The 93,105-nt window shown below is 60.6% G+C and carries 76 protein-coding genes and 1 tRNA gene; 26 read left to right on the top strand and 51 right to left on the bottom strand.

The window, feature by feature from the left end; translation table 11 throughout:
• Positions 1 to 262 precede the first annotated feature (262 nt).
• The 10 genes from ACESSC_RS07955 to ACESSC_RS07910 all read right to left on the bottom strand — a co-directional run bounded on the left by ACESSC_RS07955 (position 263) and on the right by ACESSC_RS07910 (position 11,850).
• On the bottom strand, positions 263 to 730 hold the full coding sequence (locus ACESSC_RS07955) for a YfcE family phosphodiesterase (protein WP_117584170.1): 468 nt from the start codon (positions 728 to 730) through the stop codon (positions 263 to 265).
• A 95-nt stretch (positions 731 to 825) separates the two neighbouring features.
• Positions 826 to 1,542 carry a LytR/AlgR family response regulator transcription factor gene (locus ACESSC_RS07950; protein WP_373162342.1) on the bottom strand — a complete coding sequence of 239 codons (717 nt, stop codon included), beginning with the start codon at positions 1,540 to 1,542 and terminating at the stop codon, positions 826 to 828.
• A 72-nt stretch (positions 1,543 to 1,614) separates the two neighbouring features.
• Entirely contained in the window at positions 1,615 to 2,958 is a 1,344-nt protein-coding gene (locus ACESSC_RS07945; RefSeq protein ID WP_006235157.1) for a histidine kinase, read from the bottom strand.
• On the bottom strand, positions 2,955 to 4,142 hold the full coding sequence (locus ACESSC_RS07940; protein ID WP_117564949.1) for a glycosyltransferase: 1,188 nt from the start codon (positions 4,140 to 4,142) through the stop codon (positions 2,955 to 2,957). Before ACESSC_RS07940 ends, ACESSC_RS07945 begins: the two co-directional genes overlap by 4 nt.
• Before the next feature lie 171 nt (positions 4,143 to 4,313).
• Positions 4,314 to 5,573 (bottom strand): MFS transporter, encoded by a 1,260-nt coding sequence (locus ACESSC_RS07935; protein ID WP_055252086.1) that lies wholly within the window; start codon positions 5,571 to 5,573, stop codon positions 4,314 to 4,316.
• Between the two features lie 101 nt (positions 5,574 to 5,674).
• On the bottom strand, positions 5,675 to 6,619 hold the full coding sequence (locus ACESSC_RS07930; protein WP_117634430.1) for a zinc dependent phospholipase C family protein: 945 nt from the start codon (positions 6,617 to 6,619) through the stop codon (positions 5,675 to 5,677).
• A 92-nt stretch (positions 6,620 to 6,711) separates the two neighbouring features.
• Positions 6,712 to 7,446, bottom strand: coding sequence for a LytR/AlgR family response regulator transcription factor (locus tag ACESSC_RS07925; protein WP_373162341.1), 735 nt, complete (start codon positions 7,444 to 7,446; stop codon positions 6,712 to 6,714).
• Positions 7,447 to 7,485: 39 nt separating this feature from the next.
• Positions 7,486 to 8,877 carry a sensor histidine kinase gene (locus tag ACESSC_RS07920; protein WP_253274619.1) on the bottom strand — a complete coding sequence of 464 codons (1,392 nt, stop codon included), beginning with the start codon at positions 8,875 to 8,877 and terminating at the stop codon, positions 7,486 to 7,488.
• A gap of 112 nt (positions 8,878 to 8,989) precedes the next feature.
• Positions 8,990 to 10,267 (bottom strand): metal-dependent hydrolase family protein, encoded by a 1,278-nt coding sequence (locus tag ACESSC_RS07915; protein WP_055252079.1) that lies wholly within the window; start codon positions 10,265 to 10,267, stop codon positions 8,990 to 8,992.
• A 131-nt stretch (positions 10,268 to 10,398) separates the two neighbouring features.
• Entirely contained in the window at positions 10,399 to 11,850 is a 1,452-nt protein-coding gene (locus ACESSC_RS07910; protein ID WP_117735418.1) for an APC family permease, read from the bottom strand.
• A 355-nt stretch (positions 11,851 to 12,205) separates the two neighbouring features.
• Here ACESSC_RS07910 and ACESSC_RS07905 point away from each other — a divergent pair, with 355 nt between their 5' ends.
• Complete coding sequence (locus tag ACESSC_RS07905; RefSeq protein ID WP_373162340.1) at positions 12,206 to 13,207, top strand: C39 family peptidase; 1,002 nt, start codon at positions 12,206 to 12,208, stop codon at positions 13,205 to 13,207.
• A 435-nt stretch (positions 13,208 to 13,642) separates the two neighbouring features.
• Here ACESSC_RS07905 and arcC (ACESSC_RS07900) read toward each other — a convergent pair whose 3' ends face one another.
• The 4 genes from arcC (ACESSC_RS07900) to ACESSC_RS07885 form a co-directional block, all read right to left on the bottom strand.
• The gene (gene arcC, locus ACESSC_RS07900; protein ID WP_271728905.1) at positions 13,643 to 14,605 is read right to left on the bottom strand and encodes a carbamate kinase; all 963 of its coding nucleotides are present in this window, start codon (positions 14,603 to 14,605) and stop codon (positions 13,643 to 13,645) included.
• 23 nt (positions 14,606 to 14,628) lie between these two features.
• Complete coding sequence (gene argF / locus ACESSC_RS07895) at positions 14,629 to 15,636, bottom strand: ornithine carbamoyltransferase (RefSeq protein WP_117584179.1); 1,008 nt, start codon at positions 15,634 to 15,636, stop codon at positions 14,629 to 14,631.
• Positions 15,637 to 15,721: 85 nt separating this feature from the next.
• Entirely contained in the window at positions 15,722 to 16,966 is a 1,245-nt protein-coding gene (locus ACESSC_RS07890) for an arginine deiminase (RefSeq protein ID WP_373162339.1), read from the bottom strand.
• Positions 16,967 to 17,008: 42 nt separating this feature from the next.
• On the bottom strand, positions 17,009 to 18,445 hold the full coding sequence (locus ACESSC_RS07885) for a YfcC family protein (protein WP_373162338.1): 1,437 nt from the start codon (positions 18,443 to 18,445) through the stop codon (positions 17,009 to 17,011).
• A 277-nt stretch (positions 18,446 to 18,722) separates the two neighbouring features.
• Here ACESSC_RS07885 and ACESSC_RS07880 point away from each other — a divergent pair, with 277 nt between their 5' ends.
• On the top strand, positions 18,723 to 19,973 hold the full coding sequence (locus ACESSC_RS07880; protein ID WP_158558657.1) for an arginine deiminase: 1,251 nt from the start codon (positions 18,723 to 18,725) through the stop codon (positions 19,971 to 19,973).
• Position 19,974: 1 nt separating this feature from the next.
• Entirely contained in the window at positions 19,975 to 20,625 is a 651-nt protein-coding gene (locus ACESSC_RS07875) for a LexA family transcriptional regulator (RefSeq protein WP_117648557.1), read from the top strand.
• 147 nt (positions 20,626 to 20,772) lie between these two features.
• On the opposite strand, the gene arcC (ACESSC_RS07870) is transcribed toward ACESSC_RS07875, so the two are convergent.
• Positions 20,773 to 21,735, bottom strand: a complete 963-nt coding sequence (gene arcC, locus ACESSC_RS07870; RefSeq protein WP_006235166.1) for a carbamate kinase — start codon at positions 21,733 to 21,735, stop codon at positions 20,773 to 20,775.
• A 660-nt stretch (positions 21,736 to 22,395) separates the two neighbouring features.
• Here arcC (ACESSC_RS07870) and ACESSC_RS07865 point away from each other — a divergent pair.
• The gene (locus ACESSC_RS07865; protein ID WP_373162335.1) at positions 22,396 to 23,757 is read left to right on the top strand and encodes an ATP-binding protein; all 1,362 of its coding nucleotides are present in this window, start codon (positions 22,396 to 22,398) and stop codon (positions 23,755 to 23,757) included.
• A gap of 278 nt (positions 23,758 to 24,035) precedes the next feature.
• Here the strand turns inward: ACESSC_RS07865 and nifJ are convergent, their stop codons facing one another.
• The 6 genes from nifJ to ACESSC_RS07835 form a co-directional block, all read right to left on the bottom strand.
• Positions 24,036 to 27,575 carry a pyruvate:ferredoxin (flavodoxin) oxidoreductase gene (gene nifJ, locus ACESSC_RS07860; protein WP_117655974.1) on the bottom strand — a complete coding sequence of 1,180 codons (3,540 nt, stop codon included), beginning with the start codon at positions 27,573 to 27,575 and terminating at the stop codon, positions 24,036 to 24,038.
• A gap of 451 nt (positions 27,576 to 28,026) precedes the next feature.
• Positions 28,027 to 28,965 (bottom strand): FHA domain-containing protein, encoded by a 939-nt coding sequence (locus ACESSC_RS07855; protein ID WP_022094220.1) that lies wholly within the window; start codon positions 28,963 to 28,965, stop codon positions 28,027 to 28,029.
• Positions 28,966 to 28,968: 3 nt separating this feature from the next.
• Complete coding sequence (locus ACESSC_RS07850; protein WP_373162333.1) at positions 28,969 to 30,813, bottom strand: serine/threonine protein kinase; 1,845 nt, start codon at positions 30,811 to 30,813, stop codon at positions 28,969 to 28,971.
• A complete protein-coding gene (locus ACESSC_RS07845) occupies positions 30,810 to 31,715 on the bottom strand; it encodes a hypothetical protein (protein ID WP_373162331.1) in 906 nt (301 codons plus the stop codon). Before ACESSC_RS07845 ends, ACESSC_RS07850 begins: the two co-directional genes overlap by 4 nt.
• 245 nt (positions 31,716 to 31,960) lie before the next feature.
• A complete protein-coding gene (recR, locus tag ACESSC_RS07840; RefSeq protein WP_373162329.1) occupies positions 31,961 to 32,557 on the bottom strand; it encodes a recombination mediator RecR in 597 nt (198 codons plus the stop codon).
• Between the two features lie 13 nt (positions 32,558 to 32,570).
• Positions 32,571 to 32,891: a YbaB/EbfC family nucleoid-associated protein gene (locus ACESSC_RS07835; RefSeq protein WP_006235174.1), complete on the bottom strand. Its 321-nt coding sequence runs from the start codon at positions 32,889 to 32,891 to the stop codon at positions 32,571 to 32,573.
• A gap of 341 nt (positions 32,892 to 33,232) precedes the next feature.
• Between ACESSC_RS07835 and ACESSC_RS07830 the strand changes: the two genes are divergently transcribed.
• On the top strand, positions 33,233 to 33,709 hold the full coding sequence (locus ACESSC_RS07830; RefSeq protein WP_118258665.1) for a hypothetical protein: 477 nt from the start codon (positions 33,233 to 33,235) through the stop codon (positions 33,707 to 33,709).
• A 25-nt stretch (positions 33,710 to 33,734) separates the two neighbouring features.
• Here ACESSC_RS07830 and ACESSC_RS07825 read toward each other — a convergent pair whose 3' ends face one another.
• Genes ACESSC_RS07825 through dnaX form a run of 3 tightly spaced genes read right to left on the bottom strand, consistent with a single transcriptional unit; the run spans position 33,735 to position 36,783 of the window.
• Positions 33,735 to 34,007, bottom strand: a complete 273-nt coding sequence (locus ACESSC_RS07825; protein WP_117757924.1) for a DUF4160 domain-containing protein — start codon at positions 34,005 to 34,007, stop codon at positions 33,735 to 33,737.
• On the bottom strand, positions 34,000 to 34,260 hold the full coding sequence (locus tag ACESSC_RS07820) for a hypothetical protein (protein WP_099432547.1): 261 nt from the start codon (positions 34,258 to 34,260) through the stop codon (positions 34,000 to 34,002). Before ACESSC_RS07820 ends, ACESSC_RS07825 begins: the two co-directional genes overlap by 8 nt.
• A 54-nt stretch (positions 34,261 to 34,314) precedes the next feature.
• Entirely contained in the window at positions 34,315 to 36,783 is a 2,469-nt protein-coding gene (dnaX, locus tag ACESSC_RS07815; protein WP_373162326.1) for a DNA polymerase III subunit gamma/tau, read from the bottom strand.
• 115 nt (positions 36,784 to 36,898) lie between these two features.
• On the opposite strand from dnaX, the gene ACESSC_RS07810 reads away from it, so the two are divergent.
• The gene (locus ACESSC_RS07810) at positions 36,899 to 37,624 is read left to right on the top strand and encodes a hypothetical protein (protein WP_373162324.1); all 726 of its coding nucleotides are present in this window, start codon (positions 36,899 to 36,901) and stop codon (positions 37,622 to 37,624) included.
• A 74-nt stretch (positions 37,625 to 37,698) separates the two neighbouring features.
• Here ACESSC_RS07810 and ACESSC_RS07805 read toward each other — a convergent pair whose 3' ends face one another.
• The 6 genes from ACESSC_RS07805 to ACESSC_RS07785 all read right to left on the bottom strand — a co-directional run bounded on the left by ACESSC_RS07805 (position 37,699) and on the right by ACESSC_RS07785 (position 43,539).
• The gene (locus tag ACESSC_RS07805) at positions 37,699 to 38,358 is read right to left on the bottom strand and encodes a DUF5028 domain-containing protein (RefSeq protein WP_118080276.1); all 660 of its coding nucleotides are present in this window, start codon (positions 38,356 to 38,358) and stop codon (positions 37,699 to 37,701) included.
• 5 nt (positions 38,359 to 38,363) lie between these two features.
• The gene (locus tag ACESSC_RS07800; RefSeq protein ID WP_055250770.1) at positions 38,364 to 39,008 is read right to left on the bottom strand and encodes an ATP-binding cassette domain-containing protein; all 645 of its coding nucleotides are present in this window, start codon (positions 39,006 to 39,008) and stop codon (positions 38,364 to 38,366) included.
• A complete protein-coding gene (locus ACESSC_RS07795) occupies positions 39,005 to 39,802 on the bottom strand; it encodes a DUF2705 family protein (RefSeq protein WP_147350643.1) in 798 nt (265 codons plus the stop codon). Before ACESSC_RS07795 ends, ACESSC_RS07800 begins: the two co-directional genes overlap by 4 nt.
• Before the next feature lie 38 nt (positions 39,803 to 39,840).
• Positions 39,841 to 40,722: an ABC transporter permease gene (locus ACESSC_RS07790; protein WP_055250774.1), complete on the bottom strand. Its 882-nt coding sequence runs from the start codon at positions 40,720 to 40,722 to the stop codon at positions 39,841 to 39,843.
• Positions 40,723 to 40,775: 53 nt separating this feature from the next.
• The gene (locus ACESSC_RS09795; protein WP_148315808.1) at positions 40,776 to 41,288 is read right to left on the bottom strand and encodes a DUF2712 domain-containing protein; all 513 of its coding nucleotides are present in this window, start codon (positions 41,286 to 41,288) and stop codon (positions 40,776 to 40,778) included.
• A gap of 109 nt (positions 41,289 to 41,397) precedes the next feature.
• The gene (locus ACESSC_RS07785) at positions 41,398 to 43,539 is read right to left on the bottom strand and encodes a helix-turn-helix transcriptional regulator (RefSeq protein ID WP_270226311.1); all 2,142 of its coding nucleotides are present in this window, start codon (positions 43,537 to 43,539) and stop codon (positions 41,398 to 41,400) included.
• 441 nt (positions 43,540 to 43,980) lie between these two features.
• Here ACESSC_RS07785 and ACESSC_RS07780 point away from each other — a divergent pair, with 441 nt between their 5' ends.
• From ACESSC_RS07780 to pknB, 6 genes are all read left to right on the top strand, one after another.
• The gene (locus tag ACESSC_RS07780; RefSeq protein ID WP_373162319.1) at positions 43,981 to 45,834 is read left to right on the top strand and encodes a serine/threonine-protein kinase; all 1,854 of its coding nucleotides are present in this window, start codon (positions 43,981 to 43,983) and stop codon (positions 45,832 to 45,834) included.
• Positions 45,831 to 46,844 (top strand): FhaA domain-containing protein, encoded by a 1,014-nt coding sequence (locus ACESSC_RS07775; RefSeq protein ID WP_035136732.1) that lies wholly within the window; start codon positions 45,831 to 45,833, stop codon positions 46,842 to 46,844. The genes ACESSC_RS07780 and ACESSC_RS07775 overlap by 4 nt, the downstream gene beginning before the upstream one ends.
• 6 nt (positions 46,845 to 46,850) lie before the next feature.
• The gene (locus tag ACESSC_RS07770; protein WP_055250779.1) at positions 46,851 to 47,267 is read left to right on the top strand and encodes an FHA domain-containing protein; all 417 of its coding nucleotides are present in this window, start codon (positions 46,851 to 46,853) and stop codon (positions 47,265 to 47,267) included.
• Positions 47,264 to 49,042, top strand: coding sequence for a Stp1/IreP family PP2C-type Ser/Thr phosphatase (locus ACESSC_RS07765; protein ID WP_373162316.1), 1,779 nt, complete (start codon positions 47,264 to 47,266; stop codon positions 49,040 to 49,042). The genes ACESSC_RS07770 and ACESSC_RS07765 overlap by 4 nt, the downstream gene beginning before the upstream one ends.
• 16 nt (positions 49,043 to 49,058) lie before the next feature.
• Complete coding sequence (locus ACESSC_RS07760; RefSeq protein ID WP_373162314.1) at positions 49,059 to 51,929, top strand: FtsW/RodA/SpoVE family cell cycle protein; 2,871 nt, start codon at positions 49,059 to 49,061, stop codon at positions 51,927 to 51,929.
• 132 nt (positions 51,930 to 52,061) lie between these two features.
• Positions 52,062 to 54,023: a Stk1 family PASTA domain-containing Ser/Thr kinase gene (pknB, locus tag ACESSC_RS07755; RefSeq protein WP_117797276.1), complete on the top strand. Its 1,962-nt coding sequence runs from the start codon at positions 52,062 to 52,064 to the stop codon at positions 54,021 to 54,023.
• A gap of 284 nt (positions 54,024 to 54,307) precedes the next feature.
• Here pknB and ACESSC_RS07750 read toward each other — a convergent pair.
• The 7 genes from ACESSC_RS07750 to ACESSC_RS07720 form a co-directional block, all read right to left on the bottom strand.
• Positions 54,308 to 54,383 (bottom strand) — tRNA-Arg (locus ACESSC_RS07750).
• Positions 54,384 to 54,687: 304 nt separating this feature from the next.
• On the bottom strand, positions 54,688 to 55,086 hold the full coding sequence (locus ACESSC_RS07745) for a DUF956 family protein (protein WP_006235193.1): 399 nt from the start codon (positions 55,084 to 55,086) through the stop codon (positions 54,688 to 54,690).
• A gap of 120 nt (positions 55,087 to 55,206) precedes the next feature.
• Positions 55,207 to 56,127 (bottom strand): PTS system mannose/fructose/sorbose family transporter subunit IID, encoded by a 921-nt coding sequence (locus tag ACESSC_RS07740; RefSeq protein ID WP_195503742.1) that lies wholly within the window; start codon positions 56,125 to 56,127, stop codon positions 55,207 to 55,209.
• Between the two features lie 16 nt (positions 56,128 to 56,143).
• Entirely contained in the window at positions 56,144 to 56,962 is an 819-nt protein-coding gene (locus ACESSC_RS07735) for a PTS mannose/fructose/sorbose transporter subunit IIC (protein WP_022094171.1), read from the bottom strand.
• 18 nt (positions 56,963 to 56,980) lie between these two features.
• The gene (locus ACESSC_RS07730; RefSeq protein ID WP_346973823.1) at positions 56,981 to 57,970 is read right to left on the bottom strand and encodes a PTS sugar transporter subunit IIB; all 990 of its coding nucleotides are present in this window, start codon (positions 57,968 to 57,970) and stop codon (positions 56,981 to 56,983) included.
• Between the two features lie 387 nt (positions 57,971 to 58,357).
• Positions 58,358 to 58,783 carry a hydrogenase maturation nickel metallochaperone HypA/HybF gene (locus ACESSC_RS07725; protein ID WP_195645408.1) on the bottom strand — a complete coding sequence of 142 codons (426 nt, stop codon included), beginning with the start codon at positions 58,781 to 58,783 and terminating at the stop codon, positions 58,358 to 58,360.
• Positions 58,784 to 58,818: 35 nt separating this feature from the next.
• Positions 58,819 to 61,596 carry an FAD-dependent oxidoreductase gene (locus ACESSC_RS07720; RefSeq protein ID WP_373162311.1) on the bottom strand — a complete coding sequence of 926 codons (2,778 nt, stop codon included), beginning with the start codon at positions 61,594 to 61,596 and terminating at the stop codon, positions 58,819 to 58,821.
• 189 nt (positions 61,597 to 61,785) lie between these two features.
• Between ACESSC_RS07720 and ACESSC_RS07715 the strand changes: the two genes are divergently transcribed.
• The 3 genes from ACESSC_RS07715 (at position 61,786) to ACESSC_RS07705 (ending at position 65,256) form a co-directional block, all read left to right on the top strand.
• Positions 61,786 to 62,448: a TetR/AcrR family transcriptional regulator gene (locus tag ACESSC_RS07715; RefSeq protein WP_117790308.1), complete on the top strand. Its 663-nt coding sequence runs from the start codon at positions 61,786 to 61,788 to the stop codon at positions 62,446 to 62,448.
• Between the two features lie 62 nt (positions 62,449 to 62,510).
• Positions 62,511 to 63,518, top strand: a complete 1,008-nt coding sequence (locus ACESSC_RS07710) for a DUF5692 family protein (protein ID WP_373162309.1) — start codon at positions 62,511 to 62,513, stop codon at positions 63,516 to 63,518.
• Positions 63,519 to 63,759: 241 nt separating this feature from the next.
• Positions 63,760 to 65,256 carry a hypothetical protein gene (locus ACESSC_RS07705; RefSeq protein ID WP_373162308.1) on the top strand — a complete coding sequence of 499 codons (1,497 nt, stop codon included), beginning with the start codon at positions 63,760 to 63,762 and terminating at the stop codon, positions 65,254 to 65,256.
• A gap of 228 nt (positions 65,257 to 65,484) precedes the next feature.
• Here ACESSC_RS07705 and ACESSC_RS07700 read toward each other — a convergent pair whose 3' ends face one another.
• The 9 genes from ACESSC_RS07700 to dnaK all read right to left on the bottom strand — a co-directional run bounded on the left by ACESSC_RS07700 (position 65,485) and on the right by dnaK (position 77,523).
• A complete protein-coding gene (locus ACESSC_RS07700; RefSeq protein WP_373162307.1) occupies positions 65,485 to 65,679 on the bottom strand; it encodes a hypothetical protein in 195 nt (64 codons plus the stop codon).
• 132 nt (positions 65,680 to 65,811) lie between these two features.
• On the bottom strand, positions 65,812 to 68,439 hold the full coding sequence (gene clpB, locus ACESSC_RS07695; protein WP_373162306.1) for an ATP-dependent chaperone ClpB: 2,628 nt from the start codon (positions 68,437 to 68,439) through the stop codon (positions 65,812 to 65,814).
• Positions 68,440 to 68,622: 183 nt separating this feature from the next.
• Positions 68,623 to 69,294 (bottom strand): hypothetical protein, encoded by a 672-nt coding sequence (locus tag ACESSC_RS07690; protein WP_373162304.1) that lies wholly within the window; start codon positions 69,292 to 69,294, stop codon positions 68,623 to 68,625.
• A gap of 177 nt (positions 69,295 to 69,471) precedes the next feature.
• The gene (locus ACESSC_RS07685; RefSeq protein WP_373162303.1) at positions 69,472 to 70,140 is read right to left on the bottom strand and encodes a hypothetical protein; all 669 of its coding nucleotides are present in this window, start codon (positions 70,138 to 70,140) and stop codon (positions 69,472 to 69,474) included.
• Positions 70,141 to 70,497: 357 nt separating this feature from the next.
• Positions 70,498 to 72,798: a hydratase gene (locus ACESSC_RS07680; protein ID WP_373162301.1), complete on the bottom strand. Its 2,301-nt coding sequence runs from the start codon at positions 72,796 to 72,798 to the stop codon at positions 70,498 to 70,500.
• 426 nt (positions 72,799 to 73,224) lie between these two features.
• Positions 73,225 to 73,641, bottom strand: coding sequence for a heat shock protein transcriptional repressor HspR (locus ACESSC_RS07675; protein WP_055250809.1), 417 nt, complete (start codon positions 73,639 to 73,641; stop codon positions 73,225 to 73,227).
• Positions 73,642 to 73,712: 71 nt separating this feature from the next.
• Positions 73,713 to 74,678, bottom strand: a complete 966-nt coding sequence (locus tag ACESSC_RS07670; protein ID WP_373162299.1) for a DnaJ C-terminal domain-containing protein — start codon at positions 74,676 to 74,678, stop codon at positions 73,713 to 73,715.
• 107 nt (positions 74,679 to 74,785) lie between these two features.
• Positions 74,786 to 75,628, bottom strand: coding sequence for a nucleotide exchange factor GrpE (locus ACESSC_RS07665; RefSeq protein ID WP_373162297.1), 843 nt, complete (start codon positions 75,626 to 75,628; stop codon positions 74,786 to 74,788).
• Between the two features lie 2 nt (positions 75,629 to 75,630).
• Positions 75,631 to 77,523: a molecular chaperone DnaK gene (gene dnaK, locus ACESSC_RS07660; protein ID WP_117564548.1), complete on the bottom strand. Its 1,893-nt coding sequence runs from the start codon at positions 77,521 to 77,523 to the stop codon at positions 75,631 to 75,633.
• 539 nt (positions 77,524 to 78,062) lie between these two features.
• On the opposite strand from dnaK, the gene ACESSC_RS07655 reads away from it, so the two are divergent.
• Positions 78,063 to 78,314 carry a ferredoxin family protein gene (locus tag ACESSC_RS07655; protein WP_158564522.1) on the top strand — a complete coding sequence of 84 codons (252 nt, stop codon included), beginning with the start codon at positions 78,063 to 78,065 and terminating at the stop codon, positions 78,312 to 78,314.
• Positions 78,315 to 78,552: 238 nt separating this feature from the next.
• On the opposite strand, the gene ACESSC_RS07650 is transcribed toward ACESSC_RS07655, so the two are convergent.
• Genes ACESSC_RS07650 through nadA form a run of 4 tightly spaced genes read right to left on the bottom strand, consistent with a single transcriptional unit; the run spans position 78,553 to position 82,420 of the window.
• Positions 78,553 to 79,098 carry a transcription repressor NadR gene (locus ACESSC_RS07650; RefSeq protein ID WP_373162295.1) on the bottom strand — a complete coding sequence of 182 codons (546 nt, stop codon included), beginning with the start codon at positions 79,096 to 79,098 and terminating at the stop codon, positions 78,553 to 78,555.
• Entirely contained in the window at positions 79,098 to 79,958 is an 861-nt protein-coding gene (gene nadC / locus ACESSC_RS07645; protein ID WP_373162293.1) for a carboxylating nicotinate-nucleotide diphosphorylase, read from the bottom strand. The genes ACESSC_RS07650 and nadC overlap by 1 nt, the downstream gene beginning before the upstream one ends.
• A 3-nt stretch (positions 79,959 to 79,961) precedes the next feature.
• A complete protein-coding gene (locus ACESSC_RS07640; RefSeq protein ID WP_233509104.1) occupies positions 79,962 to 81,338 on the bottom strand; it encodes an L-aspartate oxidase in 1,377 nt (458 codons plus the stop codon).
• Positions 81,339 to 81,394: 56 nt separating this feature from the next.
• Positions 81,395 to 82,420, bottom strand: a complete 1,026-nt coding sequence (nadA, locus tag ACESSC_RS07635) for a quinolinate synthase NadA (protein WP_117876932.1) — start codon at positions 82,418 to 82,420, stop codon at positions 81,395 to 81,397.
• Positions 82,421 to 82,710: 290 nt separating this feature from the next.
• On the opposite strand from nadA, the gene ACESSC_RS07630 reads away from it, so the two are divergent.
• Positions 82,711 to 83,433, top strand: a complete 723-nt coding sequence (locus tag ACESSC_RS07630) for a LytR/AlgR family response regulator transcription factor (RefSeq protein ID WP_373162290.1) — start codon at positions 82,711 to 82,713, stop codon at positions 83,431 to 83,433.
• Positions 83,433 to 84,710 carry a GHKL domain-containing protein gene (locus ACESSC_RS07625; protein ID WP_373162288.1) on the top strand — a complete coding sequence of 426 codons (1,278 nt, stop codon included), beginning with the start codon at positions 83,433 to 83,435 and terminating at the stop codon, positions 84,708 to 84,710. Before ACESSC_RS07630 ends, ACESSC_RS07625 begins: the two co-directional genes overlap by 1 nt.
• A 74-nt stretch (positions 84,711 to 84,784) precedes the next feature.
• On the opposite strand, the gene ACESSC_RS07620 is transcribed toward ACESSC_RS07625, so the two are convergent.
• Positions 84,785 to 85,360 (bottom strand): hypothetical protein, encoded by a 576-nt coding sequence (locus ACESSC_RS07620; protein WP_118377079.1) that lies wholly within the window; start codon positions 85,358 to 85,360, stop codon positions 84,785 to 84,787.
• A gap of 136 nt (positions 85,361 to 85,496) precedes the next feature.
• On the opposite strand from ACESSC_RS07620, the gene trxA reads away from it, so the two are divergent.
• The 8 genes from trxA to ACESSC_RS07580 all read left to right on the top strand — a co-directional run bounded on the left by trxA (position 85,497) and on the right by ACESSC_RS07580 (position 92,816).
• Positions 85,497 to 85,817 (top strand): thioredoxin, encoded by a 321-nt coding sequence (trxA, locus tag ACESSC_RS07615; RefSeq protein ID WP_373162286.1) that lies wholly within the window; start codon positions 85,497 to 85,499, stop codon positions 85,815 to 85,817.
• Positions 85,818 to 86,048: 231 nt separating this feature from the next.
• Entirely contained in the window at positions 86,049 to 86,297 is a 249-nt protein-coding gene (locus ACESSC_RS07610; RefSeq protein ID WP_006235225.1) for a hypothetical protein, read from the top strand.
• 1 nt (position 86,298) lies between these two features.
• Complete coding sequence (gene nikR, locus ACESSC_RS07605) at positions 86,299 to 86,811, top strand: nickel-responsive transcriptional regulator NikR (RefSeq protein ID WP_199574629.1); 513 nt, start codon at positions 86,299 to 86,301, stop codon at positions 86,809 to 86,811.
• Positions 86,812 to 86,950: 139 nt separating this feature from the next.
• Positions 86,951 to 89,419 carry a carbamoyltransferase HypF gene (gene hypF / locus ACESSC_RS07600; protein WP_373162284.1) on the top strand — a complete coding sequence of 823 codons (2,469 nt, stop codon included), beginning with the start codon at positions 86,951 to 86,953 and terminating at the stop codon, positions 89,417 to 89,419.
• A gap of 131 nt (positions 89,420 to 89,550) precedes the next feature.
• Positions 89,551 to 89,811, top strand: coding sequence for a HypC/HybG/HupF family hydrogenase formation chaperone (locus ACESSC_RS07595; RefSeq protein ID WP_055250830.1), 261 nt, complete (start codon positions 89,551 to 89,553; stop codon positions 89,809 to 89,811).
• On the top strand, positions 89,811 to 90,923 hold the full coding sequence (gene hypD / locus ACESSC_RS07590) for a hydrogenase formation protein HypD (RefSeq protein WP_373162282.1): 1,113 nt from the start codon (positions 89,811 to 89,813) through the stop codon (positions 90,921 to 90,923). The genes ACESSC_RS07595 and hypD overlap by 1 nt, the downstream gene beginning before the upstream one ends.
• A gap of 84 nt (positions 90,924 to 91,007) precedes the next feature.
• Positions 91,008 to 92,042 (top strand): hydrogenase expression/formation protein HypE, encoded by a 1,035-nt coding sequence (hypE, locus tag ACESSC_RS07585; protein WP_118093985.1) that lies wholly within the window; start codon positions 91,008 to 91,010, stop codon positions 92,040 to 92,042.
• Positions 92,043 to 92,147: 105 nt separating this feature from the next.
• The gene (locus ACESSC_RS07580; protein WP_373162279.1) at positions 92,148 to 92,816 is read left to right on the top strand and encodes an HAD family hydrolase; all 669 of its coding nucleotides are present in this window, start codon (positions 92,148 to 92,150) and stop codon (positions 92,814 to 92,816) included.
• The last annotated feature ends 289 nt before the right edge of the window (positions 92,817 to 93,105 follow it).

Here is a 93,105-nt window from a genome sequence, read left to right as displayed (position 1 = left end):
TGCTCTACAGTCCTGCGCAAGACGGAAAGCACATTAAGTGCTTTCCTTTGCGTGCGGAACTCGCGACAAACTTAACCCCCGCCCCCAGCCCCGGAGACCCTCCCTGCCGTCACTTTGTTCGAGTCGTTGTTGTTCCTCGCCGCTTCCGCGGCTCGAGGTCCCCGTTCTCCTCGGCGGGGTTGTCTAAGGTTGTCGCTGAAGCTCTGCCTTTTGCTGAAACAAAAACGGGGGATGCGGCTTGCATCCCCCGTTTTTGTTGCGGTTAGTCCAAGTCAATAAACTTGGTGCTTAGGATCTTGCCGTCTTTGACGAGCATTCTGGCCATGGTGGGGCCTCGGGTGCCTCGGGGGTAGCTGGCGCTGCCCGGGTTGAGGACTAAGCAACGGCCCACTTGGGCTTCTTTGGTTACGTGGGTGTGGCCGTTGATGGCTACGTCCACGGATCCCACCGGAAGGTCTTCGCGGTAGTGGGCTACGGCGAATTTGAGGCCTTCGTAAGTAAAGAGCGCAAGACGGTCTACATCGGGGCCGTAGTCGCGGTAGTAATCGTTGTTGCCCAGTACGGCCCGCACGGGGGCGATGGTGCATAGGTGCTCGTAGTCCATCTCTGACGTAAGGTCGCCGGCGTGGATAATCAGGTCTGCGCCCTCAAGCTCGTCCAGGAGCGCAGGCGATAAATAGCCGTGGGTGTCCGAGATGATGTCGATACGCTTGGCGCTTGCACTGTTCATGGGATCCCTTCCGCATAAAACGATTCGGCAGATACATACAAAAAGGCCCCACGGCTCCGCAGACGATGGGTCTACAGGGCTGCGGGGCCAGTGTGCTAGAGGCTCAGGGCCTTCTTGAGCGGCACGACGCGGCGGCGCGAAACCGGCACGCGTTCGTCGACGCCCGTAATGCCCAGCTGGATGGCGCCCGAGGGCACCGTCTCAACGTCCGTGACGCACGCCAAGTTGACGATATAGCGGCGGTGAACACGGAAGAAGCCAAAATCGCAGAGCTTGGCCTCAAACTGCGCCAGCGCGGTCGTCGACAAAAAGCGATCATCGACGGTATAGATGCAGGAGTAATCGTCCTTGGCCATGATAAAGCGAATGTCGTCCACGGGAATGAGCACCTTGCGGCCGCCCTTTTCCACCGGGATACGCTCGATGGTCACCTTGCTGTCCGTAACCGGCTTGGCGCGTTGCATGACCTTCTCGATCGCGCGATCCAAGCGAGCTTCCTCGACCGGCTTCATCAGATAATCGACGGCATCCACGTCGAATGCCTCGACCGCATGGTCGCTATACGCAGTCACAAACACGATCGCCGGCGGATTTTTGAGCTTATGCAGCGCCTCGGCAAGTTGCAGGCCCGAGGCACCGGGCATCGAGATATCGAGAAACACGACATCCACGCGACTTTCCATAAGCATCTCGATGGCGGAGCGGACGCTCGACGCCTCCGTGATCGTGCCGATCTTGCCCGTTTGCTCGAGCAGGAAGCGAAGCTCCGAGCGAGCCGGCGCCTCATCATCCACAATCATCGCACGCAGCATAGGGATAAAACCTTTCGTCAACTAACTACGCCGGGCATCCGTCGCATGACGTTGAGCCCGTAGCCTTTTATTTTACTCTTGAATGTCAAAGATGCTCTCTGACAAATCAAGATGAAGGAGCACTTTGGTGCCCTTGCCCGGCGCCGATTCGACACGCGTATAGGAGTGCGGCCCATAAAAGCGATGGATGCGCTCCGAAATATTGTGCATGGCCACACCGGCGCCGCCACCCTGGGGAGAGCTGGCGTCGGGACGGGCAGAGCGCTCGTCAAACAGTCTGGCGGCGGTACCCTCATCCATGCCCACGCCATTATCGGCCACGGCAATCAAGATTGCATCCTCGCCGTCTTGGTGAACGGTCACGTCGATCCTCAGGGCGTCGTCATCGCCCATACCATGACGTACGGCGTTCTCGACAATCGGCTGGATCACGAACGCCGGCACCAGCGTATCTTCCACGTCCTCGGACACATCGAACGTCGCAAGCACGCGGTCCTCGCCAAAGCGGGCCTTCTCAAAGGTAAGGTAGCGCTTGGTCTGTGCGACCTCGCGCGAGACCGGAATAAGCGATCCCGAGTTGTCGAGTGTAGCACGATAGAACGATGAGAACTCACGAAGCAGTTCGCGGGCCCGCAGCGGGTCGGTGCGCGTAAACGATGCAATGGTGTTCAGCGTGTTGAACAGGAAGTGCGGGTTAATCTGCGCCTGCAGCGCACGCACCTCGGCGCGCGCCGTGAGTTCCTTTTGCACCTCGAGCTCGTGGATGGCGAGCTGCGTGGACAAGATCTCGGCAAAGCCCGAGGCAAGCGCATACTGGGTACGGTCGACGGCGCGCGGGGTCTTGTAGTAGAACTTGAGCGTGCCGACGGTACGATCGCCCACCTTGATGGGGGCGATAATGCCGGCGGGAACTTGGTTGTGCGAGCCGTCCGAGCCCACGACATCCACCATACGGTTGAACGACTGCACGATGCCATGTTCGATAACGTAGCGTGTGGCAAGCGTGTGGATGGGAGTATCGGGCAGCAGTTTTTCCTCAAACTCGCCCGCGCAGGCAAGCACGTTGTCCTCGTCGGTGATGGCCACCGTCATGGCGCGCGTCTCGGGCAAAATGCGCCGGCACACCAAACGCGCCGACTCCTGCGTCAGACCGCCCTTAATGTCCTCGAGCATGGCCGAGGCCACCGAGAGCGTCTCCTCGGTGTACTGGGAGCGCACCGAATCGGGATTGAGCGTCAAAAAGATAAAGATGCACAGAAAGATGCACAGCAGCGCGCAGGCAATCACCGTGGCGATCGGCTCGATACCGGTCACCAAGGCAAAAATAAAGTACACCAGCACGCAAATGGCGCATGCAACGGCAATGATGCGAAAGATTGATATTGAACTATCGCGCTGGGCGCGGCGGTCGATCATTCGGCCCCCTCCAGGATACTGATCAGTTGTGCGTCACGCCAAAGCCCGTCCATGATCTTGGGCCAAAAGCTCTGGAAACGCAGGTAGCTTGCAGCGTTTTGGCGCGCATAGGCCTTTGCCTCGCCGATACCATGGCGCCAAATGCGCAGGTAGCCCTCATGCTCGCGGGTAAACACGCTGCGGACCATAGCGGTCTTGCGCACGCGGTCGTCGAGCTCGCGCGAAATCCACGGGCCCGGGTAGGGCATGAGCGATGCCGCCGTAACGGGGATGAGCTCCTTTTGATGCGCGGCGAACGTCAACTTGGCCCGTTCGTAGTACCAACGGTATACATCCTGCATAAAGCGCGGTGAGCGCTTTTCGGACTCCGGAGGCAGATGGCGCACGGTCCACTCGTTATCAAACCACACGTCGTAGCCAAACATACGCATGTTAAAGAGGTAATCCAAGTCCTCGCCGCGGGTGATAAACGGGTCAAAGGCCACACGCGTAAAGGCGCGGGCGTGCAGGGCCATCAGGCCGCCGCACACGTAGTTGGAGCGCGAGATGCGGGTGCCCGAGAGCGCCTTTTTCATCCAACGGTTGAACTCGATGCGCTTGGTCCACCAACGATGGCAGATGCCCGCCTTGTCCGTGGGAGCCAGCGGCGAGCCGTCGCGATCGTAGAAATAGCCGCTCTTGACCAAGATCGGCAAGCCCTGACGCGTCTGCTGCCCCAACGCATAGGTCGCGCGCTTCATAAAGTCGGCGTCGATGACAGTCTCATCGTCATCCAAAAAGATAACCGCGTCATGCCCCAGCACCGCAGCACAGGCTAGCCCCATGTTGCGGATGGCACCGTAGCCTCGCAGGCTCACGCACTCGCCCGAACCCTTGGGCGCGATCTGAGCAACCCGGTCTGCGATGCGCGAGGCCTGGGTGTTGGTGACAACGGTGACCTTGAGCGTGGGATGCGCGTCGACAATCTCGTGCACGCGCAGCGACACATCGGCTGTGGCAGAAACAGGACAGACCACCAAAAGGATGATGCGCGGGATGTCGCACACCTGCTCAAGCGAGGCCAGGCAGCGGTCGAGTTCGGGATTGTCGGCGTTGAGTCGCGTCGAATGGTCATAGGTGCCAGGGGCGTTTGCGCAAGCGTCATCGCCCGCCCAATACGTTGGAATCACGACCGTGGCGTTCATGCCTTACCCTCCCTGCAACACAAAAACGGGACGCCGCCAAACACAGGCGACGCCCCGCGACCTAGCTGATTCCATCATACCCACTTGGGCAAATCATTGCTCGCAAGTCGCAATGTTTATTGCGGATAACCCCAAAAGAGTACCGTGGACAGGCACAATAGCCGCTCGCTCCTATGCGGCATGCTCTGCCGCCCGAGTCATGCGGGACAGGCGGACCAGTAGCATAAAGCCAACGACCAGCAGCACGCCAATGGAAAGGACGCCCAGCGACGGGTTGCCGGTCAGCGAGGTGACGACCGACACCAGGAAGGTGCCCATAACGCTTGCATAACGACCAAAGATGTCAAAGAAGCCGTAGTACTCGTTGGACTTTTCCTTGGGGATAATGCGGCCAAAGTAGCTACGGCTGAGCGCCTGCACACCGCCCTGGAACAGGCCGACCATAATGGCAAGCACCCAGAATTCAAAGGCGGTCTTTAGGAAGAACGCGGCGAACAGCACAATCCCCATGTAGGCGGCGACCGCCACCAGGATCATGTTGAGCGTGCCCACGCGTCCGGCGAGCTTGCCGTAGATGATGGCGGACGGAAAGGCCACGAACTGCGTAACGAGCAGCGCCAGCACCAGCTGCGTCGAATCGATGCCCAAGGCCGATCCGTAACTGGTGGCCATGGAAATGACCGTGTGCACACCGTCGATATAGAAGAAGAACGCGATCATGTAGACCAGCACGGTCTTATTGTGGGCAATCTCGCGCATGGTGTGTCCGACCTCGGAGAACACACCGCCCACGATGTGGCCGATGGTGTCCTCGGGACCGCGCTCGCGACCGTACTTTTGCTTATAGGTGCGAATGAGCGGCAGGGTAAAGATGAGCCACCAGGCACCAGTGATGATAAACGACAGACGCGTTGCCAGCATGGTGGGGATGCCAAGAGCGGGGCCACCCATGATGAGCGCCAGGCAGATGACGAACGGCACGGTGGAACCGATGTAGCCCCAGGCATAACCCGAGCTGGACACGGCGTCCATGCGCTCGTCGGTGGTAATGTCAGGCAGCATGGCGTCGTAGAACGTCATAGAAGAGTTAAGGCCGATGGTGCACAGCACGTACACGGTCAAAAATGCCATGGCGGACATTGGGATAGCCTGCGCCAGGCAAAGCACCAGGCCCGTGAGGAAGAAGCCCAAGAAGAACTTGATCTTGTTGCCGGCGTAGTCGGCAAGTGCGCCCAGAATGGGCATGAGCATGGCGATGACCAGCGAGGCGATCGTCTGCGCATTGCCCCAAGCGACCACCAGGTCGGCCGAGGAAGCGCCGGTATTGATGGCGTTAAAGTAAATGGGCACCACCGAGGTATTGAGCAGCACGAGGGCCGAATTGCCCACATCGTACATAACCCAGTTACGCTCGAGCTTGGTGTATTTCATGGACAGGGACCCTTCGTATTTGCCCGATATGCAGTTAGTTCATCGTACCCCAATTGTCCAGAAGCACCGGTAAGGATTCGGCAAAGGGGCACGCATGAGCCCTATTCCTCGCGGTCGAACTCCTCATCGGCATTGAGCACGCGACCGCTGTAATTGACATGGTTGGTCACGGCTTCCATATCGCCGGTCTCGATAAAGCGGGCGACCGTGCACTCGTAATCGAGCAGCGCGCGGTCAAAGACCTCGGGGAAGCTCTCGGTCGAGACTTCATCGGTAAAGGGGTTCTTCCATGCCAAGTGGCCCAGGTTGCCGGTACGCTCGGGCAGCTCGGTCGTCACGCGGTGCGCAAGGCCGTCGAGCAGCGAGTAGTCGTGCACCAAGCCCTCAACCAGCGAGATCGCGCGCGTCTTTGCGGAGCCGGCCGGCTCAATCGCGCGGTAAAGTCGCTGCATATTGGCAACGGCAGCACCGTACTCCCCCGCCGGAATGTCAATGCCGTACACGCGTCCGGCAACATAGCTCATCAGCACGCCGGCCACGCGATTGATGCGATCGGTGGTGACGATCTCGCCCGCCGGCGGGTAATCGTCGACCGTAGCGCCATCGCGTTTAAGCTGCAGCATCAGTACATCCAGGTCGCTCTCGATCACAGCATGGACCTGACTGCTCGAATCCTCAAGCTCTGAATCGGACTCCACGATGCCAAACTGCTGCTCATAGACAAAGGGATGGGCGTTGCGGTCGAGCACGTAATGAGACAGCAGGCCCAGCGCAAAGGCGCGACCCAAGCTGGCGTCGCGCGGCAGCAGATGCGACACGCCGTCGCGCAGGCACGCGAACTGGCGAGACATGCGCGAGCGATGCATGACCTGCGCCAGCAGCGTACAGTCGGAAACACGCGGTGTCAGAATGTGAAAGAAAAACGGGTCGGGACCTTGGTTTCCCAGGATAAAGGCGATGCGCTCCTCGTCGGACGTAATAACGCCCTGAGGAAGACGGTCGATGCTTTCCTCGCCAAACAGATGATGCGTAATGAGCGCGGGCATATTGTTCCTTTCGATTTCATTCGATGTCACCCATTATGCCCACCGCACGGTCACGCCAAACCTGCAGTGGCAAACGATGGCATACGGACCGCCTACGCAAGCCCCAAGTGCGCCTTAACCTCGGCAGCGCGACGACGGGACACCGGCACCGTCGAGCTCACGCGGTCGAGCCTGAGCTCCATCAACCCCGTGGAGCCAATCTCAACATTGTGCACGTCTTCCAAATTGACCAGATAGCTGCGATGAACACGAATAAAGCCCTCGGAGCCCAAGCGACGTTCGAGCGAGGAAATCGACTCATTAATCAGATATGTTCCCTCGGCGCAGACGGCGTTGCAAAAATCGGCACGCGCCTCAAAGTAGCAGACATCCGCCACGGGGATGAACACCTTTTTACCCCCGCGGTCCACCGTCAGGCGAAGGGGCTGACGCGGGGTATGGACAGCGCGGCGAACACCCAGGGCGGTTTCGATCTTGTCGAGCGCCTTCGACAGGCGCGCGTCCTCGACCGGCTTGACGACATAGTCGACAGCATCGAGGTTATACGCGTCGGCCGCGAACTCTGCAAACGCCGTCACAAACACCACCACCGGCGGCGTCTTTAGGTTTTGCAGGGTCTCGGCTAGCTCAATTCCCGAGCGGCCGGGCATCGTGATATCCAAAAACAGCACGTCGGGCTTGTTCGACAGAATCGACTCCACGGCCTCGGTGACATTGCCCGCCTCGGCAATCTGTCCCACACGTGCATCCTTTTCCAGCAGATAACGTAGCTCAGCCCTAATAGGAGGCTCGTCATCAACCACCAAGATGTTCCATCCCTCGGACATATGCGCTTCCCCTCTTTTTTCTCTCAATCCAACCGCGCGCTACACCTTCATCGGCGCCGGCTCATGCGGCTCGCCGTTCAGCTCGACGATGACCTGCGTCCCCACGCCCTCCTGGGACTTCACGCGCATGCCAGAATCTTCCCCGTAAAAGAAATGGATGCGCTGAAGCACGTTGAAGAGCGCCAGGCCGCAGCCTCGCTTGATGGAGCCGTCGGCGGTAATGCTCTCGGGCTCCTCTCGGCGATGCTGCTCAAACAGGTGCGCGCAGACTTCTTCGCTCATACCGATGCCGTCATCTTCGACGATGATCTCCAGACCGTCATCGGTCTCAAAAGCCCCAACACGAATAGAAAGCGGCTCGGTCTCGCGCTGGGCATGCTTGATGCAGTTTTCGAGCAGCGGCTGTAAGATAAACGGCGGCACCATGCTGTCGCGCACCTCAAAGTCGATGTCGACCGAAACGCGCAGACGGCCGTCGCCATACCGGGCCTGCATAAGATTGATATAACGAGTGCCCTGTTCCACCTCATGCTCGAGCGTGGTGAGCGTATCGGAGTCAGAAAGCGTCTGACGATAGTAATTGGAAAAGTCGATCAGCAGCGATCGCGCCTTGTCGGGCTCGGTTCGCACGAGCGACACGATAGTGCTGATGGTATTGAACAGAAAATGCGGGTCGACCTGCGACTGCAGGGCGCGCAGCTCCACGCGGGCCGTAAGCTCGTCCTGGCGCTCGAGCTCAAAGCTGGCGAGCTGCGTGGAAATGAGATCGGCAAAGCCCGAGGCCAACGCCGTCTGGCGCATATCGATGCTGCTCAGGCGGGGATAGTACAGCTCGAGCGTACCCACGCAATGCCCGCGCACGGTAAGCGGTGCGACAATACCGGCGCGCAGGCGCGGAAAGTAGCCACCTGTCTCGGTCGAGGCATCGCGCGAGAAAACGCTTTGCTCACCGCTGTTGATCACATTGAGCGTGGTCCGCAGCACCACCGGGGTGCCCGCGGGGCATTTTGCCGAGTCCTCGCCCCAGCTTGCCAACACCTGCTTGCCGTCGGTAAAGCAGATGGCAGAGGCGATGGTTTCGGACAGGATGATCTTAGAGGCGCCCAGGGCAGCTTCGGGCGTAAGGCCGCGCGACGTGTAGGCGAATATTTTCGACGCGATGGCGAGCGTGCGGTCGGTAGCGCTCGATGTGAGGTCGTCGGGAACGACAAAGACGTACGAGAAGAAGAAGCACAGCATGACCAAGCCGGCAATGACGACAACGGCCGGAACAGGATTGGGATTATCGGTTAGATCCCAGATGAGCAGCAGGATAAGCAGCGGAACGACAATACCGAGCAAGATGGCTTGAACCACATGCTGAGCGGTACGAAAGACCTTGGTAGAGTTGTAGCTCTTGCCCAGAATCAGCCTATTGAGATCCACCGTCATCTCCTTCTTACTGACGCACCCCATAGCAATAAAGAGGGCCGCAAGCGACCCTCTCCATTGCATTATGCAATCAAATACTGTGTTTTACATCAAGCCATCGATGAACGGTAGCTTAGGCGCTGTACTTGTTTGCCTCGCCGAAGGTGCCGGCCTCGACAATCCAGCCGTCCTTCATGATGACGTCCATGTTGTCGGTGTTGAGCACGTGGATGTCGGCGGCGACGTCACCGTTGACGACCAGCAGGTCGGCGCACTTGCCGGCCTCGATGGAACCGGTCTCGTCCTCGATGTGGCACATCTTGGCACCGTTGAGGGTGGCGCAGGTGATGGTCTCGACCGGGGTGAAGCCGATCTTGTCGACAAACTCGTACATCTCCTCGATGGAGCAGGTGCCGTACGGGGTGACGAAGGAGAAGGAGTCGGAGCCGATCGTCATGACGACGCCGCGCCTCTTGGCCTCGCGCAGGCAGTCGTAGTTGCGCTGCAGCTCCTTCTCGACCAGGGTGCCCTCGTACTTGTCGTGCAGCTCGGGGACGTAGACGGGCGGATAGGTGGCGTACCAGGTGGGCAGGAAGGCGATCGTCGGAGTGAAGAAGGTGCCCTGCTCGGCCATGAGGTCCATGGTGCGCTCATCGATATCGAAGCCGTGAATCAGCTGCTCGCAGCCAAAGCGAACGGAATCGTAGGCAGCGGCGTGGTTGTTGTAGCAGTGGCTCCACACGGGGATGCCGACCATCTTTGCCTCTTCGACCACGGCCTGGATCTCCTCGGAGCAGTAGTGCTGGTCGCGACCGGAGTCCCAGCGCCAGATGCCGCCACCGGTAGCCCAGATCTTGATGGCATCGGGGTTCTCGCGCAGGCGACGACGGACGGCCTTGCGCAGATCCCAAGGACCGTCGACCTGATCGCCCCAGGGGTGCGATTCCTTGTTGAGCTCCTGGCTGCAGTGGTGGGAGTCGCCGTGGCCGGCAACGCGGCAGAAGCCAAGGCCGGTGGCCAGAACGCGCGGGCCCTTGAAGACGCCCTTGTCGATGCAGTCACGGATCTGGATACCAAAGCGGCCGATCTCGCAGACGGTGGTGAGGCCGTGGGTGAGGCAGTCGTAGGCCTGCTTGACGGCGACGGCCTGCTTCTCGAGGAGCGGCTGCATGACCCAGTCGGTGTCATCGTCGGTCAAGTTGCCCGAGAAGTGCAGGTGGGTGTCGATCAGGCCGGGAAGGACGGTCTTGCCGGCGGCATCGATAACCTCAACGCCCTCAGGAAGGTCCTGCATAGTGCCGGCGTACTCGATCTTGCCGTTGTCGTCGACGAGAACGAGGGAGTTCTCGACCGGCTCGGCACCGGTACCGTCGATGAGCTTGCCGCCAACGATTGCATACTTAGTGGACATGGTTCCTCCTTATGGATCCATATAGTGGGCGAGGCCGTGTTGGGTTAAGGCCTCACAAAGCTACCCAAGTGGTGCCGGGTTCGGTGCGCGGGAGAGAGGATTCCGCGCACCCGATCCGCCCCGGCCAGGCGTTACTTTTTGCGGGAATTGGTGAAAGCCATGAGGGCCAGGCCAACAGCCAACCAGCCGATCACGATGCTCCACTCCACCATGTTGAGGGAGGCGGGAGAGAACGGGATCACGAGCAGGCCAATGATGGTGCCGCAGGCAACGATAGCGAGGCTGATGCCAAACTTGCCGCCGGGCACCTCGTAGGGACGAGGCAGGTCGGGCTCGGTGAAGCGCATGCGCAGGCAAGCGAGGGCGACCATGCCGCAGGAGAAGATGAAGGCGAGAGCCGACACGTTGGTCAGAGGGATGAGCATGTTCTTGCCCAGGAACGGACCGACGACGGTGATGACGCCCAGAACGACGCAGGCGAGCTTGGGAGCGCCGGACTTGGGATCGACCTCGGCGAACTTCTCGGGCAGCTGGCCCTTTCGGCCCATGGCGAGCATGATGCGGCTCGTGGCGCCGTAGAAGGAGTTCATCGGGCCCATGGGTCCAAGCGTGGCGATGACGAGCATGGCCAGGTACAGGAGCATGTTGATGCCCTTGAGGCAGGCAAGCGCGGGAACCGGGCTCTTAACAAACTCATGCCAGTCGAGGATGGTGCCGAACGAGTAGATGCAGACCATGTAGAAGCCGCCTGCGGCCAGCAGGGCCAGGGAGATGATCTTGCCGAACTTGTTCCAGTTGAGGCCCTCGGCCGCTTCCTCAGCCTGCTGAGGAATGGTGTCGAAACCGGCGTAGAAGAACGGGGTCAGAACCAGGACCGAAACGATGCCTGCGAACAGGCTGGTGCCCTCGGTAGCAGGCTTGCCGCCGCCAGCACCGGTGACCTGGGAGAACACGGGCATGGCGTTGTCCGGCGAGCCGGTGAACAGCGAGACGCCCATGGCGAGCAGCATGCCGCAGAGCAGGGCCTTGGTCAGGAAGGCTTGCAGCTTGGCGGCCGAGCTGGCACCGCGGAAGTTGAGGAAGATGACGTAGGTCGCAAAGCCGAGCGCGATTAGCGTCGGGAACAGGTAAACGTCGGCGCCCAGGATGGTGTAGAGCTTGACGGCGCGCAGCCACTCAAGGCCGGGCAGGCTGCCGAACATCTCGGACACGAGGGTCGAGATGGCGATGGCCTCCCACGGGCACAGGATGCCGTTGCCCAGGGCCAGGAGCCAGCCGGTGATGTAGCTCATCGTACGGCCAAAGCTACGATCGACATACTCGACGATGCCGCCCGAGATGGGGATAGCAGCCGTGAGCTCACCGAAAACAGCTCCGACGGGCACGAGGAAGATTGCACCCAAGAGGAATGCGATCATAGCGGGAACGGGACCGCCGCCCACGACCATCCAGTCGCCGACCTGCAGAACCCAACCGGTACCGATGATGGCACCGAAACCGATGGTGAAGAAGTTCCAGAGCGAAAGCGTTTTCTTCATGCCGCCGTTGTCCTCGACTGCAACTTCTGCGTTCTTGTCCGCCATTGTTCCCCTCCTTTCCTTTTTGACGCCCCCTGGCGTCACCCCTTGCGCGGTCCGTTTTGCCGCGCGCTTTTATTCCATGGCTTTAAGATACGGCCTTGGCGCAGCAGCGCCGCTCGCAGCTCGACCGAAGGCAGAACTGCAAAACGAGCGGCACCGTTTTTGGGACGAACGGCGGGAGACGTCATTCGTCCTGGACGCTTTCATCTTGTCTGCTTTTGAATACCTGTTGCCGTGACGCTTGGCGCGCGGCGCGGCAACGTTCATACCATTTGTCAGGCTTTTGGCGCACATACCCATGTGTCGTGCATCTTTTTATGTAGGATAGACAAGTTACACACGAGGCAAGGTGATTCGAATGGCATACGGATACAATGACGGCGACCAACGGCCACAAAGCGTGCGCCTTGCCGGCCGCACCACGCCAACGCCCAGAAGCACCTCCGACAACGGCAACCAGCAGCGCCCCCAAGAGCAGCCCGGGGCTTCTTCTCGGCAACAAAGCCGTACCGCGCAGCAGTCAGACCGCGTGAGCACGAGCACACGCCAACGCCAGACCGACACATCGCAGCCGCGCCGCTACGATTGCCGTACGACCGACCACTACGTTAAGCGCTCCTTTTCGCCACCTCAACGCAATCGCGGCAATTCCGCCCCTCGCCCCGCGTCGCACACCACAAGCCACGCACTTCCAGCCCGCCGTCTACGCCTTGCGCTTTGCTCCATTGCCGCCTGCCTCGTCTTTGTGTTTTTGGGATCCTGTATCTCGCACGGATCAGCCGGTCTTGAGCCCACTGCCGAGGACAAGCTGCTTAAAGCTCCCGTCGCGCCCGGTTACTCCTTTGCGTTCTCGACCCCACGCTCGCAATGGCAGGCCGGCACCATGCCCCACATCTACCAAATTGACCCCGCATGGTCGGAGCTGCCCTATGCCGGTGGCACTATTCGCGAAAACGCTTGCGGCCCCACTTGCCTCACCATGGTCTATATCTTTAAGACCGGCCACACCGATAAGACGCCGGTCGATATATGCGCACTGGCCGAAGCCGGCAACTACGCCCCCACTGGTGCCACCGAGTGGTCGTTTATGACAGGCGGTGCGTGGCAGCTGGGGCTCAACGGAACACAGCTCTATAACAATCGCAAATCGATTACCCAAGCACTTCGCTCGGGTGCGCCCGTCATCGCCGCAGTGCGCCCCGGCACGTTTACCAACGTAGGCCACTATATCGTGCTCTACGGCATCGACGATGCCAACCAGATTGGCGTCTACGACCCCAACTCGGCCAGCCGCAGCGCCCGCCGCTGGGGCGTGGTGGAGGTCCTCAACGAAATCGAAGCCATGTGGGCCTACTACTAGTCATTGGGGACACTCATTGGGGACAGACTTAAATGAGTAGTCCCAGATTGCCAGGAACCGCCGGTACGGAAAGCGCATCCCACTTTGGAACTCAATGGTGAGATGCGCTTTCCGCTAGCGGTCCGTTTGGGAAACAACATCCCGCTTTTCGGCCAAATTCCGGGATGCATTTTCCCGTTGAGGACCTCAAGGGAAACTAGATCCCGTTTTGGACGTTCATCCTGGGATGCACTTTCCGCAGTTGATCGACAGTGGCCTTTAAGGACTGTCCCAAGCTGCCGGCAGGAAAGGACCGTCCCCAAGTGCCGGGTTTGTCCCCAATGACTAGGTGAATAGCAAAAGCCCCGCAGTCGGAGCGGACTGCGGGGCTCATGAAGAGAGGCTAGTTTGCGGGCGTCTTGCCTGGCGCCCACGAGAGAGGCAACGAAGTAGAGACTACTCGTGGATGCGGGTACCGGAGAGACCGGCCATGGTCTCGGCGGCCTTGTCCAGGGCGCCGATGATGCAGGTGCGGCCCTTGCGGGAGCGGGCGAACTTGATGGCGGCGCGGACCTTGGGCTCCATGGAACCCTTGCCGAACTGGCCCTCGTCGGCCAGGCGCTCGGCCTCGTCGGCGGTGATGTCCTCGAGCTCCTCCTGGTTGGGCTTGCCGAAGTTGATGGCGACGTGCTCGACGGCGGTCAGCAGGAACAGGACGTCGGCGTCGCAGTCCTCGGCCAGCAGCTCGCCGCCCAGGTCCTTGTCGATGACGGCGGGGACGCCCTTGTAGCAGCCCTTGTTCTCGTAGTCGCGGACGACGGGGATGCCGCCGCCACCGCAGGCGATGACGATGAACTCGTTGTCGAGCAGGTTGAGGATGGAGTCGGCCTCGACGATCTTCTTGGGGTCGGGGGAGGCGACGACGCGACGCCAGCCGCGGCCGGAATCCTCGACGAATACCTTGGAGGGATCCTCGGCCATGAACTCCTTGGCCTGCTCCTCGGTGTAGAAGGGGCCGATCGGCTTAGTCGGGTTCTTGAACGCGGGATCGTCCGGGTCGCACTCGATCTGGGTGACGACGGTGGCGGCGTGCCAACGCTTATAGCGCTTGTGCATCTCGCGGCCGATGCCCTGCTGCAGGTGATAGCCAATGTAGCCCTGGGACATGGCGCCGCACTCGGGCAGCGGCATCTCGGGGGTGCCGATGGCGTCGTGGGCGGCGGCGAAGGCGTTCTGGATCATGCCGACCTGCGGGCCGTTGCCGTGGGTGATGATGATCTCGTTACCCTGCTCGATAAGACCAAGGAGAGCGTGGGCGGTGTTGCTCACGGCCTGGATCTGCTCGACGGGGTTGTTGCCGAGGGCGTTGCCGCCAAGGGCGACAACGATGCGGTCGGGCTTACCGTACGGTTTACTCATAGTATTCGTTCACTTCCCAGCTACTAGCGAAGCGTCGCGTACATCATGGCCTTAATGGTATGCATGCGGTTCTCGGCCTCCTGGAACACACGAGACTGCGCGCTCTCAAAGACCTCGTCGGAAACCTCCATCTCGGTCACGCCGAACTTCTCGGCAATCTCGGCGCCGATGGTGGTCTGCGTATCGTGGAAGCTCGGCAGGCAGTGCATAAAGATGGCGCCGGGGTTTGCCTTGGCCATGACCTCGGGCGTTACTCGATAGGGAGAGAGAAGATCGATTCGGCTCTTCCACAGCTCCTCAGCCTGACCCATACCGACCCAAACGTCCGTATAGATCACGTCTGCATCCTTGACGCCCTCGTCGATATCCTCAGTGAGCTGGATCGTGCAGCCATTCTGAGCGGCGATCTCCTGGCAGCGCTCAAGAAGCTCGGGATCGAAGTGCGTGGCGCCCTCGACATCGCCCTTGGGTCCGCAGGAGCAGAAGTTAATGCCGAGCTTGGCGCAGATAACCATCAGGGAGTCGCTGACGTTACCCTGCTCCTTGCCCATATAGGTGAGCTTCATGCCGCGCGTGTCGCCAAACTCCTCACGCATGGTAAGAATGTCGGCAAGGGCCTGGGTGGGATGGTACTCGTTGGTCAGACCGTTCCAGACGGGAACGCCAGCCTTGGCGGCAAGCTCCTCGACGATCGACTGGTCGGAGCCGCGATACTCAATACCGTCATACATGCGACCGAGCACGCGGGCGGTATCCTCGATGGACTCTTTCTTGCCCATCTGCGACGAGCCGGGGTCGAGGTAGGTCACACCCATACCCAGGTCCATACCGCCGACCTCGAAGGCACAGCGCGTGCGCGTTGAGGTCTTCTCAAACAGCAGGACAATGTTCTTGCCCTCGAGAAAGCGGTGCGGATAACCGGCGCGCTTCATATCCTTGAAGTTCTTTGAGAGGTCGAGCATGTACTCGATTTCCTCGGACGTAAAGTCAAGCAGGGTAAGAACGCTTCGACCAGAAAGATTAAGAGCCATGATTTGAGTCCTTTCGATTGTTGGAACACACAAGGAGGGATGGGCGGCGCAGACCACACGCGCCGCCCAGATACGCTAACGCTGACTAGATTTCCTCACGCCAGAACGGCATGGTCATGCAGCGCGGGCCGCCGCGACCGCGAGAAAGCTCCTCGGAGGGAGCGACGAGCAGCTCGACGCCAGCCTTGTAAAGAGCATCGTTGGTGACAACGTTGCGCTCATACACGCAGACCTTGCCCGGTGCGACCGCAAGAGTGTTGGAACCATCGTTCCACTGCTCACGGGAAGCCTCGATCGGATCGCCGCCACCGCACTCAATCATGGTGATATGGTCCATACCCGTCGCAAGCTCGAGGATATGCCGCAGGGTGCCCTCGAGTTCCTCGATATGCACCTCCCCCTCTGCATCGCCCTTGGTCAGGCGGTAGGCACGAAGCGTCTGGTAGATGCCGGGATAGACCGTGAACTTATCGCGATCGACCTGCGTGCAGACGGTGTCGAGGTGCATGTAGGCGTAGCCGTGCGGGATCTTGATGGCATAGATGTTCTCGATCTCGGCCTCATCGGAACCCCAGAACATATTCTTGGCGAGCTCATCGATGGCTGCAGTCTGGGTGCGCTCGGAAATACCGATGGCGAGCGTCTTGGCGTTGATGTTGAGGATATCGCCGCCCTCGATATGCCACTCGCTGTTGTGGTCGTACCAGATGGGGCTACCGGCATAATCGGGATGGTTGCGGAGCACCGTTTCGTAGAAGATTACCTCGCGGTTGCGCTGATTCCAGTACATGCGGTTCATGGTAGCGCCCTTGCCCACGACAGCCAGAGGGTCACGGGAGAAATACGAGGCCGGCATGGGGAACAGCACCATATCGTCAGCCTTCAACTCCTCGCCGTCCATACTGGCAAGAGAACCGCCAACCTTGGGGATCTCGAGGTCGCGAACGTAGAGGCCGCCCATGGCAGCAAGGACAAACTCCTTGTTGTCCTTAATCGAATCAAGCTTCTCGACAACGGCCTGGCGAAGGGCCGCGTTGGAGATGCCGGACTCACCCATGAACTTCGTCATGAACTCTGCGCGAGTGCCCTCGACTTTGTCAAACGTCTCAGCGAGCAGCTCTTCCATATAGACGACCTCGGCGCCAGCGCCGCGAAGAAGGTCGGTAAACTGATCGTGCTCTTTCTGGGCATAGTCCAGATAGAACGCGTCGTGAATCCAAACGCGGTCGAAATCCTCCGCCTTCATGTTTACAAGATCCATACCGGGGCGATGGACGCACACCTTCTTGAGGGCGCCAATCTCGCTATGAACGTTCAGTCCTTTGTTCATCTCTATCCTTCTTTCTCACAACTTGTATGTGGGGTTTTGCATTTACGGCAGGGGGATAAGACCCGAAACCGCAGTGAATGCCATGCAGATAACGCTTACGACCAGGAAGAATTTCCAAGCGACCTTCCACCACTGGCCTAGCGGAATCTTGCAGACGCCAAGACCGGCAACGAGCATCGCGCTTGTTGGCGAAATGAGAGACATGGCCGCGCTGCCCATGGAAAGACCAGTAACTGCGGCCTCGGGGTTTAAGCCCATCAGCTCAACAAGCGGGCCGAAAATGGGAATCGTAAGAGCAGCGATGCCCGAGGAGCTCGGAACGAGGATCGACAGAAGGTTATCCACGACATAGAGAATGCTCGTAAAGATAACTGCCGGAACTCCGGAGAGAGCCGTGGCGAGCGTGTTGAGAATCGTATCGATGATGAGGCCGTCATTGGCGATTACGAGGATTCCGCGGGCGAGGCCAACAACGATGGCAGAGAACGCGAAGTCTGCAATTCCCTTAACGAACTCGCCAGCGATCTCCTTCTCATTCATCCCGGAAACAACACCCGAAAGAAGGGCCATGGCCAAGAAAAACGCAGAGATTTCGTTCATGTACCAGCCCTGGGCCACCAGACCCCAAATGATGGCGGCAAGTCCAAGCACGAAAATAACCATAACGGCTTTCTGCCTACCGGTGAACTCGCTATCGAGGAGATTCTCGTCCGCACCAAACTCTTTGCGCTTCTCGATATCATCGTGGAAAGCTGGGGATGCCTCGGGATTCTTCTTAACCTTGAGGGCATACATCACAACCCATGCGATGGCAACTGCAGTGAGCACGACAAGGGCGATAGTACGCAACCAAAGCTGGGGGTTGCCCTGGATACCGAGGATGCCCTGGGAAATCAGGACGTTGAACGGGTTTACGGTAGATGCGATGTATCCGATACGGGCACCCACAAACACCGTCATGAACGCTGTAATTGAGTCGAAGCCCATGGCCATCATGATCGGCATAAGAATCGCAAAGAACGGAAGCGTCTCCTCTGCCATACCAAAGGTGCTGCCGCCCAAAGCAAAAAGCACCATTAGGATCGGAATGATGAGGACGTCCTTGCTCTTGAACTTCTTCACCACTCGGGCGACGCCGCTCGTGATGGCTCCGGTCGCCGTGATGACCTGGAAGGAACCTCCCACGATCATAATGAATGCAACGACCTCGACCGCTTGCTGGATGCCGATCGCAGGGGCCTCAAGTACTTCGAAGATGCCTTGGCGAAGATCGACCTCGTTGCCGTCCTCGTCCGTATAGACCTTATCGACAGGCTCATAGGTGCCCGAGACCGTTACCTCGCGACCGTTAACCTCCTGGCGCTCAAACGAACCCGAAGGCACGACCCAGGTCAGAACGGCAAATACGGCCATCAAGACGAGAATGATGGTGTACACGTGCGGGACTCGAAGAGTGCGCTTCTTTTCTGTCTCTGCCATCTCTCCTCCTTAATTCAGGGGTTTTTCGTTGCCGGCAAAGCCATTGTGTCATCGCGCAAAACACCCTTCCGTCTCTTCGCCCGCCAACGAAGCACATCGACCCGTAAACGGATTCCAGATTGATGTAATTCGTCAATTGTCTCTTTAAATAGATGTTTAACATCAATTACTAGCCTTGTTCATGCCATTCTCCTGTGACAAATATGATGTAAATTGAATCAATCTCGTAATGTGCCACTATGGAAGCAATCAATACTCATCGCCAAAGCGAGGTCTTATGTCCGCACTACATGTTCAAAACGAAATAGGAAAGCTAAAAAAGGCCCTCCTGCACTGCCCCGGCTCCGAAACGCGCAATTACCCCGACGGGCAGTTCAATCAAGTCTTTACGCTACGCCCGTCTAGCAGCTCATTCGATCTTGAAAAGGCTCTCAAGGAGCATCATGCTTACTCGGCGATGCTCGAGCGCGAAGGAGTAGAGATTCTCTATCTTGAAAACCTTCTTACCGAAGCCCTTGATGCGACAGACCAAGCGCGTCGCTCCTTTATCGATAGCTTCATTAGAGAATGCGGCGCGTGCGGCATTGAGCTCGAGTCCGCTATTCGCGATTACCTCGAGCACATCGAGGGCTCCCGCGCTCTGGCCCAAGCGGCCGTCAACGGCATCCGTTATTCCCAGGTCTTTGACACGGATAAAGAGATGTTCAGCCTCGCAAAACTGACAGGAGACGCATATTCGCCTGACGACCTTCTCGTAGGCCCCCTTAACACCATGTGGTTCACGCGCGATCCGGCGAGCGTCATCGGCGAAGGTGTCACGCTCAACCATATGTACTGGTCAGAGCGCAACCGTGAGGTTATCGCCTACAAAACGATTTTTAGCTATCACCCGGATTTCCGCGAGATCCCTCAGTTCTTCAAGCATGAATCGACTTACCACATTGAAGGCGGCGACCTGCACAACCTCAATAGCGAGAACGTTGCCGTTGGTATATCCCAACGAACCGAGCCGGCAGCGATAGATACCCTAGCAAATAACTTGCTCTGGGATGAGCGCTCAACTATTGAGTCCGTATGGGCCATTCAGGTTCCCTACGATGATCTCTGCATTCATCTCGACACATACTTCACTCGTGTTGGCTACGAGACATTCCTCGTAGCCCGGGAGCTTCTCGATCAAGCGCGAGTCTACCGCATTACACGGGGCAGATCGGAAAGGACAACCCGGGCGCGCCATGTCGAAGGTGGGCTGAAAGAAGCCTTGAGATTAGCCCTGGGTTCAAGCTCGCTGCAATTCATCCCTTGCGGCGGTTCAAATCCCGGAGCGGCGGAGGTCGAAAGAACCAACAATGCCATAAGCACCCTTTGCCTGGAGCCCGGCAAGGTCTGCGTATACGAAGAGAACGCCGAGACTAACAAAGCACTGGAGCAGGCGGGCATTGAACTTGTGCCCATCTCTATCTTTGAGCTGACAAACGGCTTTGGCGGCCCCAGCTGCCTCTGCCTTCCCCTCGTCCGCGCTTCATAACATGGGAACGGGTCAAAACATAAAGGCTCTTCGCAAGCGCGAGCAGCTCACGCAAGAGGAGTTCGCGGCACTCATCGGCGTCTCCAAAGAAACGGTATGCCGTTGGGAAAAGGACCGCTATGCCATCCGCCGGTCAACATTGCTCAAGATCGTATCGAAATTCAATCTGCCGCTCGACGATCTCACATCTGAAACCGCAGGGCTTGCCGCAAAGCTCGACTACGAGGGGCAGAAGCGGAAATCCAAGGAAACTACTACTGACTCCCTTTGCGATGTATTTAAAATCCAGATGAATGGAGGCAGAACGGGACTTAAGCAGACCGGAACAACGGCGCTCCCCTCATCCGTATTCAAAAACCATCGCGGGTGCTTTTTTGTTCAAATGGACACATCTGCCATGTCCAAATGCTATCCGATAGGATCCCTTCTCCTGGTGGACCCCAACCTGAAACCCTGGAACGGATGCTCCGTCATCGCCTTGGCCGATAATTCCAGAATGGTCATACGGCGATATAGCACCGGCACGAACACAGTGATGCTGTCATCCTACTCATATCGCACGTCGGAACCGGATATTGTGCTGGACAAACGCCGAATCAGGATTCTCGGAGTCATCGTCTGGTTTCAGGCATCCCATGACCTGAGCATCTAATCAGATTGGCTCTTATTCGCCTTCCTCATTTGCTCGCGCTCCAAACAGCAAAAGCCCCGCAGTCGGAGCGGACTGCGGGGCTCATGAAGAGAGGCTAGTTTGTGGGCGCTTTGCCTGGCGCCCACGAGAGAGGCAACGGAGTAGAGACTACTCGTGGATGCGGGTACCGGAGAGACCGGCCATGGTCTCGGCGGCCTTGTCCAGGGCGCCGATGATGCAGGTGCGGCCCTTGCGGGAGCGGGCGAACTTGATGGCGGCGCGGACCTTGGGCTCCATGGAACCCTTGCCGAACTGGCCCTCGTCGGCCAGGCGCTCGGCCTCGTCGGCGGTGAGGTCCTCGAGCTCCTCCTGGTTGGGCTTGCCGAAGTTGATGGCGACATGCTCGACGGCGGTCAGCAGGAACAGGACGTCGGCGTCGCAGTCCTCGGCCAGCAGCTCGCCGCCCAGGTCCTTGTCGATGACGGCGGGGACGCCCTTGTAGCAGCCCTTGTTCTCGTAGTCGCGGACGACGGGGATGCCGCCGCCGCCGCAGGCGATGACGATGAACTCGTTGTCGAGCAGGTTGAGGATGGAGTCGGCCTCGACGATCTTCTTGGGGTCGGGGGAGGCGACGACGCGACGCCAGCCGCGGCCGGAATCCTCGACGAATACCTTGGAGGGATCCTCGGCCATGAACTCCTTGGCCTGCTCCTCGGTGTAGAAGGGGCCGATCGGCTTGGTCGGGTTCTTGAACGCGGGGTCGTCCGGGTCGCACTCGATCTGGGTGACGACGGTGGCGGCGTGCCAGCGCTTGTAGCGCTTGTGCATCTCGCGGCCGATGCCCTGCTGCAGGTGATAGCCAATGTAGCCCTGGGACATGGCGCCGCACTCGGGCAGCGGCATCTCGGGGGTGCCGATGGCGTCGTGGGCGGCGGCGAAGGCGTTCTGGATCATGCCGACCTGCGGGCCGTTGCCGTGGGTGATGATGATCTCGTTGCCCTGCTCGATGAGACCGAGGAGGGCGTGGGCGGTGTTGCTCACGGCCTCGATCTGCTCGACGGGGTTGTTGCCGAGGGCGTTGCCGCCAAGGGCGACGACAATACGATCGGGCTTGCCAAGAGGCTTAGACATTGCTGGAATCCTTTCTGTAAAAGGCCTACAACCCATTAATAACCCGCGTCCGTGCGATACGCGAGTTTATTAAGGTTTATATTCTCTTTATCGCTCATTTTATTCATTTTGAAAATAGTTTAACGGTGAACGGTCGTTTTTACCCGCTCAGCGTAAAGAAGCCCAGCTCACACATGTTTACGTCATCTACGTGCGACTTTATTTAATTAGAGCAGAGATTAGGCTGGATTATGCAAACTATATCTTTGCTAAACACATAACGGACACTGCAATTATTTACTCGCACTATACGAGATTCTATGCACTTGCAAGACAAGTATGCACCCCTGCAATAACACGGGGCTTTTCATCCAACAAAAGGGATAGCCAATCGCGCTTCACTTTGCGGCAAGCGACTGTGAGTTTGCAGTATAGAACTTTACCGTCGGGTATTGCATGAACGCCGTCGACGCCCTCTCGCTCCTGCGCGCCCAGGCAATCGAGAACATCAGCGGCGTCCCCAGTCTTTTTGCATGGCACCGCGCCGGCTCGATGGCTCTGGGACCTAAGCGAATCTTTGCTATCTGCCAATTTTTGTATGATTTTGGTCATTCCTATCTGCCAATTTTTGTATGATTAGGGGCAAATCTATTTGCCAATTTTTGTCAATGAGGTGTTTTAATGCTACGCCGTAAGGTCACTAACAGGCTTTTGAACTGGAAAAATAACTCTCATAAGGCATTGCTTGTTACCGGTGCGCGTCAAATTGGCAAGAGCTATGCGATTCGCGCGTTTGGTAAAGACAACTACGCGTCGTATTTTGAGGCCAATTTGCTGCTCGATGCCGAGGCAAGAGATGTGCTCATTGGCGCTAAGAACGCCGTTGACTTTATCAACCGCGTGGCCCTTCTTGCGGATGCACCGCTTGTTGAGGGAGATACGCTTATCTTTGTCGATGAAATACAGGAGTATCCGCAGATCGTCACGCTCATGAAGGCGTTGGTCGAGGACGGGCGCTTTAGCTATGTCTTCTCGGGGTCTATGCTTGGGACTGAGTTTAAGGGGATCTCTTCTTTCCCGGTGGGGTATGTCGAGCACATTGTTATGCGGCCAATGGATTTTGAAGAGTTTTGTTGGGCAAACAGCATCAGCGAGAATGTGCTTGCAGACATCCGCAGCTGCCTTGTCGAGAGGCGTCCCGTCGAAAACTATATTCATGAGGCGATGCTCAAAAACTTTAGAGCTTATATCGTTTGCGGCGGCATGCCGGAGGTCGTACAGAACTATATCGATTCGGGTTATTCACTCGTGAGGACGCGTGAGCTTCAAATTCAGCTGGTCGATCAGTACAAAAGTGATATCTCTAAATATGCATCGACTCGAGCGTTTAACGTTCGCGCGATTTTCGAACAAATTCCCGTTCAGCTTGAGGCGGAGTCCCATCGCTTTGTTGTTTCATCCCTGGGCGGGGGGGCTCGCCTTCAAAAATACGAGCAGGATTTCCTATGGCTGGTGAACGCGGGCGTCGGTTTGATGGTCGCCCAGGTGACGGAGGCCCGAAGTCCTCTTAAGAGGACAGAGAAGGCGACCGCCTTTAAACTATACGAGTCTGATACAGGCATGCTCGCATCACGGTATCCCGGCAGCACGGCACGCGCTGTCTACCTTGATATGAAAACCCCCAACCTCGGCGGTCTCTATGAGAACGTGGTCGCGCAGGAGCTTGTCGCCCTTGGAACTGATGCATGGTACTACCAGACACGCGAGGTCGGCGAAGTTGACTTTGTGATCGAAGGCACTCGCGGGCACGTTGTCCCAATCGAGGTCAAATCGGGCAAGAAGGTTCGAGCCCATGCGGCCCTCGACCGTCTGATGAGCGTGAGCGAGTACAAAATCCCCGAGGCCGTTGTGCTAAGCCACGAGAACCTCAGCAAAGAGGGCAAGGTCCTGTACGTTCCAATCTATATGACATTCTGCCTCGATGAGTTTATGGAAAAGGACGACCCCAACAACGATTTCTCGTTTGCACCCATATCCCTCTAGGCCATCTGGGTCCGCAACCAGGTCCCCCTCTATTCCCAAAGCAGCGCGTGGTTTCGCGGCAAAGCAGCGAAACAGCGACCGGAACAAGGCACCCCATCAGCCACGTCCTTCATCAGCCCACACAATCCGAGGACGTAGTCGTAGCAGGATCTGAGGGCTAACCTTCGCGGACACTCCGCAGGACGAAAGAACCCCCGCCGCACGTAGTGCGCAGCGGGGGTTCTTTCATGTCCGAGGACGTCCGCGAAGGTTAGCCCTCAGATCCTGCGGTGGGAGACCTAGGCCTCGTTGTACACCGTCTTGAGCTTCAGCAGGTGCTGATAGCGGTCCATAGCGGCCTGCTCATTCTCCTTGAAGAGCTCCTCGGCGCGCTCGGGGAAGGAACGCGTCAGCGAAGCGTAACGGGCCTCGTTCATCAGGAACTCCTGATAACCGCCCGCGGGCTCCTTGGAATCGAGCGAGAACTTCTTGCCGGCAGCAGCCTCGGGGTTGAAGCGGAAGAGGTTCCAGTAACCGCACTCGACAGCCTTCTTCATCTCGGCCTGGCAGTTCTGCATGCCGCCCTTCTTGATGGAGTGCATCTCGCAGGGGCTGTAGCCGATGATGAGGGACGGGCCGTCGTAGGCCTCGGCCTCGTGGATAGCCTTGAGGGTCTGAGCCGGGTTGGCGCCCATGGCAACCTGTGCCACGTAGACGTAACCGTAGCTCATGGCAATCTCGGCCAGAGACTTCTTCTTGGTCACCTTACCGGCAGCGGCGAACTGAGCGACCTGGCCCAGGTTCGAGGCCTTGGAGGCCTGACCACCGGTGTTGGAGTAAACCTCGGTGTCGAAGACGAAGACGTTGACGTTGTGGCCGGAAGCCAGGACGTGGTCCAGGCCACCGAAGCCGATGTCGTAGGCCCAACCGTCGCCGCCGAAGATCCAGAAGGACTTCTTGGTGAGGTAAGCCTTGTCGGCGAGGATCGCCTTGGAAGCATCGCAGCCACACTTCTCGAGCTCGGCAACGTAGGCAGCGGCAGCGGTCTTGGAGGCCTCGGCGTCATTGACGGAGTCGATCCAAGCCTGACCGGCGGCCTTGAGCTCGTCGGACGGACCATCGGCAGCGATGATGTCCTGGGTAGCGGCGATCAGCTTGTGCTGAACGGCCTCATAGCCAACGGCCATGCCCAGACCATGCTCGGCGTTGTCCTCGAACAGGGAGTTGTTCCACGCCGGGCCGTGACCGTCCTTGTCCTTGCAGTAAGGAGCGGTGGCAGCGGGGTTGCCCCAAATGGAGGAGCAGCCGGTGGCGTTGGAGATGAACATGCGGTCGCCGGCGACCTGGGTCACCAGACGTGCATAGGCGGTCTCGGCACAGCCGGCGCAGGAGCCAGAGAACTCCAGGTAGGGCTGCTTAAACTGGCTGCCCTTGACGTTGGCCGCGATGAGCTCCTTCTTCTCGGAGACGTTCTCGACCATGTAGTCCCAAACGGGCTGCTGGTCCATCTCCTGCTCGGTGGGAACCATCTCGAGGGCGCCCTTGGGGCAGACCTTGACGCAGTTGGTGCAACCCATGCAGTCGAGCGGGGACACAGCCATGGTGAACTTCATGCCCTTGGCCTTGGGGCCCATGGCGTCGAGCGTGCGGGTAGCCTCGGGCGCGGCGGCAGCCTCGTCCTCGGTCATCGCGAACGGACGGATGGTGGCATGCGGGCACACGTAGGCGCACTGGTTGCACTGGATGCACTTGGTCTCGTCCCAGTGGGGAACGACCACGGCGACGCCGCGCTTCTCGTATGCGGAGGCGCCCAGCTCAAACTGGCCGTCGGCACAATCGACGAAGGCGGAAACAGGCAGGCTGTCGCCGTCCATGCGATCGATGGGCTCGAGCAGGTTCTTGACCTGCTGGGCGATAGCGGACTTGGTCTCCTCGGAGAGCTCGACGGGAGCGGCATCCTCGGCGGTAGCCCAGTCGGCCGGAACCTCGAACTTACGGAAGGCGGTAGCGCCGGCATCGATGGCCTTGTGGTTGGCGTCGACGATGGCCTGGCCCTTCTTCATGTAGGACTTGGTGGCCGCGTCCTTCATGTACTGCAGGGCGTCCTCGGCGGGCAGGACCTTGGCCAGCGCGAAGAAGGCGGACTGGAGCACCGTGTTGGTGCGCTTGCCCATGCCGACCTTGGCCGCCAGGTCGATAGCGTCGATCAGGTACACGTTGACGTTGTTGTTCGCGATGTAGCGCTTGGCCACGGCGGGCATATGCTCGGCGAACTCCTCGTCGCTCCACTGGCAGTTGACCAGGAAGGTGCCGCCCGGCTTGACGTCGCGGACCATCTTGAAGCCCTTAACGATGTAGCTGGGGTTATGGCAGGCGACAAAGTCGGCCTTGGTCACGTAGTACGGCGAACGGATCGGGGAATCACCAAAGCGCAGGTGCGAGACGGTGACACCGCCGGTCTTCTTGGAGTCGTACTGGAAGTAGGCCTGGACGTACTTGTCGGTGTGGTCGCCGATGATCTTGATCGAGTTCTTGTTGGCGCCGACGGTACCGTCGCCACCCAGACCCCAGAACTTGCACTCGATGGTGCCGGGGGCTGCGGTGTTGGGCGCATCCTCGGCCTCGGGCAGGCTCAGGTTGGTCACGTCATCGACAATGCCGATGGTGAACTCACGCTTGGGCTCGTCCTTCTTGAGCTCCTCGAAGACAGCGAACGCGGACGCGGGAGGCGTGTCCTTGCTGCCCAGACCATAACGGCCGCCGACAACCTTGATGCCCGTCTTGCCAGCCTCGTAGAGAGCGGAGACGACGTCCTGGTAGAGCGGCTCGCCGATGGAACCCGGCTCCTTGGTACGGTCCATGACGGCGATCTTCTGGACGGTCTCGGGGAGAACGTCGACGAAGTGCTTGATGGAGAACGGACGGAACAGACGAACCTTGACCAGGCCGACCTTCTCGCCGTGAGCGTTGAGGTAGTCGATGACTTCCTCGAGCACGTCGCAGAAAGAGCCCATGCACACGACGACGCGGTCGGCATCGGGAGCGCCGTAGTAGTTGAACAGACCGTAATCGGTGCCGAGCTTCTCGTTGATCTTCTTCATGTAGCCCTCGACGACGGCGGGAAGCTCGTCGTAGACCTTGTTGCAGGCCTCACGGTTCTGGAAGAAGATATCGCCGTTCTCGTGGCTGCCGCGGGTGTGCGGGTGCTCAGGGTTGAGCGCGTGGTCGCGGAAAGCCTGGACGGCGTCCATGTCGCACATCTCGGCCAGATCCTTGTAGTCCCACATGGCGACCTTCTGGATCTCGTGGCTGGTGCGGAAGCCGTCGAAGAAGTTAAGGAACGGGGTCTTACCCTCGATGGCGGCAAGGTGAGCCACCGGCGAGAGGTCCATGACCTCCTGGACGTTGCCCTCGGCGAGCATGGCGAAGCCGGTCTGACGACAGGCCATGACGTCGGAGTGATCGCCAAAAATGTTCAGGGCGTGGGAAGCGACGCAACGCGCGGAGACGTGGAAGACGCCCGGGAGTTGCTCGCCCGCGATCTTGTACATGTTCGGGATCATCAGGAGCAGACCCTGAGAAGCCGTGTAGGTGGTGGTCAGAGCACCGGCGCCCAGCGAACCGTGAACGGTACCGGCCGCACCTGCCTCGGACTCCATCTCGACGACCTTGACCGGGGTGCCGAAGATGTTCTTGCGACCCTGGGCCGCCCACTGGTCGACATGGTCGGCCATCGGGCTGGACGGCGTAATGGGATAGATTCCCGCTACCTCGGTGTACGCATACGAAACATATGCGGCCGCCTCGTTGCCGTCCATAGACTTAAACTTACGCGCCATATACCCCTCTCCTCTCATATAGGTATACAGGCCCCGGCGATCGCCGGGATGTTGGCGTGATGGGATTTACGCTGTTGCTTCCAATCATCTGGCAGGCAGGCTCAGCAGCAGGTACGTGGCGTGGAGAGAAGACATGCCGAGGCGAGGGGCAACTGATGCGCCCCACAGACCCGACCGCCCGTCTTGCACATGACCGAGCGCCGCAAAGGCCGCATGCCGGATGCTCCCGGGCACGCCCCGGCGATGGGAAGCGCCCGCAACGGAAATCCGCATGCGGGTTTATTGTACCCCGCCTTCAAGTGTAATTTCGGCAAATATAGGCGGGCGGTAAAGGTTTACCTTGGGTGACTGCCAAGGGCAAAAATGGTCCCTCCATCCCCGGGCGACTGGCTCTGGCGCGCCAAGGAGCGTCCCAAAGTGCCGGCAGGAAAGGAACGTCCCTATCTGCCGGCTAGAGGGCACCGAAGAGGATGGCGTAGGTAGTGGATTCGCCGAGCTTGAGCTCGTCGCCGGGATTGAGTTGGGCGGAACGGCCGGGCTCGACCTGAATGCAGACGCGCGTGGCCCCGTTTACCACCACGGTTCCGTTGGTGGACGACAAGTCCTCGACGTGCCAGATATTTTGAGCATCGCACCAGATATGGGCATGGCGGGCCGAGACATCGTCGCCGACGTCGGTAATATCGCCCTCACCAGTGGCCAGCGCGCCAATCTCAACACCCTGCTCACTCGGCTGAATCCAGCGCGGGGCGCTCACGACAAAACTATTTTGCACGCGCAGCAAGCCCAAGGGGTGCGCCGGGGCGGGTTCGCGCTCGCCTGCGGTCATCGACATGCCAAGCGAACGCGGCGTGGAGGTGCCTCCGCCACAGGTCGCGTGCGCGTAGTCAATGGCATAGTTCACCGAGGACCGCACATCCGCCGAACAACCGACGGCGACAAACAGCACGAGCACGGCCTCGGCGCGCTCGGCGGGCATGAGTTCCGCCGCCTGGGACAGGCGATCGAGCGCGTTGCGATAGAGATTCGTGTCCTGGTGGCACTCTTCGAGCGCGCGTACCATCGGTTCACCTGCAGGACCGCACACCATATTGATCACAGCCGTGGAGTCCATGGGATTTCGCTGGCGCAGGGCCAGTTGCGACATAATACGCGCAGCCGAGGTACCGTATTCGGCAAAGTAGCGCTGCTGAAGCGTGCCGACCGGCGCGCGAACGATAAAGCGGGAAACCCAAGAGCGATCGGCGGCCCGGCTCTGCGGGCTGCGGCCGTCGGCGAGCGGACGGGACGAAAGCACCAAGCCGCACAGCTCGATATGGCTCAGATGCGCCGCGCGCTTAAAGATGTCAAACATGGCCCCGCATGGGGTGAGCTCAACTTGAGATGCCATGACCTAGGCCTCCTTGGTCGTAGAAATAGAATCGGACGATACTTCGACAGGTCCGCCAAAAGTACGGGCAGCTGCGGCTCCACCGGCAAGCGGAGTCGCCATCTGGGCTTTTGTGCGTCGCGGTGCCGAAACGGGAAGTTCAAAGGCAAAGCCCATCGCAAGCAAAAACCACGTAAGCGTATAGGTTGCAATCAGAGCGGCAACAAGGCCGCCCATCACGGCGCGTTGAGAGAATACGCTACATGCAGTCACAACCAGCACCGGAACCTCGCAGGCAGAAAGCGCAAGCACACCCTGCAGGAACCCCGAGCGCCGATCGCGCGCAAGTGCCCCCGCGGCAACGCCGGCCATGCCTGGCAGCGCCAGCGCCAGTGCGGCAATAACACCCGGTAGCGACCCAGACCACACGAGCGATCCCAAAGTCGCCGTCACGCGAGCGCCCGACGCCAGCAGCGCGGCCGAAACCACGACCGCAGCCCAAACCACGCCGCAGACGACCGCCGCGCCGACCATCAGCGCGCGACGAACCGCGCGGCCGGACGCATCCATGGGGCACGGCGTGAGCGGCTCGCCGCGGAGCGAACGACCGACATTTTGCGCATAGTGGTCACAAAACGCCGAGAGTGCCGCCTCGACCGCCGCCGGCTCGGGACGATCTTTTTGATGGCTGGACAGACAGGCCATCACCACGTCGAACAGCTGGGCATCGACAAACGCCAGCGCATCGCGTAGTTCCTCGGAATCCGGCTCAAGCCCCAGCTGCTGGGCCTGCTCGGCCGCGGCGAGCGCCACATCGGGCTCACGACGAAGCAGCTGAGTCAAATCACAACCGGGCGCATGGGCACCAATGGGATAGTCGGGCCGCGTGTCCATCTTGAGACGGTAGGGGCTCGCGATGTCGCGCGTCTTTTTGCGCGAACCCGAGGTGCCCGAAGTGCTCGGCGCGGCTTCGTATGGCGCGACGCCGGCAATGAGCTCGTAAACCGTGCTTGCCGCGGCATAGACGTCGATCGCCGGCGACATACGCAAAGCGCGCAGGTCGGGAATATCGTCGGTGAGCATCTCGGGCGGAGCGTAGGCCACCGTCGCGCGACGCAGCGTGGCATAGCGCTCCGTAAACGACGCCTTGCCGCCGGTACCGGCCACGGCCGACGCAGGATCGAGCGCCAGCGACGAGCCAAAGTCGATCAGGCACAGGTCAAAGGTGCCCTCGGCAAGCTGCCGGTCAAGCGGTAGACGCGCCGTACGCACCATAATATTAGCGGGCGAGATATCGCGATGGACAAAGCCCTCCCCCACCAGGCTCATGCGGCAGAGCAAGTCGAACAGGTCGCGCCCCAAGCGCGCCGCCACAAGCGGCGATAGGCGGCCGGCATCGTCAACGGCAAAGCGCGAGCGCAAGCGGGCGAGCGTCTCGCCCTCGACCCATTCCATGACAATTGCAGGCACACCGTCAACCTCGCCCCAGCCATAGAGGCGGGGAAAGCCCTTAAGGCCCGAAAGGGCGCGATGGCATTCATATTCCTCGCGAAATGCCGCTTTGAACTTGGCGACCAGCGCCTCATGGGCGGCATCGTCGTCAAACTCATCGCGCGTCGGCAAGATGAGCTGTTTGAGTGCTACGGCCTCGCCTTGGGCGTTGACGGCACGCGTCACGCGGCCGATACCGCCACGGCGCATGGTGGCATCGTCGGCAAACAGTATCGTAAAACGACGCAGATAGGCAGGCAGTTCGTCCTGACCGAGCGCAATGGCCGGCTCAAACCCGTCGACACGCGCCAGGCGCAGGCCGACCATGGGATCGCGACCGAGCGATTGTGGTGTGGTGGATGCAAGATCGGTCATCATAGGGCAAGCGCCGCCACGTTATTGTTGAAGTTACCGAGCGCGACGTCATCATCGCCGTAATGGCCGACCCATTGACATAGGTTGGTGTAACAGCCCCACAGATTGGCATACTGCTGATACCACTTTGACCGGGGCGAGAATGTCTGACGACCGAACTCGGCTCGAATGACAAACATCTCCCCGACCAAGCTGTCGCACGGCCTGGGATCTCCCGTAGAGTTATAGGTCGAGACCACGTCATTGGCACGAGAAACATAGCCGTCGAGCATGTTGTACTTGGTCACAAGCCAACTGTGAATGCTCTCTTCCTCAGCAGCGGAAAGGCCACCGGAGTTTGCATCGTTGTCAGCGTTGCCGCCCGTCGAGCCGCCGTTTCCAGACCCTCCGGCAGAGGAACCCGACCCAGAGCCGCCGCCCGAACTCGACGAATCCGAGCCGGAGCCAGAAGTATCCGAGCTACCGGGCTTTCCGGACTGCTGGGCGTCCTGCTCCTTCTGCCGCTCGACCTTATTCACCGTTGCCGCCACGCTATTGTTGGACAACCGATCGATGATCTTGGTGTTGGTGAGCACGATGGTTTTGCCATTGGCAAGCGTGACTTCGTTGTCCGGGGCCTCGGCGCCGTCCGCGTCGTCGGCGCCAAACACAATATGCGCGACCACACTTGCCCAAGCATATCCAGTCGTGGTGCCCAGATCACTTTTGACCTCATGCCCTACGCGCGGTTCGCATGCGGCATGTGCCTGTATCATGGACGGCACGGTCATGCCATAGGCAGAAACGCCAGCTATGACCAGCACCAGCGAGCACGACAGCAGCGCGTACGCCCGAGGCGCCAAGCCCAGTCGGCGTCGCATGCGCACCGCGACGCCGCGCTTTGTCTGAGTGCCACCGGGCCGCATGCGTTCTCCTCCAACAAAAACACGCCGCTCGGGAGCGGCGCATTCATTCGAATCCATATTTGAGTGTATCAGCGAACCCAAAAGGTTGCGCAACGAATGGGCAAATTAAGGATGCGAGTGGAAGCATCCATGCGATAAGCGGATACAAAGCATCTTTGTTGCACAACAAACTTACAGTCGCACGGGGAAATTATGACTACCCCGTGCGTCGCGAGGAAAACATACGGCAGGAGCAGGCTCGCCACCTAAATCGTGCGACGGGCCTCGATGGCGCGCCCAAGCGTAAGCTCGTCGGCATACTCCAGGTCGCCGCCCACGGGCAGGCCGCTCGCCAGACGCGACACCTCAACGCCCAGCGGCTTGATAGTGCGAGCCAGGTAGCTCGCCGTGGTCTCGCCCTCAATATTGGGGTTGGTGGCGATGATGACCTCGTGGATGTCCTCGTGGCCCAAGCGTGCCAGCAGCTCGTGAATGTGCAGCTGCTCGGGGCCAATCTTGTCCATGGGACTGATCACGCCGCCCAGCACATGGTACAGGCCATGGTAGCTGCCCGTGCGCTCGATTGCCTGGACGTCGCGCGGCTCGCCCACCACGCAAATGCGAGTGGTGTCGCGCATCGAATCCTGGCAGATGGAGCACTCGTCGGCCGTGGCGTAGTTAAAGCAGCGGCTGCAAAAGTGAACCTCCTGCTTAACCTCCAGGATGGCCTCGGCCAGGCGGCGCGCCTCCTCGGCGTCAGCCTCCAACAGGTAATAGGCGATGCGCTGAGCCGACTTAGGGCCAATGCCCGGCAGGCGACCCAGCTCATCGAGCAATTTTTGCAGGCTATGGTTGGCACTCATATATATGCGCGTCTTAGAACGGCATGCCCGGGATGTTGAGGCCGCCGGTGATGGCGCCCATCTGCTTGTTGGCGAGCTCGTTGACGCCGCGAACGGCCTCGTTGACGGCAGCCATAATCATGTCCTGCAGCATATCGACGTCCTCGGGATCGAGGGCATCGGGATCGATGGTGAGGTTGACGAGTTCCATCTCGCCGTTAACGGTCACCTTGACCATACCGCCGCCGGCAGAGGCATCGACGGTCTGGGACTTGAGGTTCTCCTGCGCGGCGGCAAGCTGCTCCTGCATCTTGCGGGCCTGCTTCATCATCTGCTGCATGTTCATACCGGCCATGACGGCTCCTTTACGTGCGGCCGCACGCCGAGCTGCAAGGGCAGCCGGAGCACGGCGGGACTTTCAAACTCAAAAATCGTACCACGGCGCGGGGCAAGCAAGCGGGGCGGACACGCTACCTCAGTCGATATACATGTCCTGGAGTGCAAACCGCACCCAAAGATTATGCGAAGTTGAATAATTCGCATCTGCATAATATTGAAAGCTAAATCTTGTAGAGCCGGAATCCGACATTTTCTGCATCCAGCTAGATAACAAAATGCCGAACCGCTGCTCGAGGCGGCGCTCATGATGGCAGGGTATAATTTGATCGTCACAGACAGCAATTTGGAGGTGCCCCCATGAATGCCCCCGACGCGCTCCAAAACATCCGCTCAAAACACCCCGTTGCATATGTGGTTCTCTATCTCTTTGTCGGCTGGGCATTACTGGTTGTCATCACCCATGCTATAGCCTTTGGAGCAGAACTGCTGATAACCAGCTCGGACCAGCCCACCGTCAAATGGGAAGCGACCGATGAGTGCACCGATGGAACCCGAACCATTTACTACAACAGCCCGTCCCTCTACCAAGAGTTCAAGGTCAAGATAAAGGACTCCAAGATTGTCGGTGCCGAACCAGGCGCTTTCTTGACAATCGGAGCAACCCTCGACGCCGAGCAAGTCGAGTACACGGACAGCCGCGCGACGTATCGTGTCGACCTCAGCACCCTAGGCCGACCGTCACGCATCTGCCTGCTCGAATGCGAGACACGCGGCACCACGCTACACATGTCCGAAATTCAAATGCGCCCGGATAAAGAGCCCCTAAAGGGCTAGGGGTCCTAAGCCCAGCAAGCGATTCTCAACAGTAAAACGACAGCCCACCGGTTGTTTCTTTCCAGCGTTTGCAAATCAGCGCATGGTTAGATGAAACAAACTGCATGATATCGCGTAAATCCCGAGCAGGAATATCGCCCTTGTTATGGGCCAGCTTGCATCCGCCGGAGCGGGTAAGCCATATCTTGGTCGCCTCGGCGGTGGGGCGCTTGACCGCGATATGAACATGGACGGGCTCGCCGTTCTCCCCTGTCCAGAAAAAGATGATGTACGGCCCGAGTCGGAAAAGACTAGGCATAGACCCGTCCGCCTTCGTAAGCAAAACGCAGGATGAGCGGGGCATTGTTGCGTACAAAATCATCGAGTTCTTTGAGGTCTGCTTCGCTAAAGCCCTCGTGCGACACCCAATTGAACGCCGGCAAGATGCACTCCGCCGTGTCAAAACCCCAATCGCGTGGGCGCTCCACAACGACCTTCACCGTATTGTCCTCACGGACTTCGGAATACGAAACTTGCGTATCGTCCTCAAGGCGGACATATTCCCACATCATAAGCTCGCTCCGTTCAAAGACGTCTCTTCTTGAGCAGTATACCCGCCTGTACAGCTACTCCACCGGCTTGAAGATGGTGGCCTGACCGAAGACGCTGCGGATGAGGGCTTTGGCCTCGTCCTCGGTCTGCGGGATGCTTGGGGCTGCGCCCTGATGGCCGAAGGGACTGCCCGCGCCGGGGTTGGACTCCCAGGGAGCTGCAGGAGCGTCCTCCTCTTTGGGGGCAGTTGCAGCGGGCTTGGGCGCGGGCGTCGCACCCGGCACGTCGAACGGAGGCAGATCGTCCCCGCTCGCATCGCCTGCAAAGCCGCCGACCATGGCGTCATCGTAGGGCACCTGCTCGGATTCCCACGGTGCAGACTGCGCAGACGGCTGAGCCTTGGGAGCGGACGCGCGCTCGGGCGCTCGGGGTGCGGGCTCGGTCGGGAGCTTGCCCGTGGCAGGAGCGCCAGCGGGGTTGTCGGAGCGCAGCCAGGGGGCTTTGCCCAGGTCGGATGACTTGGGCGCAGGCGCGGCGGCGGGCTTGGGCGCGGGGACCGGAGCAGCCTGTTTGGGCGCAGCGGGTTCAGGCGCCGACGGGGTCGGTGCCGCTACCGGTGCCGCTTTTGGCTGCGTCGCGCTGACGTTCGAGGATGCAGGGGCCGCCGAGGACACGGGTTGCGGGTCCGCAGATGCCGCAGCCCGTGCAGATGGAGAATGCTCCTCATGTTGAGGAGCCAGCGTGCCACCTCCATCCAGGACGTAGTCGACGATGCGACGACCGAAGACCGCACTGACTGTCGGCAGGACCACCGACTGCGTGTCGGCGCGTCCGAGCATCTTGATGGCAAAGGTCGAGCCCGCGGGGAACGAGACCGTGAGCTTGGAGCCGTCGTCTGCTGTGGCGCGGGCATTGAGCAAAAGCCCTGCGTAGGAGGCCTGACGAGCCTTGACGCGTTCGACGACCTCGGCCCATTTGCGCTGGAGCTCACCGGCATCCTCGACCGCGGGCGTCTCGGCAGCACCGGCGGCGGCAACCTGGGCGGCATTGTTGGACTGGGGCTTAGGTGCCGGAACGGTGGCAGGCGCGGGAGCCGAAGCCGCAACGGGTTGAGGTGCAGGCGTTACAGGTTTGGGCGCAGGAGCCGGAGCCGCGGACTTGGGCGCAGGCTGGGCAGCCGGAACAGCAGCGCCGCGGTCCCAAGGCATGCCGCCCTGATGCGCGGACGTAGCAGCGGGGGCGGCGGTCGCCGCAGGAGCGGCAGCACGGGCGCCCGAAATGAGCGTCGGCTGCTGGACAGCAGCGGGGGCGGATGTTGCAGGCGCGGCAGCCTGAGCAGCAGCCACGCTCGCCGGCACGGCGCCGTTGGCAACCATGGCCTCCAGGCGTGCTACACGCTCGGCCAGGGCCTCAATGGTCAGATCGGCCTCGGGACGTGCCAGGCGCGTGCAGGCGATCTCGAGCACCAGGCGCACGTCGCTCGCGCCCCTCATCTCCAGTGCGGCATCGTCGAGCACTGTCAGCACACGGGCCAGGCGGTCGGCAGGATGCTCGCCAAAGGCAGCGGCCTCGGCAGCAAGCGCCTCGGCCTGCTCGGAGCCGCCCTCAAACAGCTCGGCACGGGCACCGGCAACGCAGGCAACGTACACGTCACGCACATGCGCCACCAGGTCGCGCGTCAGTTCCAGCAGATCGTTGCCTTCCTCGACCTGCGCGCGAATAAGCCCATACAGATCGGCGACATCACGATCGGCAATGGCGCGCGCAAACTCGCCCAGAATCTGGTCCGAAACTTCGCCCAAAAGCGAGCGGGCATCGTCCGCATGCACGGTGCCGTTGCCAAAGACGCTCAGCTGCTCCAGCGTGGAGAGCGCGTCGCGCATGCCGCCCTTGGCATGGCGTGCCACGATGGCAAGCGCCTCGTCGTCGTAGTCGAAGCCCTCCTGCTCGCACACGTATGCCAGGCGGCGCTCGATATCCTCGTTACCGATGCGGTGGAAATCGAAACGCTGGCAGCGCGAGAGGATGGTCTCCAGAATTTTTTGCGGGTCGGTGGTGCACAGCACAAAAATCACGTGTGCCGGCGGCTCCTCGAGCGTCTTGAGCAGCGCGTTGAACGCCGCCGTCGTGAGCATGTGGACCTCGTCGATGATATAGATCTTGTACTTGCCGCGCACCGGGGCAAAGTTGACGGAGTTGATGATCTCCTCGCGCACATTGTCTACGCCGGTACGGCTTGCGGCATCGAGCTCGTAGACGTCTGGGTGGTTGCCCTCGGCGATGAGCTCGCACTCCTCACAGGTGCCGTCGGGCATGCAGCCGCTCGCGCCCTCGGCGCGGGCCGCCTCGGCATTGCGGCACAGCAGCGCCTTGGCAAGGATGCGCGCCATGGTGGTCTTGCCCGTGCCGCGCGGTCCGCAGAACAGGTACGCGTGGGACAGGCGCCCCTCGGTGATGGCGTGCTCGAGCGTCGAGACGATATGCTGCTGGCCCACCACGGAGTCGAAGGTGAGCGGGCGATACTTTCGGTACAACGATTCCATGGGTGCTCCCCCGGGTATACTGAGTCTTGTTGCCGCGACGACCATGCGGTCGCACGGCATACTGCATCCATAATAACCCGTACGGCGAGCCCGCCGCGATAGGAGTCCAAAGAGCATGGCAGACGCAGAGAGCAACCTCGTTCCCTCCGAAGCAGCCGACCAGGTCGAGGTCGCGCTCGAGGCGCAGGCAGCAGCCGATGACGGCATCCTGTACCTTAACGAGTATCAGTACGAAAACGACCTCGTCACCGATTTCGCCCGCTTGGTTGCCTCGCCCAGGCGCCGCGGCTCGCTGTATGTCGCCGCCGCCATTGCCGCCCTGCTGGGTATTGGCATGCTGGTGGCCGGCGGCAGCTGGATCAAGTTCGGCGTCGTCCTGATCGTGTTCGGCGCCTTTTTGGCCTGGTGGAGCAAAAACCTGCACCATACGCTCGCGCGCGACTTTATCGAAGCCGTCGAGGCAGACGAGTCCATGGGCGGCCGCTACCGCCGCGTCGCCGCCAACGAGGACGGACTGATGGTATGGGGCAAGAGCGGCAAGTCGCAGTTCTTCCCGTTTGAAAAGCTCGACCACGTGCTCGACGGCGAGCGCATCTTTGTCGCCATGTTCGCCGACCAGGGCGTGACGATCCCTAAGGACACCTTTGTGCGTGGTGATGCCGAGCAGTTTGGCTCCTTCCTCAAGGCGCGCATCAACAAAAAGCTGCGCATCGAGACCAAACGCAAGAAGATGAAGGCCGAGAAGGCCGCAGCCGAAGCCAAGCAGGGCGACAAAGCCGACAAGCCCCAGGGCGACAAGGGCAAGCGGCGCAAGCAGAAGAAGAGCAAGAAGAAGCGCTAGGGCCGAGCGCCACTGCGAAGGGAATCTCATCCCGCTTCAGCGTAGGATGAGGCTCCCCCAACAGGACCTTCGAGTTACTTCACTTCAAACCTTAAGAGCCTCCGCTCCGGCAGATCGGTCATCTTCATCGTATAGGCTCCGGGAAACGCTTTCTCAAAACGGACGGTTTCATAATCTTCGAAATAGTCGTTGGTGTTTTGCATCATAAATGGGACGAGCAACTCGTTTTCTGCCCCAACCTCCACGGCAAACGCAGCAGAGCCGCCAAGGACCGGCATGGCTTGCGTTATCAGATCGGTATTGACTACAAAATCATAGTTTGGCGCAGACTCCGGAACCAGATGCCAAACATACGCTTTGATTCCACCGTCGATATTATCCCTATTTCTGACACGCATCTTTACGGCGATAACGCACGTGATGTCGGCATCCTTCAGTCTCGTTTTCGTATCCACGGTGCCATATTTTGAATAATCGTCATGCGCTCGTTTGAGATACTCGCGCGGCGTGAGTAGTTCTGCTCCATCTATGCAAAACGAATACCCATCAGTCACCACATCCTTCGATCCCAGAAACGCTCCATCCATCGAGAGCCATTCGCCCTCCGCGTAATATTTCTCAGGAATGACTGTCCGATTCCTGTTAACGACGCTCACCCTCATGCCCGCAAGGCCGGTAGCAGCACAGCAAAAAAGCGCGAGCGCCGATCTTCTCGTCCACAGGGTCTTCTTCATCGCGCTCACGACCTTTCCCGAACTTCCACAACGGCACCGTCGCGCATGCAGTAAACCCGATCGGCCAGCTCCTCGAGCACCTCTCCGTCATGGCTAGACAGAAGAACCTCGCGACCCGTTGATGCCGCCATCGCCACAACACGCTTGAGCATTTCAACGCCCGCTTCGTCGAGGGCATTTGTTGGTTCATCGAGAACAAGCAGCTTCGGCTTTTCCATAATCGCCGCAGCTATCCCCAGACGCTGCTTCATCCCAAGCGAGTATGCTCGGAACTTCTTTTTTTCGTCTGCATCGAGCCCCACGAGCCGCAGGGCGGAGCGAATGTCCTCGGGGGTGGCAACGCCCTTGATTTGAGCTATGAGTTCCAGATTGTCGTAGCCAGACAGATATCCTAAAAAGGAAGGAGCCTCTATCAACATCCCAAGACTCGGCGGAAACGAGATATCAGCCCCAAGTCTTTGACCATCGATAATGATTTCGCCCTCGGTGGGTCTAATCAATCCGCAGACCGCTCGCATAAGCATGGTCTTGCCCGAACCGTTTATCCCCTGAAGCCCGACCACAGTCCCAGGGTCAACCTCGATAGACACGTTGCGCAGGACATCGTTTTTGCCCATGCGCTTCGATACGTCCCTAACGATCACGCTCATATCTTGTCCCTCTTTTCGATAAGGTCGGCCTTTCGAAACCACAGTCCACCCAACGATAGACATAACGACATAATCACAATTGAAAACAAGCCACTCGAGCCCGTCGCAATTCCTTCTTTGACGATTCCACCCCAGCGCAACAGCATCAAGGCATTTCCCAGCAGCGCCCAATGCCGCGCATATGCCGAACAGATCAGGTAGCTCATTACAACCGCAAATGAGGCTGACGGCCCAAGCACAAACCCAACCGCTGCCTGTGCAAACGCAAGCGCCTCAAAAGCAAAAAAGAGACCTATGAAAAACGGCAGCGCATCCGCCTCGCCCACTTTGAGAAACCACGGCGCCAAATTAGCCAGCTGAAGCGACTCGCCATGGATGACCGCGCTGAACGAGGCGCTCACCATCAAGCTCCAAATCACAACAGAGCAAACCACCACAAGCAGCGAAAATGCCGTTATTGCCGTTACTGAGATAAAACGCGAGACCCACCAAAGGGTTCTCGCCCGGCATCGGACAAGCGTTTGCAAACCAAACCCGTGCAACGATTCGGCGGGATAATCGAGTGTTGTATAGAGAATAAGCAGAATGAGAAATAGCCATCCTAGCGGAGGCACAAACATGACCCCGGGCCTAGGCTCAAACGGAGCAGATCCGGCAAACACGAGCGCAAGATTGTCCGCAAACCCCAAGGTATCCGTCCTGACCCCATACACAGAAGACAATCCGTAGGCGTACACCAGGTTCGCAACGGTCACTGCTGCAATCGCAATAAAGGTAATGATGTTCTTCTTCAAAACGGTCCTCAGGTCCGCGGCGACCAGCCTAAACAGCATCAGACCATCTCCCGCCTTTTCCACGCCCCAGAAAAAGCCAACGAAGCAAGGGTCAATAATATGATTTCCGCAAAACCGGCTCGAATGTCTGGCCAGTTATTCAGCGATTCCGACCTGATGCTGTTGAGGATATTGCAGTTAAACCCCACGCAAGCCATTACGCCGAAGATCCAGCCATTTGCAAAATGCCACGCAACCATTAGCAGATACGGGACAATTATCGCTTTGATTCTGCTACGAAACAAAATTGAGAAGCCAGTTACAGCCATGGATAAAGTCCCGAGCGTGACAGCATCGAACAGCGTGTATGCGAGCACATACGACAAAGGATGCGAATAAAATAGACCGGAGAAGTAGCTATGCAGGTAAAGTCCTACGTAAGTCGACTCATCGACCCGAGGAAGATACGCAGGAAAAAGCATCGAGACGATCAGGAAATTGACGAGCAGAGGAATGGCAGTCACTGTAAACGCGGAGAGGAAAGCAGACAGCATCTTTACGTTCACGTACGCCTTTCTGGAAACGCGCGTGCATATCTGCATGTCATAACCACTCAAACGCTCAAAGAGGCACGACCAAGATCCAGCCAACATTGCAAGCAGGGGCAGTGCATAGAAAAACACCGACGCAGACAGCGGCGCGTTCGCGCTCACAACAATCCAGTTACCGAAGCTGCTTTCACGTGTTTGACCGAGATAATTTTTGGCTTGCATGCCAACGCCGTAACCAAAAGAAAGAAGGTTGTGACGTTCTTTTTCCAAATTTGCCCACGGCTCCAGCGCGGCAACTATTGCAACTGCGACTGCAATCAAGAGAGCAAAGATAAAAGCTGGACGTCTTATCGTTTTCGACAGTTCGTATCTTGCGAGCTTTTGGTTCATACGTACTCCTCCCCCTTCCGACCCAGAAAGCCGGAGGGAGCCATTTAAAACAACTATGCGGGAAGCTTGCGGAAATGCCCGACGCAGTCGGGGCTCCATACACCAATAACAGTGCCGTAGCCAGACTCCGCCCATGCAGTCAGTCGCGCCGCAGATCGCCCGTTCTCACGGACGAGGTTATACATTTCCCACTGTCCCTTGTGATTCGAACGATACGTTCCCTGAGTACAATTCATGCTGCCGCTACCGCTTGTGTTATACGCACCGTCTGTATATAACCGAAGCGGATTTCCCGTATAGCCCTGGATATCCAGATAGAGCGATGAGGAATCATCCTTTTGACGGTAGCCAGTTGCACTCGTCCCGGCACATTGAAAACTAAATGCCCTATCGGCATTGTTCGTACAGGTCGTAATTCCCGTATCGGCGTTTTGAGTAATGCTAGAAACCTGAGAGGTGTCAAACTCCTCTTGCGCGAACGATGCAGCGGGAACCCCTAGGGACAGACCCGCAGCAATCGCCAACCCGACTCCGATTCGAGTAATAGCGCTCCTTGGCTTAATCATGGCCTTCTCCAATCAAAAGCGGCTAACAATGCGTCGACGCACAGCAACCTTTGCATGAATGGAGAAAGATGTCTGTAAACACTCGCTATTGAGTTGATAATCCAGGCGTTTACACGTTATCTACCTGCGATAACAATGAAATAAGCTCTGCTTTGTTCTTGATCTTCAACTGGCGATAGGACGCGGATCGCAGCGCTTGCACCGTAGATGCAGCGTAACCGACATCCTGCGCAATGGTCTTTGTCGTTGTGCCCTCTGCCGTCATCAACAATATTCGGGCCTGAACATCGGACAGGGCGCGCGACGTAAGCAGAGCCAGCCGGCGCACGTGAGCTGCTTCGGTGGACCCGTTCGCACGGTACTTCAAGACGGCCTTCTCGTCCTCAACCGAGCGTACGAGCACGATGTGCGTAACGAGCATGGGCACAGACCAGCAAACAATCACCGTTGCCACGACGACATTGACGGCCGAACTTTGCCCCAGCAACGACGCAAGGAACAGAGGCTCGAAAACCGTCAGATCCTGCACCATGTTGAGCAAGACAACCCAGACAGGAGCCGCCGCCCCAAAGCAAAGCATCCATATCCCAAGCATTTTGCGCTGCGGGCAGCTACGCAGCACTATGTATGTGAGCAACATCCCCGTCAGCACCGCGAACCCATGGATTCGCCCCCTAGTGGCCGCATGGATTAAAGTAGCCGCACCTATTGACACCAACGGCACGATAGCCCGGACACGGGCATGCACCTTAAACGGACGCAGCCCAACAGCGAGCGAGACCGTAGATGCCACGCCGCACAGCAGGACCGGCGCAGCCATCAACGGATCGCATATACACCTCCATGCCGCGATATAGACAAAAGACCATTCCACGGCAGACAGCACCGCCCATACGCACGGGCTTCCGAGCCCAATCGCCCCATCCGTTCTAGTCAGCGCAACTTCACGATTCAGTTTTTCACCCGCGTAGTGCAGCGACAGAAGCAGTCCGAGACCCAATGCATAGCTTGCGAGAGAAAAGGCGACTGCCCGCGAAACACCGGATCCCCAATCGCTATCCGCCATTACCAAGGGGCCCGCCGCAAGGAGGATAAAAAATGTTGTGAGCAGGTATCGAAACAGCCGGCGCGTCCGAACTGATGTCAACATATCACCAGCATGCCGCTGCAGCAGACCAGGCCCTGTAGCATCACCCTCACCCGCAAACAATGCCACGAGCTCGCGTGAGCCCGCAACCGATGCCTTCCCGTATGCTCGGTGAAGCGTTGTTCGCACCGTCGATGGCTTCGTACCCGTCTCCCTGGCAATTTCCGCCGGCGTTTTCCCTTTGAGCAGCAGTCGAACAAACTGCTCTTCTCGAGGCGACAGGGCAGGGGAAAACACCCCCGCATCGAATGGGTCGGACGTGCGAGGGGTATCCGAATTGTTGTCCCGTTTCTCCCTTAGCAATGTGCATACGAAGGCGGCAACAGCAATAGCGGACCCCATCGACAGTGATGCAATGACTGCGGCATCGCTTGCAAAGTATGCCACCTCGACAGCCGGAACAAGGCCAATGGGAACTGCTACAAGCACAGAACGGGCAAACACGTCGCCCTGCCCCCGACCAAAGGCGCGGGGACAGCAAAGCAGCGGGACCGCAGCCAATACGAGATAGACCAGCGGAATTAAAAGCACGAGGCCAATTGATGCGGCCGTTACAGAGGGCATCCCCCATGGCTCGGGAACGACTCTCCATGAAATTCGACAGCAAAACAGCAGGCACGACAGGACAACTATTGTTTCTGCAAAAAGCGTGCTCTGCGATCGGCGGGTCCCCCTTTCGCCGTCCCGCGCCGCCCCCCGTATCAAAGGAGAGCCCGCCGTATCCCAAATTACATATGAGAGGAGCAACGACCCAGTGAAGCACAAGGCACACGAAACACGATGCAACAACCAGATTGGTGCAAACACGATTGGAATAGAATCTCCGCGAGCATAGAAGGCCAAGTCGACCCATTCGGGAACCACCGCAATAGCAGCAAGGAAAACACCGAAGACGCCAAGGCGACCCGGCCGTCTTATTTCTCTCCCCTTGCGGAGCGCAACACCATGACCAAACGCCGCGAGGCATGCGCCAAGGATAACGAGCCAGGTCATTGCACCTGATGCCAAGCCGATTGAAGATGAAAACCGGTGATAAGGGGTAACCGCCATTACGACGAGCGCAATGGCGAAAGCAGATGTGGCAGAACAGCGGGAAAAGAGCATATGACCTCCATAGCGTGTCATTATATCGCTCGGGCTGCTCGTTTATCTCCACGCCCACACCAGCCAGCATCAACGATTCAGGCGAACTCCAATCCGAGCCAGATCACGGTTCAGCTTTTGTCCGCAGTCCCCGCATCAAAGCGGGATGCGGTTTCCTTTTGAGCGTCGATCTGGAAACTGTATCCCGTTCTGAGTCAATATTCTGGGACGCAGTTTCCGCAGCACACCCCATTCGGAAAGCGTGTCCCAGTATTTGGCCGCAAACTGGGGCGCGCTTTCCGGATGGGTCGAGACGAAGGCCAAGCCAGACAGGCAGCCTCGCATCCCGCCATCCTCGCCATCCGCCTGAGCGTGCTACACTAGCAGCATCTATGCCACCGCGAACGGCTCGGCCCCGCGCCCGCCGCTCGCAAACGAACTTTAAACGCACGAGGGTTGGCCATGCCGCTTTTCTCGCAACATACCGCCCGGTTCTCGCCGGACGTTCCCTTGGAGGGCACTAGCTCTCGCGAGCTGCTCAAGCGGTACCAGCCGCTCGAGACGCTTGCGACCGGCGGTTTTGGCTCCATCGAGATTTGCCGCGACACGCATCTGCGCCGTCGCGTGGCCATTAAGCGCATCCCCCTTATCAACGGCGCCGGCATGCCCGCCAGCGACATCATGGACGTGCTGCGCGAGGCGCATACCGCCGCCATGCTTCAACATCCCAATATCGTGCAGGTTATCGACTTTACGCACGACACCGCCTATGCCTACCTGGTCATGGAGTATGTCGACGGTATGTCGTTGGCCGAGTTTTTGCATCGCGTGGACGGCCACTCGCTCACCTTTGACGAGGCCGCGGCCATTGCCGACGCGCTGGGTCAGGCACTCACCTTTGCCCATGCAAACGGCGTGCTTCATCTGGACATAAAGCCCGCCAATGTGCTTATCGACCATTCGGGCAATGTAAAGATCACCGACTTTGGCATGGCGCGGCTGTCGTCCGCCGGCGGCTTTGGCGGATCGCGCGGCGGCACCATCGGCTACATGCCGCCCGAGCAGCTCGATATCGAGACCGGCACGGTCGACGAACGTGCCGATGTCTTTGCCCTTGCCTGCGTGATCTACGAGGGCCTGTGCGGCAGTGCCCCCTTTATGGCGGCCACGCCTGCCGACTCGCTCGACCGCATCATCGGCGGCGCCACCTATCCCAGCGAACTGATCCCTCACTTTCCCCCGGGGGCCGAGGCGGCGCTCATGAGCGCTCTCTCCCCCATGCCGCAAGACCGCCCCGATAGCATCGAGGCATTCTGCGACCGACTCCTTGCCGGCTTGGGGAGCGTGCGCGAAGGCCGTCGCAGCTTGGAGCAGATGGTAGGCGAGCTTTCGAGTGACGAGTGCGCGGCAGATGATATCGAGCCATCGAGCTACGAGGATGACACCGTCGAGGTCGACCCCGCGCTTGGCTGGGCGGGCACGCGCTGGGGCCGCGCACACAATTACACCATGCGCGGCATCTCGGCGCTCTCATGCGGAGCCTTCAGCTTTTTGCTTATGCAGACAGCCGGCGTCGCGACGCTTCCCGGGCTGGTCGTGGCGGCCGTCGCCATTGGCGCGGCGGCAGGCTTGGCCCCGCAGATTGGCTCGGCCATCTCGGCCGTGGGCTTTTTGGTGCTCATGGCCAACGCCACCATGCAGGCGCAGGGCATCCTGTCGATGCTGCCGGTCGCGGTCATTTTTGCCGCTGCCACGTCCGGTTGGTGGATTGCTTGGGGACGCACCGAGGCGGCTGCGAGCGCGACGCTCACCTGCGCGCTTGCGCTGGGTTGCCTAACCGGCGACGCCCTCCTTGCCGCCGGAGCCGCCACGAGCATCGCGGCGTTTTGGCTCGGCCCGGCAAGCGCAGCGGCGGCCACGGGCATGGGCGCACTCTTTGCCCGCCTTGCCGCAGCGGCTCTCTCTGCGGGAGGCGTACTGGGGCTTAGCAATGTCGTCGCAGCGCTGGGAGACGCGCTCCTTCTCGCTGCAATCGTGCTGGTTGCAGCAATAGCCGCGGCAACATCGCTGCTGCTCAATGCTCATGCCAAGCGCGCCGAGCAGGGATCGAACCTTGCCGCCATCGTCGCAATTGCCGTCGCCGGCATCGGCTCGGCCGTATCGTTTTGTCTTGCACACCATATGGAAATTGCCAGCCTTGCGGGCCCGGTCGTCGCCAAGGCAGCGGTTACGGGAATCCTATCCTCTATAATCGTCGGGATATGCCTTTATTTGCTCGGATACCAAAGAACCTATACGGAGAGTGATCTTTCGTGAACTTCCTGAACATCTTCGAGGACCACGTGGCCGGCATCTTCGGTGCCACCCGTGCCCCGTTCTCCTTTAAGAAGCTTGCCAAGCAGGCCGCTCGCGACATGGAGGATCAGACTCTGGTGATCAACGGCGTCAACACCGCGCCGGCGCTCTATACCATCCTGATTGCCGCCGACGACGATCCCATGCTCGCCCCGTTCTATCCCGAGCTTTCGCGCGAGGTCCGCGAGTTTGTGAAAGCGCAGGCCGAAAAGCGCCGCTACGTCTTTGTCGGCGAGCCCCTCGTTCGCTTTATGATCGATCCGCAGCTGCGCGCCGGCAAGTTCTCGGTCTTTGCCGAGAACGTCGATGCCCCCACGCTCGGCCGCCTGTACGAAGAAGAGCGCGCCTATCAAAACGGCCTGGGCCAAAACAACTCCGCGGCAAGCCGTGCCGCCAGCGCCCCGCGCGCCGGCCAGCAGCAGTTTGCTGCCCCGCAGCAGCAGCGCCCCGCCGCCATGCCCCAGCAGCAGCCGACGCCTCGCGCCGCCGCTCCCGACCCGCTTGCCGTGGCAGACCCCTTCGCGCCTAGCGTCCCCGACCCCGCCGCAGCACCCATCCCGGTGCCGCAGACCGTCTCGCGCGACGCGCTTGCCGGCATGGGCGGAGCCGCCGCGACCGGTGCCGCCGTGGGCCTAGGCGCCGCAGCCGGCATCGCCTCCAACATGGCGAGCACTCGCGCCCCGCAGCGCCCGCTCGCCCAGCTCGTCGACGTCGTGAGCGGCGAGAGCCATAGCATCACCTCCGCACAGGTGACTATCGGTCGCGAGCGCTCGGTTTCCGATATTGCCCTGCGCGACCCCAACGTGTCGCGCCGCCACGCCCAGCTCACCTTTACGGGCTCGGATTGGTCGATCGAGGATCTCAATTCCACCAACGGCACGCTCGTCAACAACCGCCGCATTACGCGCTGCCCGCTGCGCAACGGCGATCTGCTGACGTTTGGCCTGAGCACCTTTGAATTTAGGGGATAGTCTCTTATGAACATCGATATCGTCCTGTTTGCAGGCCGCATTGTCCTGGTCGTCCTGCTCTATATCTTCCTGTTTGCCGTCATGAAGACCGGCGTGGGGCTCGTCCGCGGCCAGCGCCGCGACTCGGCCATCTGGACGATCGATGTGGACAAGGGCCCGCGCGGCATCCGCGGCATCCACGTGGATATGCTCGGCCCCGTCATCGTCGGCCGTTCGCCGTCGTCGGACATCTGCATCAACGAACCGTTTGTCTCGGCCTCGCATGCGCGCTTTTCGCTGCAGGGCCCGGCACTTATTATCGAGGACCTCAACTCGCTTAACGGCACGCTCGTCAACGGCCGCCAGCTGGTGGAGCCCGCAACGCTGCGCGAGGGCGACGAAGTCCAGATTGGCGACGTGGTCATGAAGGTGAACCGTCGATGATCGACGAGGAGAACAAGTCCGCAACCATGTCCGAGACGTCGGCCGCCCCCGCGGCCGCGCCGGCTCATGCCGCCCCGGCGGGCCCTGTGCCCGTGGAACCCGAGGACACCGTGTTCTCCCTGCCTCTTTCGCATGTAACGCAAGAATATCCAACGCTGACCGACGACGAGAACGCCGCTGACGGCGGTAACGCCCCCATCGGCGTGCACGCCGCTGCCGAGCAGCCCGCGGTCCCGCAAGACACGCCCGCGCCGGCTCACTTTGCCGAACCCGTCGCCACGGCGATTACCGAGAGCTCCGCGGTATTTGCGGCTCCCGAGCCCGCGGCACCGGTGTTTCCCGTAGCGCCGGCACCCGCCGCAGCGTCCGAGCCTGCAGCCGTCGCCCCGCAAGACGACGAGCCTGTCGACCGTACAACCGAAGAGCCCGCCACGCCCAACGTCAACGACCCGAGCAACGATGCCGACACCGTCTCGCCCGGCGATACGGCCGAGATTGACGTTGCCGCCGTGGAGGCCAAGCTTAAGGACCCCGGCTCGACCATGAGTTTTGAGCCGCTGACCGACGAGCGCGTCGAGACTGACTCGACCTACGACGCCGGCACGACCACGCAGCTCATGTGGGGCGCCCGCTCCGATGTTGGCTGTGTGCGCCCGCATAACGAAGACTCCTATCTGGTGCAATCGCCGCTCTTTTGCGTATGCGACGGCATGGGCGGCCACGCCGCCGGTGAGGTAGCCTCCTCCATCGCCGTCGAGACCATTGCCAAGACAGCGCCGCAGGCAGCCGACGCCGCACGACTGGCGGCCGCCGTCGAAGCTGCAAACGCCGCGGTCATCGAGGCTGCGCTCAACGGGCTTGGCAAGCCCGGCATGGGCTGCACGGCAACCTGCGCCTATATCGAAAACGACATGCTCGCCATCGCCCACGTGGGCGACTCGCGCGCCTATCTGCTCCACGAGGGCACGCTCATCCGCGTGACCCGCGACCACTCCTATGTGGAGGAGCTCGTGGACGCCGGCGAGATTACGGCAGACGAGGCTCGCGTCCACCCCAACCGCTCGGTCATCACCCGCGCGCTGGGCTCGGATCCCGCCATGTATGCCGACCACTTTACCCTGCATATCGAGGAAGGCGACCGCCTGATCCTGTGCTCGGACGGTCTTTCGAGCATGATTCCCGATAGCGATATCGAAAACATCGCCACGCAGTCCTCGACCGCGCAGATTTGCGTCGACAACCTTGTTGACGCGGCACTGGTCGCCGGCGGGCACGACAACGTCACCGTGCTTGTCGTTGACCTGGTCGACGATGGCGTCATGCGCGAGGCAAAGCGCGTCCGCCGCCGCAACATCACCATTGCCACCGTACTGGGCATCGCTTTTGTGCTGGCGGCAGCCATCTGGGCCTACGCAGGCATCACCGGCTCGTACTACCTGGGCACCTACAAGGACACCGTCGCGGTCTACCGGGGCATTCCCGGCAAGCCGCTCGGCCTTAAGCTGCACTGGCTCGACAGCACGACCACCATCAAACTGTCCGACCTGCCCGAAGACACACAAAATCGCCTTAAGGCAGGTATTCAGCAGACGAGCATCGACGACGCACAGGACACCATCTCCAAGTACCGCCATCAGATCGACGAGGAGCAGACCCGTCAGGTGATCGACGCGCAAACGATCCGCAATAACACCGACCAGGGTTCGACCTCCGAATCGGATTCCGAGAATACCGCCGAACAGTCCGCCGAGGCCGAAGCCTCCGATAAGAATTAGAAAGGGAGTGCCGCTTATGAGTCGCCGTAATACCGAACTGCTCTTACTCATCGCCTCGGCGTTCCCCGTCATCCTGCTGTATGCGATGTACGTGCTCACCGCAGGCGCCGCCATCTCGTTTGAGACACTTGCCGTTCCGATCGGTCTCTTTGCCGCCTTCGCCGCGGCGCATATCGCCGTGCGCATTCTGGCACCCGGCGCCGACCCGGCCATCCTGCCCATCGTCTTTGTTCTTTCGGGCATTGGCATCACGTTTGTGACGCGCTTGGCGCCCACGCTCGCCATCTCGCAGCTCGTCATCCTGTTTATCTCGGTGGCGTTGATGGTGGGTACGCTTGCGCTGGTCAAAAACCTCGACGTGGTCATGCGCTACAAGTACACCTTTGGCATCATCGGCATCATCTTGCTGATGCTGCCCATCTTTATCGGCACCACAATCTCGGGCTCTAAACTGTGGATTCGCATCGCCGGCTTTACCATTCAGCCCGGCGAGTTCGCCAAGGTCTTTATCGTGCTGTTCCTAGCCGGTTACCTGGCCGAGAACCGCGAACTGCTCTCTATCTCCAACCGCAAGATCTTGGGTCTTAAGATTCCGCGTCTGCGCCTGCTGCTGCCGCTGTTCGCAGTCTGGGGCGTATGCCTGCTCGTCGTTGTCTTCGAACGTGACCTGGGCTCGGCCTTGCTGTTCTACACCATCTTCTTGCTGATGCTCTACGTTGCCACGGGTCGCTTCTCGTATGTCATCATCGGCCTTGTGCTCTTGGCCGTGGGGGCCGTGGGCGCTTACAAGTTCCTGTCGCACGTCCAGGTTCGTTTCCAGATCTGGGCCGATCCCTTTAAGGATGCACAGGGCCAGGGCTACCAGATTGTCCAGTCCCTCTTCTCGCTGGCCGACGGCGGCCTTGTTGGCGTCGGCATTGGCAACGGCATGGCCAACAACATCCCCGTCGTCGAGTCCGACTTTATCTTCTCGGCTATCGGCGAGGAGATGGGCCTTTTGGGCGGTGGCGCCGTTCTTATCCTGTTTATGCTCTTTGCCGTACGTGGCCTGACCACGGCAGCCCGTGCCAAGTCCGACCTTGCCGCCTTTAGCGCCACCGGTCTTACGGCCGCTATCAGCTTCCAAGCGTTCTTGATCGTTGGCGGCGTTACCCGCCTGATCCCGCTGACCGGCGTCACCCTGCCCTTTATGAGCCAGGGTGGCTCCTCGCTGCTGGCAAGCTTTATCATCGTCGCGCTGCTGCTGCGCGCCGGTGACGAGGCAACCGGTCGCGAGGCCGAGCTCACCGGCACCGGCACCATGGCCGCCATCACCGACGACCAGGTCGCCTCGGCGTCCTCCCCGGCTGGCACGCGCTTCGCCACTTCGTCTTCGTATGCCCGCGGCAGCCACTCCGCCGGCTCGCGCATGCGTCGTCGCCTGCTCGACACGCCCGAATCCGGTGTGCTCGGCCGCGTGGCGCTCGCCAATCGACTGACCCGCGCCGTGCTCGCCTTTACGGCACTATTCGCCATCCTTATCGGCAACCTCACCTATGTCCAGGTCATCAAGGCCAAGGACTATCAGGACATGCCGACCAACAACCACACCATCGCCCGCTCCAAGTACATCCAGCGCGGCTCCATCATCACGTCCGACGGCGTGACGCTGGCCGAGTCGCTGCAACAGGAAGACGGCACCTACGCCCGCTCCTACCCCAACGGAAACATGGCCGCTCACGTGGTGGGCTATGTAAGCCAGCAGTACGGCACCGCTGGTGTCGAGAGCGTCATGAACGAAACGCTCACCGGCTCCAAGGATTACTCCAGCTGGGACAACGCCCTCGCGTCGCTCGCGGGCCAAAACCAACCGGGCAACACCGCCAAGCTCACCATCGACTCGCGCATCCAGACGGCTGCCGAGCAGGCACTCAAGGGCTTTAAGGGTGCCGTGGTGGTTATGGATCCGCGCACCGGCGCGGTCCTCGCATGCGCAAGCTCGCCCACCTATGACAACACCAACATCGATGCCCTGATGCAGTCGGGCGGTGGCGAGGACGGCTCCATGTACGACCGCGCCATGGACGCTCTCTATACCCCGGGCTCGACCTTTAAGGTCGTCACACTCTCCGCGGCGCTCGAAACCGGCACCGCCAGCCTTACCAGCACGTACCAGGCGCCCGGCTCCATGGATATTGGCAACGCGCCGGTCACCAACTATGCCAACGAGAGCTACGGCACCATCAGCCTGCAGCAGGCCTTCGCCGTGTCGTCCAACGTCGTCTTTGGCCAGGTGGCAAACGAGGTCGGTGCCAGCTCGCTCGTCCAGTTTGCCAACGCCTTTGGCTACGGTCAAAAGCTCGGTCAGGATCTGACCACCGCGGCTTCCATCATGGCCGACCCGTCGCTTATGACCGAGTGGGAGATCGCTTGGGCAGGCGCCGGCCAGCCCGTCGGTATGGACCACACGCCTGGCCCGCAGACCACCGTTATGCAGAATTGCGTGATCGCTGCCGCTATCGCCAACAGCGGCGTCGTCATGGACCCGTTCTTTGTGTCCCAGATACTCGCCCCGGACGGAACTGTGGTTAAGACCACGCAGTCCCGCTCGCTGGGCCAGGCTGTCAGCTCTGCCACGGCCGACCAGGTCAAGCAGGCCATGCTCGCCGTCGTCCAGTCCGGCACCGGCACCGATGCCCAGATTCCGGGCGTCAAGGTTGCCGGCAAGACCGGTTCGGCCGAGATCGGCGGCACCAACGTCAACTCTATGTTTGTTGGCTTTGCACCTTACGATTCACCCACGGTTGCCATCTCGGTGGCCCTGGAGGATTACGACAAACACGACGTCGAGGCGGCCAAGATTGCCGGCATCGTCCTGACCGCGGCGCTCGCCGCACAGGGAGCGTGATGCCCATGATCAAAGCGGATACTTATGGCGCGCCGCGGCCGATGAGCTAGCGACAACGCGCCACACGGCCCCAGCGGCCACACATTTGGTACTACACACATCGTTGAGCGAATAGTTATGTTAGGAGCAGGAATGGAACAGAGGGTCCTCGGGGGAAGATACCTCCTCAAGGATAAGGTGGGGACGGGCGGTATGGCGACCGTCTTCCGTGCACAGGATCAGGTCCTCGACCGCACGGTTGCCGTCAAGATCATGCTGCCGCAGTATGCCGGCGACGCCACCTTCGCCGCCCGCTTTAAGCAGGAGGCCCAGGCAGCTGCCGGCCTGTCCTCCCCCTATATCGTGGGCGTCTACGACTGGGGCAAGGACGGCGACACCTATTACATCGTCATGGAGTACCTGCGCGGTACCGACCTTAAGAGCGGCATCAAGAGCCACGGCGCCCTCGATCCCAAGAAAGTCGCGCAAATCGGCTCGCAGATCAGCTCCGCGCTTTCGGTCGCGCACAAGCACGAGATCATCCACCGCGACATTAAGCCGCAAAACATCATGGTGCTGCCCGACGGCAACATCAAGGTGATGGACTTTGGCATCGCGCGCGCCAAGAACAGCCACCTCACGCAAGACAACAACGTGCTGGGAACCGCCCACTACGTCAGTCCCGAGCAGACCCGTGGTCAGGACCTCGGCCCCACCTCGGATATCTACTCGCTGGGCGTCGTGATGTACGAGTGCGCCACCGGCCGCGTGCCCTTTGACGGTGATGACGCCATCTCAGTCGCACTCAAGCAGGTCAACGAGCTGCCTATTCCGCCGAGCCAGATCAACTCCGGTGTCGACGCCGACCTTGAGCGTATCATCCTCAAGTGCATGGAGAAGGACCCGGCAAACCGCTTCCAGACCGCCGACGAGCTGCGTCAGGTGCTCAACAGCTACCTGTCGGGCCGTGCCGTCAACATCTCGGAGCCCACGCGCATCATCGGTGCACCCGGTGAACTGGGCGCCACCAAGACTCGCGAGCTTTCCGATCAGACGCGCGCCATGGTACGTCCCGTCTCGGGCGTGAGCGGCCAGAATACCGCCCGTAGCTCGGTTTCGGGCTCCACCGGCTCCTACGAGGTCGAAAAGCCCAAATCCAACAAGAACAAGATCATCGCCGCCGTGGTGGCAGCCGTTGCCGTCATCGGTATCGTGGTGGCCTTTGCCACAGGACTCTTTGGCGGCGAGCAGGTCACCGTGCCCGATGTGCTGGGCAAGGACCAGCAGACTGCCGTCGAGCAGATCAAGGAAGCCGGCCTCGAGGTCGGCACCATCGACCAAAGCTACAACGACGATATCGACGAGGGCAAGGTCGCCGAGCAGACGCCCAACGGCAAAACCAAGAAGGCCAAGGGCACCAAGGTGAACCTGGTAATCTCCAAGGGCCCCAAGCCCTCCGAGAAGGTTGAGGTTCCCCGGCTTGTCGGCCTGACCAAGGACCAGGCAGAAGCCGCGCTGGCAAGCGTTGGCCTGAAGGGCAACGCCTCCGAGGAGGCCAACGAGGCCGATGAGGGCCAGGTCTTTGAGCAGGGCACCGAACCCGGTAAGGAAGTCGAGAAGGGCACGACCATCTCGTACAAGGTCTCCAGCGGTCCTGACACCACCTCCGTCCCCGATCTGACCGACATGACCGAGGCCCAGGCGCGCAACGCCCTCGATATGGCAGGCTTTGGCGTCGACGTGAGCTACCAGGAGAACGATTCGGTTACCGAGGGCACCGTGATTAGCTGGAACCCCAGCGGCAAGCAGAAGCCTGGCGCCACGATTACCGTCGTCATTGCCAAGAAGTCCGGCAAGGCCAGCGTTCCGGGCAACCTGTACGGCAAGAGCATCTCCGCGGCCGTCACCGCGCTCAACAACGCCGGGTTCTACAACATCGCATTCTGCGATCAGAACGGCAACCCCGTGAGCGGCAATGAAAACGCCACCGTTACGGGCGTCTCCCCCACCGGCAAACAGTCCACCGACAGCACGATTACGCTGACGGTTGCACTTTCTGGCTCGGGTTCGGGTTCAGGCACGAGCACGGGCGACGATTCCGGTACGACCAACTAGTCGCAACCCAACCGCTCATTACGGCTCTCGCCGCAAACATATTCGCTCACAGGCGCCCGCTTGCTCCCCCAGCAAGCGGGCGCTTCGTTTTTGACATGACATGAACCAGAAGAGCCCGGTACCGTGACGGTGTACCGGGCTCGATCAATCTCTGGTGTCCCCGGGCTGATTCGAAAACTCCCCCCCGCGGGGAAATTGGTGACGCGGGTGTCGACGGTCCTAATCCGTCGGCAGCTCCCACAAACCAGAAACGGCGCCGCTCTCGCGACGCCGTTATAATCTTCTGGTGCCCCCGGGCGGATTCGAACCGTCGACACCCGCTTTAGGAGAGCGGTGCTCTATCCCCTGAGCTACGGAGGCATGTTGTACTAGTGTAGCAGATTTACACGTTGTGATGCAGCGTGTAGCCACTCTTCGAAGTTGCGGTGGAACAGCCCTCCGGAAAGTGCGTCCCACTATCCAGGCAAATTCTGGGTCAGACTTTCCCCATGGGACCTCGCTGGGAAACTGTGCCCCAGAATTTCGACTCGAAACGGGACACGGTTTCCCAAACGGGCCCGTTCCGGAAACTACATCCCGCAATCGGCACTCGAACCGGGATGCACTTTCCCGATCGAGCCTCATGGGAAACCGCGTCCCACTTTAGGGGGGCGCTCTTTAATGGCTAGTTGCCTTTGTGGAAAAGGTTCTTGATGACGGAGGGGATGCTCTTGGCGCCCTTGGCCGTCACATCGATAAAGTCGGGCGAACGCACGAGCTTATCCTCGTCGACGTACTTGCGGACCGCGCGAAGCGTCTCTTTGTCGTCGCGCGTCGAAAACGTAAAGTGACCGTTGTCCTTGGTGAAGATGGCAAAACGCGTAATCTTCTTGGTGCCGCGCAAAACCTCGGCGGCAATATAGTCGACCTCGTCCCACGGGATTTGAATATAATCCTCGGGATTGCGCTCGTTATAGTACTCGAACGCCTTATTGCCCACCATCACGTTACCGTGGCTGGTAAGCCCCATCAGGCAGGTTGCCGGCGTTGCCAGATCGACCGTGCTGTTCTGAGATTGCGCCATACGCGCCTCACCCTCCAACTAAAACAATCGGACCGCATCCAGTGTACCCACCGGGTGCGGTCCGTTTCAATGGCTCAAAAGCCCTTACCTAGCAACTCTCGGTCTTAAGCCGAAGCGTGCTTACATGAAGCCGCAGAAGCGACCGATGATGCCGACGGCGAAGAGAGCCAGGATGATGACGATCGGGCTGACCTTCTTCTTGAGGAGCTTGCAGACCAGCAGGGTCAGGCACACGGCGGCAAGGCCGGGGATGAGCTGATCGAGGTTAGCCTGAAGCGTGGTGACCTTCACCTGATCAAGGGCGTTAGCACCGATGGAGTTATACATCGTCAGTGCTTCCTTGACACCCTCAGAACCGGAGGGCAGATTAGCCCAGTCGATAAAGGCGCCAGCAGACTGCGTGACCTTGGAGACGACCGGGGTGAAGGAGATGGACACCCAGCGCTCAACCAGGGCGCCAATGATGAACATACCCAGGATGGAAGCGCCCTCGGTGACCTTGCCCATCAGACCGCCGGAGAGGTCCTTGGCGATGGAGGAGCCGACCTTGTAGCCAAACTCCTGCGTGTACCACAGGAAGGCGTAACGGATGATGTTCCACGCGAAGAAGAACAGCAGCGGACCGGCGATGCTGCCGGACAGGGCCAGGGAAGCGCCCAGAGCGCCCAGAATCGGGCGAAGGGTGAACCAGAAGGCGGGGTCGCCGACGCCGGCGAGCGGGCCCATCATACCGACCTTGACGCCCTGAATGGCGACGTCGTCAATCGGAGCACCGTTGGCGCGCTCCTCCTCGAGAGCGAGGGTAACGCCAATGACGGGGGCGGAAACATAAGGGTGGGTGTTATAGAACTCCAGGTGGCGCTTAAGAGCGGCAATCTGGTCATCCTTGCTGGTGTAGAGCTTCTTGATCGCAGGGATCATTGCGAAGCACCAGCCGCCGTTCTGCATACGCTCGTAGTTCCACGAGCCCTGAAGGAACTGATGACGGAAGCAAACCTTCTTGCGGTCAGCCTTGGTGAGCTGAATCTTGTTCTCTGCCATATGTATCACTCCCCTCCTACTCGTAATCGTTCAGAATGTCGCCGAGCGGGTCGCCGGAGCCACCGCCCATGCCGCCACCCTGCTTGGCCAGATCCTTAAGGCCAAGGTAGATGAGGGCAAGGGAGATGCCGATGAGGCCAAGGGCGATCAGCGTGAGCTGAGGGATGGCAGCAAGGACAAAGCCGAGGATGAAGAACGGCCAGGTCTCCTTGGTGGCCATCATGTTGATGACCATGGCGTAACCGACGGAAGCGACCATGCCGCCGCCGACAGCCATGCCGCCGGACAGCCAGTCGGGCATAGCGTTAAGCGCGTTGGTAACAGCCTCGGCCGGGATGATGCACAGAAGCACTGCCGGGATGGCGATACGAAGACCCTGCATGAGGATAGCAGCGTACTGCCAGCGCTCGATGCCGGCGAAGTCGCCCTTCTCGGCGCAACCGTCCATGGCGTGAGCGATAGCGGTAGCCAGGGTACGGCAGATCATGGTCAGGAACAGACCAGCGACCGACAGAGGCACGGCGACGGCGATAGCGGCGGTAACGGCCTTGGCCGAATCGGTGGCGCCACCGTTGAGGGCGAGCACCATGATGATCGAAGAAGCGACCGAGGCCAGGGCGGCGTCAGGCGCGACGGCGGCGCCGACGTTAGCCCAGCCAAGGGCCATCATCTGGAGCGAACCGCCCAGGAGGATGCCCTCCTGAAGGTGACCGGTTACGAGACCGATAAGCGTGCATGCCACGAGCGGCTGATGGAACTGGAACTCATCCAGAATGCCTTCCATACCGGCAAGCAACGCGACAATCGCAACAAGCAGAATAGTGATTGCAGACATGTATCGGACCCTCCTTTACTATGCTTGAGCGGCCAGTTCGGCCTTAGCTTTCTTCAACATGGCGTCGAGATCCTCGGAGGAATCCGAAGGAACCTTGCGGACCTCGAACTTGACGCCCTTGGCCTTGAGGGCCTCGAGAGTCTTAACGTCGTCATCGCCCATAGCGACGGCGTTGGTGACGACGACCTTGCCCTTGGAGTGAGCCATGGAACCGATGTTGGCTTCCTTGATGTCGACGCCGGCCTCGATGGCCTTGAGCAGATCCTGCGGGTTCTCGAAGAGCAGCATGGCCTTGGTGTCACCAAAGCGCGTGTCCTTGACGACCTCGGCCATCTTCTTGATGGGCACGACGTTGGCATGGACTCCCGGAGGGGCAGCCTGCTCGATCATGGTCTTGCGGAGCTCGTCGTGAGCAACGCCGTCGGAAACCACGATGATGCGGTTGGGGTTGATCTGCTTGGTCCACGTGGTGGCCACCTGACCATGAAGCAGACGGGTGTCGATACGGACGTGGGCGATCTTGATGTGCCCGTCGCCGATGACCGTTCCCGGAGGGATGGCGCCTGCAGGAGCAGCGGCGGCCGCAGCCGGCTTCTTCTCCTCGGGCTCCAGAGACTCGGGCTTGACGCGCACGCCAGCCTTAGCCTCAGTCACGAGATGTTTTGCGATCGCATGTGCAGTGTTCTTTGCGTCAAAGCGCTGCGAATATGCCTCGATGAGCATAGGCAGGTTGACACCGGTGACGATAGCCCAGGAATCGTGGCCCTCGATGAGCCCGCTGATCTGGTTGAACGGCGTACCGCCCCACAGATCAACGAGGAAGAGCACCTGCTCCTGGTCCTCGAAGGAAGCGACTGCTTCCTCGACCTTGGCACGGAAGTCGTCGGGGCCCATGCTCGGCTCGAGCGAGACCACGGCTACAGACGGCTGATCGCCAAAGACCATCGAGCCCGTCTGCTTGATTCCAGCCGCCAAGTCACCATGGCTAGCAAGAACAATACTTACCATCACATAACCTCCTTTTTGTCTACGTATTTCCTACACGACAAAAAAGAGTATAGCCGCAAGTGTGGCAAAATTATAGGAAAAAATGTGAATGGTTGGATTATTTGTTTAAACGTCATGCTTTTGTTACAAGTTGGTTACATCGCTGGTTTTCAGCTATTCCTCGCTAAACATAATTAGTTTGACCATCTTAGAAAACAGATACAGGCACAGCATTCACTAATACCGATTTAAATCGGATAAGAACCTGCTTGACTCTTCGATATTTTGTTTAAACAGACGTGACTTGACTAATTTCGTTAGTTATGCTCTAGCAAACCGTCAAAAAAGAATAGTCATTGGGGACGTTCTTTAATGACTAGTCGTTTAAGAACGTCCCCAATGACTAAGTTAGGCGATGTGGAGGGGGTTGGCGGCGTCGACGGCGTCAGGAGCAGCGGGACCATCAGGGGTAGCGTCTGCCAGGTTCTCGTCGGGGGTCTCGATCTGCTTGATCATGACATCCTGGCCCTGCAGCAGATAAGTCTCGCCGCTACCGCAATGGGGACAGGTCTTTCCGTACTCGACCGTCGCGTAGTCGCGGCCGCACGCCTCGCAATGTGTCACGGCCTCAACGGGCTCCACGATAAGCTCCGAGCCCTCGGTGATAGGCTTTTTATCTGCTGCCCAGCGCCAAGCGTCGAGCAGCAAGTCGGGAACGACGCCCGAGACCTCGCCCAGCAGCAACGTCACGCTCGAAACGCGACGCACGCCATTGGCGCGCGCCACATTCTCGACATCGCGAATGATGTGATAGACGATTCCGAGCTCGTGCACTTTTATATTCCTTCCGCCGTTCCCGTTATGACTACTTACTTGCGACCGAATTTGATCTTGATGGCACGCTTGAGTGCGTACTTGCCCAGGCTGGGGAGCTTTTGCTCGTATTTGACCATCGTTGAGCACTCGGGGCGGTCGCGATCCAGATGGATGGCGTCAAACGCGCACTTGGTGGTGCACAGGCCACAGCCGATGCACTTGTTGGGGTCGACGATCGAGGCGCCGCAGCCCAGGCAGCGGGCGGTCTCGGCGCGCACCTGCTCTTCGGTAAAGGTCTCGACGTACTCGCTAAACGGCGCGGCCTTCTCGCGCTCGCGGTCCACGTGGGCAACCTCGCGGCTCGCGTTGTCGTAGCTCTCGATCACGACATCGTCGCGGTCGAGCGCGGTGTAGCGGCGCTGGTTGCGGCCGATGGTGAGCGTGGACCCCGGCTGCACATAGCGATGGATGGACACGGCGGCCTCGTGGCCGGCGGCGATGGCATCGATGGCAAAACTCGGACCGGTGTAGACGTCGCCGCCCACAAAGATGTCTGGCTCGGCGGTCTGGTAGGTCTGAGGATCGGCAAGGGCACCCTGACCGCGGCCAAGCTCCACCTTGGAGCCAGCCAGCAGGTCGCCCCACACAATGGACTGGCCGATGGACATGACCACGCGGTCGGCATCGACGCGGCGCAGGTCGTTCTCGTCGTACTCGGGCGCAAAACGCCCCTCGTCATCGTAGACGCGCGTGCAGCGCTTAAAGGTGATGCCGCGCACATGACCGGCCTCGTCCAGATGGACCTGCTTGGGGCCCCAACCGCAGCTGATGTGCGCGCCGTCCTCGATGGCCTCGCGACGCTCCTCCTCGCTGGCGGGCATCTGGGCCTCGCTCTCCAGGCAGAACATCTCAACATGCTCAGAGCCCAGACGGCAGGCGTTGCGCGCGACATCGATAGCAACGTTGCCGCCGCCCACCACGATGGTGCGGCCGGGCAGCGCGTCAATCTTGCCGCTGTTGACCTCGCGCAAGAAGTCGACGGCCACGGTCACATCCTCGGCATCCTCGCCCGGAATACCGGCAAGGCGGCCGCCCTGGCAGCCAATGGCAACGTAGAAGGCCTTAAAGCCCTGCTCGCGCAGCTCATCGAGCGTCACGTCACGGCCGACCTCCACGCCATAGCGGAACTCGGCGCCCATCAGGCGAATGATCTCGACCTCAGCCTCGATAACGTCCTTTTCCAGCTTAAAGCTGGGAATGCCATAGGTGAGCATGCCGCCCGGGCGCTCGTTCTTCTCGAACACGACGGGCTTGTAGCCCTTCTCGGCAAGATAGAAAGCACAGGACAGGCCAGCCGGGCCGGCACCGATGATGGCAATCTTCTGATCGAAGCCGCCGGCGCGCGTCGGCGTCACCACGGACGGGACATAGCGGGTCGCGGCATCCAGATCGCGCTGGGCGATAAACTTCTTGACCTCGTCGATAGCCACGGCGGCGTCCACACGGCCGCGGGTGCAGGCATCCTCACAGCGGCGGTTGCACACACGGCCGCAGATAGCGGGCAGCGGGTTCTCGCGCTTGATGAGCGCCAACGCCTCGTCATAGCGGCCCTGCGCCGCGAGCTTCAAATAGCCCTGAACGGCAACGTGCGCGGGGCAGGCCGTCTTGCAGGGCGCGGTGCCGGACTCATGCGTCTCGATGCGGTTGTCGTTGCGGTAGTTGGGCGACCACTTGGTGTGGTCCCACTTGGTGGCATCGGGCAGCTCCTGGCGCGGATACTCGGGCACGCGGCCGCCGGCCTTTTTGCTACAGAGCTTCTGGCCCAGTTTGGTGGCGCCGGCCGGACACACCTCAACGCAGCGACCGCAGGCCACGCACTTGTCCTTCTCGACCTTGGCGACGTAGGCCGAGCGCGACAGGTTGGGCGTGTTGAACAGTTGCGAGGTGCGCAGGGCGTAGCACACGTTGACGTTGCAGTTGCAGATGGCGAAGATCTTGTTCTCGCCGTCGATATTGGTGATCTGGTGCACAAAGCCGTTGTCCTCGGCCTGGCGCAAGATGTCGTAAACCTCGTCGCGGGTCACGTAATGGCCACGATCGGTCTCAACCACGTAGTCGGCCATATCGCCCACGGCGATGCACCAATCGGCCGGGTCGTCGGCGCAGCCCTCACCCATCACGCGACGGCTCGCGCGGCAGCTGCAGGTGCTAGCGGCATATTTGCCATCGTATTTGTCGAGCCAATGCTCGATATGCTCGATCGGCACCGAGGTGCTCGCGGCGTCGATAGCCTTCTCGACCGGAATGACATGCATGCCGATACCGGCGCCTCCGGGCGGCACCATCGGCGTGGCCTTGGACAGCGGTCCCTTGGACGCCTGCTCAAAGAACTTGGCATAGACCGGATGCTCCTCGAGCTGGCTCACGCGCATGTTGAGGAACTCGGCGGAACCCGGCACCAGCATGGGCAGCACCCACTGCTTGGCGCGCTCGGGATTTTCCCAGTTGTACTCGAGCAGACCCGTGTAGCTCATGTCGTCGAGCATCTTCTCGATATCGGCCTCGGGCATGCCGGTGAGCTTGACCATCTCGGGCAGCGTGTAGGGACGGCGCATCTTCATCTTGCAGAGCACTTCGGCCTGCTCGTCGGTTGCGGCCTCGGCAAACGACCAGTACTCGTAGCCCAGCAGCTCGTCGCGATGCAGCAGGCGGTTGGTGCAGTGCTCACACAGCTTGACAATGGCCTCGCGCGGATGCTCCGGCAGCGGCGGCACGAACTCCGCGCCGATATCGGGCTCGGTGTAGCTAATCCCCGGTCCGTTGAGAATCATGGTTGTCCCTTCTCTTGCCGCAGCCCGACGAGGCCGCAGCGCCCCTCTTTTTTTGCAGGCCGGGCATGCCCCCATGCCGTTCACCCGCCATTGTTGACATTGTGTCAAAAACAGTATTGACGAACCGTCAACAATATTCAAGACTGTTAGGTGAACGGTCGGGCTCAAACGGACGAAAGGCGGCAAAACATGGGCGGCAAAACAGCAGATACCTCTGTGGTCGATGCCGTCCCCGCATCCGATAGTGCGGCAAAGCGCCTGACGGGCGACGAACGCCGTCGCGAGATCCTCGATGCCGTGCGCACCGTAAGCTCCGAGCTGGGCGTGTCCCACCTATCGGTATCGGCCGTGACCAAGCGAGCCGGCTGCACGCGTTCATTGTTCTACCACTACTTTGCCGATATGGATGCCGCCGTCACCGCCGTCATGGACGAGGCGATCGACGGCTTTATCGCCGAGCTCGAGCAATGGAACGCCAGTCGCACGGTTGGCGACATCGAAGGCGCGCTCGACACCGTCGCTCCGCTCTTTAAGCGCCTGGTCGTGAGCGGCCACGAGCTGCCGAGCACGCTCACCTCGAGCAGCGGTGCGCTCTACGGCGGCTTTCTGCACAACGTGGTCCAGCGCGTGGCGCAATACATTTGCGACACCACCGTGGTGGACTTTGTCGCCCATCACGACCTGCGCATCGACCATGTTTACGAGACGTTCTACACCCTCATCATGGGACTGTTGATGTATATCCGCACGCACCCCGATGTGCCCGACGAGACGGTCAAGGAGATTATCGCCTCGACGCTCCACATCGAGGGCTACACCGCCAAGTATCCCGAGCGCAAGCCCAGGAACTGACGATATATGGCCAAACTGCCCGCGTCGGAAGAGGGGCCGCGGGCGTATGAAAGGAGAGCAGCATGCTGTTCGATGTTTGGGGTAGCGATACCCTTATCCACTGGGTCGGCTGGGCCATGGTCTTTATTGGCCTGATCGTGCTCAACGAGGTCGGCCGCCGCACCAAGCTGGGCGCGGCAATCATCTTTGGCGTGGCTCCGCTGGCCATGACCATCTACTGCGTCGCCATCGCCATCGGCGTCTCACAGGGTGCCGAGTGGGCGCTCACCAACCCCACCCATGTGTACCAGAACAGCTGGTTCCACTACGCCAAGGTATACGCGGCGCTGGCCGGTTGCTGGGGCTTCATTGCCATTAAGTACCAGTGGGGCAAGATCGGCAAGGCGCATTGGTTCCGCGCGTGGCCGTTTGTGATCGTCGCCATCAACATCTTGATCGCCGTCGTGTCCGACTTTGAGAGCGCCTATCACTTCTTTGTCCTGGGCGAGTCCACCTGGGTCACCTCCGAAGGTGCTACGCAGCTGGCCGGCTGGAACAACGTGTTCAACGGCATCGCCGGTCTCATCAACATCTTCTGCATGACCGGTTGGTGGAGCGTCTACGCCTCCGAGGACAAGACCGATATGCTGTGGCCCGACATGACCTGGGTCTACATCATCGCCTACGATATCTGGAACTTCTGCTACACCTACAACTGCCTGCCCACCCACTCCTGGTTCTGCGGCTTTGCGCTGCTGCTGGCGCCCACCGTCGCCGCCTTTATCTGGAACAAGGGCGGTTGGATCCAGAACCGCGCCTTTACGCTGGCCATTTGGTGCATGTTTGCCCAGGTGTTCCCCTATTTCCAGGAGGAGTCCATCTTTGTGACCCACTCCACGCTCGATGCAGGCGCCGCCACCGCGGTCTCGATTGTCGCGCTGATCGCCAACATCGCCGCGATCATCTACATCGCCTACCGTGCCAAGAAGCTCGGCCGCAATCCCTACAAGCAGGATGTCTTTGAGGGCACCAGCGATTGGGAGAAGGCTACTGCTCGCCGCGCCAAGGTGGATTACGCGCACGCCGAGTAACATGCCCGGCGCAAACGCCGCTTGAATGTGAAGTCGCCTGGCCGACTCCGCGCAATGCAACGTATTGCATGCCCCCGGAAAGCGATTTGTCCGCTTTCCGGGGGCTTTTTGCTGTTGCGCGCATCCACGCACACATTCAAAACCTCTCGCACAGATAAAATCAGATTTCCGATCGCCTGACAGCTCTATATGACCTTGTTTTTGGGTACATTGTTGTCCCGATATTGAGCTTGGGGGATATATGAAAGATGAGACGATGGGCCAAGAGGATGCGACCCAAGATGCAGAAGCTTGCGCTGAGGCCTTGGAGAGCTTAGACCGGATTTCACTCGATGAGATTGCGTTTGACGATTCGGGCGTTGGTGTGCAGGATGAGCCGGAAGCCGAGGCGCAGTCCGATGATCAGGATGCAGATGACGTTGAGCCTGCCAAAGATGAGGCAGGTCACGAAGACGCCGAAAGCGAGGCCGGCAATCAGCCCGAATCCGACACGGGCGAGGAAACCGTCTTGCTCGACAGCTTGCCGGCCGAGGATTCGCTGACCCGCGAGCTTCCTGGCCTGGGTTCCGCACCAGCCGTGGACGAGACCATCGCCATGGGCGATATTCCCCTGCCGTCCGTTCCCTCGGCACGCGAGGCCGAGGTTCGCCATCGCAAGATGTCGCCCAAGCGCCGCAATCTGATGGTCGCCGGTGTCGTGGCCGTCGCGCTCGTCGCCGGCGGTGCGGGCTATGCTGCCTGGAACGGATATCAGCAAGAGCAGGCTGCCGCTGTCGCTGCCAATGCCCACACGATGATGTCGGTGCAGATTGGCGTACATGCCGCGGGGCTCGACTGTTCCACCGGCTCCAAGATTCCCGTACAGGTGAGTGGCCAGGATTCTGACGGATCCTCCGTAAGCGAAACACTCTATGTTGACGAGCACGGCCGTGGCATCAAACTACTACCCGGTGACTACACGCTCTCCATCGCTGCCTCCCCCATCGCGGCCGACGGCACCATCTATACCGTCCCGACCACCAAGACGCAGGTCACCGTTAAGAGCGATGGACAGGACCTAAGCAGCCAGGTCACCTTTAAGCTCAAGGTGCCTTCGGCCGACACGGTAACCGACGACCAGATCGATGCCGCCGCCAAATATGCCGAGGAGGGCGGTGCGAGCTCCTCCGCCACCGCCAAGGTGCTCCAGCAGGCGGCAACCGCGCGGCGCGACGCCGCCGTCAATGCCGTGAGCGCGCAAAAGGCACAGGCGGCCCGTGATGCCGACGCCCGTCACAAGGCAACCGACCTCTACCAGTTCGATATCCCCGTCGAGTGGTACGGCAAGGTCGAGACTTGGCAAAATGGCAGCACGCTATGCATCTATCTTGCCGGCGACAGCGATACGCCGATCGTGACGCTCGTCGCGGTGCGCGAGGGCGAGAGCTTTACGCCCGATGAGGGCGATACGGTTTTGGGCGCGGCCAACCTAGGCAACGGTTATACCGTCTACGCCAGCGGCCCCGTCTATCCGTACGTGGTACCCCAGACCATCAACGGGCGCACGCAAGATCCCGTGTCGACCTATCCCATGGACACCGCCATTGAGCTTGTCGAGCTTACGACCGGCAACCGCTACACCTACAGCCAGATCAAGAACGTACTGGTCGGCAAAGACGGCAAGGCCGACGCTGCGACCAAACTAGAGACCGACTACCTCGCCCAGATTCTCCTGCCGAGCATCAAAGCCCAGGACTAGCCGTCTGCTCCGCCCAGACCAGTCTTTTTGGGACGGGGCTATTTTAGCTACCCCGTCCCAAATCTTGATTAGCGGATAAGCAAGATTGATGTGCATCTTGATTAGTAGCTAAGCAAGTTTTTCCGCTGCCGCTCCCCCGAAGGATGTCGAACGGCTGAGGCAAAGATAAATCATCGGGCAGGTAGGACGGCAAAAGGAGCTAAAAAGCCCCGTCCCAAATGAGCTGGTTTAGCGCCAGGGGTCGGCTTCGAAGAGGGGCTCGCGCTCGGGGCGGCGATCGCTGTAGGGATCGTAGCCGTCGTCGTCCTCGTTCTCGGCGCGGATATAGGGGTCGCGCGGCTTGGGTGCCGGCTTAGGCGCAGACTTGGGTGCGGCGGGTGCGGCATCGGTCGCCGGCGTGTTCGTCTTGTTCTTGTCTGTCATCTGCGCATCTCCTTGCATCGCATCCGTTCAACATCATCGATTGTCGCACGAAAAAGGGCGGCGGACCCCATTGGATCCGCCGCCCTTGGCGTTTAGAGACGGCTGGCAGATTTTAAGGCATGTCCCATAAATCTACTCGGCGTCGGGGACCTCGTAGGTGGCCGCCGGCGTGTTGTCGCACACGACGGTAAAGCCGCCGTCCTTGTCGGCATCGACCGTCACCTGATCGCCCTCGCGCACCGTGCCGTCGATGATGGCGGCGGCGATGGCGTCCACGACCTCGCGCTGGACCAGGCGCTTGAGCGGACGGGCACCGAACACGGGGTCCAGGCCACCCACGGCGAGCATCTGCTTGGCCGCCGGGGTGATGGCAAGCGTCATGCGCTCCTTGGCCAGACGCGCGCGGACGTCGGCAAGCTGGATGTCGACGATCTTCTCGATCTGCGCCATGCCGAGCGGATGGAACACCACGATATCGTCGATACGGTTGAGGAACTCGGGGCGGAAGGTCTGAGCCATGGCGGCGTCGACCTGATGGCGCATCTCCTCCTCGTCCTTACCGGACAGATCGGCGATGGCCTTGGAGCCCACGTTGGACGTCATGATGATAATCGTGTTCTTGAAGGACACCTGGCGACCCTGGCCATCGGTCAGACGGCCGTCATCAAGCACCTGCAACAGCACGTTAAAGACATCCGGATGAGCCTTCTCCATCTCGTCGAGCAAGATTACGGAGTACGGACGACGGCGCACGGCCTCGGTGAGCTGGCCGCCCTCGTCGTAGCCCACGTATCCCGGAGGCGCACCGATCAGACGCTGGACGCTGAACTTCTCCATATACTCGGACATGTCGATACGCACAAGCGCGCGCTCATCATCGAACAGGCACTCGGCCAGCGCCTTGGCGAGCTCGGTCTTGCCTACGCCGGTGGGGCCCAGGAAGAAGAAGCTGCCGATGGGCTTGTCCGGATCGGAAAGGCCCGCACGGCTGCGGCGCACAGCTGCGGCGACGGCGGAGACGGCCTCGTCCTGGCCAATGACGCGCTTATGCAGCTCGCCCTCCAGGCCCTTGAGCTTGTCGAGCTCGCCCTGCATCATCTTGGACACGGGCACACCGGTCCAGGCGCTCACGACCTCGGCAATCTCGTCGGAGGTCACCTGCTCGTTGAGACCCTCGCCGTCCTGCTGCTTTTGTGCCTCGAGCGCGGCCTCGGAATCCTGAATCTGCTGCTGCAGACCCGGAATCACGGAGAAGCGCAGCTCGGACGCACGACCCAGGTCGCCGTTGCGCGTCGCGCGCTCCTCTTCGCTCTTGGCCTCGTCAAGCTGGCCCTTAAGCTCCTGCACGTGGTCGATGGCGTTCTTTTGGTTGAGCCAGCCGGCCTTTTGCACGTTGAGCTTTTCCTGGACCTCGGCAATCTCCTGGCGCAGAGCTTCCAGACGCTCCTTGGAGGCGTCATCGGTCTCCTTCATGAGCGCCTGCTCCTCGATCTGCAGCTGGGTGAGCTGACGCGTGGTGGCGTCGATCTCGACCGGCATGCTGTCGAGCTCCATGCGCAGGCGGCTTGCGGCCTCATCGACCAGGTCGATGGCCTTGTCGGGCAGGAAGCGATCAGCGATGTAGCGATCGGAGAGGTCGGCGGCGGCCACGAGCGCGCTATCGGTGATATGCACGCCGTGGAAGATCTCGTACTTCTCCTTGAGGCCACGCAGAATCGAGATGGTGTCCTCGACGGTGGGCTCGGAGACCATCACGGTCTGGAAACGTCGGGCGAGTGCCGCGTCCTTCTCGATGTACTTACGGTACTCGTCGAGCGTGGTCGCGCCGATCGCATGCAGGTCGCCACGGGCGAGCGCAGGCTTGAGGATGTTGCCGGCATCCATGGAGCCCTCGGTGGCACCCGCGCCCACGATGGTGTGGAGCTCATCGATGAACAGGATGACCTTACCCTCGGATTTTTGTACTTCCTTGAGCACGGCCTTCAAGCGGTCCTCGAACTCGCCGCGGTACTTGGCGCCGGCGACCAGCGCGCTCATGTCGAGCTCGATGAGGTCGCGGTCGCGCAGGGTGCTCGGCACGTCGCCGGCCACGATACGCTGGGCGATGCCCTCGACGATGGCCGTCTTGCCGACGCCCGGCTCGCCGATGAGCACGGGGTTGTTCTTGGTGCGGCGCGACAGTACCTGGATGGTACGGCGAATCTCGTCGGTACGGCCGATGACCGGGTCGAGCTTGCCGGCGCGGGCGAGGTCGCAGATGTTGCGACCGTACTGCTCCAAGGCCTCAAACTGCGTCTTGTCCTCGGCAGACGTCACGCGGTCATCGCCGCGCAGCTCCTCGTAGACTTGCTCGATGCGCTCCTTGGTCACGCCGGCGTCACGCAGAACGCGGCCGGCCTCGCCCTTGTCCTCGGCAAGTGCCATCAGCAGATGCTCGGTCACCACAAAGCTGTCGCCCATCTTAGTGGCCTTCTTTTCGGCCTTCTCGATGACGCGGACGAGCTCGTTGGACAGGCCCATCTGCTGACCCTCGCCCGAAACCTTAGGCGCGTGGTCGATGGCATCCTGCGTGGAACGTGCGAGCTGGGCCGGGTCGGCACCGATGCGCTCGATGATCACGGAGATATTGCGCTCGCCGGCGCCGAGCAGGGCAGACAGCAGGTGAATCGGCTCCACCGCGCCGGCCTGCGCGTCGGCAGCCGTGCTCATGGCGGTCTGCAACGCCTCGCGTGACGTCATTGCTAGCTTATCGATTCTCATGGAATCACCTCTCTTGGGGTGGCCGCCCTACGGGGCGGCTTCACGTTGTTCGAGAAGTATTGTTGCCAGCTTTGTACGATCTTATACACAAATCTAAGTCTCTATATATAAGATTTTCTGAGTGCCCCAGCAGCATCAAAACCACCACAAAGAGGACAGGCACCTTTGTGGTGGTTGCAGCCTCTATTTAATTGCCGAGCCCGTGCTTCCCGATTCGGCGTTCCAGGGCATCTCATCCTCGAACAGCCATGTACGGGCAGACCCACTATCGCGTGCAGTCTGCGGGTCGGGCAAGCAGGTCTGTTCATAGGCATCCTGAATGCACTGACCCATAAAATCGTTGAGCTCGGTCTGGTTGCCCTCCATGACATAGGCGACATCGCCGTCCAAGATGTAGATACCCGGCCCCTCATTGCCCTCGTAGCCCGGATCGTACGAAACATCACATAACTTGGCGCCATTCGCGGTGTCCAACTCGATGGATGAGTGGCATCCGCCAACCATGTCGTTCGCTTTTGCCCGATAGGACGCATATCCATACCAGCGCTTAAAGGTTTTGCCCCTGAGCAGCTCGGACGCCCTGTCGATCAGACTAGAATCCGTGGTATAGCGCATAGCCCCAAGCTGAATATGTGGATAATTACTAATGCCCAGCGCAGCCGGTTGCTCATCAAAATCAACGGTAATGGTCTCAGGCTTGTCGTCGCCGGTCAGAAGTTCGACAGATTGAGTCACAGGCTTGACCACCGGCTCCGTCACCGCAGCAGGTAGAAACGCCATGCCGACAGCGCCCATGCCAACCACAGTGATCGCAAGCGCCAAAACAATCAATCCAATACGGGCAGGACTTCTCACAGCAAAGCACCTCACAATGCAAGCCTTCGCCACCTGCACTAATGATATCGCAGCCAGCACTATTACCAAAAGGAGCCGCTCGTTCCCCACCACCACAAAGGCGCCTGTCCCCTTTGTGGTGGTGGGGCACGAGCTCGATATTGCCATGCTCGTTGAGCGACATTTCAATAAATGTCCCTACAGGATTTCATCCGGGCTGGCGGGCTTGGTTGTTTTGGGGATGCCAAGTTTGGATGACGCGAAATCATCAACATTGTCCTTGATCCCGTCTTTTGTATAGACGGTGACCATATAGGTGCTGTACCCAAATTCGCTCTTGTTGCATATCGCCCAGGCCTGCCAGTAGGCGGCCCTGCTCCGTCCTTTTATTATTCCGATGCGGCGGAGTTCTGTTCGCTTTAACTTTTGGTCGTTATCGATGGATCGGCCGGCCTCCTCGGTAAGCCCGCACCGTTCGATCAGCTTGTCGAGAACTTGGTTCATGTGACGCTCGTCGGTGTTTGGAGCATAGTCGTAGGCGAGGGCGATGGAGTCGAGGGGCTGGTCATCGATCAAATAATTCATCGCCTGAGGTTCAAGGCCGAAATGAGGAGACTGTCCGTCGACCTGATCGAGCAGCGGTAACTTTGACCGCCAACTTCCGGTGGGAATTGCATCTTCGTAAAACACGCCGCGGCAGATAAAGGAGAGCGAGGTGGCACGCGAGCCGGCGTCGACCATTCCGCATAAATCGAAGGGCGAGGCGATACCAAGGGAAAAGGGCGTGATGACGATAAGGAAGAACATCACGATGGGTACGGCGAGAATGGCGATGGCGTTACGGCAAGTGGAGCGAGACGGCTTCATATGTGCCCCCTAAGACAAATAGCAGGCAAGTTCCATAACAAATGAATAATCTCAGATAACAACTTATTCTAGCCCATAACAAGCAAGGACATCAGACATTGGGAACAGGCCTGTTTGCCCGGTCATTCATTTTTGTTCCCCACCACCACAAAGGCGCCTGTCCCCTTTGCGGTGGTTTTCAACAAAAAGAAGCCGCCCCGATAACAGGGACGGCATCAAGCAAGTCTATTTTTGGCGTCCCCCAAGACCCAACGAGAACGCAGAAATGTAGCCCGGGGCCACCCTTTGCCGAACGCGACCCTCGCGAAGCGCGTGAGCGGGCGGGAAAGGGTGGCCCCGGGCGGACAATGAAGTGCGTTACTCGGCAGCGGCCTTGAACTTGTTGTAGTTGATCAGACAGCCGGCCTTGACGATGGCACGTTCTTCGGCCGTCATATCGGCAATGTAGAGCACAATCTGCTCGACCGCACCATCGGCGCGCACCACGTAGGCGGCGATGTCCTTTAGGTCGCCATCGAGCGCGGCACGGATGCCCGGCACAAAGACGTAGTCGCCCACCTCAAAGCTGGGCTCGGCCTCCATCTGGAAGGGCACCATGCCCCAGTTCATCACGTTGGAGCGATAGCGCTTGGTGGCGTACTCGTGAACGATGTTGGCCAGGCCGCCGATCACGCGCTGGCAGCTCGCGGCCTGCTCGCGGGCAGAACCGTCGCCCGGCTTCTTGGCATAGAGCATGGAGCCGTACTCGGTCGCCTTGGCATCGGCCGCGACGCCCGCGCCGGCCAGAGCCTCAAACACGCCGGCAAGCTCGGCATCGAGCGCCGCTAGGTCGCCTGCGGCCTCGCCGGCCACGCGGCGCTTCTCCACGGCGTCGACCTCCTTGGAACGACCGACGTAGGCCGGATCGCGGCGGCTGAGCGTAAACTCGGCCAGGCCCAGCGGGTTGGAGCGGAAGGAGCTCGTCTCGCCCGAGGGAATGAGCTCGTCGGTCGTGGTAACCGGGTCCATGATCTTGGAGCACACCTTGAGCAGGATGTCGTCGCCGAGCGGCTCCATCGCGGGCCACGGCTTGATGTTGGGGCCTTCGACCAGCTCGTCGGCAGGCTCCGCCTTGCCAAAGCCCCAGTACACGCGCTTTTTGTACGGCGCGTCATCAAAGGTGTACTCGCAGGCCTCGTCCCAAGTCTCCTCGGGCAGGTCGGTCGCCGGCGTCAGGACGCCGCCGTTGGCAGCCGTCGCTGCAATGGAGCGAGCGTCCATCAGGGCCACGGCGCTCAGCTGGCCATTACCCGGCTTGGAACCCTCGCGGTTGGGGAAATTGCGCGTGGTGTGGCGGATCGAAAGGCCGTTGTTGGCGGGCGTGTCGCCGGCACCGAAGCACGGGCCACAGAACGCCGTGCGCACGATCGCGCCGGCCTCCATAAGGTCGTAGATGTAGCCGCGGCGTGTAAGCTCGAGCGCCACGGGTTGGCTCGTGGGATAGACCGACAGCGAGAACTCGCCGCAGCCGGTGTTGGCGCCCTTGAGCACGCGGGCAGCCTGCACCACGGAGTCGTAGTTGCCGCCCGAGCAGCCGGCGATAACGCCCTGCTGCACGTGCAGCTTGCCGTCGACGATCTTGTCGAGCAGGCTAAAGTGCGTCTTGCCCTCGCCGATCTTGGCGGCCTCGAGCTCCACCTCGTGCAGGATGTCCTCGAGGTTCTCGTTGAGCTCGTCGATCTCAAAGCCGTTGGAAGGATGGAACGGCAGGGCGATCATGGGCTTGATGCTCGACAGATCGACCTCGACGCAGCCGTCGTAGTAGGCGACATCGGCGGGTTTGAGCTCGCGGTAGTCGTCGCCGCGGCCGTGCATGGTCAAAAACGCGTGCGTGTCCTCGTCGGTGGCCCAGATGCTCGACAGGCAGGTGGTCTCGGTGGTCATGACGTCGACGCCGTTGCGGTAGTCGGTCGTCATGCTCGCGATACCGGGGCCCACAAACTCCATGACCTTGTTCTTGACGTAGCCCTTGGCAAAGACGGCGCGAATGATGGCGAGCGCCACGTCATGCGGGCCGACGCCGGGGCGCGGGGCGCCCGTGAGGTAGACGGCAACGACGCCGGGATAGGCGACGTCGTAGGTGTCGCGCAGCAGCTGCTTGGCCAGCTCGCCGCCGCCCTCGCCCACGGCCATGGTGCCCAGGGCGCCGTAGCGGGTGTGCGAGTCGGAACCCAGGATCATCTTGCCGCAACCGGCAAAGTTCTCGCGCATAAAGGAGTGGATGACGGCGATGTGCGGCGGGACGAAGATGCCGCCGTACTTCTTGGCCGCGGAAAGGCCAAAGACATGGTCGTCCTCGTTGATGGTGCCGCCCACGGCGCACAGCGAGTTGTGGCAGTTGGTGAGCACGTAGGGCAGCGGGAACTGCTCCATGCCCGAGGCGCGCGCCGTCTGGATGATGCCGACAAAGGTGATGTCGTGGCTCGCCATGGCATCGAAGCGAATCTTGAGCGCCTCGGGGTCGCCGGACGTATTGTGTGCCTGGAGGATCGAATACGCGATGGTGCCGCGCTTGGCATCCTCGGGCGTCTGCGTAATACCGCGCTCGGCAGCCTCGGCCGCAGGCACAACCTCGCTGCCACCGCGCAGGTAGATGCCGTCCTCGTACAGCTTGACCATACTGTCTCCCACTCTGCCCGAAAAGCTCGAGCGCATAGCATACATTCGTTCAATATCGTGCCATAGAACGGTTGCGAGTGGGTTACGAATCTGCACGTTCACTTTATCTCAGTAAAGCATAGGACGAGCCCGGTATAGGCCGGCAGATTTGGTGCAAGAGTGTCCCTTGCGACTAGTCATTTAAGAACGTCCCCAATGACTACCCTACCGCATCCGGAGCAAGGCAGCGCCGCAGGTAGAGGACGGACAGCGAGCGACGTCCAGAGCGAACAAGTTGGCATGAAAAGGGCAAGGCATAGACCTTCTGGTCATGCCTTGCCCTTTGAATGACAAATTGTCGCTCTGGGCGGCGCGCAGCGTCAACTGGTCCGCCGTTCGGTAGAACGGCGGAACTACTACTCATTTAAGTCTGTCCCCAATGAGTGCCTACAGGTCTCCTCCGGTGCCTAGCAGTTTGCGCATGACTTGCTCGGGGTTGACTGAGCCGTCGCGCGGGGCCAGGGCGGTGATCTTCTTCTGCATCTTGTACTCGTGCAGCTCGTCCTCGAGCTGGCGCACGCGAGCGCGGAGCTTCTCATTCTCGCGCTCGCGCTCCTCAGCACGCTCTTTCATATCGAGAATGCGCACCACGCCGGCAAGGTTGATACCCTCGTCAGTCAGCTGGTTGATGAGCTCCAGGCGCTCGATATCGGCACGCGAATACAGGCGCGTGTTACCGCCCGAGCGCTGGGGGTTCACCAGGCCCTTGGACTCGTAGACGCGCAGAGTCTGCGGATGCATACCAGTCAGCTCGGCCGCCACGCTGATCATGTACAGCGGTTTGTTCCTATTGTCCTCGGCCATGCTACCTGACCCCTTTCCGTCTCGTTTCGTCCATCATAAGCCCGCGGGCGCGGGCGTGCGCCACGACCGCCCTAGTACGTCGCCTTGTAACGGTTGACCTTCTCGCGATAATCGCGCGTGTCGGCCTCGCGCAGCTTGGTCATGGCATCGCGCTCGTCATCGGATAGGCTCGTAGGGACCTGCACCTTGATCTCGACGAGCAGCGCACCCGTGCGACCGCGATGCTTAACGTCGGGTGCACCCATCTCCTTAAAGCGGAACTTCTTGCCCGTCTGGGTACCCGCGGGCACCTTCAGACGAACCGTCGCGCCGCCTGGCGTGGGCACGTCTACCGTGCAGCCGAGTGCCGCCTCGTAGACCGAGACCGGCACCTCCATGGTCACGTCGGCACCTTTGCGCTTAAACAGCGGATGCTCCTCCACGTGCGTGGTCACGACCAGGTCGCCGCGCTCGCCGCCGGCAACGCCATACTCGCCGCGACGCTTGTAGCGCAGTTTGCCGCCGTCGACCGCGCCCGCGGGCACCGAGACCGTAATGGTCTGCTGTTCGCCCGTCGAGGGAATGCGATAGGTGACCTTGTGCGTCACGCCGCGGAATGCGTCCTCGGCCGAAACATCGACGGTCAGCGACAGATCGCCGCCCTTGCGAGCGCGGCTGCGACCCGCGCCGGCACCGGCAGCGCCCGCAGCCCCGGCAAAGCCCGAGCCCCAATCGCTGCCCCAGGCGCCGTTGCCGCTAAAGATGCTGTCGAAGATATCGCCCCAGCCGCTGGCGCCCGCGCCGGCGCCGTAGCCGCCGCCATACGCGCCGCCCGCGCCCGGCATGCCGCCAAACATGAGCATCTGGTCGTACTCTTTGCGCTTCTTCTCGTCCGAAAGCGTCTCGTAGGCCTCGCTAATCTCCTTAAACTTGGCCTCGTCGCCGCCGGCATCGGGGTGATATTTTTGCGCGAGCTTGCGAAACGCGCTCTTGATCTCTTTGTCGGAGGCGCTCTTGGATACGCCCAGGATGTCATAGAAGGTTTTGCCTGCAGCCATCGTAGCTCCTCTCCTGTTTCATCCGCCGCCCAGCAGACGACGGCTCATGCTTTCATATGGCACTAGGCCAGAAAGGGCCCCGGGTGTTGCCCCGGGGCCCTTCTCAATTACTCCTCGGTGCTCTCGGCCGTATCGGCCGCAGCATCCTCGGGCGCCGCTTCGGGCTCCGGTGCGGGGCGCTTCTCGCCACCGTAGGTCACCGTCACCATCGCGGAGCGCAGGATGCGATCCGCCATGCGGTAGCCCTTCTGATACACGTCGTTGACGGTCTCGTCGTACTGCGATGCGTCCTCGACGCGGCCCACAGCCTGGTGCTCGAGCGGATCGAACGCCTCGCCCTTGGGGTCGATGGGCTCAACGCCCTCGTGCGCGAACACGTCGAGCAGCTTGGCATGCACCGCATCGACGCCGTCGACGAACTGCTTAAAGTCCTCGGAAAGCTCCTGGCTACGGGCATGGTCGATTGCACGCTCGATATCGTCAACCACCGGCAACAGCGCGGTGACGAGCTTCTCGGTCGCGCGCTCGCGCTCGGCGATACGCTCGCTAGCGGTGCGGCGACGGAAGTTCTCCCAGTCGGCCTGCAGACGGGCGGTACGCTCGGTGGCGTCCTTTGCCTTGTCCTCGGCGGCCTTCTGGGCCTCTGCCGCAGCATCGAGCTCGCTGCGCACGTCGGCAAGCTCCTTTTGGGCCTGCTCGAACTTGAGCTTAAAGTCGTTGTCGGCGGCTTCCTCACCGGCGCGGATAGCGGCTTCCACCATCTCGTCCTCGGTCATCGTCGCCTCCTTGTTGGAATCCTCTACCTGGTTCTCGGCAGCCTCGGCGGCCTCGGCCTCGTTGGCCTCGGCAACGCCTGCGGCCTCTACGGGAATCTTCACGTCCTTCTCCTCAGAGTCAACGGGGGCGGCGCCAGCGGCGGCCGCCTCCGTGCGAGCTTTACGGGCGGACATGATTACTTGTCCTCGTCGTCCACAACCTCGTAGTCGGCGTCGACAACGTCATCGTCGGCAGGCTGGGCACCGGCGGCACCGTCGGTCTGCTGCTGAGCGTCGGCGTAGACAACCTGAGCCAGCTCGTAGGCCACGGACTGCAGGGACTCGCCAGCGGCCTTGATGGCCTCGACGTCAGAGCCCTCGAGCGCCTTCTTGGCGTCGGCGATAGCGGCCTCGGCCTTGGACTTCACGTCGGCGGAAACCTTGTCGCCCAGCTCGTTGAGGGTCTGCTCGGTGGAGTAGCACAGGCTGTCGGTCTGGTTGCGGACCTCGACCTCTTCCTTCTGCTTCTTGTCCTCCTCGGCATGAGCCTCGGCGTCCTTGACCATACGATCGACTTCGTCGTCGGACAGAGCGGTGGAGCCAGAAATGGTGATCTGCTGCTCCTTGCCGGTGCCCTTGTCCTTAGCGGAGACCTTGACGATGCCGTTGGCGTCGATGTCGAAGGTGACCTCGATCTGCGGCACGCCGCGGCGGGCAGCCGGGATGCCGGTCAGCTGGAACTTACCGAGCGACTTGTTGTCGCGGGCAAGCTCGCGCTCTCCCTGGAGCACGTTGATCTCGACGCTGGTCTGGTTGTCGGCAGCGGTGGAGTAAACCTCGGTCTTGGAGGTCGGGATCGTGGTGTTGCGGTCGATCATCTTGGTCATGATGCCGCCCATGGTCTCGACGCCCAGCGACAGCGGGGTAACGTCGAGCAGCAGGATGCCCTCGACGTCGCCGGTGAGCACGCCGCCCTGGACGGCAGCGCCGTCGGCAACGACCTCGTCGGGGTTCACGGACATGTTGGGCTGCTTGCCGGTCATGGTCTTGACCAGATCCTGGACGGCGGGCATACGGGTGGAGCCGCCGACGAGGATGACCTCGGTCAGATCGGAGAGCTTGAGCTTAGCGTCGCGCAGGGCGTTGGTGACAGGCTGCTTGCAGCGCTCGAGCAGGTCGCGGGTGATCTTCTCGAACTCGGCGCGGGTCAGCGTGTAGTTGAGGTGCAGCGGGCCAGACTGGTTCATGGTGATGAACGGCAGGTTGATGGTGGACTGCTGGGCGGCGGAGAGCTCCTTCTTGGCGTTCTCGGCGGCCTCCTTCAGACGCTGCAGGGCCATGGGGTCCTGACGCAGGTCGACACCGTTCTCCTGCTGGAACTTATCGGCCATCCAGTCGATGACGCGCTGATCCCAGTCGTCGCCGCCCAGGTGGTTGTCGCCCGAGGTGGACAGAACCTCAAACACGCCGTCAGCGAGGTCAAGGATGGAGACGTCGAAGGTGCCGCCGCCCAGGTCGAAGACCAGGATGCGCTGGTCGGTACCCTGCTTGTCCAGGCCATAGGCAAGAGCAGCAGCGGTCGGCTCGTTGACGATACGCTTGACGTTGAGGCCGGCGATCTTACCGGCGTCCTTGGTGGCCTGACGCTGGGCGTCGTTGAAGTAGGCCGGGACGGTGATGACGGCGTCGGTGACGGTCTCGCCCAGATACTTCTCGGCGTCGGCCTTCATCTTTGCGAGCGTCATGGCGCTCACCTGCTCGGCGGTGTAATCCTTGCCCTCGATATCGACGACGGCACGGCCACCCTGGCCCTCCTTGACCTCATACGGCACGGTCTTGATCTCGGAGGTGCACTCGGAGTACTTGCGGCCCATGAAGCGCTTGATGGAGAACACGGTGTTCTTGGGGTTGGTGACAGCCTGGTTCTTAGCGGCCTTACCCACGACACGGTCGCCGTCGGCACGGAAGCCCACGACGGACGGGGTGGTGCGGTCGCCCTCGGCGTTCACGATAATGGTCGGAGAACCGCCCTCGAGAACGGCCATTGCGGAGTTAGTAGTACCAAGGTCGATACCAAGAATCTTACTCATTAGAAATTCCCTCTCTCTTTTGCGTTCGCGCCGCCTCGACGGTCTGTCGCGCGGCGCTTCGGCTTGTCTTTCAGGATGTAGTGTATCCCCTTATGGGCCGGAATATACAAAATCTAAGTCAATTCATATAAGATTTCTTATTGCCGAGAGTTTAGGTTCTTAAATGCGCAGGTAGATGCACTGTTTGAGTTCTGGGCAGATCTATTGAGATCTATGTAGAGTTGACTGAGGTGTGAGCCTGAAGCCGTACAGGGGGCCTTGGAGCGACCCCGGGGGAAGCGCGACCCAGTCTGAGCGTAAATTCCGGGACGCAGTTTCCGCCGGGCGGTCCAACCGGAAACCGTGTCCCGTTTTGGACGTGGATTACGGGATGCGGTTTCCGCAAACACGCTCAATCGCCCTATATTTCAAGTCACCTGTAGCTAACATTTGCGCAGCTCAACGGCCTCACCTGCATGTTTTTTAGTAAGCCGTGGCATACTCGGCGAACGGTATGAAGATGCCGGTCAGAGGGTATTGCAAACGGTCGCTCCCGTGGTATGTTTTTGCCCGAATCAAACCGACGCGCATCGCCTGTAGCGTCGGTCAACAGAGAGGAAACTACCATGGCTCATCCCGTAATTGATGCCGACGAGTGCATCGCTTGTGGCGTTTGCGTCGACTCCTGCCCCGCTGGCGTTCTGGAGCTCCAGGACGTCGCCACCGTCGCTGACGAGGACTCCTGCGTCGCCTGTGGCGCTTGCCAGGACGCTTGCCCCGCTGGCGCGATCACCGAGATCGTCGAGGAGTAACAACTCCCGCACTTGCACACTCAAAAGTACACCGTGCACAAAAAAGGAGGCCTCCGCATCGCCGCGGAGGCCTCCTTTTTTGTGCGGATAACCAATTAGGCACCATCGCAGGTTGAGCTCACGTCAGCGAAAACGTCCCTAAGCGAGCAAGGTGACGTGAAAGAGGAGGGAAGCGTACTTTGGTACGCGACCGACGATTGAACGTCAGATTGCCGCTTAGGGACGTTTGCAGCATCGGCTACGACAGATCGTCCTCGTAGGGCATCAGGTCTGCCAAATAGCCCTTCTCCCTGAGCATGGCCTCGATCTCGTCGAGGGTTTGCTCATCCTCTGCCGCAATGCGATGGAAGTGATAGCCGCTCGTCACCGTTAATAGGGGAAAGCTCTTGCCGCTCTCGATATCGTGTAGGTAGCGCTCGACATCGCGACGATTGCGAATGTCCAGGTCGGCCGTGATTTTGCCGTACACGCGGTGGTTGACGATCACGTTGAGCACGGCGCCGCCCGCGTCGACGATGCTCGTGAGCTCATCGCCTGCCTGCTCCACGCTGTGGCGAACCTTGACCAAGCGCGTGGGCACGGCGGGGCTGCTGGGGGCCTCCTGTAGTACATAGCCGCGATTGGTGGCGACGATATCGTGCCCATCGGCACGCAGCAGGGCAATATCCTGAACCACGACCTGACGGCTCACTCCCACCTCGCGGGCAAGTGCACTGCCCGAGACAGGTTCTTTGGCCCCCTCGAGCACGGCCATGATGGCACGGCGACGCTCGCGAGCGTCCATTATTTACCGTCCAGCAGACGCAGGTGCTTAAGCGAAAGGTCGAGGATCGGCGCAGAGTGCGTCAGAGCGCCCGAACTAATATAGTCAACACCCAGGTCGGCCAGGGCGCGAATGTTGTCGGCGTCTACGTTGCCCGAGCACTCAGTCTTGGCACGACCGGCGATAAGCTCAATCGCGGCAGTCATGTCATCGTGGGTCATGTTGTCGAACATGATGATGTCGGCACCGGCCTCCACGGCCTCGCGTACCATGTCCAGGTTCTCGCACTCAATCTCGACCGTCGTGGTAAACGACGCATGGGCGCGCGCCATCTCAATCGCGCGTGCCACGCCACCGGCGGCGTCGATGTGGTTGTCCTTGAGCATGACGGCCGTCGACAGGTTATAGCGGTGGTTGCTGCCACCGCCGATCTCGACTGCGGCCTTCTCGAAGACACGCATGCACGGCGTGGTCTTGCGCGTGTCGACAAGCACGGTCTTGGTGCCCACGAGCGCAGCCGCCATCCGATGCGTGTAAGTAGCGATGCCGCTCATGCGCTGCAGGTAGTTGAGCGCCACGCGCTCGCCCGAAAGCAGCACGCGCGCGTCGCCGCGCACCTGGCCCACGTGATCGCCAGCATGCACCTCGTCGCCATCCGAGGCATCGAACAACACGGAGCTCTGCGGATCCAGCAGCTCAAAGGTGCGGGCGAATACATCCAAGCCCGCGATGATGCCATCGGCCTTGGCGATAAGCTCCACCGTAGCGGGACGCGCCGTGGGACACACGCTCGCCGTGCTCACGTCCTCAAAGGTAATGTCCTCGCGCAGAGCCTGCAGAATCAGATCATCGACGACGAGCTTCATGGTAATGGGATTCATGGTCTATTCCTCCACGGCCTGCGTGCCGGCGGCACGGGCCAAATCATCGATTGCAAGGGTATCGGCACTCAGGGCGCGGTGACGCCCGTCAAGCGCGGGCTCACCGGCCTGCTCCACGGCCAGTGACTCGCCGGTACGCATGTACCACGCGGCGCGACGACCCCAGACCAGCGCCTCGAGCAGGCTGTTCGATGCAAGGCGGTTCTTGCCGTGCACGCCATTGCAAGCCGTCTCGCCGGCGGCGTAGAGCTCGGGCATCGAGGTGCGGCCGTCCTTGTCGACCCACACGCCGCCCATAAAGTAGTGCTGCGTGGGTGTGACGGGAATGGGCTCGTCCAAGATGTCGCGGCCGTCTTCCAGACAGCGCGCACGAATATTGGCAAAGTGCCCGGTCACCACGTCGCGCTCGACGGGGGCAAAGCTCAGCCACTCGTGCTCGACGCCGTCCCGCTTCATCTGCTCGCGGATGGCGGCAGCGACCACATCGCGCGGCTGGAGCTCATCGGTAAAGCGCTCGCCGGCGGCGTTGAGCAAAATCGCGCCCTCGCCGCGGCAGCTCTCGCTGATCAGGAAGGTGCGGCCCGGCTGCGGCGAGAACAGTCCCGTGGGATGAATCTGCACGTAGTCCAGGTGCTCCATCGTGATGCCGTGCTCCTGCGCGATGTAGCAGGCGTCACCGGTGAGCTGCGGGTAGTTGGTCGAATGGTCGTACACGCCACCGATACCACCCGTTGCCCACAGCGTATGGCGGGCATGGATCTTAAACGGCTTGCCGGCATGTACGCCCTCAGCGGCATTTGCCAGCTCGTCGGCGGGACGAACCGAGTTATCCTCGTCCACGGGAACGGCGACGACGCCGGCGCACACCGTAGCGCCATCGCGCTCGGCGGTCAGGATGTCGGTCATGGCAACGTGTTCGAGAATCTGCACGTTGTCCAGCTTGCGGACAGCCTGGAGCAGCTTGGTCGTAATCTCCTTGCCCGTAATATCGGCATGGAAGGCGATGCGCGGGCGGCTGTGTGCGCCCTCGCGGGTAAAGTCGAGGCTGCCGTCGGCCTTGCGCTCAAAGTCCACGCCCATGGCCAGCAGGTCGTTGATGACCGAACGGCTCGAGCGAATCATGATGTCAACACTCTCGCGGCGGTTCTCGTAATGACCGGCGTGCATGGTGTCCTCAAAGAAGGCATCGTAGTCAGAACCCTCGGGCAGTACGCAGATGCCGCCCTGCGCGAGCATCGAGTCGCACTCGTCGACAGCGCCCTTGGAGAGCATGATCACGCGCGTGCTCGTCGGCAGATTGAGAGCCGCATACAGGCCTGCCACGCCGCAACCGGCAATGACAACGTCACACTCCATATCGGGGTATTGTTTGGTTTCCACAGGAATCCTCTCCCTTGTAATGTGGCATAAGGGATGGTCCCTCATGTCACATTGGCTTAGCGCGCCGCGTACTCGAGCATGCGGTCGAGCGTGAGCTTGGCCTGATCGGCGGCCTCGTCCGACACGCCAATCTGCACCTCGCCCTCGCCCGTCTCCAGGCAGCGCACGAGCTTTTCGAGCGTGATGAGATCCATGTTGACACAGGTGGGCTGCACCGCAGGGAAGTAGAACTTCTTGCCGGTGCCCTGGCAGCGGCGCTCAAGTTCGTAGAGCACGCCGCGGACCGTCACGATGATGAACTCGCTCGCGTCCGACTCCTCGGCATATTTGATGATGCCGGCAGTAGAGCCGATGTAGTCGGCCTCGGCCAGGACGTCGGCCTTGCACTCGGGGTGCGCCAGCACGAGCGCGTCGGGGTGGGCCTCCTGCGCGTCGACGATCTGCTCGACGGTAATGATGTGATGACGCGGGCAGTAGCCGTTGTTGAGGATGACGTGCTTTTGGGGCACCTGCTCGGCCACAAAGCGGCCCAGGTTCTGGTCGGGAATGAACAAGATGTGCTGCTGTGGCAGCTCGGAGACGATCTTGACGGCGTTAGAGCTGGTAACGCACACGTCACTCCAGCTCTTGATTTCGACCGTCGAGTTGACGTAGCAGACGACAGCTAGGTCGTCGCCGTACTCGGCGCGCGCCGCATCGACCGTCTCGCGCTTGACCATGTGCGCCATGGGACAGTCCGCGCCCGGCTCGGGCAACAGCACCGTCTTGGTGGGATTGAGCAGCTTGGCGCTCTCGCCCATAAACTCCACGCCGCACAGCACGATGGTCTGCTGCGGTAGGCTTTTGGCGAGCTTTGCCAGATAGAAGCTGTCGCCGACGTAATCGGCAACGGCTTGGACCTCGGGCGCCACATAGTAGTGCGCCAGGATCACCGCGTCACGTTGGGTTTTTAGTTGCTGAATGGCCTCGACAAGCTCTGCGGGCACCAGTGCCGCGCGCTCCGTTGCCGTCGTTGCCGATGCTAGGCCGGCCGCGATATCGCGTGCAAGCTCCGACGCATCCATGTTCGCGCTCTGCGCCATCAAGGCCCCTCTCTTTTGGCGAATCTTGGGGCTTTAGTATGACACCTAGGTTTACAGCTGACAAGACAGCTGTAAACCTAGGTGTAAAGTTGAAATAAAGATTCGACCATGCGGCAAGTCCATATTCGAACTGGCAAGCTGAGGATAGCCGAGCTCTCGATAGCGCAGGAGGCATCTTTCGCCACCGCAATACCGCTCGGCGCGAGTTGCGCACCGTGAGGCACGAACGGGCGCTCCCCCGCGAGTGGTCCGCGCCCAATGTGGCAAAATCGAATTACTAAGGGGGCCGAATGCTCAAGATTATTGCCTGCGACGATGACGTCGCTTTTCTAGATAGACTGCACCGAATGATCGACCGTTGGTCGACCGAGACGGGCACGGCGGTCGATGTTGCGCTCGTTACGCGCGGCGAGGACCTGCTGGCCCGCCATGCCGCATCGCGCGCCGACATCATCCTGCTCGACATGATCATGCCGCTCGTCAACGGCATGGACACCGCGCGCGAATTGCGCCAGACCGATACCGCCGTGCGCCTGGTGTTTCTCACCTCATCGCCCGAGTTTGCACTGGAGTCCTACGAGGTCCGCGCCTTCGACTATCTGCTCAAGCCCGTGACTTACGAACGCCTGGCGCAGTTACTCGACGAGCTTTTGAGCATGCGCCCGGCGGCAACCGACGAGCTCGTGATCAAAACGTCCTTTGGCTACCACGCCCTGCGCCTGTCCGACATCGAATATGCCGAGGCGCGCAACAAGCACGTGGTCTTCCATCTGCGCGACGGGCGCGATATCGAGGCACTCGAGTCGTTCCGCAGCGTCGAGGACCGTTTGGCGCAAAATACCACCTTCTTTAAATGCCACCGTAGCTACCAGGTCAACTTGCGCAACATCGACCACTTCGATCGCACGGACATCGTCATGCGCTCCGGCGCGTGCATTCCGCTGTCGCGCAGCAGCAAGCAGGGGTTCCAAGACGCCTACTTTGCGGTGCGCTTCGAAGGCAGGAGGAGCTGATGATCTCCTCGGTCGAAATAATCCTTTGGGCAATCCACCACGCCACAACGCTACTCTTTGGCGTCTTTGCCTCGGCGGCGCTGTGCGGTATCGAAATTAATCGACGCCATGCACTCGAGTTGGTGGGGGTCGGAGCCGCAACCGGCGCTGCCTTCTCGATCGCCAATGTCGTAGGCGGAGAGCTTTTTGCCCGTCAGGCTTATCCGCTTGTCGTGCACCTGCCGCTTATCGTCTACCTGTGTGCGCGCTATCGTCTGAGCCCGCTGCTCGTTATGTTGGGAGTCACCAGTGCCTACCTGAGCTGCCAATTCAGCAACTGGATGGGCATCGCCGCGCTCGCCGCCACTGACTCGCAAATCGCGTACTACGTGGCGCGCATTATCACCACGGTCGCCGTCTTTGCGATCCTGCTGCATTGGGCCCGTGACATTGGACCCCGTCTGGCGGTCAAAAGCCCTACCGAGCTCGAGATTCTGCTCATCCTGCCGCTCGTCTATTACGTCTTTGACTATGCCACCAACGTCTACACCACGCTGTTCCACTCGGGCTCGGTGGTAACGGTTGAGTTTTTGGCCTTTGCGCTCTGCGCGTTCTACCTTATGTTCCTCGCCGTCTACCTGCGTGAATACGAAGAAAAAGAGGCTGCCGAGCGTGAACGCTGGATGCTCGAGACACGCGATAGCTCGGCCATGAAGGAACTCGATGCATGGCGCCAGTCCGGACGCGAGCTGTCGATTCTGCGCCACGACATGCGGCACTTCTTGCGCGGTCTGGCCGTCTTGATCGAAGAAGGCCGCACCGACGAGGCACTCGATCGCATCGATACGCTATGCGAGGCCAACGACCGCACCGCCGTGCGCCGCTACAGCGCCAACGAGACCGTCAACATCGCGCTTTCGTCGTTTGGCTCGGACATCAGCAAGCGCGGCATTTCCGCCGACTTGCGCGCCGCCGTGCCCCAGAGCGTGCATGTGGCCGATGTCGACCTGTTCAGCGTGCTTTCGAATGCCCTGGAAAACGCCATTGCCGCGGCGAGCACCGCCCCCGAGGGCAAGCGCTTTGTCGATCTTGATCTGCGGTTTGAGGACGGGCAGCTGCTGCTTTCGGTTTCCAACACATTTGGACGGGCGCCGCACATGGTCGACGGCATGCCCGTGGCTCAGCACGCCGGTCACGGCTTTGGCACCAAGAGCATTAAGCTCGCCGTGGAGCGCATGAACGGCAACTGCCAGTTCCGCATTAACGGCGATCGGTTTGAGCTGCGCGCCGTGATGTAAGGGCGCGGGCGCGACGGATTTGCGTTTCGCGGGTACGGCTCGCCCGCTCGGGGTCGTTTGTCGACGCGGGCTCGCTACAGCGGCGCGGCCGCCGGAGTCAGCTGCTTGATGTAGGCCCACATGCGCTGCTTGGCGGCTTTGTCAGTGAGCGCCGCCTCAAAGCCGTCGAGCGCGAGCACGCGGCGGCCCTGCACATGAGCGACCAGGCCGGGCTTGAGCATGGCGGTGTCGAAGTCATCGATCGCCACGAGCATGTCGGCGTAGGTCTCGCGCATGGCGTCAGCCGCGTTGTTGTCGAGCAGTAGCACCGCCTCGGGATCCAAGGCCTCAAGCGCCTCGCGGAACAGCTCGCACGGCAGAGTCTCGCCCACCGCGACCGCTCCGTCGCCTGCGCCGGCGACGCTTGCCAGCACGCAAAAATCCTCGGGCGCGTAGCCGATGGCCCCAAGCGCCTTGCGCAACGCCGCGCCATCCGGGCCGGCGGCAAGCTCGCCACCCGAACGCTCGGCCTCGTCCAAATCGCCTTTGACCAGCACGATCGGCGAGCACGCGTTGCCCACGATGCGCACGCCACGGACCGCAAGCGATGTGAGTTCCTGCTCGGCCGCCTGGGCGATGGCTTCTTTTTTCTGGCTTTGTGACGTGGACATGCGCTCTCCAATCGTTTGCGTGCCAACCATTATATAAAAGAGCTGCCCGCGAGTGGTTGCTTTGCGGGCGGCTGGGTATAAGCACGGTCGTACTGAGTTTTACGCGGCCAAGCCGCGTCGCATTTTGGAGGTCACCATGGCTGACATTAAGCAGATTACCCCCGAGAACTTCGATTCCGTCGTTAACGACAGCCTTCCCGTGCTGGTTGATTTTTGGGCGCCCTGGTGCGGGCCCTGCCGATCGCTCTCGCCCATCGTTGACGAAGTGGCCAACGAGCTGGCGGGCAAGCTTGCCGTCGCCAAATGCAACGTCGACGACAACCAGGACCTGGCCATGAAGTATGGCGTCATGAGCATCCCCACGCTGATTGTCTTTAAGAACGGCGAGGAAATTGACCGCTCCGTTGGCGCTCTGCCCAAGGCAAGGCTGCAGGCATTGCTGGAGAAGCACCTGTAATACACTTGTTACATGTTGCCGTCTGCCTGCCGTCCATGAGCGCTTTTACACCGCTCGCCGGACTTTTGGGTGCACCGCGTGCGACCACGGATAGTATGGTAGTCACAAACAGCCCCCAGTGAACGGGTGCGGGTCGCACAGACTCGTACCCGTTTTCTTATGCAGCTGCGCGCAAAGCGAGCGTAGTAAAATCTGAACCACTGAACTGCCCCATACAAAAGGAGATTTCCCATGCATGATGTTGGAATGAACATGAGCCAGCTTGCCATGAGCGTCAAGCAGGTCGACGACACCATCGAGCTCGCTCACGAGTGGAGCCATCAGCTGCTGCATGCGACCGAGAATTTTGACATGGAGCGCATCGGCGCCAAGCTCGAGGCAGCCATGGCCGCGCTGCACGAGGCCCACGACGCACTCGAGGGCTACGAAGAGGCCATCGAGGCCGACCACAACTCCGTCGGCTCCGTGAAGCTGGTGTAAGGTGGCCGAACACGAGCACGGCTGCGGGTACGAGCACGAGCATCCGCACGGGGCGGACGGTGACGCGGGCTGCCACTGTAGTGGCTCCGGCTCCGAGCTGGTCCGTTTTTCGGTTACCGCACCCGACGACCTGCTGCGCCGTTTTGACGAGCAAATCGCACGCCGCGGCGACGTGGCCAACCGCTCCGAGGCGGTGCGCGACCTGATTCGTGCATCGATCGCCAAGGAGCAGATGCGCACGCCCGATGAGCATGTTATCGGGTCGCTCACCATGATCTACGACCACCATACCGGCGATCTGACGCGCCGCCTTGACGAGGTGCAGCACGACTACACCGACGAGATCGTATCGACCATGCACGTGCATCTGGATCACCACAACTGCTTGGAGATTCTGGCGCTTAAGGGTCGCGGCGAGCGCGTCTACGAACTAGCCGACCGTCTGCTGGGCCTGCGCGGCGTCAAGCACGGCGAGCTCACGTGTGCCGCCACCAGGCAGAGCCTGGGGCTGTAGCGGAACTTACCGCGGCGCACCTGCCAAAAAGGGACAGGTTTGTTTTGGCAGGTAACAACTGGGGCGTTGCGTTTTCCCAGATAAAACCTGCCAAAATAAACCTGTCCCTTTTTGGCAGGTTTTACTGAAGGAGGGTCGCATGCGGCATGTGCATATCCATGTAACGGGCATTGTGCAGGGCGTTGGCATGCGACCGTTTGTGTATCGCGAGGCTATGGCGCATGGCATTTGCGGATGGGTGCTCAATGCGGGCGACGGCGTGCATATCGAGGCGCATGCTTCGGTCGAGGCACTCGACGAATTTGTCACCGCGCTGTCGGAGCACGCGCCGACAGCGGCCCGCGTTGAGCATGTCGCTGTCGCAGACCTGGAGCCCGACGCTTGGGATGCCGACGATGAGCGGGCCTTTCGTATCGTAGCGTCGCAGGATCAGACCGTGCACACGACGCTCATCTCTCCCGATATCGCCACCTGTGACGATTGCCTGCGTGAGCTGTTCGACCCCGCCGATCGGCGCTATCACTACCCCTTTATCAACTGCACCAACTGCGGGCCGCGCTTTACCATCATCCGATCGCTGCCTTATGACCGAGCGGCCACGTCGATGGATTGTTTTCCCATGTGCCCCGAGTGCGCCGCAGAGTATGGCGACCCGCTTGACCGGCGCTTTCATGCGCAGCCCGATGCCTGCTTTGACTGCGGGCCACATATTACCTGGCGCGAGGCGGGCGTGGGCAATGAGCCGAGCGAAGACGCCGCGTCGCCGGCCGTCGGCACCACGCGCGAGACCAGTGACGCCATTATCGACCGCTGTGTTGAGCTGCTGGCCTGTGGCAGTATCGTCGCTATCAAGGGTCTGGGCGGATTTCACTTGGCATGCGACGCCTCCAACGAGCAGGCGGTGGCCGAGCTGCGCCGTCGCAAGCGCCGCAGCAACAAGCCGCTTGCCGTCATGGTGCGCGACCTTGCCGACGTTGAACGCCTGTGCCATGTCAACGACATTGAGCGCGGCTTGCTGGCCGGCAGCATCCGCCCCATTGTGCTGCTGCGCCAACGGGCTATTTGCAAGAGCGACGGCTCCCCCGACGCCTTCGCGCTCGCGCCGTCCGTCGCGCACGACCTTCCCGAGCTCGGTGTCATGCTCCCCTACACCCCGCTTCAGCATCTGTTGCTTGCCGCGGCAGAAGCCCGCGGTATGCACGCGCTCGTCATGACCAGCGGAAACCTGAGCGAAGAGCCCATCGAGACCGACGACGATCTTGCCTGGGAACACCTCGTTGCCGCCGGCATCGCCGACGCGTTGCTCGGCAACGACCGCGCGATCCTCTCGCGCTACGACGACTCCGTGGTGCGCGTGGTCAACGGCGCCATTATGCCCGTGCGCCGTGCCCGCGGATACGCTCCGCAGCCGTTACCGCTGCCGGCACTCGACGGCGCTCCGTCCTGCGTGCTCGCCTGCGGGCCACAACAAAAGGCTACGATTGCGCTTACACGTGAAGGGACGAACGGCGAGGCTACCTGTTTTGTATCGCAGCATATCGGCGATGTCGAAAACGGCGCGACCTTCGACGCTTGGAACGCCGCGCGCACGCGTCTGGAACATCTCTTTGACCTGACGCCTGCCGCCCTGGCATGCGATTTACACCCCAGCTATCTATCGAGCCAGTGGGCGCGCGAGCAGGCACGGGAGCACAATCTGCCGCTTATCGAAGTCCAGCACCATCATGCGCACATCGCGAGCGTGATGGCAGAAGCGATTGTTGCAGGCCAGCTTGCGCCCGAGGCGCGCGTCCTTGGCATCGCCTTCGATGGCACGGGAGCCGGCACCGACGGCACCATATGGGGCGGCGAGTTCCTTATCTCCCGTCTCGCCGATTTTGAGCGCGTCGCGCATCTGCGCACCTGGGCACTTCCCGGTGGCGCCGCATCCGTACACGATGCCCGCCGCAACGCCTTTGCCCTGCTCAGTGAGCTCGGCCAGCTCGAGCACCCAAGCGCCGCTCGGCTTTTGGACAGCCTTGACGAGCAAACGCGCCGCGTGACAGCCACCATGATCGAGCGCGGCATCAACAGCCCGCGTACCAGCAGCATGGGGCGTCTCTTTGATGCCGCGGCAGCGATTCTGGGCATCTGCGACAAGGCAACCTACGAGGGCGAACCCGCCATAGAACTCGAAGCCGCCGCCTGGCGCGCGCTCAGCAGTGAAAGTGCCTGCCTCACCGGCAATATAGCCGGCTTTTCCGTAACCGAATCATCCCGTCCGGACGCCTGCCATGTTCTAAACTCCAGATCGCTTATTGAGGCGCTTTTGGAGGGAATCAGGGCCGGCGTGCCCGCCGGCAAGCTCGCGCTCGACTTCCATATCGCCATCGCGCGCTCTTCGGCACGAATCGCACGCGAAATCTGCGCGCGCGAAAGCATCGATACCGTCGCGCTCTCGGGCGGCGTGTTCATGAACCGACTCTTGCTTCAGCTCCTTACCCACGAACTCAAAGACGCCGGTCTTGCCGTCTTGGTCCCCCACTCCGTGCCCGTCAACGACGGCTGCATCGCCTACGGTCAGGCGGCGATCTCGCGCGCTCGCCTCGCGCAGACAGCATCGCGATAGGCTGTTTTGCCAGTCTGCGCGCCGCCGTCTCACAGGTGTAACGCGTTTGCTCGTGACTCCCGCGAGCGCTACCATCAACTGATGGGTAATTAGGCGCCTATCCAGCGCAAAACGTATAAAAGGGGAACATTATGTGCCTTGCCGTTCCCGGTAAAGTGGTCAAACGCGACGACGACCTTAAGGCGACCGTCGACATGATGGGCATCGAGCGCCCCGTTTCGCTGCGCCTCGTGCCGACGGCACAGGTAGGCGACTATATTCTCGTGCACGCCGGCTTTGGCATTCAGATTGTCGACGAGCAGGAAGCCCAAGAGACACTCGAGCTCGTCAATACCATGACCGAGCTGGCCGAAGAGGACCAGCTCGCCACCAACCCGGCCGAGGCATACTAGTGGCGCCCGAGCAGCCGGCTCGCTCCGGTATCGACTTCTCGGCATTTCGCGATCCCAAGCTGGCTCGCGAGCTCATCGAGCGCATTCATGAGCTTGTCGGCGACCGCACCATCAACCTTATGGAAGTCTGCGGCACGCATACCGTGAGCATCGGGCGCTATGGTTTTCGCTCCATTATGCCTGCCGGGCTCAAACTGCTGAGCGGTCCGGGTTGCCCCGTCTGCGTTACCGCCAACCGCGATATCGACCATGCAATCGCGCTCGCCAAGATGGACGGCGCCATCATCACCACCTTTGGCGACATGATGCGCGTGCCCGGATCGTCCACCTCGCTTGCCGCGCAAAAGGCCGCGGGGCGCGACATTCGCATTGTGTACTCCCCGCTCGATGCACTCGACATTGCCGAGCAAAACCCCGATCGTCCGGTCATTTTTATGGGCGTGGGCTTTGAGACCACGACGCCCACCATCGCCGCCGCCATTTTGGAGGCCGATGCACGCGGACTCCAGAACTTTTCGGTCTATTGCGCTCACAAGACCACGCCGCCGGCGTTGCGCGCCATCGCCAACGATCCCGAGACCGCCATCGACGGCTTCATCCTGCCGGGCCACGTCGCCACCATCACGGGCTTGGCCCCCTTTGGCTTTTTGGTCGACGAGTTTAAGACTCCAGGCGTGGTAACGGGATTTGAGCCGGTCGACATCTTGCAGGGCATCTGCATGCTGGTCCAGATGATTGTCGAGCACAGGCCCGCAATCGACAACGCCTACCGCCGTGGCGTCAATGCAGACGGCAATCCCGTAGCGCGCCAGCTGGTCGAGCAGGTGTTTGAGCCATGCGACACCACGTGGCGCGGGCTGGGGCCGATTGCGGCTTCGGGTCTTTCCATCCGACCCGAATTCGCGCGCTTTGATGCCGGCGCCCGCTTTGACGTGCCCGTTGAGGCGACGGTCGAGCCGCGTGGGTGCCGCTGCGGCGACGTGCTGCGCGGGGCCATTACGCCGAGCGACTGCCCTCTGTTCGGCCGCGCTTGTACACCCGAGCATCCCATCGGCCCCTGCATGGTGAGTTCCGAGGGCAGCTGTGCAGCATATTTCCGCTACCGAGGCTAATGGGTTCCGCCGCTCTAACGAACGGCGAGCCGGTCGACGCTGCACCTCACCCATATAATTCCGTCCTCGATTGGAGTTTTCGATATGTCCCGTACTGCCACCGATAGCACTGTCCTGTTGGGCCACGGCTCTGGCGGTCAGATGATGAAACGCATCATCGATGAGGTCTTTTTGGATGCCTTTGGGTCGCCCGAGCTGCTCGAGGGCAACGATGCCGGCGTCGCCGCGCTGCCCACGAGCGGGCGCATCGCCATGTCGACCGACAGCTTTGTAGTCTCGCCGCAGTTCTTCCCCGGGGGCAACATCGGCCGCCTCGCTGTATGCGGAACCGTCAACGACGTCGCGACCTCGGGCGCCAACGTACGCTACCTATCGTGCGGCTTTATCCTCGAAGAGGGCTATCCCATGGATAAGCTCCGCCAGATTGTGCAAACGATGGCCGAGACGGCGCACGAGGCGGGCGTGGCGATCATCACCGGCGACACCAAAGTGGTCGAGCGCGGCGGGGCCGACGGCGTCTACATCAATACCGCCGGCGTGGGCGAAGTGCCCGTGGGCGTAGCGCTCAGCGGCGCCAACTGCCAGCCCGGCGATGTCATTCTGGTATCGGGTACGCTGGGCGACCACGGTATCGCCATCATGAGCCAACGCGAGGGCTTGGCGTTTTCGAGCACCATCGAAAGCGATGCCGCGCCGCTCAACCACCTGATTGCCGATGTGCTTGCCGCAGCACCCGAAACACGCTGCTTCCGCGACCCCACGCGCGGCGGCCTGGCGTCCACGCTCAATGAGTTTGCCCAGGCCAGCGGCGTTGCCATGGAGGTCGACGAGGATGCCGTGCCTGTGCGCCCCGACGTGCAGGCAGCCTGCGAGATGCTCGGCTATGACGTGCTGCAGGTAGCAAACGAGGGCAAGATGGTTGCCGTGGTGCCGGCCGAGCAGGCCGATGCCGCGCTGGCAGCCATGCGCGCCGCGCGCTACGGCGAGAATGCCGCTATTATCGGTCGCGTGCTGCCGCTTGCCGAGGACGCCCGCCCCGCCGTGCGCGTGCGCACCGGCTGGGGCTCGACCCGCATCCTCGACATGCTCGTAGGAGAGCAGCTGCCGAGGATTTGCTAACGACAAAGGCTCAGGGCTATTAAAGATATTCAGATTCCAAACATGCCCGGCACGCATGCCAAGTATCATGGGGTGCGTTTTACAACTCAAGCGGCAGGAGCACCCATGGCAGCAGCTTTTTCCCATGTGATCTTTGATCTGGATGGCACCATCCTCAACACGCTCGAGGACCTGGCGGCCGCCGGCAACCATACCTGCGAGACGCACGGCTGGCCCACGTTTGCCGTAGACGAGTACCGCTACAAGGTGGGAAACGGCATGCTCAAGCTGGTCGAGCGCTTTATGCCTGCCGAGTATGCGGGCGATGGTCGCATGTTTGAGCAGACGCTTGCCGAGTTTAGGGCCTATTACGGCGAGCACAAGGAGGACCACACCGCACCGTACGCCGGCACGATCGAGATGCTCGACCGCCTGCGCACCGCGGGCGTGCAGCTTGCCGTGCTCACCAACAAGGACCATGTTTCGGCCGCTCCGCTTATCGAAAAATACTTTGGTTCCGAGCGCTTTGCGCTGGTGCAGGGCCGCGTCGATGCGTTTCCTCCCAAGCCCGAGGCGCCTGTTACGCTGCATGTGATGGAAGAGCTAGGCGCCGACCCGGCAACCACGCTCTATGTGGGCGATTCCAATGTCGATGTTCTGACCGGTCACAACGCCGGCCTCAAGAGCGCCGGTGTCACCTGGGGCTTCCGTGGCCGCGCAGAGTTGGAAGCCACCGGCGCCGACTACGTGGTGGACACACAGGAAGAGCTCGTGGCGCTGGTGCTTGGCGAGTAGCAGGGCTGTTGCTCAACGCGGCTGTAGCGATTCTGCCGCGCGGAAAGTGCATCCCGTTTCAGAGCAATATTCCGGGTCGCGCTTTCCGCAACCCACCCCATCCGGAAACCGCGACCCACTATTCGGCCAAAAACCGGGTCGCATTTTCCCGACCGCTCGATGCAACGCCAATACACCAACCACACCCAAAGAGTGTCCCCAACTGCCGGCAGAGACGATATGAGCAGGACATAAAACATTGGGAGCCCCCGGCATGAAAGTCCGCGGATTAGGCCGACAATGGTGAGTG

Origin of the sequence: Collinsella aerofaciens (genome assembly GCF_964243765.1) — a bacterium.
GTDB classification, from domain to species: Bacteria; Actinomycetota; Coriobacteriia; order Coriobacteriales; family Coriobacteriaceae; genus Collinsella; species Collinsella aerofaciens_BU.
Note: the sequence above shows the minus strand (reverse complement) of the source record. Positions and strands in the feature narration are given on the sequence as shown.

Bases quoted from the DNA above. Each gene is read 5' to 3' on its own strand.
- ACESSC_RS07955 (WP_117584170.1), bottom strand. From the start codon at position 730: ATGAACAGTGCAAGCGCCAAGCGTATCGACATCATCTCGGACACCCAC.
- ACESSC_RS07950 (WP_373162342.1), bottom strand. From the start codon at position 1,542: ATGCTGCGTGCGATGATTGTGGATGATGAGGCGCCGGCTCGCTCGGAG.
- ACESSC_RS07945 (WP_006235157.1), bottom strand. From the start codon at position 2,958: ATGATCGACCGCCGCGCCCAGCGCGATAGTTCAATATCAATCTTTCGC.
- ACESSC_RS07940 (WP_117564949.1), bottom strand. From the start codon at position 4,142: ATGAACGCCACGGTCGTGATTCCAACGTATTGGGCGGGCGATGACGCT.
- ACESSC_RS07935 (WP_055252086.1), bottom strand. From the start codon at position 5,573: ATGAAATACACCAAGCTCGAGCGTAACTGGGTTATGTACGATGTGGGC.
- ACESSC_RS07930 (WP_117634430.1), bottom strand. From the start codon at position 6,619: ATGCCCGCGCTCATTACGCATCATCTGTTTGGCGAGGAAAGCATCGAC.
- ACESSC_RS07925 (WP_373162341.1), bottom strand. From the start codon at position 7,446: ATGTCCGAGGGATGGAACATCTTGGTGGTTGATGACGAGCCTCCTATT.
- ACESSC_RS07920 (WP_253274619.1), bottom strand. From the start codon at position 8,877: ATGACGGTGGATCTCAATAGGCTGATTCTGGGCAAGAGCTACAACTCT.
- ACESSC_RS07915 (WP_055252079.1), bottom strand. From the start codon at position 10,267: ATGTCCACTAAGTATGCAATCGTTGGCGGCAAGCTCATCGACGGTACC.
- ACESSC_RS07910 (WP_117735418.1), bottom strand. From the start codon at position 11,850: ATGGCGGACAAGAACGCAGAAGTTGCAGTCGAGGACAACGGCGGCATG.
- ACESSC_RS07905 (WP_373162340.1), top strand. From the start codon at position 12,206: ATGGCATACGGATACAATGACGGCGACCAACGGCCACAAAGCGTGCGC.
- arcC (WP_271728905.1), bottom strand. From the start codon at position 14,605: ATGAGTAAACCGTACGGTAAGCCCGACCGCATCGTTGTCGCCCTTGGC.
- argF (WP_117584179.1), bottom strand. From the start codon at position 15,636: ATGGCTCTTAATCTTTCTGGTCGAAGCGTTCTTACCCTGCTTGACTTT.
- ACESSC_RS07890 (WP_373162339.1), bottom strand. From the start codon at position 16,966: ATGAACAAAGGACTGAACGTTCATAGCGAGATTGGCGCCCTCAAGAAG.
- ACESSC_RS07885 (WP_373162338.1), bottom strand. From the start codon at position 18,445: ATGGCAGAGACAGAAAAGAAGCGCACTCTTCGAGTCCCGCACGTGTAC.
- ACESSC_RS07880 (WP_158558657.1), top strand. From the start codon at position 18,723: ATGTCCGCACTACATGTTCAAAACGAAATAGGAAAGCTAAAAAAGGCC.
- ACESSC_RS07875 (WP_117648557.1), top strand. From the start codon at position 19,975: ATGGGAACGGGTCAAAACATAAAGGCTCTTCGCAAGCGCGAGCAGCTC.
- arcC (WP_006235166.1), bottom strand. From the start codon at position 21,735: ATGTCTAAGCCTCTTGGCAAGCCCGATCGTATTGTCGTCGCCCTTGGC.
- ACESSC_RS07865 (WP_373162335.1), top strand. From the start codon at position 22,396: ATGCTACGCCGTAAGGTCACTAACAGGCTTTTGAACTGGAAAAATAAC.
- nifJ (WP_117655974.1), bottom strand. From the start codon at position 27,575: ATGGCGCGTAAGTTTAAGTCTATGGACGGCAACGAGGCGGCCGCATAT.
- ACESSC_RS07855 (WP_022094220.1), bottom strand. From the start codon at position 28,965: ATGGCATCTCAAGTTGAGCTCACCCCATGCGGGGCCATGTTTGACATC.
- ACESSC_RS07850 (WP_373162333.1), bottom strand. From the start codon at position 30,813: ATGATGACCGATCTTGCATCCACCACACCACAATCGCTCGGTCGCGAT.
- ACESSC_RS07845 (WP_373162331.1), bottom strand. From the start codon at position 31,715: ATGCGGCCCGGTGGCACTCAGACAAAGCGCGGCGTCGCGGTGCGCATG.
- recR (WP_373162329.1), bottom strand. From the start codon at position 32,557: ATGAGTGCCAACCATAGCCTGCAAAAATTGCTCGATGAGCTGGGTCGC.
- ACESSC_RS07835 (WP_006235174.1), bottom strand. From the start codon at position 32,891: ATGGCCGGTATGAACATGCAGCAGATGATGAAGCAGGCCCGCAAGATG.
- ACESSC_RS07830 (WP_118258665.1), top strand. From the start codon at position 33,233: ATGAATGCCCCCGACGCGCTCCAAAACATCCGCTCAAAACACCCCGTT.
- ACESSC_RS07825 (WP_117757924.1), bottom strand. From the start codon at position 34,007: ATGCCTAGTCTTTTCCGACTCGGGCCGTACATCATCTTTTTCTGGACA.
- ACESSC_RS07820 (WP_099432547.1), bottom strand. From the start codon at position 34,260: ATGATGTGGGAATATGTCCGCCTTGAGGACGATACGCAAGTTTCGTAT.
- dnaX (WP_373162326.1), bottom strand. From the start codon at position 36,783: ATGGAATCGTTGTACCGAAAGTATCGCCCGCTCACCTTCGACTCCGTG.
- ACESSC_RS07810 (WP_373162324.1), top strand. From the start codon at position 36,899: ATGGCAGACGCAGAGAGCAACCTCGTTCCCTCCGAAGCAGCCGACCAG.
- ACESSC_RS07805 (WP_118080276.1), bottom strand. From the start codon at position 38,358: ATGAAGAAGACCCTGTGGACGAGAAGATCGGCGCTCGCGCTTTTTTGC.
- ACESSC_RS07800 (WP_055250770.1), bottom strand. From the start codon at position 39,008: ATGAGCGTGATCGTTAGGGACGTATCGAAGCGCATGGGCAAAAACGAT.
- ACESSC_RS07790 (WP_055250774.1), bottom strand. From the start codon at position 40,722: ATGAACCAAAAGCTCGCAAGATACGAACTGTCGAAAACGATAAGACGT.
- ACESSC_RS09795 (WP_148315808.1), bottom strand. From the start codon at position 41,288: ATGATTAAGCCAAGGAGCGCTATTACTCGAATCGGAGTCGGGTTGGCG.
- ACESSC_RS07785 (WP_270226311.1), bottom strand. From the start codon at position 43,539: ATGCTCTTTTCCCGCTGTTCTGCCACATCTGCTTTCGCCATTGCGCTC.
- ACESSC_RS07780 (WP_373162319.1), top strand. From the start codon at position 43,981: ATGCCGCTTTTCTCGCAACATACCGCCCGGTTCTCGCCGGACGTTCCC.
- ACESSC_RS07770 (WP_055250779.1), top strand. From the start codon at position 46,851: ATGAACATCGATATCGTCCTGTTTGCAGGCCGCATTGTCCTGGTCGTC.
- ACESSC_RS07765 (WP_373162316.1), top strand. From the start codon at position 47,264: ATGATCGACGAGGAGAACAAGTCCGCAACCATGTCCGAGACGTCGGCC.
- ACESSC_RS07760 (WP_373162314.1), top strand. From the start codon at position 49,059: ATGAGTCGCCGTAATACCGAACTGCTCTTACTCATCGCCTCGGCGTTC.
- pknB (WP_117797276.1), top strand. From the start codon at position 52,062: ATGGAACAGAGGGTCCTCGGGGGAAGATACCTCCTCAAGGATAAGGTG.
- ACESSC_RS07745 (WP_006235193.1), bottom strand. From the start codon at position 55,086: ATGGCGCAATCTCAGAACAGCACGGTCGATCTGGCAACGCCGGCAACC.
- ACESSC_RS07740 (WP_195503742.1), bottom strand. From the start codon at position 56,127: ATGGCAGAGAACAAGATTCAGCTCACCAAGGCTGACCGCAAGAAGGTT.
- ACESSC_RS07735 (WP_022094171.1), bottom strand. From the start codon at position 56,962: ATGTCTGCAATCACTATTCTGCTTGTTGCGATTGTCGCGTTGCTTGCC.
- ACESSC_RS07730 (WP_346973823.1), bottom strand. From the start codon at position 57,970: ATGGTAAGTATTGTTCTTGCTAGCCATGGTGACTTGGCGGCTGGAATC.
- ACESSC_RS07720 (WP_373162311.1), bottom strand. From the start codon at position 61,596: ATGATTCTCAACGGACCGGGGATTAGCTACACCGAGCCCGATATCGGC.
- ACESSC_RS07715 (WP_117790308.1), top strand. From the start codon at position 61,786: ATGGGCGGCAAAACAGCAGATACCTCTGTGGTCGATGCCGTCCCCGCA.
- ACESSC_RS07710 (WP_373162309.1), top strand. From the start codon at position 62,511: ATGCTGTTCGATGTTTGGGGTAGCGATACCCTTATCCACTGGGTCGGC.
- ACESSC_RS07705 (WP_373162308.1), top strand. From the start codon at position 63,760: ATGAAAGATGAGACGATGGGCCAAGAGGATGCGACCCAAGATGCAGAA.
- ACESSC_RS07700 (WP_373162307.1), bottom strand. From the start codon at position 65,679: ATGACAGACAAGAACAAGACGAACACGCCGGCGACCGATGCCGCACCC.
- clpB (WP_373162306.1), bottom strand. From the start codon at position 68,439: ATGAGAATCGATAAGCTAGCAATGACGTCACGCGAGGCGTTGCAGACC.
- ACESSC_RS07685 (WP_373162303.1), bottom strand. From the start codon at position 70,140: ATGAAGCCGTCTCGCTCCACTTGCCGTAACGCCATCGCCATTCTCGCC.
- ACESSC_RS07680 (WP_373162301.1), bottom strand. From the start codon at position 72,798: ATGGTCAAGCTGTACGAGGACGGCATCTACCTGCGCGGTGGCAGCGAG.
- ACESSC_RS07675 (WP_055250809.1), bottom strand. From the start codon at position 73,641: ATGGCCGAGGACAATAGGAACAAACCGCTGTACATGATCAGCGTGGCG.
- ACESSC_RS07670 (WP_373162299.1), bottom strand. From the start codon at position 74,678: ATGGCTGCAGGCAAAACCTTCTATGACATCCTGGGCGTATCCAAGAGC.
- ACESSC_RS07665 (WP_373162297.1), bottom strand. From the start codon at position 75,628: ATGTCCGCCCGTAAAGCTCGCACGGAGGCGGCCGCCGCTGGCGCCGCC.
- dnaK (WP_117564548.1), bottom strand. From the start codon at position 77,523: ATGAGTAAGATTCTTGGTATCGACCTTGGTACTACTAACTCCGCAATG.
- ACESSC_RS07655 (WP_158564522.1), top strand. From the start codon at position 78,063: ATGTTTTTGCCCGAATCAAACCGACGCGCATCGCCTGTAGCGTCGGTC.
- ACESSC_RS07650 (WP_373162295.1), bottom strand. From the start codon at position 79,098: ATGGACGCTCGCGAGCGTCGCCGTGCCATCATGGCCGTGCTCGAGGGG.
- nadC (WP_373162293.1), bottom strand. From the start codon at position 79,958: ATGAATCCCATTACCATGAAGCTCGTCGTCGATGATCTGATTCTGCAG.
- nadA (WP_117876932.1), bottom strand. From the start codon at position 82,420: ATGGCGCAGAGCGCGAACATGGATGCGTCGGAGCTTGCACGCGATATC.
- ACESSC_RS07630 (WP_373162290.1), top strand. From the start codon at position 82,711: ATGCTCAAGATTATTGCCTGCGACGATGACGTCGCTTTTCTAGATAGA.
- ACESSC_RS07625 (WP_373162288.1), top strand. From the start codon at position 83,433: ATGATCTCCTCGGTCGAAATAATCCTTTGGGCAATCCACCACGCCACA.
- ACESSC_RS07620 (WP_118377079.1), bottom strand. From the start codon at position 85,360: ATGTCCACGTCACAAAGCCAGAAAAAAGAAGCCATCGCCCAGGCGGCC.
- trxA (WP_373162286.1), top strand. From the start codon at position 85,497: ATGGCTGACATTAAGCAGATTACCCCCGAGAACTTCGATTCCGTCGTT.
- ACESSC_RS07610 (WP_006235225.1), top strand. From the start codon at position 86,049: ATGCATGATGTTGGAATGAACATGAGCCAGCTTGCCATGAGCGTCAAG.
- hypF (WP_373162284.1), top strand. From the start codon at position 86,951: ATGCGGCATGTGCATATCCATGTAACGGGCATTGTGCAGGGCGTTGGC.
- ACESSC_RS07595 (WP_055250830.1), top strand. From the start codon at position 89,551: ATGTGCCTTGCCGTTCCCGGTAAAGTGGTCAAACGCGACGACGACCTT.
- hypE (WP_118093985.1), top strand. From the start codon at position 91,008: ATGTCCCGTACTGCCACCGATAGCACTGTCCTGTTGGGCCACGGCTCT.
- ACESSC_RS07580 (WP_373162279.1), top strand. From the start codon at position 92,148: ATGGCAGCAGCTTTTTCCCATGTGATCTTTGATCTGGATGGCACCATC.